Annotated in this window: 105 protein-coding genes and 11 pseudogenes (1 of these 116 cut by a window edge); 68 read left to right on the plus strand and 48 right to left on the minus strand. The window is 69.4% G+C overall.

All coding sequences use genetic code 11. The annotated features are described in order from the left end of the window. Positions 1–20: 20 nt before the first annotated feature. Complete coding sequence (locus ACQPXS_RS44160) at positions 21–1607, plus strand: oxidoreductase (protein ID WP_433455093.1); 1587 nt, start codon at positions 21–23, stop codon at positions 1605–1607. Positions 1608–1683: 76 nt separating this feature from the next. Here the strand turns inward: ACQPXS_RS44160 and ACQPXS_RS44165 are convergent, their stop codons facing one another. Together ACQPXS_RS44165 and ACQPXS_RS44170 are read right to left on the minus strand one after the other, a co-directional pair. After that, positions 1684–2313 (minus strand): hypothetical protein, encoded by a 630-nt coding sequence (locus ACQPXS_RS44165; RefSeq protein ID WP_433455094.1) that lies wholly within the window; start codon positions 2311–2313, stop codon positions 1684–1686. A gap of 94 nt (positions 2314–2407) precedes the next feature. After that, positions 2408–3142: an alpha/beta fold hydrolase gene (locus tag ACQPXS_RS44170; RefSeq protein WP_433455095.1), complete on the minus strand. Its 735-nt coding sequence runs from the start codon at positions 3140–3142 to the stop codon at positions 2408–2410. Between the two features lie 80 nt (positions 3143–3222). Here ACQPXS_RS44170 and ACQPXS_RS44175 point away from each other — a divergent pair, with 80 nt between their 5' ends. Continuing rightward, positions 3223–4197, plus strand: a complete 975-nt coding sequence (locus ACQPXS_RS44175; protein ID WP_433455096.1) for a helix-turn-helix transcriptional regulator — start codon at positions 3223–3225, stop codon at positions 4195–4197. Positions 4198–4479: 282 nt separating this feature from the next. Here the strand turns inward: ACQPXS_RS44175 and ACQPXS_RS44180 are convergent, their stop codons facing one another. Further along, on the minus strand, positions 4480–5313 hold the full coding sequence (locus tag ACQPXS_RS44180) for a PIG-L family deacetylase (protein WP_433455097.1): 834 nt from the start codon (positions 5311–5313) through the stop codon (positions 4480–4482). A gap of 264 nt (positions 5314–5577) precedes the next feature. Here ACQPXS_RS44180 and ACQPXS_RS44185 point away from each other — a divergent pair, with 264 nt between their 5' ends. Then, the gene (locus tag ACQPXS_RS44185) at positions 5578–5703 is read left to right on the plus strand and encodes a hypothetical protein (protein ID WP_433455098.1); all 126 of its coding nucleotides are present in this window, start codon (positions 5578–5580) and stop codon (positions 5701–5703) included. A gap of 110 nt (positions 5704–5813) precedes the next feature. On the opposite strand, the gene ACQPXS_RS44190 is transcribed toward ACQPXS_RS44185, so the two are convergent. Beyond that, a complete protein-coding gene (locus tag ACQPXS_RS44190) occupies positions 5814–6257 on the minus strand; it encodes an ATP-binding protein (protein WP_433455099.1) in 444 nt (147 codons plus the stop codon). A 53-nt stretch (positions 6258–6310) separates the two neighbouring features. Between ACQPXS_RS44190 and ACQPXS_RS44195 the strand changes: the two genes are divergently transcribed. After that, positions 6311–7153 carry an EamA family transporter gene (locus ACQPXS_RS44195; protein ID WP_433455100.1) on the plus strand — a complete coding sequence of 281 codons (843 nt, stop codon included), beginning with the start codon at positions 6311–6313 and terminating at the stop codon, positions 7151–7153. 714 nt (positions 7154–7867) lie between these two features. Here ACQPXS_RS44195 and ACQPXS_RS44200 read toward each other — a convergent pair. The 3 genes from ACQPXS_RS44200 to ACQPXS_RS44210 form a co-directional block, all read right to left on the minus strand. Then, positions 7868–8626, minus strand: coding sequence for an SDR family NAD(P)-dependent oxidoreductase (locus ACQPXS_RS44200; protein ID WP_433455101.1), 759 nt, complete (start codon positions 8624–8626; stop codon positions 7868–7870). A gap of 90 nt (positions 8627–8716) precedes the next feature. Continuing rightward, entirely contained in the window at positions 8717–9142 is a 426-nt protein-coding gene (locus ACQPXS_RS44205) for a nitroreductase/quinone reductase family protein (RefSeq protein WP_433455102.1), read from the minus strand. A 34-nt stretch (positions 9143–9176) separates the two neighbouring features. Beyond that, the gene (locus tag ACQPXS_RS44210) at positions 9177–9647 is read right to left on the minus strand and encodes a nuclear transport factor 2 family protein (RefSeq protein ID WP_433455103.1); all 471 of its coding nucleotides are present in this window, start codon (positions 9645–9647) and stop codon (positions 9177–9179) included. A 160-nt stretch (positions 9648–9807) separates the two neighbouring features. Between ACQPXS_RS44210 and ACQPXS_RS44215 the strand changes: the two genes are divergently transcribed. Next, positions 9808–10341, plus strand: a complete 534-nt coding sequence (locus tag ACQPXS_RS44215; RefSeq protein ID WP_433455104.1) for a MarR family winged helix-turn-helix transcriptional regulator — start codon at positions 9808–9810, stop codon at positions 10339–10341. Between the two features lie 423 nt (positions 10342–10764). Here ACQPXS_RS44215 and ACQPXS_RS44220 read toward each other — a convergent pair whose 3' ends face one another. After that, a complete protein-coding gene (locus tag ACQPXS_RS44220) occupies positions 10765–11103 on the minus strand; it encodes a hypothetical protein (RefSeq protein ID WP_433455105.1) in 339 nt (112 codons plus the stop codon). Between the two features lie 26 nt (positions 11104–11129). Between ACQPXS_RS44220 and ACQPXS_RS44225 the strand changes: the two genes are divergently transcribed. Further along, on the plus strand, positions 11130–11723 hold the full coding sequence (locus ACQPXS_RS44225) for a hypothetical protein (protein WP_433455106.1): 594 nt from the start codon (positions 11130–11132) through the stop codon (positions 11721–11723). Next, positions 11720–13246, plus strand: coding sequence for an FGGY-family carbohydrate kinase (locus ACQPXS_RS44230; RefSeq protein WP_433455107.1), 1527 nt, complete (start codon positions 11720–11722; stop codon positions 13244–13246). Before ACQPXS_RS44225 ends, ACQPXS_RS44230 begins: the two co-directional genes overlap by 4 nt. 55 nt (positions 13247–13301) lie before the next feature. Here the strand turns inward: ACQPXS_RS44230 and ACQPXS_RS44235 are convergent, their stop codons facing one another. After that, a complete protein-coding gene (locus ACQPXS_RS44235) occupies positions 13302–14510 on the minus strand; it encodes an NAD(P)-binding domain-containing protein (RefSeq protein WP_433455108.1) in 1209 nt (402 codons plus the stop codon). 242 nt (positions 14511–14752) lie between these two features. Between ACQPXS_RS44235 and ACQPXS_RS44240 the strand changes: the two genes are divergently transcribed. Beyond that, positions 14753–15526 (plus strand): enoyl-CoA hydratase-related protein, encoded by a 774-nt coding sequence (locus tag ACQPXS_RS44240; protein WP_433455109.1) that lies wholly within the window; start codon positions 14753–14755, stop codon positions 15524–15526. Positions 15527–15955: 429 nt separating this feature from the next. Here ACQPXS_RS44240 and ACQPXS_RS44245 read toward each other — a convergent pair whose 3' ends face one another. Both ACQPXS_RS44245 and ACQPXS_RS44250 read right to left on the minus strand, forming a co-directional pair. Further along, complete coding sequence (locus tag ACQPXS_RS44245; protein WP_433455110.1) at positions 15956–17125, minus strand: PP2C family protein-serine/threonine phosphatase; 1170 nt, start codon at positions 17123–17125, stop codon at positions 15956–15958. Between the two features lie 371 nt (positions 17126–17496). Beyond that, complete coding sequence (locus ACQPXS_RS44250; RefSeq protein WP_433455111.1) at positions 17497–17718, minus strand: hypothetical protein; 222 nt, start codon at positions 17716–17718, stop codon at positions 17497–17499. 478 nt (positions 17719–18196) lie between these two features. Between ACQPXS_RS44250 and ACQPXS_RS44255 the strand changes: the two genes are divergently transcribed. Beyond that, on the plus strand, positions 18197–18724 hold the full coding sequence (locus tag ACQPXS_RS44255; protein WP_433455112.1) for an STM3941 family protein: 528 nt from the start codon (positions 18197–18199) through the stop codon (positions 18722–18724). On the opposite strand, the pseudogene ACQPXS_RS44260 reads toward ACQPXS_RS44255, so the two are convergent. Next, positions 18694–18977 (minus strand): annotated as a pseudogene (locus ACQPXS_RS44260) (hypothetical protein); the annotation flags it as partial. The gene ACQPXS_RS44255 and the pseudogene ACQPXS_RS44260 sit on opposite strands and share 31 nt — an antisense overlap. A 441-nt stretch (positions 18978–19418) precedes the next feature. On the opposite strand from ACQPXS_RS44260, the pseudogene ACQPXS_RS44265 reads away from it, so the two are divergent. Both ACQPXS_RS44265 and ACQPXS_RS44270 read left to right on the plus strand, forming a co-directional pair. Further along, positions 19419–19728, plus strand: a pseudogene (locus tag ACQPXS_RS44265) (ATP-binding protein); the annotation flags it as partial. An 82-nt stretch (positions 19729–19810) separates the two neighbouring features. Next, positions 19811–19951, plus strand: a pseudogene (locus ACQPXS_RS44270) (GNAT family N-acetyltransferase); the annotation flags it as partial. A gap of 221 nt (positions 19952–20172) precedes the next feature. Here ACQPXS_RS44270 and ACQPXS_RS44275 read toward each other — a convergent pair. Continuing rightward, positions 20173–21144, minus strand: coding sequence for an aldo/keto reductase (locus ACQPXS_RS44275; protein WP_433455113.1), 972 nt, complete (start codon positions 21142–21144; stop codon positions 20173–20175). Between the two features lie 209 nt (positions 21145–21353). Between ACQPXS_RS44275 and ACQPXS_RS44280 the strand changes: the two genes are divergently transcribed. Then, on the plus strand, positions 21354–22559 hold the full coding sequence (locus ACQPXS_RS44280) for an IS110 family transposase (protein WP_433445832.1): 1206 nt from the start codon (positions 21354–21356) through the stop codon (positions 22557–22559). A gap of 49 nt (positions 22560–22608) precedes the next feature. Here the strand turns inward: ACQPXS_RS44280 and ACQPXS_RS44285 are convergent, their stop codons facing one another. Further along, positions 22609–23310: an alpha/beta hydrolase gene (locus ACQPXS_RS44285; protein WP_433455114.1), complete on the minus strand. Its 702-nt coding sequence runs from the start codon at positions 23308–23310 to the stop codon at positions 22609–22611. A gap of 454 nt (positions 23311–23764) precedes the next feature. Here ACQPXS_RS44285 and ACQPXS_RS44290 point away from each other — a divergent pair, with 454 nt between their 5' ends. The 4 genes from ACQPXS_RS44290 to ACQPXS_RS44305 all read left to right on the plus strand — a co-directional run bounded on the left by ACQPXS_RS44290 (position 23765) and on the right by ACQPXS_RS44305 (position 26930). Then, the gene (locus tag ACQPXS_RS44290; RefSeq protein ID WP_433456223.1) at positions 23765–24253 is read left to right on the plus strand and encodes an alpha/beta fold hydrolase; all 489 of its coding nucleotides are present in this window, start codon (positions 23765–23767) and stop codon (positions 24251–24253) included. Then, positions 24250–24405 (plus strand): alpha/beta fold hydrolase, encoded by a 156-nt coding sequence (locus tag ACQPXS_RS44295; RefSeq protein ID WP_433455115.1) that lies wholly within the window; start codon positions 24250–24252, stop codon positions 24403–24405. The genes ACQPXS_RS44290 and ACQPXS_RS44295 overlap by 4 nt, the downstream gene beginning before the upstream one ends. A gap of 91 nt (positions 24406–24496) precedes the next feature. Further along, positions 24497–25432, plus strand: a complete 936-nt coding sequence (locus ACQPXS_RS44300) for an AraC family transcriptional regulator (protein ID WP_433455116.1) — start codon at positions 24497–24499, stop codon at positions 25430–25432. Positions 25433–25943: 511 nt separating this feature from the next. After that, positions 25944–26930, plus strand: coding sequence for a zinc-dependent alcohol dehydrogenase family protein (locus ACQPXS_RS44305; protein ID WP_433455117.1), 987 nt, complete (start codon positions 25944–25946; stop codon positions 26928–26930). A 199-nt stretch (positions 26931–27129) separates the two neighbouring features. On the opposite strand, the pseudogene ACQPXS_RS44310 reads toward ACQPXS_RS44305, so the two are convergent. Beyond that, positions 27130–27388, minus strand: a pseudogene (locus tag ACQPXS_RS44310) (alpha/beta fold hydrolase); the annotation flags it as partial. 241 nt (positions 27389–27629) lie between these two features. Continuing rightward, on the minus strand, positions 27630–28202 hold the full coding sequence (locus ACQPXS_RS44315; RefSeq protein WP_433455118.1) for a TetR/AcrR family transcriptional regulator: 573 nt from the start codon (positions 28200–28202) through the stop codon (positions 27630–27632). Between the two features lie 364 nt (positions 28203–28566). Between ACQPXS_RS44315 and ACQPXS_RS44320 the strand changes: the two genes are divergently transcribed. The 8 genes and pseudogenes from ACQPXS_RS44320 (at position 28567) to ACQPXS_RS44355 (ending at position 36324) form a co-directional block, all read left to right on the plus strand. Beyond that, the gene (locus tag ACQPXS_RS44320; RefSeq protein WP_433455119.1) at positions 28567–29064 is read left to right on the plus strand and encodes a peptidylprolyl isomerase; all 498 of its coding nucleotides are present in this window, start codon (positions 28567–28569) and stop codon (positions 29062–29064) included. A gap of 504 nt (positions 29065–29568) precedes the next feature. Beyond that, positions 29569–29911: pseudogene (locus tag ACQPXS_RS44325) on the plus strand (transposase); the annotation flags it as partial. Positions 29912–30298: 387 nt separating this feature from the next. After that, positions 30299–31138 (plus strand): hypothetical protein, encoded by an 840-nt coding sequence (locus ACQPXS_RS44330; RefSeq protein WP_433455120.1) that lies wholly within the window; start codon positions 30299–30301, stop codon positions 31136–31138. Between the two features lie 574 nt (positions 31139–31712). Further along, on the plus strand, positions 31713–32291 hold the full coding sequence (locus ACQPXS_RS44335) for a DUF6230 family protein (RefSeq protein ID WP_433455121.1): 579 nt from the start codon (positions 31713–31715) through the stop codon (positions 32289–32291). 85 nt (positions 32292–32376) lie between these two features. Beyond that, the gene (locus ACQPXS_RS44340) at positions 32377–32850 is read left to right on the plus strand and encodes a DUF6114 domain-containing protein (RefSeq protein ID WP_433455122.1); all 474 of its coding nucleotides are present in this window, start codon (positions 32377–32379) and stop codon (positions 32848–32850) included. Positions 32851–33212: 362 nt separating this feature from the next. Continuing rightward, complete coding sequence (locus tag ACQPXS_RS44345) at positions 33213–33803, plus strand: nuclear transport factor 2 family protein (protein WP_433455123.1); 591 nt, start codon at positions 33213–33215, stop codon at positions 33801–33803. A gap of 87 nt (positions 33804–33890) precedes the next feature. Next, a pseudogene (locus ACQPXS_RS44350) lies at positions 33891–34502 on the plus strand (transposase); the annotation flags it as partial. A gap of 580 nt (positions 34503–35082) precedes the next feature. Continuing rightward, positions 35083–36324, plus strand: coding sequence for an IS110 family transposase (locus tag ACQPXS_RS44355; protein ID WP_433455124.1), 1242 nt, complete (start codon positions 35083–35085; stop codon positions 36322–36324). Positions 36325–36381: 57 nt separating this feature from the next. On the opposite strand, the gene ACQPXS_RS44360 is transcribed toward ACQPXS_RS44355, so the two are convergent. Together ACQPXS_RS44360 and ACQPXS_RS44365 are read right to left on the minus strand one after the other, a co-directional pair. Continuing rightward, positions 36382–36837, minus strand: coding sequence for a VOC family protein (locus ACQPXS_RS44360; RefSeq protein ID WP_433455125.1), 456 nt, complete (start codon positions 36835–36837; stop codon positions 36382–36384). 51 nt (positions 36838–36888) lie between these two features. After that, on the minus strand, positions 36889–37431 hold the full coding sequence (locus ACQPXS_RS44365; RefSeq protein ID WP_433455126.1) for an ArsR/SmtB family transcription factor: 543 nt from the start codon (positions 37429–37431) through the stop codon (positions 36889–36891). A gap of 57 nt (positions 37432–37488) precedes the next feature. Between ACQPXS_RS44365 and ACQPXS_RS44370 the strand changes: the two genes are divergently transcribed. Then, entirely contained in the window at positions 37489–38394 is a 906-nt protein-coding gene (locus tag ACQPXS_RS44370; protein WP_433455127.1) for a S41 family peptidase, read from the plus strand. Positions 38395–38405: 11 nt separating this feature from the next. Here ACQPXS_RS44370 and ACQPXS_RS44375 read toward each other — a convergent pair whose 3' ends face one another. Together ACQPXS_RS44375 and ACQPXS_RS44380 are read right to left on the minus strand one after the other, a co-directional pair. After that, positions 38406–39143 (minus strand): PIG-L deacetylase family protein, encoded by a 738-nt coding sequence (locus tag ACQPXS_RS44375; RefSeq protein ID WP_433456225.1) that lies wholly within the window; start codon positions 39141–39143, stop codon positions 38406–38408. A 411-nt stretch (positions 39144–39554) separates the two neighbouring features. Continuing rightward, the gene (locus ACQPXS_RS44380; RefSeq protein WP_390684253.1) at positions 39555–40133 is read right to left on the minus strand and encodes a TetR/AcrR family transcriptional regulator; all 579 of its coding nucleotides are present in this window, start codon (positions 40131–40133) and stop codon (positions 39555–39557) included. Between the two features lie 88 nt (positions 40134–40221). On the opposite strand from ACQPXS_RS44380, the gene ACQPXS_RS44385 reads away from it, so the two are divergent. After that, on the plus strand, positions 40222–41103 hold the full coding sequence (locus ACQPXS_RS44385) for an SDR family oxidoreductase (RefSeq protein ID WP_433455128.1): 882 nt from the start codon (positions 40222–40224) through the stop codon (positions 41101–41103). Between the two features lie 119 nt (positions 41104–41222). Here the strand turns inward: ACQPXS_RS44385 and ACQPXS_RS44390 are convergent, their stop codons facing one another. The 5 genes from ACQPXS_RS44390 to ACQPXS_RS44410 form a co-directional block, all read right to left on the minus strand. After that, positions 41223–41465 (minus strand): transposase family protein, encoded by a 243-nt coding sequence (locus tag ACQPXS_RS44390; protein ID WP_433455129.1) that lies wholly within the window; start codon positions 41463–41465, stop codon positions 41223–41225. Next, positions 41438–41836: a transposase family protein gene (locus ACQPXS_RS44395; RefSeq protein ID WP_433455130.1), complete on the minus strand. Its 399-nt coding sequence runs from the start codon at positions 41834–41836 to the stop codon at positions 41438–41440. The genes ACQPXS_RS44390 and ACQPXS_RS44395 overlap by 28 nt, the downstream gene beginning before the upstream one ends. Positions 41837–41868: 32 nt before the next feature. Beyond that, on the minus strand, positions 41869–42609 hold the full coding sequence (locus ACQPXS_RS44400; RefSeq protein WP_433455131.1) for an alpha/beta hydrolase: 741 nt from the start codon (positions 42607–42609) through the stop codon (positions 41869–41871). Beyond that, positions 42600–43544, minus strand: coding sequence for a DUF4259 domain-containing protein (locus ACQPXS_RS44405; RefSeq protein WP_433455132.1), 945 nt, complete (start codon positions 43542–43544; stop codon positions 42600–42602). Before ACQPXS_RS44405 ends, ACQPXS_RS44400 begins: the two co-directional genes overlap by 10 nt. A 1446-nt stretch (positions 43545–44990) precedes the next feature. Further along, positions 44991–45356: a lamin tail domain-containing protein gene (locus ACQPXS_RS44410; RefSeq protein WP_433455133.1), complete on the minus strand. Its 366-nt coding sequence runs from the start codon at positions 45354–45356 to the stop codon at positions 44991–44993. Positions 45357–45743: 387 nt separating this feature from the next. Between ACQPXS_RS44410 and ACQPXS_RS44415 the strand changes: the two genes are divergently transcribed. The 9 genes from ACQPXS_RS44415 to ACQPXS_RS44455 all read left to right on the plus strand — a co-directional run bounded on the left by ACQPXS_RS44415 (position 45744) and on the right by ACQPXS_RS44455 (position 57687). Then, positions 45744–47348 (plus strand): amino acid permease, encoded by a 1605-nt coding sequence (locus tag ACQPXS_RS44415; protein WP_433455134.1) that lies wholly within the window; start codon positions 45744–45746, stop codon positions 47346–47348. 62 nt (positions 47349–47410) lie between these two features. Further along, complete coding sequence (locus ACQPXS_RS44420) at positions 47411–48337, plus strand: urea amidolyase associated protein UAAP1 (RefSeq protein WP_433455135.1); 927 nt, start codon at positions 47411–47413, stop codon at positions 48335–48337. A 1-nt stretch (position 48338) separates the two neighbouring features. Next, complete coding sequence (locus tag ACQPXS_RS44425) at positions 48339–49142, plus strand: urea amidolyase associated protein UAAP2 (RefSeq protein ID WP_433455136.1); 804 nt, start codon at positions 48339–48341, stop codon at positions 49140–49142. After that, complete coding sequence (gene uca / locus ACQPXS_RS44430; RefSeq protein WP_433455137.1) at positions 49139–52732, plus strand: urea carboxylase; 3594 nt, start codon at positions 49139–49141, stop codon at positions 52730–52732. The genes ACQPXS_RS44425 and uca overlap by 4 nt, the downstream gene beginning before the upstream one ends. 5 nt (positions 52733–52737) lie before the next feature. Next, positions 52738–54441: an allophanate hydrolase gene (locus ACQPXS_RS44435; protein WP_433456227.1), complete on the plus strand. Its 1704-nt coding sequence runs from the start codon at positions 52738–52740 to the stop codon at positions 54439–54441. Positions 54442–54515: 74 nt separating this feature from the next. Then, entirely contained in the window at positions 54516–55199 is a 684-nt protein-coding gene (locus ACQPXS_RS44440; protein ID WP_433455138.1) for a TetR/AcrR family transcriptional regulator, read from the plus strand. A 372-nt stretch (positions 55200–55571) separates the two neighbouring features. Further along, positions 55572–56078 carry a transglycosylase SLT domain-containing protein gene (locus ACQPXS_RS44445; protein WP_433455139.1) on the plus strand — a complete coding sequence of 169 codons (507 nt, stop codon included), beginning with the start codon at positions 55572–55574 and terminating at the stop codon, positions 56076–56078. A gap of 496 nt (positions 56079–56574) precedes the next feature. Continuing rightward, on the plus strand, positions 56575–57075 hold the full coding sequence (locus ACQPXS_RS44450) for an RNase A-like domain-containing protein (RefSeq protein WP_433455140.1): 501 nt from the start codon (positions 56575–56577) through the stop codon (positions 57073–57075). A gap of 15 nt (positions 57076–57090) precedes the next feature. Next, on the plus strand, positions 57091–57687 hold the full coding sequence (locus tag ACQPXS_RS44455) for a hypothetical protein (RefSeq protein WP_433455141.1): 597 nt from the start codon (positions 57091–57093) through the stop codon (positions 57685–57687). 173 nt (positions 57688–57860) lie between these two features. Here ACQPXS_RS44455 and ACQPXS_RS44460 read toward each other — a convergent pair whose 3' ends face one another. After that, complete coding sequence (locus tag ACQPXS_RS44460) at positions 57861–58238, minus strand: MerR family transcriptional regulator (protein WP_433455142.1); 378 nt, start codon at positions 58236–58238, stop codon at positions 57861–57863. 75 nt (positions 58239–58313) lie between these two features. Here ACQPXS_RS44460 and ACQPXS_RS44465 point away from each other — a divergent pair, with 75 nt between their 5' ends. Continuing rightward, positions 58314–59042, plus strand: coding sequence for an SDR family oxidoreductase (locus tag ACQPXS_RS44465; RefSeq protein ID WP_433455143.1), 729 nt, complete (start codon positions 58314–58316; stop codon positions 59040–59042). Positions 59043–59122: 80 nt separating this feature from the next. Here ACQPXS_RS44465 and ACQPXS_RS44470 read toward each other — a convergent pair. Together ACQPXS_RS44470 and ACQPXS_RS44475 are read right to left on the minus strand one after the other, a co-directional pair. Beyond that, positions 59123–60365 (minus strand): annotated as a pseudogene (locus ACQPXS_RS44470) (IS701 family transposase). A 376-nt stretch (positions 60366–60741) separates the two neighbouring features. Continuing rightward, entirely contained in the window at positions 60742–62001 is a 1260-nt protein-coding gene (locus ACQPXS_RS44475) for a PP2C family protein-serine/threonine phosphatase (protein ID WP_433455144.1), read from the minus strand. A gap of 204 nt (positions 62002–62205) precedes the next feature. Here ACQPXS_RS44475 and ACQPXS_RS44480 point away from each other — a divergent pair, with 204 nt between their 5' ends. Then, on the plus strand, positions 62206–62847 hold the full coding sequence (locus ACQPXS_RS44480) for a carbonic anhydrase (RefSeq protein WP_433455145.1): 642 nt from the start codon (positions 62206–62208) through the stop codon (positions 62845–62847). 52 nt (positions 62848–62899) lie between these two features. Here ACQPXS_RS44480 and ACQPXS_RS44485 read toward each other — a convergent pair whose 3' ends face one another. Then, on the minus strand, positions 62900–63871 hold the full coding sequence (locus ACQPXS_RS44485; protein ID WP_433455146.1) for an L-threonylcarbamoyladenylate synthase: 972 nt from the start codon (positions 63869–63871) through the stop codon (positions 62900–62902). Between the two features lie 153 nt (positions 63872–64024). On the opposite strand from ACQPXS_RS44485, the pseudogene ACQPXS_RS44490 reads away from it, so the two are divergent. After that, positions 64025–64302: pseudogene (locus ACQPXS_RS44490) on the plus strand (IS982 family transposase); the annotation flags it as partial. 329 nt (positions 64303–64631) lie between these two features. Here the strand turns inward: ACQPXS_RS44490 and ACQPXS_RS44495 are convergent. Next, positions 64632–65228 carry a DUF308 domain-containing protein gene (locus tag ACQPXS_RS44495; RefSeq protein WP_433455147.1) on the minus strand — a complete coding sequence of 199 codons (597 nt, stop codon included), beginning with the start codon at positions 65226–65228 and terminating at the stop codon, positions 64632–64634. Positions 65229–65422: 194 nt separating this feature from the next. On the opposite strand from ACQPXS_RS44495, the gene ACQPXS_RS44500 reads away from it, so the two are divergent. Both ACQPXS_RS44500 and ACQPXS_RS44505 read left to right on the plus strand, forming a co-directional pair. After that, positions 65423–66622, plus strand: coding sequence for a sensor histidine kinase (locus ACQPXS_RS44500; protein ID WP_433455148.1), 1200 nt, complete (start codon positions 65423–65425; stop codon positions 66620–66622). Then, the gene (locus ACQPXS_RS44505; RefSeq protein ID WP_433455149.1) at positions 66619–67281 is read left to right on the plus strand and encodes a response regulator transcription factor; all 663 of its coding nucleotides are present in this window, start codon (positions 66619–66621) and stop codon (positions 67279–67281) included. Before ACQPXS_RS44500 ends, ACQPXS_RS44505 begins: the two co-directional genes overlap by 4 nt. Before the next feature lie 141 nt (positions 67282–67422). Here ACQPXS_RS44505 and ACQPXS_RS44510 read toward each other — a convergent pair. Together ACQPXS_RS44510 and ACQPXS_RS44515 are read right to left on the minus strand one after the other, a co-directional pair. Then, a pseudogene (locus tag ACQPXS_RS44510) lies at positions 67423–67533 on the minus strand (IS982 family transposase); the annotation flags it as partial. A 272-nt stretch (positions 67534–67805) separates the two neighbouring features. Further along, positions 67806–68354 (minus strand): GNAT family N-acetyltransferase, encoded by a 549-nt coding sequence (locus tag ACQPXS_RS44515; RefSeq protein WP_433455150.1) that lies wholly within the window; start codon positions 68352–68354, stop codon positions 67806–67808. Between the two features lie 657 nt (positions 68355–69011). On the opposite strand from ACQPXS_RS44515, the gene ACQPXS_RS44520 reads away from it, so the two are divergent. Beyond that, complete coding sequence (locus ACQPXS_RS44520; RefSeq protein WP_433455151.1) at positions 69012–69425, plus strand: ISL3 family transposase; 414 nt, start codon at positions 69012–69014, stop codon at positions 69423–69425. A gap of 234 nt (positions 69426–69659) precedes the next feature. Here ACQPXS_RS44520 and ACQPXS_RS44525 read toward each other — a convergent pair whose 3' ends face one another. Then, positions 69660–70199, minus strand: a complete 540-nt coding sequence (locus tag ACQPXS_RS44525; protein WP_433455152.1) for a DUF7144 family membrane protein — start codon at positions 70197–70199, stop codon at positions 69660–69662. A gap of 464 nt (positions 70200–70663) precedes the next feature. Here ACQPXS_RS44525 and ACQPXS_RS44530 point away from each other — a divergent pair, with 464 nt between their 5' ends. Both ACQPXS_RS44530 and ACQPXS_RS44535 read left to right on the plus strand, forming a co-directional pair. Beyond that, on the plus strand, positions 70664–71119 hold the full coding sequence (locus ACQPXS_RS44530; RefSeq protein ID WP_433455153.1) for a hypothetical protein: 456 nt from the start codon (positions 70664–70666) through the stop codon (positions 71117–71119). Between the two features lie 18 nt (positions 71120–71137). Further along, positions 71138–71947 carry a universal stress protein gene (locus tag ACQPXS_RS44535; protein ID WP_433455154.1) on the plus strand — a complete coding sequence of 270 codons (810 nt, stop codon included), beginning with the start codon at positions 71138–71140 and terminating at the stop codon, positions 71945–71947. Positions 71948–71968: 21 nt separating this feature from the next. Here ACQPXS_RS44535 and ACQPXS_RS44540 read toward each other — a convergent pair whose 3' ends face one another. After that, positions 71969–73018, minus strand: a complete 1050-nt coding sequence (locus ACQPXS_RS44540; protein ID WP_433455155.1) for a lactonase family protein — start codon at positions 73016–73018, stop codon at positions 71969–71971. Between the two features lie 291 nt (positions 73019–73309). Here ACQPXS_RS44540 and ACQPXS_RS44545 point away from each other — a divergent pair, with 291 nt between their 5' ends. From ACQPXS_RS44545 to ACQPXS_RS44565, 5 genes are all read left to right on the plus strand, one after another. Beyond that, complete coding sequence (locus ACQPXS_RS44545) at positions 73310–74359, plus strand: NAD(P)-dependent alcohol dehydrogenase (RefSeq protein WP_366808820.1); 1050 nt, start codon at positions 73310–73312, stop codon at positions 74357–74359. A gap of 62 nt (positions 74360–74421) precedes the next feature. Next, positions 74422–76269, plus strand: coding sequence for a glycoside hydrolase family 15 protein (locus tag ACQPXS_RS44550; RefSeq protein WP_433455156.1), 1848 nt, complete (start codon positions 74422–74424; stop codon positions 76267–76269). After that, a complete protein-coding gene (locus ACQPXS_RS44555; RefSeq protein WP_433455157.1) occupies positions 76266–77699 on the plus strand; it encodes a glucose-6-phosphate dehydrogenase in 1434 nt (477 codons plus the stop codon). The genes ACQPXS_RS44550 and ACQPXS_RS44555 overlap by 4 nt, the downstream gene beginning before the upstream one ends. Further along, positions 77686–78213 (plus strand): gluconokinase, encoded by a 528-nt coding sequence (locus ACQPXS_RS44560; protein WP_433455158.1) that lies wholly within the window; start codon positions 77686–77688, stop codon positions 78211–78213. The genes ACQPXS_RS44555 and ACQPXS_RS44560 overlap by 14 nt, the downstream gene beginning before the upstream one ends. Positions 78214–78638: 425 nt before the next feature. After that, positions 78639–79904, plus strand: a complete 1266-nt coding sequence (locus tag ACQPXS_RS44565; protein WP_433455159.1) for an MFS transporter — start codon at positions 78639–78641, stop codon at positions 79902–79904. A 72-nt stretch (positions 79905–79976) separates the two neighbouring features. Here ACQPXS_RS44565 and ACQPXS_RS44570 read toward each other — a convergent pair whose 3' ends face one another. Then, positions 79977–80942, minus strand: coding sequence for a LysR family transcriptional regulator (locus tag ACQPXS_RS44570; protein WP_433455160.1), 966 nt, complete (start codon positions 80940–80942; stop codon positions 79977–79979). Between the two features lie 120 nt (positions 80943–81062). On the opposite strand from ACQPXS_RS44570, the gene ACQPXS_RS44575 reads away from it, so the two are divergent. From ACQPXS_RS44575 to ACQPXS_RS44610, 8 genes and pseudogenes are all read left to right on the plus strand, one after another. Further along, complete coding sequence (locus ACQPXS_RS44575; protein ID WP_433455161.1) at positions 81063–82049, plus strand: fumarylacetoacetate hydrolase family protein; 987 nt, start codon at positions 81063–81065, stop codon at positions 82047–82049. Beyond that, entirely contained in the window at positions 82046–83005 is a 960-nt protein-coding gene (locus tag ACQPXS_RS44580) for a cyclase family protein (RefSeq protein ID WP_433455162.1), read from the plus strand. Before ACQPXS_RS44575 ends, ACQPXS_RS44580 begins: the two co-directional genes overlap by 4 nt. Positions 83006–83174: 169 nt before the next feature. After that, positions 83175–84311 (plus strand): FAD-dependent oxidoreductase, encoded by a 1137-nt coding sequence (locus ACQPXS_RS44585; protein WP_433455163.1) that lies wholly within the window; start codon positions 83175–83177, stop codon positions 84309–84311. Next, entirely contained in the window at positions 84308–85306 is a 999-nt protein-coding gene (locus ACQPXS_RS44590; protein WP_433455164.1) for an amidohydrolase family protein, read from the plus strand. The genes ACQPXS_RS44585 and ACQPXS_RS44590 overlap by 4 nt, the downstream gene beginning before the upstream one ends. Before the next feature lie 13 nt (positions 85307–85319). Next, on the plus strand, positions 85320–86258 hold the full coding sequence (locus tag ACQPXS_RS44595) for a VOC family protein (RefSeq protein ID WP_433455165.1): 939 nt from the start codon (positions 85320–85322) through the stop codon (positions 86256–86258). A gap of 116 nt (positions 86259–86374) precedes the next feature. Next, a complete protein-coding gene (locus tag ACQPXS_RS44600) occupies positions 86375–87346 on the plus strand; it encodes a fumarylacetoacetate hydrolase family protein (protein WP_433455166.1) in 972 nt (323 codons plus the stop codon). Next, a complete protein-coding gene (locus tag ACQPXS_RS44605; RefSeq protein WP_433455167.1) occupies positions 87343–88086 on the plus strand; it encodes an SDR family NAD(P)-dependent oxidoreductase in 744 nt (247 codons plus the stop codon). The genes ACQPXS_RS44600 and ACQPXS_RS44605 overlap by 4 nt, the downstream gene beginning before the upstream one ends. A gap of 25 nt (positions 88087–88111) precedes the next feature. Next, positions 88112–88228 (plus strand): annotated as a pseudogene (locus ACQPXS_RS44610) (CoA-transferase); the annotation flags it as partial. A gap of 320 nt (positions 88229–88548) precedes the next feature. On the opposite strand, the gene ACQPXS_RS44615 reads toward ACQPXS_RS44610, so the two are convergent. From ACQPXS_RS44615 to ACQPXS_RS44640, 6 genes are all read right to left on the minus strand, one after another. Next, the gene (locus ACQPXS_RS44615) at positions 88549–89436 is read right to left on the minus strand and encodes an SDR family oxidoreductase (RefSeq protein ID WP_433455168.1); all 888 of its coding nucleotides are present in this window, start codon (positions 89434–89436) and stop codon (positions 88549–88551) included. A gap of 55 nt (positions 89437–89491) precedes the next feature. After that, entirely contained in the window at positions 89492–89875 is a 384-nt protein-coding gene (locus ACQPXS_RS44620; RefSeq protein ID WP_433455169.1) for an MmcQ/YjbR family DNA-binding protein, read from the minus strand. Positions 89876–90007: 132 nt separating this feature from the next. Beyond that, positions 90008–90925, minus strand: coding sequence for an NADP-dependent oxidoreductase (locus tag ACQPXS_RS44625; RefSeq protein WP_433455170.1), 918 nt, complete (start codon positions 90923–90925; stop codon positions 90008–90010). Between the two features lie 54 nt (positions 90926–90979). Continuing rightward, on the minus strand, positions 90980–91627 hold the full coding sequence (locus ACQPXS_RS44630) for a nitroreductase family protein (RefSeq protein ID WP_433455171.1): 648 nt from the start codon (positions 91625–91627) through the stop codon (positions 90980–90982). 59 nt (positions 91628–91686) lie between these two features. Then, the gene (locus ACQPXS_RS44635; protein WP_433455172.1) at positions 91687–92481 is read right to left on the minus strand and encodes an isocitrate lyase/PEP mutase family protein; all 795 of its coding nucleotides are present in this window, start codon (positions 92479–92481) and stop codon (positions 91687–91689) included. 110 nt (positions 92482–92591) lie between these two features. Further along, positions 92592–93140, minus strand: coding sequence for a carboxymuconolactone decarboxylase family protein (locus ACQPXS_RS44640; protein WP_433455173.1), 549 nt, complete (start codon positions 93138–93140; stop codon positions 92592–92594). Between the two features lie 185 nt (positions 93141–93325). Here ACQPXS_RS44640 and ACQPXS_RS44645 point away from each other — a divergent pair, with 185 nt between their 5' ends. Together ACQPXS_RS44645 and ACQPXS_RS44650 are read left to right on the plus strand one after the other, a co-directional pair. Beyond that, positions 93326–93979, plus strand: coding sequence for a TetR/AcrR family transcriptional regulator (locus tag ACQPXS_RS44645; RefSeq protein ID WP_433455174.1), 654 nt, complete (start codon positions 93326–93328; stop codon positions 93977–93979). Positions 93980–94872: 893 nt separating this feature from the next. Next, a complete protein-coding gene (locus tag ACQPXS_RS44650) occupies positions 94873–96837 on the plus strand; it encodes a SpoIIE family protein phosphatase (RefSeq protein WP_433455175.1) in 1965 nt (654 codons plus the stop codon). Positions 96838–97442: 605 nt separating this feature from the next. Here ACQPXS_RS44650 and ACQPXS_RS44655 read toward each other — a convergent pair. From ACQPXS_RS44655 to ACQPXS_RS44665, 3 genes are all read right to left on the minus strand, one after another. After that, a complete protein-coding gene (locus ACQPXS_RS44655) occupies positions 97443–98129 on the minus strand; it encodes an LppP/LprE family lipoprotein (protein WP_433455176.1) in 687 nt (228 codons plus the stop codon). A 249-nt stretch (positions 98130–98378) separates the two neighbouring features. Next, positions 98379–99638 (minus strand): FAD-dependent monooxygenase, encoded by a 1260-nt coding sequence (locus tag ACQPXS_RS44660; protein WP_433455177.1) that lies wholly within the window; start codon positions 99636–99638, stop codon positions 98379–98381. A gap of 455 nt (positions 99639–100093) precedes the next feature. Then, the gene (locus ACQPXS_RS44665; RefSeq protein WP_356316634.1) at positions 100094–100351 is read right to left on the minus strand and encodes a hypothetical protein; all 258 of its coding nucleotides are present in this window, start codon (positions 100349–100351) and stop codon (positions 100094–100096) included. A gap of 342 nt (positions 100352–100693) precedes the next feature. Between ACQPXS_RS44665 and ACQPXS_RS44670 the strand changes: the two genes are divergently transcribed. From ACQPXS_RS44670 to ACQPXS_RS44690, 5 genes are all read left to right on the plus strand, one after another. After that, positions 100694–101395: a class I SAM-dependent methyltransferase gene (locus ACQPXS_RS44670; RefSeq protein WP_433455178.1), complete on the plus strand. Its 702-nt coding sequence runs from the start codon at positions 100694–100696 to the stop codon at positions 101393–101395. Positions 101396–101867: 472 nt separating this feature from the next. Beyond that, positions 101868–102404: a hypothetical protein gene (locus ACQPXS_RS44675; RefSeq protein ID WP_433455179.1), complete on the plus strand. Its 537-nt coding sequence runs from the start codon at positions 101868–101870 to the stop codon at positions 102402–102404. A gap of 287 nt (positions 102405–102691) precedes the next feature. Continuing rightward, positions 102692–103702: an AraC family transcriptional regulator ligand-binding domain-containing protein gene (locus tag ACQPXS_RS44680; protein ID WP_433456229.1), complete on the plus strand. Its 1011-nt coding sequence runs from the start codon at positions 102692–102694 to the stop codon at positions 103700–103702. A gap of 79 nt (positions 103703–103781) precedes the next feature. Then, on the plus strand, positions 103782–104909 hold the full coding sequence (locus ACQPXS_RS44685) for a hypothetical protein (protein ID WP_433455180.1): 1128 nt from the start codon (positions 103782–103784) through the stop codon (positions 104907–104909). Then, entirely contained in the window at positions 104906–105730 is an 825-nt protein-coding gene (locus ACQPXS_RS44690) for an SDR family oxidoreductase (RefSeq protein WP_433455181.1), read from the plus strand. The genes ACQPXS_RS44685 and ACQPXS_RS44690 overlap by 4 nt, the downstream gene beginning before the upstream one ends. A 5-nt stretch (positions 105731–105735) precedes the next feature. On the opposite strand, the gene ACQPXS_RS44695 is transcribed toward ACQPXS_RS44690, so the two are convergent. Beyond that, complete coding sequence (locus tag ACQPXS_RS44695; RefSeq protein ID WP_433455182.1) at positions 105736–106137, minus strand: transposase; 402 nt, start codon at positions 106135–106137, stop codon at positions 105736–105738. A 756-nt stretch (positions 106138–106893) separates the two neighbouring features. Then, positions 106894–107163, minus strand: coding sequence for a hypothetical protein (locus ACQPXS_RS44700; protein ID WP_433455183.1), 270 nt, complete (start codon positions 107161–107163; stop codon positions 106894–106896). Between the two features lie 669 nt (positions 107164–107832). Between ACQPXS_RS44700 and ACQPXS_RS44705 the strand changes: the two genes are divergently transcribed. Together ACQPXS_RS44705 and ACQPXS_RS44710 are read left to right on the plus strand one after the other, a co-directional pair. Then, positions 107833–108141 (plus strand): transposase, encoded by a 309-nt coding sequence (locus ACQPXS_RS44705; protein ID WP_433455184.1) that lies wholly within the window; start codon positions 107833–107835, stop codon positions 108139–108141. After that, positions 108138–108341 carry a hypothetical protein gene (locus ACQPXS_RS44710; RefSeq protein WP_433455185.1) on the plus strand — a complete coding sequence of 68 codons (204 nt, stop codon included), beginning with the start codon at positions 108138–108140 and terminating at the stop codon, positions 108339–108341. Before ACQPXS_RS44705 ends, ACQPXS_RS44710 begins: the two co-directional genes overlap by 4 nt. Before the next feature lie 123 nt (positions 108342–108464). On the opposite strand, the gene ACQPXS_RS44715 is transcribed toward ACQPXS_RS44710, so the two are convergent. Next, positions 108465–108635, minus strand: coding sequence for a hydrophobic protein (locus tag ACQPXS_RS44715; protein ID WP_356314963.1), 171 nt, complete (start codon positions 108633–108635; stop codon positions 108465–108467). 651 nt (positions 108636–109286) lie between these two features. On the opposite strand from ACQPXS_RS44715, the gene ACQPXS_RS44720 reads away from it, so the two are divergent. From ACQPXS_RS44720 to ACQPXS_RS44730, 3 genes and pseudogenes are all read left to right on the plus strand, one after another. Beyond that, positions 109287–109832, plus strand: a complete 546-nt coding sequence (locus tag ACQPXS_RS44720) for a hypothetical protein (RefSeq protein ID WP_433455186.1) — start codon at positions 109287–109289, stop codon at positions 109830–109832. Positions 109833–110079: 247 nt separating this feature from the next. Beyond that, positions 110080–110442: pseudogene (locus ACQPXS_RS44725) on the plus strand (hypothetical protein). A 34-nt stretch (positions 110443–110476) separates the two neighbouring features. Beyond that, a complete protein-coding gene (locus ACQPXS_RS44730) occupies positions 110477–111082 on the plus strand; it encodes a nucleotidyl transferase AbiEii/AbiGii toxin family protein (protein ID WP_433456231.1) in 606 nt (201 codons plus the stop codon). 293 nt (positions 111083–111375) lie between these two features. On the opposite strand, the gene ACQPXS_RS44735 is transcribed toward ACQPXS_RS44730, so the two are convergent. Next, positions 111376–111640 carry the 3' portion of a DinB family protein gene (locus tag ACQPXS_RS44735; protein WP_433455187.1) on the minus strand. 200 nt of this gene lie beyond the right edge of the window, so the window shows 265 of its 465 coding nt (coding positions 201–465); its start codon lies beyond the right edge, outside the window; the stop codon is at positions 111376–111378.

A 111640-nucleotide genomic window follows, 5' to 3' on the forward strand; every position in this document is an offset into this window, starting at 1 on the left:
CTCCGAGATGATCACCGATCATGCATCTCGGTGAACTCGACGCTGTGGAACGTCAGCTGTGGGACTCCTTCGCCCAGGGCACTGCCGTCGATGTCCGCGACGGCACGTCATTGGCGGAATGCGCCGTACGGGCCGACGTCATCGCGGCGCTGTTGCTGGGCGTCGGCGCAGATCCCGCCCCGGGGGACCGCCCAGCACTGCGTCTGACCGGTGCCCGCATCACGGGCGGCCTGGATCTGAGGTTCACCGAGGTTGGCGTGCCGGTCGTCCTGGCAGACTGCCGCTTCGACGAGGTGCCCCGATTGCAGGGCGCCAGGATCCGCGAATTGGCGCTGTCCGGAAGCTCCCTGCCAGGTCTCGCCGCCGACACGGCCCAGATCGACGGCCGACTGGTACTGTCCCGCTGCCACCTGACCGGCCCCCTCGTCCTGAACCGCGCTCAGATCAACGGCGATCTGGACCTCCGCAACGCTGTGATCACGGCACCCGGGCCCGAGGCCGTATCGGCGGTCCATGTGGCCATTCGCGGTGACACGCTGTGCACCAACCTGACTGTCCAGGGAGGTTTCCGCATATCCGGTGGCGCCATCGACGGGGAGTTCGACCTGGAGGGCGCCTCCCTGAGCAACCCCGGCGGCCACGCACTGGACGCCTACCACGTGCAGATCACCGAGGACTTCACCTTCCACCCGAACTTCAGGGCCGAGGGACGGATCATCCTGTCCGGTGCCACGGTCTCGGCAGCGATCGGTTTCTGCGGCGCCCAGCTGGACAACGCCGACGACGTCGCGCTGGAGGCGATCGATGTCCGCGTCGCCCGCAATTTCGACCTCGGCGAGGGCCTTGCCGTCGTGGGCGGCATCAAACTCGACGGCAGCCACATCGGTACGCAGCTCAGCTTCCGCGATGCCACGCTCGCGCATCCCGACGGCACCGCCTTGTCGCTACGGCTCGTCCAGGCCAGGGAGACCGATCTGCGAACCCGGCAACCGATCGCCGGCACCGTCGACGCACGCAACGCTCAGCTGGGCACCGTGTACGACGCCTCCGGCACCTGGCCGGCTCACCTCCGGCTGGCGGAGGCCACCTACGACGCCCTCGCAGACCCGCTGGTGGCGGCCGAACGGGTCGAGTGGCTCCGGCGCGGCACCGACGGCTATCTCCCGCAGCCGTACGAGCAGCTCGCAGCCGCGTACCGACGGCTCGGACACGAGGACGAAGCCCGCACCGTGTTGCTGGCCAAACAGCGCCATCGGCGTGCGACGCTGCCCCCGCTCAGCAGGGCCTGGGGTTACGTCCAGGATGCGACCGTCGGCTACGGTTACCGGCCGCTGCGCGCCGGCCTCTGGCTCGTGGCTCTGCTCGCCTGTGGCGCGGTCTTCTTCGGTGTGCATCCCCCCGCCCCGCTCGAAGCCGGAAAGGAACCGCCGTTCAACGCGGTCTTCTACACCCTCGATCTGCTGGTCCCCATCATCACCTTCGGTCAGGAGGCGGCTTTCGCACCACGAGGCATGGGCCAATGGCTCGCCTACGGGCTGACCGCTGCCGGCTGGGTCCTCGCCACGACCGTCACCGCCGGCATCTCACGGGCAATCAGCCGCCAGTGAGGATCCCACCAGCCACGGCGTCACTCCGGTTTCCTCGATAACCAGCGCCGGAAGGTCGCCGCAGGAAGGGGCCGGGCTAGAAAGGAGGTCGCCAGGCGCCCCAGCGCGGCTTGTGGCCGGGCGGGGGCCAGGTTTGTGTTCCGCGTGGATGGGGCCACTGGCGGCCCACCCATTCGCACTCCGGGATCGCGCCTTCCCAGTCGTCGGTGCACCGGTCGGCCCAGGTCCGGCCCATCATGACCGGCCGGGTCACCGCGCCGCCGGCGGCCTCCTGCACCCGCACCACCAGACCGAGCCCATTGACTCCGGGGTTCCCCCGCGGACCGTAGGACACATCGAGCACCTCACACCAGTGAGCGTGCAAGAGGAACCGCTCCAGATCGGCGGGGACGCAGGCCGTCAACTCCCGTCCCCAGAGCGTCACCTGGGGTCCGTGAACCGGGTCGACCGCGACGCAGAACAACCGGCCGTCGACGAAGTAGGCGTACACCGCAGGCTCCGCACGCCCCATGCCGAACTCCACGCCGAGGGTGTCCCGAAACGGGTCGGCCTGGAACCGACGCAGCTCGGTCATGCCCGGCAGTACTGCGGCGACCTCAGTGATACGCATGCCGAAACACAGCGGCCCGACGACTTCCAGGGGCATCAGCTCCCACTCCAACCGCGCCGGCAGCTTCACGGCATCCCGAAGCTCCACTGCCGCCATCTCCCCACCCGCCTCCGCCCACACACGAGCAGCCACGGTTTCCGGCGCTCAGCATCACTCTGACATCGAGACGTGCCTCCAGTGATCATCGCGGTCAGGAGACGGCCGTATCAAGGATCCCGGCAAGTTCGATGGGTGCCGACAGCATCGGCCAGTGCCCGGTGGGCAGGTCGAAGCGCCGCCACGGCGGCTGGTTCAGGAAGGCCAGCATCGGCACCCCGCCGTCCAGCAGGCTCGTGAAGTCATGGCAGGCGATCAAGACCCGGTCCACACCGGGCCCGAGCTCGGTCGAGCCGGCGAGACGCTGGGTGTAGGTGCCGAACGGCTGAGGCGTGGCACGCGCGCGCAGAACGTCTCGCCCGCCCTCGTCGAGCCCGTTGAGGCTGCTGGACAGGCCCAGGACCTCCAAGGGCGGCATCGGCAGCCGCCACCCGTCGTCGGAAGCGGAGACCTGGCGGCGCAGCTGGTCCGCTGCCTCGGGTGGCATGAGGTCGAGCATGCGCATGCCCGCGGCGAACGGGGCGCTGTCCACGTAGACCACGCGCTCCAGCCGGTTGCCGAGACGTCCGGCTGCCCCGGTCACCGGGGCAGCCGCATAGCTGTGGGCGACCAAGGTGACGTCGCGCAGATCGTTCCGCTCGACGAAGCCGGTGATATCCGCGATGTGCGCGTCCACATCCGTCTGTGGCCCGCCCTGGTCGGCCTTCTCGGCCAGGCCGGTCAGCGTCAGCGGCAGCGCGGTGTGGCCGCGTTCCCGCAGCGCGCGGACGGTGTCTTCCCAGGCCCACGCCCCGAGCCAGGCGCCGGGAACGAGTACGAAGGTGGCCATGTGCTCTCCCATGAGTGAGGTGCTGCGGGGAGCGTAGAGTCAATACAGGACACAATCCGCCCTGAAATACCGAGAGATTCATGTCGCATCCCCTGACTCGTGTGCTGACCCTGCTGGAACTCCTGCAGTCACACAGCCGGCTCACCGGGGCGGAGCTGGCCGACCGCCTGGACACCGACGTCCGCACGGTGCGCCGCTACACCGCCCACCTGCGGGAACTGGGCATCCCCATGGAGGCCGAACGCGGCCGTTACGGCGGCTACCGACTGGCCCGCGGCTACCGGATGCCACCCCTGGTCCTCACCAACGACGAGGCTCTCGCCGTCGTCCTGGGCCTACTCGCCGCGGAACGTCTGGGCATGGGCACCGCCGCACCGGCCAGTGCCGGTGCCCTGGCCAAGATCGAGCGGGTGCTCCCGCACGCCCTGCGCGAACCGCTCGCCGCCATGCGGGAGACTCTCTCGTTCACCGCCAACCCCGTGACCGGGCAGGCACCGGGCACCGGCGTCCTGCTGGCCCTGGCCCAGGCCTCTCGCGCCCGCGAGACCGTCGGCATCAGCCACCGGTCCTGGCGCCAGGAGCACACTGAACGCGACATCGACCCCTACGGCGTGGTCTTCCACACCGGCCGCTGGTACGTCGTCGGCCACGACCACCTCCGCGACAGTCTGCGGACCTTCCGCATCGACCGCATCGCCTCCGTCACCGCCCGGGCTCGCCACTTCACGGCCCCCGACGGCTTCGATCCCGTAGCCCACCTGAGCTCGACCCTGGCCCAGGGGCCCTACCGGTGGCAGGTCGAGGTGACGATCCATGGCCCCCTCGATGAGATCGCCCGCCGGCTGCCCCGCTCAGCCGTCACCCTCACCGCCCAGCCCGCCGGCGTCCTGATGCACGCACGAGCGGAACGGCTGGACGGCGTGGCACACCTGCTCGCCTCCCTGGAATGGCCCTTCACCATCCACCACCCCGACGAACTGCGACAGGCCCTCAAGAACCTCGCCGACCAGCTCTCCGCAGCCGCCCAACGGGAACCAGACGAACTACCGCAGTAACAGCCGGTAGTTCGGAAAAGCCCGTCCTGCGTGTTCCACGTCGTCCTGGCCCATGGCCGTCCTCGTGTGGCCTCTCGCCTGTACCGGGCCCACGGCCTGTCGCTACGGAGGTTGCTGATCATGACACCGCTCACCGCATCCCTGCACCGCCGACAGGCCGGGACCCGTTCTCGCGGCACGCACCGCTGAACCCGGGCATGACAGCGTTCATCGTCACCCCCGACGGCCAGGTATCCGTCAAGGCCATCCCCACCGATCAGCCTCAGTCGCCCGGCACCCGGATCAGCGCAGGCCGGCGAAGAGGTCGTTCTCGGGCACGGCAGCGCCGGTGGTGTCCTGGACACGTACGAAGGTCTCGACGCCCATCAATTCGGTGAACCTCTTCTGACCCATCTTGAGGAAGAAGATGTTCTCGCCCTGGCTGGCGTGCGCGGCCAGCGCATCGAACTTCTGACCGCCGAACTCGGTGGTGTCCACCCAGGTGGTGATCTCCTCGTCGGGGAGCCCGATCTCGGCCGTCGCGGCGGCCTCGGCGGGATCCGGCTCCTGCCAGTCCGCACCGAACTCGCGCATGACCTCCCCGAACCGCTGCATCATCGAGCGGGGCGCCGTCGTCCAGTACACCTTCGGCGTCTGCCTGGTCATCGCCAGCGCCGCCATCGTGATGCGGTTTGCCTGGATGTGGTCGGGGTGGCCGTAGAAGCCGTTCTCGTCGTAGGTGACGACCACATCAGGTTGGTAGCGGCGCAAGAGTTCCGCAAGTCGGGCAGCGCCCTCCTCCACGGGGGTCTGCCAGAAGGAGCCGGGGGCGTCGTTGGCCGGCCAGCCCATCATCCCGGAGTCGGCGTAGCCCAGCGTCTCCAGATGACCGATCTTCAGGATGTTGCAACTCGCCTCAAGTTCTTGACGCCGCATCAAGGCGACGGCTGCCGGATCGTGCCCCGGATCGCCCGGCTTGACACCCCCCGGTCCGTCACCGCAACCGCCGTCGGTACACGTCACGAGGACCGTGCGGATGCCCTCCGCCGCGTACCGCGCGAGGACACCTCCCGTTCCTGTGGCCTCATCGTCGGGGTGGGCGTGCACAGCCATGAGCGTCAAGGGCCGGTCATTCATGAAAACAATCCTCCTGTGTGTAAATGCCTCGGTCCGAGTCTGCGGCAGGCGCATAAGCGGTCGCCCCGATATCGGGTGACCGGGCATACCGCGGACCGGGGTCCCGGATCACCTCGGGGCGGACATCTCTTGGTCTCCCTGTTCCCCGCCCGCGGCACCGGTCCCTCGGCTGGTGCAACAGTGCTTGATGGTTCGGCTGTTCCCGCCGCGCAAGGGAACCCTCCTGGGCCTTGGCGCTGCCGCCCGTGCACTTTGCTTCCTGACTTGCCCGACCAGGCCCGCATCGTCGAGCCGGTGGAGCACGGCGTCAAGCAGGCGGCCCCGGGTTCCGGCCTCAGCAGGCACGCCTACTCGATCTTGTCGGCGAAGTGGGCGACGGCGCGGGCGTAGTCGGCGCGTTCGGTGGTGAAGGTGCGTACCTCGGTCTGGCGGCAGCCCTCTGCTGCTACAGGCGACTTCGCAAAATCACCACACAGCCCACGATGGTGAGCAGGCGGGAGTCATTCGACGGTGGCGGATGACGGGGTGGCGCACTCCGCCCAGATCGTCTTGCCGGTGTGCGAGTAGCGGGTTCCCCAGCGGTCGGCCATCTGGGCGATCATGAACAGTCCGCGCCCGGCCTCGTCGGTGTCGGCCGCCTGGCGCATGTGCGGCGAGGTGCTGCTGGCGTCGGACACCTCGCAGATGAGCGACGCCGCACGGATGAGGCGCAGTTGGATGGGGGCGCGGGCGTAGCGGATGGCGTTGGTGACCAGTTCGCTGACGATGAGTTCGGTGGTGAAGGCGAGCTCGTCCAGTTGCCAGGCGGCGAGCTGACTGCCGGTCAGCGAGCGGGCATGGCCGACGATGGCCGGGTCGAGGGCAAGATCCCACGTGGCGACACGGTCCGGGCCGAGGGCGTTGGTGCGGGAGCTCCGGCGTGCCTGCGTCCGTGACGCCGTCACATGGCTGTGGGACGGTGCCGACAGGGAGCCCCACAGCTGAGAGGCTTGGGGCCGTGGGTGAGATCCTCGCGCTGGTGTCGGCGTTGTTCTTCGGCACGACTCACTTCCTCAACGGCCTGCTGGCCCGCCGCGCCGACAGCGTCGCGGTCGCGGTCATCGGGCAGTCGGGCGGCACCGTGCTGATACTCGCCGTGGCCCCGTTCGTCGCGGCCCACCACCTCGGCGGCGGCCCCTTGGCCTGGGGTGCGTTATCGGGCATCGGCACCGGCGTGGGCGTGGGCTTCCTGTACCGCGGGCTGGGCCGGGGACGCTTCAGTGTGGTGGTGCCGCTCAGTGATGTGGCCGCCGTCGCCCTGCCCGTGCTGGTCGGCGTCGCGTTGCTGGGCGAACGCCCCGGCCCGCCGGCCTGGTGCGGCATAGCCGCCGCGCCCCCCGCGCTGTGGCTCATCACCCGTTCCGGCCGTGCCGACGAGGACGGCGGTGATGGCGTCGCGGCCGGCGCCCGCGACGGCCTGATCGCCGGGGTCGGCTTCGCCGTGCAGTTCATCGCGCTCGCCCGGGCCGACCCTGGTGCCGGGCTGTGGCCACTGATCACCAGCCGCGCCGCCTCCGTACTGGCGCTCCTGCCGCTGATCGCGGCGGACGCTGGACGGCTGCGCATGGCGCCCCGCCTGGCCTGGAGCTGCCTCGGCGCCGGCGCACTGGGCACCATCGCGATCGCGCTGTACACCCTGGCCACCCGCGAGCAACTTCTGTCCCTCGCCGTCGTCCTCACCGCGCTTTACCCCGCCATCCCCGTACTGCTCGGCGTCACCGTGCTCCACGAACGCCTCAGCCGCGCCCAGACCATCGGTCTCGTCTGCGCTGCAGCGGCCATCGCCCTCATCTCGGTGTGATGACAGGTCCGTGTGGCATGTCAGGGCAGAGAGGCGTTTCTTTCCGCGGATGCGGCGTCGTCTCCCCTTGTCCAGGTGGCATTGATCACGTTGGTGGGTCGGTGCTTGTGGGCCCGAAGGCGGAGGCGAAGGGCCGCCGCGGCAGCGGGTGGAGCCGGCGCTGTTATTCCGCGACTGTGTCGGCATGGTGGCGCCGAACTGCTTGGCGTGTGCGGGAGTTGACCTCGTAGCAGAACCCTCGGCAGGCTGCCTCGAGTTCTCGGAAGGGCTGTAGTGATCCCACAGGTTGACGTCCTTGCGTACCAGGCGGGCGAACGCGGCCCTGCCGTGCATGGCTCGCTTCCGTGTCTTCACCCGGGTCACATGCCCTTCGGCGACGCCGCAGCCCCAGGGCAGGGTGGGTCCGACGGTGCCGGCGTCGAGGTACTGGCGGAGGAGACCGGCGCTCGGCCGTCGTCGGCGCGTGCCGACGGTAACCGTCGAGTCGCATCCAGCCGAACGGCCAAACCAGGCGTACTCGGTGCCTCGTTGGCATCGATGACCGGGAATCGCTAGGACTCCGTGGCTTCAAGGCGGCCGCGTTGCGTCCGTGGACCACGACACGGGCCACCATGTCGGGCGGCCCCCGCCTTGCCCACGGCGCCGACGGCTCAGGCCGACGGGCATCGGCTTACGCACGGCTGGTTGCGGGCCCTGCCCGGGCAGCGAGTGTGGTCACACCAGGACCGAACCGCCGGCGACGTCGAGGACGATGCCGCTGATCCACGAGGCATTGTCCGCGGCGAGGTAGAGCGCGGCGTGGGCGACGTCATCGGGCGTGCCCAGACGCCTGATGGGGTGGTTCGCGGTCAGGGACTGCTGAATCTCTTCGGGGATCTGCTGCTGGTTGCGTTCGGTCATGATGGTTTCCGGCGCTATGCAGTTGACGCGTACGCCCTGCGGACCGGCCTGCGCGGCGAGGTCCTTGGTGAGCAGCTCGATACCGGCCTTGGCGGCGGCGTAGGCGGCCGGAGAAGCGGCGTTGGGCCGCCGTGCGGCGGCCGAGGACAGGGTGATGATGGCGCCGCGGCCACGCTGCTTCATGCCGGGCAGGAAGCTCTTGACGGTGAGCAAGGTGGCGGTGAGGTTGCCGTCCACGGTGGCGCGCCAGTCCTGCTCGCTGATCAGCTCGACGGGCCCGGGGCGGACGGTGTTTCCTCCGGCGTTGGCGACGAGGAGCTCAACAGGGCCGAAGCGGTCTTCGATGCGCTCGCGCATGGCCTCTACTTGGTCGTACCGGGTGAGATCGGCGGTGACGGCCGGCACGTCGCCGCCCGCTGCCGCGATGCGGGCACGAATGGTTTCGAGGGCCGCCGTGTCGCGTCCGTGGACGACGACTCGGGCCCCGTGCCGGGCGGACAGTTCGGCGATGGCCGCGCCGATGCCGCGCGAGCTGCCGGTGATGAGTGCGACCTGGTCTCGCAGGCTGGTCATGGTGTCTCCGTGGGCGCCGGCGCCTGGTGTGAGTGCCGCAGTGATGTGCGCCGCCTCCGGCCGACGTGCGCTGTGGTTGGTCACTGGAGGTCACCGCCGCTCGTGGCCGGTGACGGTGATGCGGAAAGCGGGATGGTCGGCAGGGTCGGGGAGTGCTTGGAAGGTGCGGTCAACGGTCGGGAGTTTCCCGAACTGTCGCAGGTAGGTCTCGACGAGCGCCGGCAGGTCCGCGGGGTCGACCTCGACGGCCGTGAAGTTCCTGGTGCGGCCACGCCGGGTGAGGCGGCCGGTCTTGGAGGCACGCAGGTTGCGGGACCATTCGGTGTCCCCGTAGGCCGCGAGAAGATACTCCTCGCCGCCGTGGGTGAGCACGGCCACCGCGGTGGAGCGCCAGACGCCGGTGGTGCGACCGGGTACCGAGAGCAGGCTGACGACGTCGGGCTTGAAGAGCCGCGCCATACGTGAGCCGATGACGCGCGCCGCCCAGGACGGGCGTACGTACTGCCGCGTGGACATCGTGTGGTCTCTCCTTCTCGGGCGGATCGCGGGCTTACGCGGCCGCTGTGGCGTCGTCCGGTGCCGCGGGCCGTGTGCGCAGACTGAGGTGGACGGCGGCGAGCTGCCACTGCGGGTCGCCGGCGAAGACGAGGGTGACGCGGAAGGAGCCGTCGACGGCCTGTTGCGCATGGGTGCCCTGATGCGTCTGCGTGCCGATCACGAGGGCGCTGCCGCCGATGTAGCGGACGTCGGTGTCGGGGGTGAACTCGAAGGCGGTGTACTGCAGGCCGCCGCTGAACCGCTGGAGCCACTGCTCACGGTCCAGGAGGAACCCGTAGGGGCCGACGGCGAGGAAGTCCCGGGTGGAGCAGGGATTCGAGGGCGCTCGCGTCGCCTGTGCGCTCCGCGTGAGCCCAGGTGGTGAGTTGTTCGGTGACAGTGGCCATGCCGTTTCTCCCGTCGTTGCAGAAGGCCGTAGGTGCTGGTTTTCGAGTCGGCGGCCCGAGTACAGGGCGCCGATCACCGCGATGGGCCCCTCGGGCGGTCCGTCGCTTCGTGGCGTTGTGCGCCACGGCGTCGATTCGGGGGCATACCGTCGCGGCGGCCGCCGCGGCTCCTCCTGCTACCGTAGACGCCTAACCCTTAGATATCAAATGATTAGGCATCGATGCTAGGCTCGTTCCATGCAGCCCCTGCACACCCCCCTCGGCCTCCAGCTGACCCAGACCGCCCGCGCCGTCAGCCGGGCTTTCGACGATGCCCTGGAGGAGACCGGCGGGTCGCTTCCGGTGTGGCTGATCTTGCTGAACCTGAAGACCGGCCGGCCGGGCAACCAGCGGGAACTGGCCGAAGCGGTCGGCGTGCGGGATGCCACTCTCACCCACCATCTCAACGCGATGGACAAACGCGGACTGATCACCCGGCGGCGCGATGCGGCAAACCGACGGATCCATGTGGTCGAACTGACCGAGGCCGGCGAGGACGCCTTCGTACGGATGCGGGAGGCCGCGATGGCATTCGACCGCCGCCTCAACGCCGGTCTGTCGGACACCGACCGCGCCCACCTGAACCAGTTGCTGCGTCACCTCGCGCGCAACGTGGGTGCCGACGCAGACGATTCACCGCCATGGGCAGGCTCGGCCGAACGACCGGCAACGCCAGGGCCGAGCCGCACCCCTTCCCGGTCAAGCGGGAAGCCGGCCGGGAGCGACCGATAACGCGGCCGACGAATGCGATCGTTACCCGGCTGAAAGTGGACCGCACGCCGTCATCCCCCGCACTCCTGCTGCGTCCGTGGCGGCCTGCGGACACAGCCGACCTGGCCGGGCTGCCTCGCGATGAATCCTTGCACCGTTGGACGAGTTCGGGCATCGACGACGAGGCGGGCGCACCACGGTGGATACGCGAGCGGCAATGGAGGTGGGAGACCGGTGAGCGCTTCGCATTCACCGTCGCAGAGTCCGAAGCGGCCGGTGGCGAGGGGCGATTGGTGGGTCACATCGTCCTCAACCGCGGCCGACGCGCGCGTTCGAGAAGTGGCTTCCCGCGCGCTGCGGACGCTCACCGACTGGGCCTTCACCACTTCGCCGGTGACGGACTGACACGCCTGGAACTCCTGGCGCCAAGTGGGCAACCCGGCGTCATGCCGTGTCGCGCGGAAGTGCCGGCACGAACTGGCCGAGCTCTTGCCCGCGCACCCCGACCGCGACCGGCTGCACGCCCGTACCCTCGCCGAGGCCGCCCTCTTCATGCTCCGCGCCCTCACCGAGGAGCGGCGGCACGGCAGCGACCACCCCGGCTGAGAGCACGCGGTACGCGGCAACCTCGCGGTCGCACTCGCCGCCCAGGACGCCGACGGCCACCTCGGCTCCGCCTACCACCAGGCCACCGGTGCCGTCCTCTTCCACGCGGGGGCCGCCGGCCTGACCTGGGTGCCGGCCCTGGTCGAGGCCGCCCAGGCGTTCGGGCTGCCGGGCCACCTCGAGGCGGCCCTCCGCGCCGGGCGGTGCTGTCCCGCGCGGTACGCTCGGAGTTCCTGTGCGGGGCCCCGGAGGACGTCGACCTCGCCCCCACCTCCGAGGACGGCTACACCGCGGTCATGGCCTACACCGAGCTGCTGGACGCCGACGGCACACCCGAATGGCTCGACCTGGCGCGCCGCGGCGCCGACTGGATGCTGACCTTCCATTACACGTACGACGTGGAATTCTCCCCGCGCACACTGCTGGGCCGCTACGGTTTCCGCACCCGTGGCGGCGACCAGGCCTCCGCCTCCAACCAGCACCTGCACTCCTACGGGCTGGTGTGCCTGCCCGAGATGGCACGTCTGGCCCGACGCACCGGCGACCGCTACTCCCTGGAGTCCACCCGGGAGAACCTCGACTGCTTCCGGCGGTTCGTCGCCCGCGAGGACGGTGACTTCGACGCCTACCGCGGCATGGTCAGCGAGCGGTTCTACCAGACCTCCTGCTTCCAGGCGAAAGGCATGTTGCTCACCCTCTCGCACGCATGGTGCGCCGGACTGCTGTTGTACGCGGCCGAGGCGGCACTGGAGCTGCCCGAGCTCGCGGACCGGCCGGAAGGGGGATCGACGCCATGAGCGGCAGGCGGCGCGGCCCGGTCCTCGCCGGAGTGGATGTCGGCACCACGCACTGCAAGGCCGTGCTGTGCACGCCGGACGGCACCGTCCTCGCCCAGGCCCAGCGGCGCACGCCCGTCGACGCCTCGGGCCATGCCCACGACGTCGCCCGGCTGTGCCGCGCCGCCCTGGAGGCGCTCGCCGCCTGCACAGCCGCGGCCGGGTGCGGTCCCGACGCCGTCGGGATCACCGGCATGGCCGAGACCGGCGCACCGCTGGACGCCGACGGCGCCCCGCTGCTGCCCGCGCTGTCCTGGTCGGATCCGCGGCCGGCCGCGCACGCCGAGCGCCTGCGCCGCGAACACGGCGCCGCCGAACTGCACGAAGCCACCGGCGTGCTGCCCAGCCCCAAGGTGCCGCTGGCCAAGTGGCTGTGGCTGAGCGAGGAAAATCCCGAAGTGGTGCGCCGCATGCGGACCTGGGCCGGCGCGGCGGACCTGGTGGCCCACGCCCTCACCGGGGCCGTCGGCACCCACGCCACGTTCGCCCAGCGCACCATGGCCTGGGACGTGCACACCGGCGCCTGGCGTGCCGACCTGCTCGCGCTCGCCGGCCTCGACGTCGACCGGATGCCGACGGTGCTCCTCCCGGGGGCGCCGGTCGGCCGCATCGGCACCGCCACGGCCGCTGCCCTGGGCATGGCGCCGGGCGCGCCCGTCGTCGTCGCCGGGCACGACCACCTGGTCGGCGCCTGGGCGGCGGGCGTACGGGAGTCGGGCGAGGCGGCCGATTCGATGGGCACGGCCGAGGCCGTGGTGACCCTGGCCGACGCGGCGCCGGACGCGCGGGCCACCGGTCGCCAGGGCATGTCCTACGGGCGGCACGTCGACGGCGTCCACTGGTGCACCGTCGCCGGCATGTCCAGCTCCGGAGCCCTGGTGGAATGGTTCTGCGACCGGCTGCTCGGCCTCGCCCACGCCCCGCCCGACGAGCGCTACCGCCGCTTTGCCGCGCTCGTCGAACAGGCGGGGGAGGGGCCGACGGGGGTGTGCGTCGAGCCGTACCTCTACGGTCGCTCCGCCCCGCACCCGGACCCCGCCCGGCGACTGGCCCTGCACGGCCTTCAGCCCCGGCACGGGCTGCCCGAACTGGCCAAGGCGCTCCTCGAAGGCGCCTCGTGCCAGGCCCGCTGGATGGCCGAGGTCCAAGGGGAACTGGCCGGCGGGCCACCGCACACCGTCACCCTGCTCGGTGGCTCCGTACGCCAGCGCACGTGGGTGGCGCTCAAGGCCGCCGTCTCGCCGTGGCGCACCCTGGTGTGCGGCGCGCCCGACGCCGCCTGCCTGGGCGCCGCCACCTGGGCCGGGGCCGCGCTCGGTCTCGATCCCGCCGCGCCGGCCGCCGCTCGCCGCCCGGTGGACGCCCCGTCCGCGGTAGCCGATGCCTACCGACACGTCTATCGAACCGTGTTCCTGCCCACGGTCACCGCCCCTGCCACCGCGTCCCGGCCCGTCACCGATCCGCCCGCCGGCGCGGACTCCTGATCGGTCCTCGAACAGCATCCGTCCCCCTGCCCCCTGGCCACCACCCAAGGAGTACTCACCGTGACCATCGTCCAGCCCGTGGCCTGAGAAGTGCCCGCAGGAGAACAGTGGAGGAGACGGGTGCGGCTTTGACGAAGCCGAAGAATGGACCGAAGTCCTCGGTGGCGGCGAAGCCAGTGAGGTAGAGGCCCGGCACCGTGGTCTGAAAGCTCTCGTCGAGTACCGGGAATCCGTTGTGGGTGGCTATCTGGCCGAGCAGTTCGTGAAGGTAGGGAACACATGTGAGGTCGGGTGCGTATCCGGTAGCGAACACGATCTGGTCGACGGCCAACGTCTCGCTGTTCGAGAGAGAGACCTGCAGGAAGCCGCCATGCTTACTGCCGTCCACGTGCGCCACCCGGCATTGTGGCCAGACGTGGATGGAGGACGAGTTCAGGCGTGGAGGCAGCCATGGCTCCAATGTCGCCCGTCCGGCCTGCCAGCACCGGGCGCGGATCGCGGCTTGCCGTGTGGATGGCAGACCGCGCCACCACCCTTCCACCTGGAGGGTGCTCTCGATGTATGGATCGAAGAAATCCCAGTTCACGGCCGCGAAGCGGGGCGCGGGGTGGCGGTGGACGATGTCGATACGCTCCGCGCCGTGCTCACTGATGAGCGCCGCCCATTCGTATGCGCTCTGCCGGCCGCCCACGATCAGAACACGCTGTCCCGACAGGGTGTCGAACGAAGCCAGATCACCGCTGTGAGTGGCGCGGCCGGGCGCCACTTGGGCGGCCCAGTCCGGAAGCACCGCGAAATAGCCGACGCCGGGGGCAGCGATGACGACATCGCTGCGTACGGCTCCGCCTCCTGAGAGTTCTGCCTCGAATCCGCCGTCGTTTCGGGTGATGCCCGTGACAAGGTCTTCCCGGATCGCGATCTGTTTGGCGTCGCGGAACCAGTCCGCGTAGTCGAGGAAGAAGGTGACGGGGATGGGATCGACGTCGTCGGGGGTGAGGCGCCGCTCATGCAGGTAGTCCCGCAGGGTGTGCTCCCCGGTGGCATCCAAGTGCCAGTCGGGGCCGGAGCGCAGGAGCATTCCTTCAGGCATGTGCTCGCGCCAGAAGCTCATGGGCCGGCCGACCGTGACCGTGTCGATACCGAGCTCTCGGGCGAGAGCGGCCGCGGACAGGCCGAACGGGCCGGCCCCGACGATGAGCAGATGTGTGCAGGTGGTGGCATTCACGATCCGGCTCCCGTCCACCGGCTTCGCGGGCACGGTCATCGCGCGGCAGACGACTCCCCGAAGTCCACGTCTCGCCCGCCGCGGAGCGACTCGATCTTCGCCTAGCCTCTCACGGCCAGGTGGCGGCCCCATTCCTGCAGAGGATCTCTCGGCGTCGGGAGTTGCCGCAACTCGAGGCCCGTCGGGCTCGGGGAGCAACGATCCGGGCCCCGGAATGCCAGGCCGCTCGCTCCGGGTCCGGCATCAGGGCCTCGTCCATTACTCCGGCGTAGGGTGAATTCATGGGCGCGTACGAGTACCTCACTGTCGCGGTACGAGGAGAATCCGCCTGGGTCACCCTCAATCACCCCGCAAGCAGGAATGCGCTGAGCTGGAACATGCTCCGCGAGCTGCACAAAGCATTCACTGAGGTGGCCGATTCATCTGCCACGGGCATCGTGCTGGCAGCGAACGGCCCGGTCTTCTGCTCCGGGCACGACTTCGCCGATGTCCGGGCCGCGGACACCGGCGACATCCACGGGCTGCTCGACCTGTGTACCAGCGTGATGCAGCTGATCCACTTTGTTCCGCAGATCGTGGTTGCCAGGGTGCACGCACTGGCCGTCGCTGCCGGATGCCAGCTCGTAGCGACATGCGACCTGGCGGTGGCCGGAGAGTCCGCCGGATTCGCGCTCCCCGGCGGTAACGGAGGCTGGTTCTGCCATACGCCCGCCGTGGCGGTGGCCCGGTCGGTCGGACGCAAGAGGCTCATGGAGATGGCCCTTACCGGCGACGTGATCGACGCTCGCACCGCCGCCGACTGGGGACTGATCAATCAAGCCGTTCCCGACCGGGAACTGGACGCGGCAGTCGAAGCGCTGCTCGCACGCGCCACCCGTGGCAGCCCGACGAGCAAAGCCCTGGGCAAGAGGACGCTCTACGCTCAGCTGGACCGCCCGGAGACCGATGCCTACGAGATCGCCGGTGAAGTGATGGCCGCCTCCTCCCAGTCCCCGGCCGCTCGCGAAGGCATCGCCGCCTTCCTCGACAAGCGGAAGCCCGTCTGGCCTGAATAAGACCGTCGTTGCCTACTCCGTCGATGGCGCCGGGCAGCGGGTGTTCACGGCGCTCATGGCCCGGGCCGATGCCAACGAGAATCCGGACCGGGCCGTCTCGGTGGACTCCACGATCTTGCGGGCCGGGGCTCTGGCTCGCAAAGACGGCCAATGGCGGTCGAGCCGGATGACCACGCCAGCGGCCGGTCACGCGGCAGACTGACGACGGAGATCCATCTTGCTGCCGAGGGCCGCTTGCATCTCGCAGGCATCTTCCTCCGACCCGCCCACCGACCCGGTACCAGCGCCGGCCGCCGCCCTGCGGGCACATCAGTGCCACCGGCAGCACCCGTTCAAGCAACTGCAACAAACGGTCGGGCACCGGACGCTCCACCATCCCCGAGCGAACACTGCCGGGCCGATGCCCACATGCAACGGCTTCTGAGTACCTCAGAGGGCGCGGGGGCCGTGCAGCCTGTCCCGGCCTCCTTCGTCGAGCCGTTCGACGAGGAGCATCGCCGCGTCGTCCGCCAGGTAGCCGTGAGTGTGCCGGATCAGTGCCTGGTGGAGGTGTTCCACGAATTCTGACGGGGTACAGGGATGCACCGATTCTGCGGTCGTGGGCAGGGGAAAGAAGTCGCCGTCGGGACTGCGGGCTTCGATCACGCCGTCGGTGTGCAGCAGGAGACGGTCACCGGGCGTGAAGGAGTAGCTCTCCGCTTCGGCGGGCGGATCGGCCATGAAATCTTCCAGGCCCAGGGGCGGCAGTGGGCTGGCGGGGAGGAGTGCCTTTGCCTTGCCCTGGCGTAGTACCAGCGGGGGCGGATGGCCGCGATTGACGACCTCGACCACGAAGGCGTCTGATACCTGGGCCACGAGCGCGGTGACGAAATCCTCGGTCGGATCGTCTTCCGCGGCCGGGTCGACCGTGCAAAGTGCCGTCCGCTCGCGTTCCAGCGCTGCCGCGCAGTGATGCACCACCTCCGTCAGGTCCTCGTCGTAATGCGCGGCCTCCCGGAAAGCGCCCAGTACGGCTGCGGCCAGGCGTACGGCGGGCAGCCCCTTGCCACGGACGTCTCCCATGATCATCCGGACCCCGTACCGTGTGTCGACAGCCTCGTACAGATCGCCACCGATCTGCGCGCCCGTCTCTGCGGCGAGATATTTGCTGGCCATCCGGACGGGGCCGAGCCTGGGCGGCACAGGCCGCAGCAGGACGCGTTGGGCTGCCTCGGCGACCCGGCGAACCTGCTTGAGCTCGTTGTGACTGCGCGTGCGCACCGCACTGCTCATGGTGACGCTGGCTGCCGACACTACGAGGAGGGAGATGAGGTTGCTGTAGACCTGGGCTCCCCAGCTGTGGTGCAGGGTGGCGGTGAGGACGGTGACGGTGAAGGCTCCGGCCGCTGCGGAAAGGGGGCCTTTGGGGCCCATCGTCAGGGCGGCCAGTGCGGGCATGGCGGCGAGGAGCGGCCCGGTGATCACCGCGTGTGCAGGGGAAAGCTCGATCCCCAGGGCGAGCAGTATGATCACGAATGGCACACACTGCGCGAGTCTGAAGAGGACCCGGCTGTGACCGCCCGCCGCTGATGGAGGGGAAGGGCGGATGCGCGACCGCATGCCTACAGCCTGCCTCCCCGATGTGGGGTGTTCCACCCGACGCCGTGGCGAGCGTCCGGGGGTCCGGGGATCCACTGCGACCGCTGATGCCGGTCGCACATCGCCGGGACGACCTACGACCGGTGGGTGGCCGGGTTCAACACCACCCAGAGCATCACCCTGGACACCCCCCTGCGGGCCATGACGGCGTTCCCGGGGTCCCGTCAAGTGGCAGAGAACGAAGCCGCCGCCATGCTTCGCCAGGCCCCGGAAGGCGCGGTTTCCCTCAGCCGTGCCGGAGGGCCACAGCACGAGACGATTGTCGTCGACCATGACAGTGCGCACGTGCGACCAGCGGATCGTTCGTTTCCGGGATCAGGTGCCGAGGCGTGTCAGTCCATCGGCGTCCACACGGAGCGTGAACTGGTCCAGGTGAGGTCCGCTGAGAGTGCTTGCAGGCCGTACGGGCTGGTTACCGCGTGTGATGAGATTCCGCTGCCTTGCATCCATCGGAATTCGGCGGCGGTCGCCGATGCGGCCGCGAGGACCGCGACGGCGCTCAGAGCGGTGTGGTCCCGGCCCTGGAGCAGCAGGGCGTTTGCGTCGTCTTTCACGACTCCGTTGATGCGGCGGACCTCCGTGCTCCAGCGGCGGCCCGCGAAGCGTTGCAGGGCCTCGTCGATCGCTTCGGGTGTCGGCCCACAGGCGCCGAAGCCGAAGGACGGCCAGGGGTGGGCCGTCGGGCGACTCCGTGGAGCGGATCCGCAGGTGACCGGACGGCTTTCCCAGGGATGTGCCTGTCCGATAGGCAAGCTTGCAGGTCGGCCCGCCAAGCGAGACGCAGCAACGCCGAACCGCAGACGCTTCGTGCCGACCCACCCGTGCCCGGGATGCCTCCGCTCCAAGGCGAAGCGGAGCTGGACCCGCCCCGGGCGTCCAGGTCGTACGACCAACTGGGCGCTCCATCTCGACGTCAGGGAACGGGCCCGCTCCACTACCGTGTGGGACGACGGCAGACCGGACGGCGACGGCACCAGACGGGCTACGAAAGGGCTTCCGCTGACGAGGGACCTGGCCCTATCGTCTGAGCCCATGATCAGAGACGGCGATCCGCTGCCCCCGACGGTCTACCCGCTCGCCAAGGGACGTGTGTGGGCCATGCTGGCCGGCTCTCTGGTTTTCGTCGCTCTGGGCATTGTTTTCCTGGTTGCCCACAGCACCGTGAAGATGACTGCGGCTGGGGTGCTGGCCGTGCCCTTCTTCGGGTTCTGCTCGCTGATCATCGTCCACCGCCTGTTCCGCGACCGACCGGAGTTGGTGCTGGACGACGCGGGAGTGGACCACGTGCGGCTGGGCCGGCTCGGCTGGGACGAGATAGCAGCCGTGCGGATACGAGAGCAGCGGGTTCGTAACACCTCGCAGTGGTTCATCGAGCTGGTGCTGCACGATCCGGACGCCTATCTGGCTCGGGCGCCCAAGCTCGTCCGCAGCACCGCGTCCATGAACGCACGACTCGGCTTTGGACCGGCCAACATGGCCACAAACACCTTGCCGGTGTCGCCTGAGGCGGTCCTGGACGCGATGCGTCGTCACTGCCCCGGACTCGCAGTACAGCACTGAGCGCGCCCGTTGGCCGACCGGCTGGTTCTGTCCCTTTGGTCGGCGTCGGGTCCAGACGAGGAAAAGGTTAGGTAGTTACGGGGATCTCGCTCGTAACGGGGACCGAGCCGCCGGTGGCCGGACAGCCACGACGTTGCTCGATGCCCCAGCGGCGTCGCCCTAGTCTTTCATAGGAAGGCCGTGCGGTCGGCCGGCCCGCCAAGCCGTCCACCGCCACGCGGTGCTCGGAGAGGCGGCGGCCGGGAGGGTCGTGGGCATAGCGCCAGCGGTCACCGGGCGTACGAGGTTCGGCCGGCTGAGCGGACCAGGGTGCCCTCGAACCCTCGCGTCTCTCGGTGATGTATCCGTCGGCCCGGTGGGCGTAGGTGCGGTGCCGGAGGAGACGGCATACGTCAGCGTGCGTTCCCGCGGTCAGGGTCTGTGTGATCAGGCGGCCTGTCCCGCTCCAGTTCTGCGGCGGTGCCACTTCGGCACCGATATGGCGCGCTGTTTCGCGGCCCGCCGCGTCGTGGGTGAAGTCCAGCGTGCCGGCGGGTGAGTGCGGTGTGAGTGGGCGCCCTGCCGCGTCGTACGTCCAGGACGAGGTCAACCCGGAAGCGGCCGCCCGCTGAGTGCGGCGGCAAGCCCACGGCGTCGTAGGTATGCGTGGTCGTACGCCTGTTCACCCTCTCGGACACCACGCGGCCAAGCGCACGCGAAGACCGGCCGGATCCTCGGTGAGCTCGCAGGCGGCCATGCGGACCACACCTGGGAGAAGCGCAGGCGCGAGCTGATCCGACCTGACGTCCTGGTCCTGGATGACTTCGCCATGCGCCAGCTCACCGCGGCTCAGGCCGACGGCCTCTACGAACTCGTCTCCGAGTGGCAGGGGCGCTCTCTGATCATCACCAGCAACCGGGCGCCCGGCGACTGGTATGCGGGTCATCATGAACGGCCCCAGCCACCGACCGAACAAGCGTCCTTGGAACCTTGCCGACAAGCCCCACAGATCTTCGGTCAGCTGAACTCTGAGCTTCGCCCCGCGCGAGCGGTGAAGTCCGCCGCGAAGCGGTGATAGACGCCTCGGCACGCTCACCCGGTGAGAAGGACCATGTGCACGTCGTGCGCTGGTGCCGTGAGTTCTGCGTCGACGTCGGCGAGCAGTCCTCCATCGACTTGATCGACTCCGAATCGTGGGCCGACTCGCGCTTCGGCGACAGACACTTCACGTTCTCGGAGAGTGCTGAATCGCGGAGTTGGAGTCCGGGCCGTACCGAGTTCCCCGAGGCCCGGAACACCCCGTTCAGCGCGGCCGTTCGATCAGGGACCGTCGAGGCCGTCAGGTTCGCGCGCCTCGATCGGCCGGTCCGCCGCCTGCTCCCGTTGCTGCGCGGGGTGAGGTACAGGCCCCGTGCGAGATGGCCCGGTCCAGGATCGGCGCCTTCTGGACCGTGACGCGCAGTCGCAGATCAGCTCTTGGGGCGTTCGCCTCCGCGGTGGCCTGCGGCGATGCCGTGCGGGGCGATGGCGTCGATGCGGGCGAGCTCCTCTGGGCCGAGCCGGATCGCCGCAGCCTGGGCGTTCTGGCGCAGGTAGGTGCGCCGTTTGGTGCCGGGAATGGGTACGACGTCCTGGTGGTGCAGCCACGCCAGCACGAGCTGGGCCGGCGTCACCTCCTTGGACTGCGCGAGTCGTCGAAGCTCGTCCACCACTCGGAGGTTGGCGGCGATGTTGTCGTCGGCGAAGCGCGGCAGGTTCCGCCGGGCGTCGTCGGCCGTGAGCTGAGTGGTGCTGTTGATGGCACCGGTCAGCAGACCGCGGCCCAGGGGGGAGAAGGCGACGAAACCTATGCCCAGTTCGCGGACCGTGTCCAAGACGCCGTTGTGCTCGACGTCCCGGGTGAACAGCGAGTATTCGGACTGGACGGCGGCCAGGGGATGGGTGGCGTGGGCCCGCCGGATGGTCTGCGGGTCGGTCTCGCAGACGCCGATGTACCGGACCTTGCCGGCCTGGACCATCTCGCTCATGGCGCCGATGGTCTCCTCGATCGGGACCTTGGGGTCGACCCGGTGCAGGTAGTACAGGTCGACGACGTCCACGCCGAGGTGCCGCAGCGAGCGGTCGATGGCCCGGTGAGCGTAGGCGGGGGTGCCGTTGTGCCCGTGGGCGGTGCCGTCGTCGTCGAACTCGGTCGCGAACTTGGTGGCGATCGTGATCTCGTCGCGTCTGCGGCCGAGTGCGCGGCCCAGCAGCTTCTCGTTCGCGAAGGGGCCGTACGCCTCGGCGGAGTCGATGTGGGTGACTCCCAGGTCGACGGCCTCATTGAGGGTGGCGATGCTCTCCCGCTCGTCGCGGGGCCCGTACCAGACGCTCATGCCCATGGCGCCCAGGCCCTGGGCGGAGACGCTCAGGCCCTGCGAGCCCAGTTCCACGTTGTGCATGATGGTGCCCTAAGAATGTTGGCGGTCCGGGAGGACCGGGTGTGGCTGATGATGGGTTGCCGTTGATGGCTCGGAAGGAATGGCCGCCCGGTCCTCCGGGACGCTCCGACCACTGATTGAGAACTGCGGTCATCGCTGGTTAGGGACCTGTCGGCGGGGTGTTCCTCGGGCCACGAAGGTGCTGGTCACGGTGGAACGGAGCGACGGGCTTGAGCACGCCTCACGCGCGGATATGGGTCGGCATCGACGCCGGCAAGGGACATCACTGGGCAGTCGCGGTCGACGCCGACGGCGAGACGCTCTTCTCGACGAAGGTGATCAACGACGAGGCCCAGATCCTCACGCTCATCGAGACCGCCCGCGAACGGGCTGAAGAGGTGCGGTGGGCGGTGGACATCTCCGGCCGGGCCGCCACCCTGCTGCTGGCCCTGCTGATCGCGAACGGCCAGCAGGTCGTCTACGTGCCCGGCCGGACGGTCAACCGCATGTCCGGCGCCTACAAAGGCGAGGGCAAGACCGACGCCAAGGACGCCCGCGTCATCGCCGACCAGGCCCGCATGCGTCCCCGGGACTTCACCCCGCTGAGCACGCCTGCGGAGCTGGTCACCACGCTCCAGGTCCTCACCAACTACCGGGCCGACCTGATCGCCGACCGGGTCCGGCTGATCAATAGGCTCCGCGACCTGCTGGTGGGAATCTGCCCCGCACTGGAACGGGCCTTCGACTACTCCGCGGCCAAGGGACCGGTGGTGATGCTGACTGAGTATCAGACCCCGGCCAGCCTGCGCCGGATCGGCGTCAAGCGGCTGACGACCTGGCTCGAGCGCCGCAAGGTCCGCGGCGCCGACACCGTCGCCGCCAAAGCGGTGGAGGCGGCCCAGTCCCAGATGACTGCGCTGCCGGGCGAGAAGCGGGCCGCCAAGCTGGTCTGCGACCTCGCCCACCAGCTTCTGGCCCTGGACGAGCGGATCAAGGACAATGACCGGGAGATCCGCGAGACGTTCCGTGCCGACGACCGCGCCGAGATCATCGAGTCGATGCCCGGTATGGGTCCCATCCTGGGCGCCGAGTTCGTCGCCATCGTCGGCGACCTGTCCGGCTACCGCGACGCGGGCCGACTCGCCTCGCACGCCGGCCTGGCCCCAGTCGCCCGCGATTCCGGCCGCCGCACCGGCAACTACCACCGGCCCAAGCGTTACAACCGGCGCCTGCGGCACATCTTCTACCTGGCCGCCCAGACTGCCATGATGCGGCCCGGCCCGTCCCGGGACTACTACCTCAGAAAGCGTGCCGAGGGACTGATCCACACCCAGGCCCTGCTTGCGCTCGCCCGACGCCGCGTCGACGTGCTCTGGGCGATGCTGCGTGACAAGAGACTGTTCACCCCCACCCCACCGGACACGCAGACGGCTTGACCTCATCATTGAGATTCCTTTCCGGCGGTCGTTTTCGGCGGTTGGGGGGTCAGGATTGCTGCAGACCGGCGTCGGTGGTGATCAGCCGGGCCAGCCGCGCGGGCGCCGACAGGAACGGGGAGTGGCTGGTGGGCAGCCGGTATGAGCGCTTGGAGCGGACCGCCATGGCTTCCTGGAAGGCGAGCGGGAGGGCCTGGTCCTGCTCGCACAGGATGTAGCTGGAGGGCACGGCTTTCCAGGTCGCCACGGTGAGGGGCTCGCTGAAGGACTTCACGGTCTGCCGGACCAGTCTTGCGGCGGCGCGCTCGGCGTCCTCCGGGGCGACGTCGGCGTAGAAGTAGTTCACGGGATCCTCGTTGGCGGGCAGTGTGCCGGTGTCTCCGCTGGGGAGCTGTCCCCCGCTCTGGCCGGCGAGGGAGTCGCCCTCGTCGAGTTGGAAGGCGGAGAGGTAGAGCAGGCGCGAGACGTTGGCGGCGCCGGCGGCGGCCTCGGTTGCGGGCAGGCCGCCGTAGGAGTGCGCCAGGACGGTCACCGGGCCGTCGATGCCGGCCAGACGCTCGTGGACGACTCGTGCGTCGTCGTACATCCCGGCGGTGTTCTCGGGGTCGGCCGAGGCACTCGGCAGATCGACGGTGGCGACCCGCCATCCGAGCGCGGTGAGTTCGGGGGCGAGTTTCTCCCAGCACCAGGCGCCGTGCCAGGCGCCGTGCACGAGCAGGATCGCGGGCTGGTTGGTTTCTGCAGAGGTCATGGATCAGCCTTGGGAATACGGGTGACAAAAGGACGCAGCCGCGCGGCGGACGGGGTGGTCGCTGCTCGGCGCGATGCCGGGAGCGCCTCATCGGCCGGCGGTGTGGCGGGACGGGGGAGCACCGCCTGCCAGCGAAGTTACGGCCGCGCCGAGGCCCGGGCCATGCGCGGTTGTCCACGGTTCTTGTGCGGCCGTCCTGCGACGTCGGCTTCACGCCGACCTGGGGCAGGTGACCGTTCATAGTGGGCTGTGGGCTGTTCGCATTCCCGGGAGGCGTCGTTGCAGCTGCTGACGGGTGACCCTTCCCGCCTGCGGCCGAACGGGCCGGAGCCGGATCATCCCTCCGGTGGGGTGAACCGCTCGCATTCCCTGCCGCCGCGTCGACCAGGCACAGTCGCGGGCGGGAGTCGTTTCCCGTGCAGACGTGCCGCGAAGGAGCAGTTGCGTGAGAGCCATGATCGACGGACTTGCCGTCCAGGCCCAAGGTCCTGGGGACGGGCCCGCGGTCTTGCTGGTGCACGGCTTCCCCGGCACTTCGGAACTCTGGCGCCATCAGGTATCCGCCGTGCTGGACGCCGGCTACCGCGTGATCACCATGGACCTCCGCGGGTTCGGTGCGTCGGACAAGCCCGCCGCGGTCCACGAGTACGCCCCGGCGCGCGTGCTGAGCGACCTCGAGATGTTCCAGTTCGATGTCGCGGAGGAGTGGCCGCTGCAGGACTCTGCCGCCCAGCTCCGCGAGCTCCTCGCCGGGCACCCCGATGGGGAGCGGGCCGTCGCCCGCCTGCGGCAGCCCGGAGCCATGACCGGCGCGCTCGCGCTGTACCGGGCCTGGGCTCCGCCGGCGTCGCTGGTGGGCCACCGCCCGCCGCCGCTCCTGTTCGCGCACCCGCCATGGGGGTGTGGGGCAGCGCGGACCGCTTCCTCACCGAGCAGCAGATGACTGGCTCAGCCGAGGAGGCGCACGGAGAATGGCGGTACGAACGGATCGACGGCGCCGGGCACTGGCTCCCGTTGGAGGCGCCCGATACGGTCACCCGGCTGTTGCTGGACTTCCTGTCGCAGACCGCCGGGGCCGAGCGGGCGGGGCGATGACCGCGGCGGCGGACAGGGCGGTGCCCCGGCACGGGCTCGAAGCCGTCGGCGGAGCCGTATGGCGCCGGCCGTGCCCGTGGGAGGACAGCCGATGGATCCGTTGACCGACGTACTGGCCCTGCTCGATCTGCGCAGTGCGCAGTTCGCGCGGCTGGAGGCGCAGGAGCCGTGGGCCGTCGGCTTCTCGGGCTACCGGCACATCAAGTTCGGCGCTGTGCTGGAGGGGAGCTGCCGGATCGCGGTCGCCGGCCTCCCCGCCCCGGTGGTGCTCGGCGAGGGCGACTGCTACCTGATTGGCAGCGGTCGCGCCTACGAGTTGTCCGGCGGTCCGGTCATGCCGGCGGTGCCGAGCGCCCGGATCTTCGCGGACCACACCGACGGGGCGACCGTCCGGATCGGGGCGGCCCGCGACGCGGTGGTGGTGGGCTGCGGCTTCGACCTGGACGAGGCCAATGCCGCTGTGCTCGTCGATGTCCTGCCGCCGCTCGTCCATGTCGGCGCCGGGTCCGGCGCCGCGGGCGCCATCCGTGCCGCACTGGAGCTGCTCCGGGCGGAGACCGGCGCGCCCGGCCTGGGTACCCCCTTCGTCACCGAGCGGCTGTCCCAGGTCCTGCTGGTCCACCTGCTCCGGGCTCATGTCGCGCAGCGCGGCGCCGCCGGGGGCGTGTGGCTGACCGCCCTCGCCGACCGACAGATCGGGGCCGCACTGGCTCTGATGCACGACACGCCCGCACACCGCTGGACCGTCGCCGGGCTCGCCGCCAAGGTCGGCATGTCGAGGTCCCAGTTCGCCGCCAGGTTCACCGAGAGCGTCGGCCTACCGCCGCTCGAGTACCTCGCGAGCTGGCGGATCCGTTCGGCGGCGCGGGAGCTGAGAACGACCGACCGTACCGTCTGGGCGATCGCCTCGCGCTGGGGCTACGGATCCGAGAGCTCCTTCAGCCACGCCTTCAAGCGCGTGATGGGTGCATCCCCTGGACGCTACCGGGCGGGGGAGACGCCTCAGGACGCTGCCGACCAGGAGTGACAGCGTGGCCGCCCGGGACTCGCTGCGCCCTTCCGCTTCCGATCCACCCCGTGACGCAGGCACGACGCACGTTTGGAGGCCGGCCTGCCACTCGGTCGGAGCCTGCGCGTGTGTCCGGGTGCCAGATCCTGTTGTTCGCGGCATGGGGGTGCAGCATCGAGATCCTCGGGACGGGTGGCGTCGGCGCATGCAGGCGGTCTCTCGGGGAGGGGGCCGAAACCTGGCTTCGTGGGCGGCCGGGCATGGGGGTTCACCGCGTCGCCGGCTCGCTCAGGCCGGGGCCGTCGTGGCCGCGAACTGAGTGCTCCCCGGTCGTGGCGAGCACCCTTGCCTGCGTTAATTGAACATACTAGTCTGTTTGATTAGCGGAGAGCTGAGCTTCTACGGGGCAGACCGCATGCCGTCAAGGCGCGAGAAGCGGTTCCCCGGACCCGTATCCCTGCGCCGGAATCCATGCCGCACGGCGGCCCTTCCTGCCGGCGGGGCGACCACCCTGAGAGAAGAGCCACCCATGCGTGCACTGGTCCTGGAAAAGTTCGACACCCCGCTGGTCCTGAAGGACATCGAGAAGCCCACTGCCGGCCCTGGCCAGGTCCTGGTCCAGGTCAAGGCCAGCGGCGTCAACCCGTTGGACACCAAGATCCGGGCGGGCAAAGCCCCCCACGCCAAGCGCACACTGCCCGCCGTACTCGGGCTGGACCTCGCCGGCGTGGTCGAGCAGGTCGGCGACGGGGTCGCCGGCTTCGCTCCCGGCGACGAGGTCTACGGCATGACGGGCGGCGTCGGCGACCTGCAGGGCTCTCTCGCCGAGTACGCCGCCGTCGACGCCCGTCTGCTCGCCCACAAGCCGGCCTCGCTCAGCATGCGGGAGGCCGCGGCGCTGCCACTGGTGGTCATCACCGCCTGGGAGGGACTCGTCGACCGGGCACAGGTCCGCAAGGGTCACAAGGTCCTCGTCCACGGCGGCGCCGGCGGCATCGGACAGGTCGCCGTCCAGATCGCCCGCGCCCGCGGCGCCGAGGTCTACGCCACCGGGTCCGCGCGGAGCCTGGAGACCATCCAGCGACTGGGGGCGACCCCGATCGACTACACCACCACGACGGTCGAGGAGTACGTCGCCAAGTACACCGGCGGCGAAGGCTTCGACATCATCTTCGACACCGTGGGCGGAAAGACCCTCGACGCGTCTTTCACCGCGGCACGCACCTACACCGGCCATGTGGTCAGCGCCCTGGGCTGGGGCACCCACAGCATCGCCCCGCTCTCGTTCCGCGGTGACACGTACTCGGGCGTGTTCACCCTGCTGCCCATGCTCACCGGCCGTGGCCGCGAGCACCACGGTGCGATCCTGCGGGAAGTCGCCGCCCTGGCCGACAGCGGGTTGCTCAAGCCCGTTCTCGATCCCCGCCGTTTCGCGCTGGACACCGTCGCCGACGCGCACACCGCGGTAGAGACCGGCGCCACCACCGGCAAGGTTGTCGTCGACATCGAGGCGTGACTCCCGAGGTCGTGCGGGCACGGGGCTGGGTGGACCTGGGTGAGCGGGCCCGGGGTGAGCGGGCCCGGGCCGCCTGATCACGGTGCCAGGGCCACAAAGATCCGGCGGCGCCTGATGACGCGTGTGCGCGCGCCCGGGTCGTGCTCCACGCGGTCTAGACCGTGAACTGCGCGTCCTCGACGATCTTCGACGACTTCTCGCCGACGGCCACGATCGGGACGATCTGGTCGCTGCCGTGCACGATCCAGCGGGTCACCTCGCCCCCCGGCGAGTGACCGGCGAGGATGATGTCGCGCAGGTCGAGCTTCTCGATCACTTCGGCCAGGTCGTCTGCGTAGGTACCCGCGTCGGTCGTGCACGATGGCCCGGTAGCCGTTGTCAGCCACCAGCTTGGCCTGCGGATCCCATGCGTTGCCGTTCAACGGCCAGGTGCCGTCTTTGGTGGTGACGAAAGACATGACTGCGGTGTCATGCGGTTGAAGCGGCATGTGGGCCGAGTCGGCTGCGGGCCCGGACAGGCAGGGCTCGGCTCGTGTCTCGCCAACCGGTCGCGGCGTCCACGGTCGTCAGACGAATGCACCGTTGGACGTTCGTCGGACACGCGGTCGTGGCCTTACGACAGTACGGGTCCGGAGTTGCGCCCTCCGGCGTCTCGGAACGGGATGCTCACATGCCGCCGTATTCAGGTGTCGGCCGTACTCAGGTGTGGCTGGCGACGAGTCGGCGGGCTGCGGTCTTCGCCTCGTCCACGACGGTGCGGTCCTGCAGCAGGCGGCCGGAGGCCAGGGCGCCGTCGATCAGGAGCCCGATGTGCCAGGCGAGCGACTCGGGAGTCTCGGCCCCGGCCTTCTCGCTCAGCTCGGTCAGCCACGCCTGACGGCGCCGCGTGTGCTCCAGGGTGATGGCCCGGGCCTCCGAGTCCGGCTCGGCCTCGACGGCTGCACTGACGAACGGGCACCCGAAGAAGCCGTGCCGGTCAAAGGCGGCCTCCAACGCGTCGAAGAGGCCGACGAGCTGCTCGCAGGCGTCGGGGCCTGCGAGCTCGGCGGCGCTCTGCAGCTGGCTCATCCAGGAGTCGTCGGTTCTGCGCAGGTATGCGGCGATCAGCTCCTCCTTGGTGCGGAAGTGCGCGTACAGGGTCGACTTCGCAACGCCCGAAGCCTCGATGACCTGATCGACACCGACACCGCGCAGTCCGTGCGCGTAGAACTGATCGGCTGCCGCGGTGAGGATCTTCTCCTCGGACTTGGTCTTCCGGAATCGCGTCGCCATGGTTTCCTCCTTAATCGAACACACTAGTTCGTCTGATTTAAGGAGGGCAAGGCCACCTGATGAAGCACCGGGGGAGAGCCCCTGGGGCGAGTCCTCGCTGTGGAAGAGCCGCGGCGGCTGCGCAAAGACGTTGAGTTGCTGGGCCGGGCCCGCGTGCGGACGTCACCGCCGGCTCCCGGTGCGCAGCACGTGTTGACATGCGGCGGGGATGAACTTCGGGTCATGGCCGGGCAGATCACCGGCCGGTGGGTTGCCGGTGGTGGGCGGGGGAGTGGGACGGTAGTGCTCGTCAGCCCGGCACGGATGTTCGGTGGCCGGCGGCCCGGTTCGACGTGGTCGGCGCCAGGGGTGACAGGATGGCCCCATGAGCAACGTGTACTTCGACATCAGCATTAACGGCGCCCCCGCCGGCCGTCTCGTCTTCAACCTCTTCGACGAGGTCGTCCCGAAGACCGCGCGCAACTTCCGTGAGCTGGCCACCGGCCAGAACGGCTACGGCTACGCCGGTTCTGGCTTCCACCGCATCATTCCCCAGTTCATGCTGCAGGGCGGTGACTTCACCAACCACAACGGAACCGGTGGCAAGAGCATCTACGGTGAGAAGTTCGAGGACGAGAACTTCACACTGAAGCACGACCGCAAGTACCTGCTGTCGATGGCGAACGCCGGCCGCAACACCAACGGCTCGCAGTTCTTCATCACCACCGTCCCCACACCGTGGCTCGACGGCAAGCATGTCGTCTTCGGCGAGGTCGTCGAGGGCCGGGAGCTCGTCGACCAGATCGAGGCTTTGGGCTCGCAGTCCGGCGCCCCCAAGGGGAAGGTCGAGATCGCGGCCTCCGGCGTCGTCGACGGCAGCTGATCCCGGCCTCTCGGGGCGAGGCATCTCGTCGAGGGGATGCCTCAGACCCCGGGTGGGTAGTCAAGCGGCATGCGGTGACAAAGGAGGGACCGGTACCCGCTGCTGGATCAGGCAGGCGGGCGGCCCCGATGGAAACGCTGGGGTTTCCCGCCCTGGCCGTTGCCGAACCGGTCACCCTCGCCAGGTACCTGACGGGCACGCACCTGAGAGATCGAGCTGAGCAAGGCGACGGCCGCGTTCCGGGAGATCATCGCCTGGCCTGGCCTGGCTGAGGCATTCGACGAGGCCTTCCCTGACGGCGCCCTGGCCCGGCGGAACGCCGGCGGGCGGGCGGCCTGGCCCTTGGACCTGCCGACTCGCCGCCGGGCCCGTCGACGCCCCCACCGACCTGCACCCCACCGACCTGCTCGCCTTCGCAGGAGACGCCCCGCACCCATCTACCGCACGGGCCCTGAGCCGGCCGACGTCCCCGTCGTCATCGCGTCCCCCATCATCAGCTGAAAGACCCCTGAACCTGAGCGTCGCCGCCCCCGCCGCCGCCCCGGTGCGGCCTGGGACGTCGACGCGATCCGGGACGAGGTGCAGTAGTTCGTCGCCGAGTGCCTCGGTACCCCAGACAGGGTCCTGATCGTGGACGCCACCGGCTTCGTCAAGAAGTGCACCACGTCCGCTGGGGTGCAAGGGCAGTAGTCGGTCGGGCACAGCCGGCCGGACGGAGAACTGCCAGATCGGAGTCTTCGCAGCTCACGCCTCGGCCAGGGGCAGAGCGCTGGTGGAGCGGGAGCCGTGTCTACCGAAGTCGTGGACCTCGGATGCGGACCGGTGCCGGGAGGGGAAGGTCTCTGACAGTCGCGCAGTCGTCGCGGGTGAGGTAGCCCGTGTGGGTCGTGGCTCGGGGCGGTTCTTGTGTCGGTCGGGGGTGCCCTTGTTGTCCGCTTGGTTGACATGCGGTGCGGGCGGTGGCTGGGATACGGCGATCGGTGCGAGGGGCGAGCAGAGGGCGGGCGGAGTCATGGCCATGGATGAGGGTGTGCCGGGTCCGCGGGACAGTAGACGGCGGTGTGTGACGGCCTCGGTTACGGCTGTGGCGCTGCTGCTCCTGGGCGGCGGCGCGTACGGGCTCCTGTGGACTTCCAAGGATGGCAGGGACATGGCAGGGGCGGCGCGGGCGGCGGAAGGGTCGGCAACACCCTCTCCGGTCACCAGCCCCACATTCCCGCCCCTTGGAGTGAGCGTGTACGGCCCACCCGCGGCGGTCCAGACTTCCGCCCCGTTCCCCGATATCACCTATCGTGCGGCCGGCCCGCTGCCGAAGGCGACGGGCTCGGCTGCGGTCTACCGGTCGAAGGGGGCGGTCACCGCCGCGGAGGCGAGGCGCCTGGCGGATGCGCTCGGCGCGGGACCCCTGAGACTGGCGAGACACACCTGGACGACCGGGGCGTCCCGGCACGGCAGATGGCCGGAGGTCGATCTGGGCGAGTCCGCGCCTGGAGGCTGGAACTACAAGAGACGGGCGCCTGGTGGCACGGGCCGCTGCGAGCACGGTGACAAGTGCGACTACACCCGCTCCGGGGACGCCTTGCCCAGCGACCGGCTCGCGAAGTCGGTCGCACTGCCTGTGTTCCGGAAGCTCGGGCTGGGGAATGCCAAGGTGACCGTGTGGCGCCAGGAGTGGCGGGGCGCGACGGAAGTGCGGGCCGACCCGGTGGTCGACGGGCTGCCGACCGCCAACTGGGACACAAAGCTGGTGATCAGTGGGGACGGGCGCATCGTGGAGGGCAGTGGGTCACTGCGGCTTCCCGTGAAGGACACCGAGTACGCGCTGATCGACGCGGGCGAGGCGGTGCAGCAGCTCAACGCAGCCCGGCCGGCCCACACCGCGACGTCGGGGAAACGGCTGGTCGAGGCCGCGGTGGACGGGGCGCATCTCGTGCTGGCGAATGCGACCGTACGCCATGGTTCGGCCCTGGCGCCGTTCTGGGCCTTCGACGTCCGTGGGCCGGACGGCACGAGGTCCGTCGTGATGGTTCCGGCGCTCACGCTGGATGACCAGTTCCGCATCGTCCTGCGGTGAACACGGCCAAGGCGGCGCCCCCCCGGCGGGCGGCACCGCGCGCGACGGCCTCCATCAGCCCGTTGTAGCCGCTGTGCTGCAGGCGTACCCGGCACAGGTGTGCGCGGCACCGGCTGCCTGCGCTGAACGCTGCGGAGAAGGGACGGCCTCCGATGGTGTGGACGCCGGCTGCGGATTACCGCTTCAGCGGAGGGTGGCTTTGGACAGGCCAAGATCGATGCCCGGCTGTTGCACCGGGACTGGCGTTTGTGGTGGACAGGGACGCCGGTGGCCAGGGTCGGTCGGGTTCTTCGGTGTGGCCGCGGCGGGGGTGGCGTCCGGTCCCGGCCGCTGACAAAGGGCCTGGTGTGACTCGTCGGGACGGACGCGGCTGTTGCGTGAGAGGCCGGGCTGGATGCGTATCACTCGTTCGGCGGGCCCGGGGTGCAGCCGGTTGTCGTACCCGGAACTCTAGGATCCATTACCTGACAAATCGGTTGCGTTCGTTGTCGTTTGTAGGGGCGGGTTGACGGCACGACTGTAAGGAGGCGGGATGTCGCACCGCGCCGGAAGGACCCGCTGGAGGCGTTTCGCGGTGGTCCTGCTGTCCGGCGTCGCAGCGTGCGCGACGGTCGCCGTCGCCATGGCGCAGGGAGTGCTCGCCGCCTCGTTCTTCATCTCCGGCCAGAAATTCCAGATCACCGCCGACTCGTTGACCGCCCGCGGGTTCAGCCTTTACGGCATGGTCGACGTGACCAGGAAAGGCGAACCCGTACCTGTCGTGGTCACCGGTTTCAGGCATGCGTCGCTCAGCGGGCTGTGCCAGTCCGTGCTCGTCGATGTCCCGGTGCTGGGCACGCACACTCTGCGCCTGACCGGCAGTGGCCGGCCGGCCGAGGCGTCGGACCTGTTCATCGACGCAACGAGCCAGACGGCCAAGGGCGGGGACTTCAGCGGCCTGGACATCGGTGTCGCCCAGGGTGCCATCACCAAGGGCCCGGTCGATCCCGGAGACAAGGCCTCGCGTTTCTTCGATCCCGACGGCGTCGGCCAGCAGGCTGCGTCGGCCACCCTGACGGACGTGCGGGTGAGCGCGGTCGCACTCTCCGCCGGCACGATCAGCGTTCCCGGTCTGCGCCTGCAGCTCGAGAAGGGCAACCACGAATGCCCCTGACCCGCATGTCCCCCCGCGGAGGCCACAGGCCCGGGTCCCGCATCCTCCTCGCGGGACCACGACACCACCGATCAGGACAGGACGCGTGATCACCACCCCCTTCGGAAGACGACGTGCACGGCTCATCACCGCACCGGAGCTCCGGCGCAGGTTCAGCAGGTGGCGTGGCGAACGCCCTTTCTGGGCCGGGCTGTTCACGTTCGCCGCCGGTCTGCCCATCCTCTACTGGCCCTATGCGCACCTGGACCTTGGCGGGGTGCCGCTCGCCCTGTCGACGACGTCGGGTGCCGGGTCCCTGGTGATCGGAGTTCTGCTGCTGGCCCTGGGCGTCGCGCTCTGCTACCGCCCCCACCTTCGTGTGTTCGCCGGGATCGCCACCCTCCTGCTCACCCTCATCTCCTTTCCCGTCGCGAACTTCGGCGGCCTCTTCCTCGGTGCGGCATCCAGCCTGATCGGCGGCTCCCTGGCCTGCGCCTGGATGCCGCCCACGGCCGGAGAGCCGTCGAGTGAGGGCACGGCCCCGGCGGTTGCGGAAGGAGAGGGCGGGCGTGCCACCTGAGCTCCGCACCAGCCCGGCCTGCGCTTCCTTGAGGGACGCGCACGTGTGCGCGCACACCGCCGACAAGGAGCATTCGGGGGGCCGCGGACGCCTTCAGGTGGTACTTCAAGCTACGCCGGTTTCGCCGCCCCGCCGGAGCAGTCGGGTGTACGGCCAATGCAGCGCGCTGATGCCAAGCGTGACGGTTAGTACTCGCCGCAAGCTCGGCACGTCTGGCTCAACGGATGGTGTAGCCGTACTGGTTGGTCAGGGCATCCGTGATGACGGGTGCGCGGCCTTGTGGGTGCCGGTTGTTGGGGTCGATGGGAGCCTGTGATGTTTCACGAGCGGTGCCTTTCACCACTTGATCAGAAACGCGAGAAGTGCTGCTGCTGACCTGCAACGATCGGATCTGTCGAGGGTCCGGACCATTGCTGTTGAAGGACCACTTCTCAGGTGAAGCGCAAGACTGGCCTGGATCAGGCGATAATGATCACCAGCCGCCTGTGCGTATTACCTGGGGAGGTCTTGTGAGTCTGAGTCCGCGCGAAGTGTTTCTCCGGCTTGTTCATGGGGTCGCGGGCGGAAACTTCGATGAGTTGCCTGACCTGTATGGCGAGGTCACCGATGTCCGCCATCCGATGGCGACGCCGGAGTCCGAGCCGTTGACGAGCCGGCGTGCACTCCAGGAGCATTTCACGGTGCCGCCAGAAGCTCGGGAGTCCTTGCCGAAGAGGCGGGTCGTCGATGTCGTCGTTCACGAGACCGCCGATCCTGAAGTGATCGTCGCCGAGTTCGCCTATGAGTTCACGTTGCCGGACGACTCCACAAGCAAGGTGCCCTGCGTCTTTGTCATGCGTGTCCGGGACGGTCAGATCATCGAGTCACGGGATTACATCGACCCGATTCGTACGTACACGGCACGCGGGGACCTTGACCTCCTCATCGCGTCGTTGCGGAGGGATGTTTCCTGACGTCGGGCTTCACGAGGTGAGCTGTCCGAGGCTTGATCACAAACGCGAGAAGTGCCCCTGAAGTGTAACGGTAGGGCTTGCCGCCAGGTGTATCGGGACCTACCCGGTGTCCGCGTTGAGGACGACGGCCGTGCAGTGGTGTCCCAGGCCGGCGGTGTACTGCCGGTGGAGATGGTCCACAAGACCGGTCTGGATCAGGCGGCATCAGCTGCGTTGGCGCCATGGCGGAAAGCCCGAGCGGTGCACGATCCAGGCAAGGTCCTGCTGGGTATCGCTCTCGCTGTGGCCCTGGGCGGGGACTGCCTGGCCGACGTAGGCACGCTGCGAGCCGAGCCGGCCGTGTTGGGGTCGGTGGCCTGCGATCCGACGGTCTCCCGCCGGGTACGACACCCTTGCCGCGGACGGGATGCGAGCCCTGGCGGCGATCCGGGACCGCGCGGGCCGAAGTCCGCAAAAAGTCTGGAAGTTGGCAGGCTACGCCGCGCCGGACGCCGGTGGGCAGGTGACCATGGAACCGGACGGGGTGCTTGTCATCGTGCACTCCGACAAACAAGACGCCGCCGCGACTTGGAAGAAGACCTATGGCCACCACCCGCTGATGGAGTTCGTCGACCACGGCCGCAGCGCGTCCGGGGAACCGGTGGTGGGTCTTCTGCGGCTGGGGAATGCCACGGCTCCAACACCGCGGCCGACCACATCGAGGCACAGAGCAGTGGCCACGAGGTACGAGAAGCTCTCCGTCCGCTACGAGGCGACGGTGCTGGTAGCAGCCCGTACCCTTCAAGGAGGCTCGATCGGGCATGAGCGGCATCCCCGGGAGACCGGTGCTGCTGCTCGCCCTCGCTGCTAATTAAGAGCTGCGATCAGGATCGCTACAGTACGGGCGTGCAGGTGGGCACCCGGTCGGGCTGTAAACTCCGCGTCAAGCCAGGAAGGTCGGATGCGACTCGTAGCAGCCTGCCCATCAAAGGGCTCTTCACGACTCCGTCGGCCGGCCTTCCGGGACGCCCCGTAACTGCTGATTAAGAGTGGCGACTCGATCGCTTGTACGGACTTGCCAGCGGGTGTCCCGACTGTCTGATGATCGTTGCATCTGTAGCCGGGAAGGCTGGATGCGACTCTCGTACTCCTGCCCGTCATGGGGCTCATGTCGACTCCGTCGGCCAGTCTTCTGGTCACCCGCCATAACTGATTAAGAGCTGCGAACTCGATCGCTCGTACGGACTTGCTTCAGGGGTGGCCTGGCACTTCCTGTTCGTGTTCGATCTGGAGAGGCGAGATGACGCAACGGCCGCCACAGGTATGGGCCGGGATCGACGTGGGGAAAGGGCATCACTGGATCACCGTGGTCGATGCCGATGGCGACCCACTGTGGAACCGCAAGGTGATCAACTCCGAGACCGACATCCTGGCCGTATTCGGTGAGGTTATGGACACAGCCGACCACGTGACGTGGGCACTTGACCTCGTTGACGGGCCAGCAGCGTTGCTACTGGGGACCCTGGCCAACCATGGTCAAAGTCCCCGGTACGTCACAGGCTCAAAGTTCGCAGCGTTCAAGAAGAGCTTCAGCGGCCAGGGCAAGTCCGACTTGAAGGACTCCTACGTCATCGCCGAGTTCGCCCGATGTCTCCGGCGACAGACTGTCCCTGTTCCCGTGCCTCCGAGGGTCACCAAGGAACTCACCCTGATCCTCTCCCACCGCAATGGCCTCTCAGTCGAACGCACCAGAACCATCAACCGCATGAGGGCCATGCTCACCAGCATCTTCCCGGAGCTGGAGCGGTCCTTCGATTTCGCCCGATCCGACGGCCCGCTGGTCTTGCTATCCGGATATCAGACACCAGCAGCTATTCGGCGGATGGGTGAGAGGAGGCTCACAGCCTGGCTCGCCAAGCGTGACGTGAGGAAAGCGTCAACCATCGCAGAGAAGGCAGTGACGGCCGCTAAAGCACAGGACTCAGCTATTAGCGGGGAGGACCTTGCGGCCGAGCTGGTAGCCGAACTCGCCCAGAAGATCACGCAGATGAACGTCCGCCTAAAAGAGCTGGAAAGCAAGATCGGAGAGATCATCTCCCAACACCCCCAGGCGCCCATTGTCCTTTCCATGCCCGGCTTCGGTGAGCTCCTCGCGGCTGAGCTTCTCGCAGCGATCGGTGACATTTCCAGGTTCCCGAGTGCTGGACGGCTCGCTGTCGCATCAGGAATGGCTCCCGTCTCCAGGGACTCCGGTTCGAACACGGGGAACCGTCAGCGCCCTACCCAGTACAGCCGACCCCTGCAACGGGCCTTCTTCCTGTCCAGCCAGTCCGCGTGCCTGACCGCGGGGACGTGGGAGAGGGAGATGTACCTGCGGAAGTACCAGGGCTACACGCACGACAGAGGCCGCCACAAGAAGGCCGTCATCGCTGTCGCCCGCCAACGCGTCTCCATCCTGTGGGCCATGCTCCGTGACGGCCGGCTCTATGAGAGGGAGTACAACCCCCGCGAGAAGGCGGCCGACGAGGCTCAGGCGGCTTGACCAAACTCATTAAGAGTCGTGAACGAGTGGCTGTGACCAGCACCGTCGCAACGGCCCTCAGACGACGTCGAATTCGTTGCCCTCAGGGTCCTGCATGGCGGCGGCGTAGAGCCCCATGTCCGGCTCATCCTTGATCCGCAGCACGGTGGCGCCGGCTTTGACCAGCCGTTCCACCGTAGCCTTGACCCGCTGTGTGCGGACGTTCAGTGGGACGTCACGGCCCCCACCGACCTTCAGGTCGAAGTGCCACCGGTTCTTGGCGGCCTTCGGCTCCGGAACCTGCTGGAACCACACCCTCGGTCCACGTCCCGCGGGATCGATGATCGACTCCGGAATATCCCCGGCACCGGGCGGCAACTCTGCCTCGGGCACCCCTATCGCCGTCCAGTAAGCACGCCATGTGGCGTGCCCGCCCGGCGGAGGCTCAGGCACGTAGCCCAGGGCCTCGGCCCAGAAAGACACCATTCTCTGCGGATCGGAGCAGTCGATCGTCAGCTGCATTGTCATCTCCATGCGTGGAGCATCCCAGGCAGGTCTGACAGACGATCCACTTTCGCAACAGGCCTAGGCGGAACTGGTGGTGCTGGTGGGCAAAGCCTGCTGATAGAGGGCTACCAACACGCCGTGCACGGGCTGGTCCTCTGCATTTTCCTCGGCCTCGTCGACCAGTTTGGAGAGGGTCTCGCCGAGTTCTCTTGCCTTCGCGGGGCTGAGACGCAGGTGGCGCAGTGTCAGGTGGGTCTCGGCGGGTGAGCGGTCCAGCTCCTGGGCGACCGCGGCGAGCATCGCGGCGGTGCCTGCCGCTTGGGGTTCGGCGACGACCATGTGGCGGGCCGTGCGTTGGTAGTACTGCTCGGTGCCGCCGCGGACCTGGCGGGTCTCGGCGATGTGGACCAGCCCGGCTTCGCGGAGCACTTTGAGGTGGTGGGCCACGTTGCCCTTCTTCGCGTCGAGCTGCGCCGCAAGCCGGCTGACGGTGGCAGGCCGTTGGCCCAGGGCGAAGAGCAACCGCTGACGCAACGGGTGGGCGAGCGCCGCGAACTGCTCAGGCGCACCGATCTCCAGGACGTCCTCAGGAGGCGGCAGGTGGGAAGGCTGATCTCGCATACCGAAAGTGTCTAAACCCTTTGATGCTTTCGCAAGGGCTGTGCTCTACTCCCTGCCATGACGACTGTGACGAAGCTTCAGCCCGCCCCTGTCATCGACGAGACAGCCCGGCTGCTGACCGAGCACTACGTTTTCCCCGAGATAGCCGAGCAGCTCGCCGGCCTGCTGCAACGACGCCTCGCCGAGGGGGCCTATGACGTCGACGGCACCGAGGAGCTCGCCCGTCTGGTCACCGCAGACCTGCAGTCCGTCAACGGCGACCGACACCTGAGACTGAAGCACCACGCCGAACCGGTGTCCCCGGAACAGGGGGCGGCCACCCGGGACGCCATGCGCCGGGACTTCGACACCTCGCTGGGCGGCGCGCCCCGGGTGGAGTTGCTCGGCGGTGGGGTCGCCGTGGTGGAGCTGGCACCGATGCTGTTTCCGCTGGAGTGGGCCGCCGAACCGCTGAGCGCCGCGCTCACCCTGGCCTCCCGCGCCCAGGCACTCATCGTGGACCTTCGCTCCAACCGGGGCGGCGACCCGGACACGGTCGCCTTCGTCTGCAGCTACCTACTCGACGAGCGCACCCACCTCAACACCATGTACTGGCACGGCGGCGACCGCAGCGAGCAGTACTGGAGCCTGCCGCACGTTCCTGGCGCGCGCTTCGGTGGCAGCAAGCCGTTGTATGTGCTGTCCAGCGACAGCACCTTCTCTGCCGCTGAGGAGCTGGCGTACGACCTCCAGCAGCTCGGCCGCGCCATTGTCGTCGGCGAGCGCACCCGCGGCGGCGCACATCCGTGCAAGGGCTGGACCGTGCACCCACACCTGGAAGCCACCGTCCCCGTTGGCCGCGCCATCAACCCCGTCTCCAGCACGAACTGGGAGGGCACCGGTGTGCAGCCGGACATCCCTTGTGCAGCTGCCGACTCCCTCGACCACGCGCACGCGCTGGCCCTCGCCCGACTGGCAGGCTGACCCAGTCCAGCTCACCGACAGCACGCACGCAGTGCCTGGCGGATGAACCACTTGGTAGCGAACTGCCGCTCCCGTGCTTCCGGCGGGAGGCTGGCGATCACCCCCGGCAGGGCTCCCCGCTCCACCTCGGAGCGATGCGCCAGTACGGCGGCGATCTTCTGCGCCATCCAAGGGCCGACATCAACAGTTGCGGAGACCTGTCCGTCCGGAACGCTGTACACCGCCTTGCGCGCACCGATCACGTCTCTCAGGTCCGGCACGGCCGAGTGCGGGTGCGTGGCCAGGTAGACGGCATGCGTCTGCCAGGGGGCACCGGCATCCGGGTAGAGCTGCTCCAGTCCGGCTGCTTGGGCAGCGAGCATGGTCACCCGATGGGTGTGCACGTGATCGGGGTGCCCGGGCAGCCCGCCATATGCGTCATGAGTGACCATGATGTCCGGGCGGAATTCCCGGATGTGCGTCACCAAGCGCTGCACTGCCTCGTCGAGCGGCGCATCGCAGAACCGCACACAGCCCGGGGCCGAGTGCGGTACACGCGCATCGGCATACCCGAGCATCCGCGGCTTGCCGGCACCGAGGATGCGCAGCGCCTCGGCCAGCTCCGCAGCCCGCAGGGTGTCCGCTGCCCAGGTCGCCGTGACGACTGCGGTGCGCGCGCCCGCAGCTGCGTGACGGGCGAGCACTCCGCCCGCAGACAATGACTCGTCATCCGGATGAGCGAAAACCGCGAGCAGGCTCGGCACGGCCATGGTCAGACCACCTCCCAGCGCGAAGGAGACCCGATCGTACGTCGCCCCATGGAAGCCGCCCCCGAGTCGCAGGGATCGGGAATCGGCGTAAGGGGCTGCGCATCCGTCGCAGAGCCACCAGATCTGGCCGCGCTGCGGACCGGTCACTATCAGCGTCCAGTACTCACCGGGCCGGTCGCTGCCCAGCAACACTGAGCCTCCGCCCAACTTGAAGCCGCGGGGCAAAGGGCTGGCGTGGACCGGCTCTCGGGGTGCTCACGCTGGTCGTGGGTGCCTGTCTGCGCAGTAGGTCATCTGTCAGCGATCGGCTCCGAGGTTTGTCAGGACGAGCAGGGCGTCTCGGAGGCGGTCGACGGGCGAAGTGCCCGCGGCGCCGACAGGGCCCGGCTGGCGACAGCCGAGCGGCGTCGATCAGCCCAGCGATGCAGTTGCCGCACGCAGGTCTTCCAGGGCTGCCAGTGCGTGTGGCGCGAGCCCTTCGGTGCCGTCACGATCGCTTTCGGACCACTGGGCGTATCCCCGTTTGAACGCGAGGACTCCCAGCTCGGCCGCGAGGTGCGCGGTCGGGTCGGGGACGCCGCGGGCGATGAGCGCGGCTGTCATGGCGGCCGCGAGGCCGACGCTCTTGAGGGCGTCGCGCTCTTGCAGTTCGGTGCTGGCTGCCACGGCTGCTTTGAGGCGGGGGCCGAGTTCGCGGTTCGCCGGGCCCATGGCGCTCGATGCGCGCTCGAGACCGGCTGCCACCGCCTGGAGCGGGCTGGCGCTCGCGGGGGCCTCGGTGATGCCGTCGGCGAGCAGCCTGCTCAGCGTCTCCTGACCGGCGACCAGCAGCTCGCGCTTGTCGGAGAAGTATCGGAAGAAGGTGCTCTTGGTGACGCCGGCGCGCTCCGCGATCTGCGTCACCGTGGTGGCGTCGTAGCCCTGCTCGGTGAACAGGTCGACGGCCGCGACGACGAGTCGCTGGGCCGCCCCTGGTTGCCATCTAGCCATGAGACCAGGATAGGTGATGGGACACCTGTCCCGTCACCGTGTAGAGTCACTGATGGGACAAGAGTCCCATCACTTTCAGGGAGAGCTCATGCATGTCTTCGTCACCGGCGGTACCGGCACCATCGGCTCCGCCGTCGTCGCCGAACTGCTCGGCAACGGCCACACCGTTCTCGCGCTGGCTCGTTCGGACGGCTCCGCGCAGGCCCTTGAGCGCGCCGGCGCCAAGGTGCTGCGAGGAGACCTGGCCGACCTCGACGCTCTGCGGTCCGGCGCGGCGCAGTGCGACGGCGTGATCAGTCTGGCGTTCGGACGCGACTACAGCAGTCCGGACGCTCTCGCCCAGGCCATCGCCGAGGAGAGCGCCGCTCTCACCGTGCTGGGGCAGGAACTCATCGGAAGCGACCGCCCGATCGTCACGGTCTCCGGCACGCCCTGGGTGCCTGGACGGGCCTCCACCGAGGCCGATCCGCTGCCGACCGACGGACCGGTGGGCGGTCGGGGCCGTTCGGTCAACGCGCTGCTGGACCTCGCCTCGCGCGGTGTGCGCAGCACGGCTGTCCGTATGCCGCGCACGGTCCACAACGAGGGCAAGGGGGGATTCGCCGGCCTGTTGACCGATCAGGCGCGCCGCACCGGGGTGGCCGGCTATCCGGGCGACGGCACCCAGCGCTGGCCGGCCGTGCACGCGCTCGACGCAGCGGTCCTGTTCCGCCTGGCCCTTGAGTCCGCGCCGGCCGGGACGGCCTGGCATGCCGTCGGCGACGAGGGCGACGCGGTGCGGGACATCGCCACGGTCATCGGCCGGCGACTGGGCCTGCCGGTCGAGGAGGTTCCGCAGGACAACTTCGGCCCGTTCGGCCCGATTTTTGCCATGGACCAGCCGGCGTCCAGCGCCCACACCCGCGATGCCCTCGGGTGGCAGCCGACCCACTCCAGCCTCCTCGAGGACCTGGAGAACATTCAGCCCTGACGCACACCGGCTCGACGGGACCGTCTGTGGTCGGCTCAATGAGTTACTGGCAAAGGGCTGGAATGCCCGGTGCCGGGATACTCGAAGTTGTCGTGGTGCCTGTCTGCTGAGCAGATCCGTCAGCGACTGACTTCGAAGTCCGTCAGGACGAGCAAGGCGCGCAGGAGACGGGTCGCATGGGCGGGGTCGGTGCGGAGCTTGGTGAGGATGCCCCAGTTCTTGAGGTGGGCGAAGCCGTGTTCGACCGGTGCCCGTCCGACGGCGAGGACCCTGTTGGCGGTCTTCTGGCCGGGGGTGAGCTTGTGGGTGCGGCTGGCATGGAAGCCGGTGACGATCACAGGATCGAGTACGTCGTTGTCCAAACCGCGAAAGCCCAGGTCCGCCAAGGCCCCGAGGCCGGCGGCGCGCAGGTGGGCAGGATGTGATCCTGGCGGGCGGCGGTGATGTCGTGAGTGCGGCCGGGCCGGACGGCGGATATCCAGATCAGCCGGCCCCGCTCGTCGGTCACAGCGAGGAAGTGCAGGCCGTGCCGGTGGTGTTTACCTGAGTAGTTGCGCCGGTCGGCTTTTCCGGTGCGGCGCTGGGTGGCGATGAGGGTGCCGTCGATCAGTACCACCTCCCCGCCCTGCCTGGCGACCTTCTTCAGACTGCGGTCCGCTCGGTGTGGGGAGCTGCGCAGGGCCGGGATCTGTTCTCGATCAGCGGCGTGCCGACCGCTGTCAGCTCCTGTCAACTACCGTCTGCTGCCGGTCTGACGGCCGGGCCTCATTTCAGATGCCGGGTGAAGAACCGGGTTGCGGCCTCCCCTGCGGACTGCGGGACGCCGGTGTGGCCGCCCATGTTGGCGTGCAGGGACTTCTCCGTGGAGCCGAAGGCGTCGAACAGGTCCAGGGCCGCCTGCCGGTCGTTGCCTTCGTCGTCCCACTGCAGCAGGACGTGCAGCGGAATGGTGATCTGCCGGGCCTCCTCGAACATGGTGCGGGGCACGAGACTCCCGGCGAAGAAACCGGCGGCCACGATGCGCGGCTCGACCGCCGCAAGCCGGATGCCGATGGAGATCAGTCCCCCTGAGTACCCGACTGGGCCGCCGATCCCAGGCAGTGAAAGGAGGGCGTCCAGGGCGGCCCGCCATTCCGGGACCGCCTTTTCGACCAGCGGGAGGACAAGGGCGTCGACGATCTCGTCGTTGACCGGCTCGCCGGCCTCCATCGCCCGGCGCAGGTCGGCGCGGGCCTGCTCGGCAGCGGGCCAACGGGGCCGGTCGCCGCTTCCGGGGAGCTCGATGGTGGCCGTGGCGAAGCCCTCCGCCGCACAGTGCCGGGCCCGGGCCACCAGTCGGGGGTACACCGTGCGCAGCCCGAGGGGAGGGGGGCCGAGCAGGATCAGCGGCGCCGGTGCGGATGCGGATGCCGATGCGGGTGTCCACAGGATGCCGGGGATCTCGCCGAGGGTGAATTCGCGTTCGAGGACGCCGTCGTCGAGGCGCTGCTCGGAGGTCATATGCATGGTCGTGCCTTTCGGGAGTGCACTTGAACGGCGCTCCCGGACGACCCGTCTATCGCCCGACCGTGACCCCGGAGGGGAGCACCCATGTCGATACTGCGTTCACGGGTACCACCTCCTCGATCTCTCGCACGGCCTGTGGAAAGGTAGCAGCGGTCACCCCTCGTCCGCCAAACGGTTTTTCGCGGCAGGCTCTGTGGCCGGATACGACGGAGACACTGCGGAGCTACGTGCCGGGGTCGGGTCGTCGCGACTTCGGCGAGTGGCGGCTGTGTGACGGCGGGGGTGCACTGGCGCTGCCGTTTGTCGTGGACATCTACACGACGCACCGCCGACGCCTGCCACACTCGTGTGCAGGTGCCTTGGCGCCATTTCGGCCCATCCGCAGTCTCGCCCCACAGCTCGGCGGGTTCGGACTGCTCAGCAACCACTTGGTCCGGGGCGTCGATGGCGAGCGTTCGGAGATCTGCAGGGAACTCCCGCAGCGGCTCCGATGGGCCGTAGTTCGAACACGCGGGCTCGCCGTCAGGGTGCTGTGCGACAACCAGGGCGGCTGCGGCAACGGCTCGCTCGGCGTCGGGGGCGTCCAGGGCGCCGGCGAAGTCGGCGGCGGTGTCGTTGTCGAAGGGCCGGTGTCCCAGGTGCCCATGTGATCTCCTCGCGTAGCCCTTCGGGAATCCTCGCATTGGCCGCCGACAGGCGTCGGCGAGGCGCTGAACGATTCGGTGGGTCACCCGAAGTTCACGGGCGACCGCCCTACGGCCGTGTCCTTCACCGAGCATTCCGTGGACGATGGCGGGTTTCTCGCGGATTCGGTCGGCGAATCGGTGTCCGGTCGGCCATGGCGACGCGCCGGCTTCGGGAGCCGATGGCGCGGTGACGCTCTCGGAGCCGGGTGCCGCGAATGGCACTCGCAGGCTCGATGGCGCGACACGCATCGCTCGGTGGCTTCACCGAGGTTGCGCCAGAGACGGAATAGATCTGCGACCTGCACCGCTGTGGGAGCCCCGGTGCTGACACCTCGGCGAAGAAGGGGGCACAGTCGCGACAGACCACCTCAACCCCCAGGACGCTCAGCAAGCCAGGCAGCGACGGTGACAGTCCCACGGTCAGGCAGTGGATCCACGGGCCTGCGGGATTCGACGTCGACCAGCACAGTCCCGTAGATACGGACCTTGCGCATCGCGTACTCGTCGACGCCCACCACCTGCGGTGACGCGGTTGAGTATCAGGCATCGCATCGACCAGCCGAAGTGCCGTGCTGCGGCTGACGAAGATGCCGAAGACGTCCGCAAGACGTGCTCCGGCACGGCCGGCCAAAACGAGACCCACCTCGATCAGGGCTGCTCGCATCCGCTCAGTCCGCTGAGCATGACGGCGGTCAGTCCAGGGATTTGTTCAATGAAGGGGGCTGGGGCGGGAGGGGGAGCGCGAGTGGTGCGGGGCGGGTCTGGGGGAGTCCTCGCCCTGTTCGCGAGTTCACCGGCATCGGCGTCGGGTCGGCTCTCGTCGGGGTGGCCGCCATGCGACTGCCGCTGGTCCAGGCGAGGGGAAGACGGGTCGATGGTCTCAGCTCGAGCCGGGCGGTGCCGTTTTGCCAGGGCCGTTGTCCGGTTCTGCGTCTGCCGGGCGAACCGTTTCTTCCGCTCTCTGCCGCGGCGGCCTCTTTCCCGCGGTCATCGCGGCGGCCGCACGGACCAATTGCGCTTGCACCTGTTCGAACGCTCGCGCCCGTGAACGCTTGCGCTTGTGACTTCCGCTCATGCCCGTTCAACGCCCCCGCCGGGCGGTCCGTCACCGGAATTCCCCCGGATGGAGCACTCAACTCCGGCCCTGTGATGATCCGACTGGTATCCGGATAGCCCTGGCCCGTTGGGGAGCGAGAAGGACTGCGGAGCCCGGGTCGTGGCCGCCTGGCCCCACACCGTCCGCAGCCTTCTGCTCGGTGGACCCGTCACGACCCGGGGTCGTTGACCAGAAAAACTCCCTGGGACACCTGTCGCGGAAGGACGGGCATGGATGGTCGCGATCCTCGGCGTCCACCTCGAGCGGCATCTCTCACACCGACACTGGGGTCAGGGGTTGGCATGATCTTGCTCCCTTCTGTGTGCGCCTTTGCTGCACCCTCGCGACCGCCCCGCGCACGAAGTGTGCCGCGCTCTCTACGGGCTTCGCCTTCGACGCGGCGGTCGGACGTTCGCCGACTGCCAGCAGCCGCGTGTCCGTTGCGGTGACCGGCACTGGGAACAGTCCGCTCCCGTGCGCTCCTCGCGGCGACCACCATCGAGGCGACAGTCGTTGGCCGGACCGGCGCACCATTCGCAGATGCCCGGTCGGCCGGCGGCGCGCCGTGGTCGAGGATCCGGCGCCCGCCGTCGTGCCTGTCACGTTCCGGTGCCGATAATCCCGCGCTCAGTGTTCACCGGCAGACCCTCCCGGTGATCAGGGACGCTGCTCATCCTCGTCGTGGCGCCCGCCGCCAAGGCGGTAGCCGGCGTCGTGGAGGCCTTCCCACTGCACCGGCCACGGTCGTCGTGCAGGGTGGCGGTGTCAACGTCCTCGTCCCATACGGTGTGGCGGCGGTCCTGGTACAGATCGGTGTCGCTGTCGCGGCCGATGCCGGTGTGGATGCGGACGGTTGCGCGGCCTTCCAGGCGGAAGTGGTGCAAGGTGTAGGTGCGGTCATCGTCGTTCGACAGGGTCCATCCGTCCCGATTGATGTTCCGGTGGCTGGCGTTGGTGAGTCCCACCCACTCTCGGGCGGGTGGGCACCGGGTGAGTGTGCGGCGTCAGTTGAGGCGTCCACCGAGGCCGCCGTCGGGGCCGGTGAGGCGCGCTCGGCGGGTCGCGGCGGTCGCTCCGGGCGGACCTCCTGCGCTCCGCGCCGGTTGCGGTGCCGCGTGGGCCGGCAGGGCCTTCGAACCCCCGCCGCCGGTTGGAGCCTCCGCCTTCCGCAGCGCGTCTCCTTGTGATCGGACTCCCGGCTCCCTCAGCCGCCGGATGACCAGGGGGTCACGCCACGCGTGGCATCGGATACATGAAGTTAACTTCCCCGACTCGGGCGTGAGACCGGTTCTGTCGACCATCGCAATACCTGTCAAGCGACAGGTATCTGTCGATCGCTCGGAGGTGCGGTGATGAGCCGACCCGAACTCCCCCTTGGGCTGAGCCCCGAGGGCGGTGTCACGACCAGTCCCCCTCCCGTCGGCTATGAGCAGGAACTCCACCGCGGGGTGGGCAGCTTCGCCTCGTTCGCCGCGGGGTTCTCCTTCGTCTCGATCCTCACGACCGTCTTCCAGCTCTTCGGCCTCGGCTTCGGTCTCGGTGGCGCGGCGTTCTTCTGGACCTGGCCGCTGGTCTTCGCGGGCCAGATGCTGGTCGCGCTCTGTTTCGCCGAACTGGCGGCGCGCTGGCCCATATCGGGGGCCGTCTACCAGTGGTCGAGCCGGCTGGCCGGCACCACGGCGGGCTGGTTCGTCGGCTGGATCATGGTGATCGGGCAGATCCTCACGGTCGCGGCGGCCGCGATCGCGGCGCAGGCGGTGCTGCCGGGTATCTGGGCCGGGTTCCAGGTGATCGGCGGACCGGGCGCCGATCCGTCGGTCGGCTCCGCGACCGGTGCGCAGAACGCGGTCCTTCTGGGGTGCCTGCTGCTGGTGGTCACCACGGTGGTGAACATCCTGGGCATCCGCCAGATGGCCGCCGCCACCAGCTTCGGCGTCACGATCGAGATCATCGGTGTGATCGCGCTGGTCCTGGTGCTCTTCTTCCTGCCCGAGCGAGGCCCGCAGGTGGTGGTCCACAGCACCGGCTGGGCCGGCCACGGCGGCTATGCCGGGGCCTTCCTCGCGTCCTCGCTGATGGCGGCGTACGTGATGGTCGGCTTCGACTCGGCGGGCGAACTGGCCGAGGAGACCCACAGTCCGCGCCGGACTACTCCCCGCACCATCCTGCGGGCCCTGGTCACTTCGGGTGTGGGTGGCGCGCTGCTGATCGTCTCGGGACTGATGGCGGCGAGCAGCCTGACCGACGGGAAGCTGGCCGCGGGCGGTCTGTCCTGGGTGCTGACCGACCGGCTCGGCGGAGTCGTGGGGAGGCTGCTGCTGTGCTGCGTGGCGGTCGCGGTGTTCGCCTGCACACTGGCGGTGCAGACCTCCGGGGCGCGGATGATGTACTCCATGGCGCGTGAAGGCGCCCTGCCGTTCCACCGGCGCCTCGGGAAGGTCTCGGACCGCACGGGTACGCCCATCACCACGTCGATCGTGGTGGGCGTCGGCGCCGCGCTCGCGCTCGTGGTCAACGTACGCCAGTCCGCGATCTTCACGGCCCTCTCCAGCCTCTGCATCGCCATGCTGTACCTGGCCTATCTGGGCGTGACGCTGCCGCTGCTGGTCACGAGGATCCGGCAGCGCGGCACCGGCGGACTTCCGCAGGGAGTCGACGAGACCGGGCTGCCCCTGTTCTCCCTGGGCCGATGGGGAGTGGCGGTCAACGCGGTGGCGGTGCTCTACCAGGCCGGTATGACGGTCAACCTGATCTGGCCTCGTGCGGAGATCTACGACCTCACCGGCGGTACGTGGTGGCTGCGGTGGAGCGCCCTGCTCTTCATCGGGCTGGGCCTTGCCGCCGGTGCCGCCTACTTCCTCGCCCGCCGGCTGCACCGCCGTATCGAGCTGCGGCACGTACCGCACACGCACACCGGGCCGCTACTCGGGGCGGAGGCCGTCGCCGAGCCCGCCTGAGGGCCCGGGCGACGCGAATCGACGCACCGATGCCGTACCGAAGAGGGGATGACGGGACACCCATGATCCACGCCGACAGCTCGACGGCTCACGCGCCGCACGGCCAGGACCGGGCCGGGCACGAACCGGCCGGACAGGCTCACGCCCGGGCCCGAGAACTGCACCTGACCGACAGCGTCCGCAGCGCCCGGGAGGACGCCCGTGCCCAGGGCGGCCGGGCCGGGGAGTGGATGCCGTATCTCCCGGCGTCCGGCAGTCCGCACTGCCCGCCGGGGGTGGATCCGGCCGCCCTGGTGTGGGCGGAGACGGTGGCACCCGGCGGCTACACGCACAAGGTGCTCGCCCGCGGCACCCGGCTGCGTTTCGACGACCCGACCGGCGACGCGTGCGCCCACCTGCTGCTCTACAACGCGCTGGATCCGGTCGAGCGGCTCAACGTCGCCGACACCCAGAAGATCCCGTGGCAGGCGTACCTGGGCGAGAACCACCCGCTGCTGTCCGGAGACGGCCGGGTCATGTCCGTGGTCAGTGGTGACTCCTCGGGCCGGCACGACGCGTTCTGCGGCACCACCACCGATGCCTGGAACGAGCGCAAGTACGGTGACGCCCGCCCCGAGGGGCCGTCTCCGTCCGGCCGCGGACTCTTCCTCAAGGCGGCCGCCAAGCACGGCCTGAGCCGCCGCGACCTGCCGCCCAGCCTGTCCTTCTTCCAGGGCGTACGTGTCGAGCCGGATGGCACACTCGCCTGGCAGGGCAGCGCCGGCCCGGGGACGCATGTCGAACTCGTCGCGGAGATGCCCCTGTTGGTGCTGGTCGCCAACGTCGTCCATCCGCTGGATCCGCGACCCGGCTACGTCGTCGGGCCCTTGCGCGTGCACGCCTGGCGCGGCGCTCCGACCGGCCCGGACGAGCCGCGGTTCACCGCCACGCCGGAACTGCACCGGGCGTACCTGAACACCGTCGACTACTGCGAAGCCCGGGGGCTGTGACATGGCGACCACGCGGATCGAGAACACGCCGACCACCTGCCCGACCGCCTCGGGCGGCACCGTGGCCACCACCGTCCCGGTCGGCGCGGTGTACGCGGAGGGCTCCCGCCTGGACTGGGGAGAGAGCCTGGTGCAGGGCGCCGTCGTGCTGGACGAGAAGGTGGCGCCCAACGGGCCCTGGTCGGCGGTGGTGCGCAAGGGGCACGTCCTGACGATCGTCGACGTCGGCGGCAACCAGTCGGCCGACTGCCTGCTCTACAACGCCGACGATCCCGAGGAGCGGTACAGCGTCCCCGACACGCTGGCCTGGCAGGGCAACGCCTATGTGCGCACGGGCACCGTGCTGCGCAGCGGCGAGGGCCGCCCGCTGATGACGGTCGTCGCCAACGAGATCGACCGCCAGGACACCATCGGCGGTGCCTGCGGCAAGGAGTCCAACACCCTGCGCTACGGCCACCACGTGATGTACCAGCACGGCTGCCGTGAGAACTTCCTCGCCGAGGCCGGCCGGCATGGGCTCGGTGTACGGGACGTCGTGTCCAACCTCAACTGGTTCATGAACGTGCCCGTCGAGGCGGACGGCGCGCTGGGCATCGTGGACGGCATGTCGGCGCCCGGCCGCCGGGTCGCCGTGCGGGCCGAAACGGACGTCCTGGTGCTGGTGTCCAACTGCCCGCAGATGAACAACCCGTGCAACGACTTCAACCCGACGCCCCTGCGGATGATCGTCGTCGACCCGGTACCGGCCGCAGGCGCGCGACCGTCCGCGGCGGAGGCCGTCCACACCCAGGAGGGAGCCGCGTGACCCGCCCCACCGCCGTTCTCGTCGCCAACCGCGGGGAGATCGCCCGCCGCGTGATCCGCACCGCCAGGAGGATGGGCCTGGGCACCGTCGCCGTCTTCTCCGACGCCGACCGGGCGGCCCCGCACGTCCGCGAGGCCGACCACGCGGTCCGTCTCGGTCCGGCGCCCGCCCGCCAGTCGTACCTGTGTGGTGACACGATCATCGAGGCCGCGCTCGCCCACGGAGCCGGGATCATCCACCCCGGCTACGGTTTCCTGTCCGAGAACACCGCCTTCGCCCGGGCCGTGGAGGAGGCCGGACTGCGTTTCGCGGGTCCGACGGCCGACCAGATCACCGCCTTCGGGGAGAAGCACACCGCGCGCACCCTGGCCAAGGCGGCCGGAGTGCCGCTGCTGGCCGGCACGGAGCTGCTCGGGAGCGCCGAGGAGGCCGTCACCGCGGCCGGATCGATCGGACTGCCCGTGATGGTCAAGGCCACCGGCGGGGGCGGCGGCATCGGCATGCAGGCCTGCGCCACCGCCGACGAGGTGCGCGAGGCCTTCGCTCGGGTCGCGGCGCTCGCCGAGTCCAACTTCGCGTCGGCCGGGGTGTTCCTGGAGCGCCTGGTGCGTCCGGCACGCCATGTCGAGGTGCAGGTCTTCGGCGACGGCACCGGCCGGATCGCCGTCCTCGGCGACCGGGACTGCTCGCTGCAGCGCCGCAACCAGAAGGTGATCGAGGAGGCCCCGGCCCCGGCCCTGCCCGGTCACGTCCGCGCGCTGCTGCACGACTGCTCGCGCCGGCTGCTCGCCTCGGTCGGCTACCGCGGCGCGGGCACCGTGGAGTTCGTCTACGACCCGGTGCGCGAGGAGGCCGCCTTCCTGGAGGTCAACACCCGCCTGCAGGTCGAGCACCCGGTGACCGAGGAGGCGTACGGCGTCGACCTCGTCGAGCTCATGCTGGCGCTGGCCCGGGACGGCAGGGTCGACGACGCGGTGTTCGAGCGGGAGTGGACTCCCACCGGGCACGCGGTGGAGGCCCGCGTCTACGCAGAGGACCCCGGCCAGGACTCACGGCCCTCCTCGGGTCTGATCACCCGGGCCGTCTTCCCGGGGCAGGGCGCCGGTGACATGCCGGGTGTCCGGGTAGACGGATTCGCCGAGACCGGTCTGGAGATCTCGCCGTACTACGACCCCATGCTCGCCAAGGTGATCGGCAAGGGACCGACCCGCGACGCCGCGTTCGACGTGCTCGGCCGGGCCCTGGCCGCGAGCCGGGTCGACGGCATCGTCACCAACCTGGGCCTGCTGCGTGCGCTGGCCGTGCGGGCCGAGGTGCGCGAGACCGTGCACAGCACCAGCACGCTCGACACGACCACCGACCCCGAGCCGCGCATCGACGTCCTGGCGCCCGGAGCGATGACCACCGTCCAGGACCTCCCCGGCCGGCTCGGCTACTGGCACGTGGGCGTGCCGCCGAGCGGCCCGTTCGACCCCGTCTCCTTCGCCGAGGCGAACCTTGCCGTCGGCAACGCCGCCCAGGCGCCCGGACTGGAGGTGACGGCGGGTGGGCTGACGCTGCGCTTCTCGGCTGCCACCGTGGTCGCCGTCACCGGCGCCGGCGTTCCCGTCACGGTGAACGGTGTCGCGGCGGCCCTGTGGGAGCCGGTGCCGGTCCCGGCCGGCGGCACCCTGGCCCTCGGCACCTGCCCGGGTCCCGGGCTGCGCAGTTATGTGGCCGTCCGGGGCGGCGTCGACGTACCCGAGTACCTGGGCAGCGCCTCGACCTTCACCCTCGGCGGCTTCGGCGGGCACGGCGGACGGGCGCTGCGCGCCGGGGACGTCCTGCGGCCCGCGTCCACCGGGACCGCCGTCGGCGGCCCCACCCCGCTCGCGCGCCGTCCCGCGATCACCTCGCAGTGGGAGATCGGTGTCACCGAAGGGCCGCACGCGGCACCCGAGTTCTTCACCCGCGAGGACATCGACACCCTCTACGCCACCGGCTACACGGTGCACCACAACTCGGCCCGCACCGGGATCCGCCTGATCGGGCCCAAGCCGCGATGGGCCCGCCAGGACGGCGGCGAGGCCGGGCTGCACCCCTCCAACATCCACGACACGCCGTACGCGGTGGGCGCCCTGGACTTCACCGGCGACACGCCGATCATCCTGGGCCCCGACGGGCCGTCCCTCGGCGGGTTCGTCTGCCCCGCCGTGGTGGCCAGCGGCGACCTGTGGAAGCTGGGCCAGCTCCGCCCGGGCGACACCGTGCGGTTCGTACCGGTCAAGGAGGCCGAGGCGGCGTCCCTCGACGCCCGACGCGCCTCACCCACGCTGATCCGCGGCGGCGGGGACGGCGACGACGGCGTGCTCGGCCGCCTGGCGGCCACCGATGCCCGGCCGGCCGTCACCTACCGCCGGGACGGCGACGACAACGTCCTGGTCGAGTACGGCCCCATGATGCTCGACCTCGGCCTGCGGATGCGGGTGCACGCCCTGCAGGAGACGCTCACCGCTCACGCGCCGGACGGCGTCGTGGACGTCACCCCGGGCATCCGCTCCCTGCAGATCCACACCGACGCGCGCCGACTGAAAGCCCGTGACCTGGCGGTCCTGCTGCGCCAGTTGGAGGACGAGGTACCGCCCACCCATGAGCTGGTGGTGCCCTCCCGCACCGTACGGCTGCCGCTCAGCTGGGACGACCCGGCGACCCGGCTCGCCATCGAGCGGTACATGGCCGGGGTGCGCGACGACGCCCCCTGGTGCCCGTGGAACATCGAGTTCATCCGCCGTGTCAACGGCCTGGAGAGCGCCGACGACGTCTACCGGAGCGTCTTCGACGCCTCCTACCTGGTGCTCGGCCTCGGCGACGTGTACCTCGGCGCCCCGGTCGCCACGCCGCTCGACCCGCGGCACCGCCTGGTGACCACCAAGTACAACCCGGCCCGCACCTGGACCGCCGAGAACTCCGTCGGCATCGGCGGCGCCTACCTGTGCGTCTACGGCATGGAGGGTCCCGGGGGCTACCAGTTCGTCGGCCGTACCGTGCAGATCTGGAACAGGTTCCGCAAGGGCGGCCTGTTCCGGGACTCCCCCTGGGCGCTGCGCTTCTTCGACCGCATCGAGTGGTATCCCGTCACCGCGGAGGAACTGCTCGAACTGCGCGCCGAGACCGACGCCGGCCGCGGTGACTTCCCGACCGAGGAGGGCACCTTCTCCATCGCCGAGTACAACGCCTTCCTGGCCCGGGAGGCCGACTCGATCGCCGCGTTCCGCCGGCGGCAGAACGCCGCCTTCGACGCCGAGAAGCAACGCTGGCGGGAGGCCGGGGAGTTCGACCGCGACGACGATCCGGCGCCCGTGACCGCCGTCGGCACCGTCTCCGTTCCGGACGGCGCCGTCCCGGTCACCGCTCCGTTCACCGCCACGGTCTGGCAGGTCGCCGCCGCGCCCGGCGCCACCGTCGCCGAAGGCGCCCCGATCCTGTCCCTGGAGGCGATGAAGATGGAGTCCAAGGTGACCGCCCCGGCCGCCGGGACGCTGCTGGAGGTCTACGTCAAGCCCGGTGAACAGGTCGCCCCGGGCCAGGTCCTCGCGGCGGTGAGGGCATGAGCGCCATGACCCCGACCGCGCGTGTGACGGCCGCCTACGACCGCATCGCGAGCGCCGGACGGCCCGAGATCTGGATCCACCTCAGACCACGCGAGGAGGTGCTCGCCGAGGCCGCCGGGATCGATCCGGCGCTGCCGCTGGCCGGTCTGGTGGCGGCCGTGAAGGACAACATCGACGTGGCCGGGGTGCCCACCACCGCGGGCGCCCCGTCGTACGCGTACGTTCCGCGGTCCGACGCGCCCGCGGTGGCGCGGCTGCGCGCGGCCGGCGCCGTGGTGCTCGGCAAGACGAACATGGACCAGTTCGCCACCGGCCTGGTCGGCACCCGCAGCCCCTACGGCCCGGTGCGCAACGCCTGGGACGCGGCCCGCATCTCCGGCGGGTCGTCCTCCGGCTCGGCCGTCGCGGTCGCGCTGGGCATCGCCGACATCGCGCTCGGCACCGACACGGCCGGCTCCGGGCGGGTGCCCGCCGCCCTGAACGGCGTCGTCGGGGTCAAGCCCACCAGGGGACTGGTGCCGGTGACCGGGGTGGTCCCCGCCTGCTACACCCTCGACTGCGTGACCGTCTTCGCCCGCGACCTGCGACTGGCACGGACCGCCGCGGAGATCGCCGAGGGCCCCGACCCGGCCGACCCGCTGTCGCGCACCGGCACCCAGCTCCCGCCGCCCCCCGCGCGCCCCCGCGTCGCCGTCCCCGCCCCGCAGCACCTTCAGGGCATGGCCGACGGCTGGCACGAGGCCTTCGACGCGGCGGTCGCCCGCCTCGCCGGCACCGGGGCGGAGATCGTGGAGGTGGACATCACCCCCCTGCTGCAGGCCGCGGAACTGCTGTACGGCGGCGCGTTCGTCGCCGAGAGGTACGCGGCCGTGGGGGCACACCTGGAAAAGCACCGCGACCTGGTCGGTACGGACCTCGATCCCACCGTCGCCGCCATCGTGCTGGCCGGTCGTGAAAGGACCGCCGCCGACTGGGCCGCCGACACCGCACGCCTCGCCTCGCTCGGCGCCGCCGGACGCGCGGTGCTCGACGGCTGCGCGGCGCTCATGACCCCGACCACCACCTGGCACCCCACCCTGGACGAGGTGGCGGCCGACCCGGTCGGCGCCAACGCCCGGATGGGCCGCTTCACCAACTTCGCCAACCTGCTGGACTGCGCCTCGCTCGCCGTGCCCGCCGGCTCGGTGGACGGCCTGCCGTTCGGCGTGATGCTCACCGGGCCGGCGTTCTCCGACCGCGTCCTGGCCGCCCTGGCCGAGCGGCTCGCCAACCCCGGGCTCGACCTGTTCGTAGTCGGCGCCCACCTCACCGGGCAGCCGCTCAACGCCCAGCTGGTGCAGGCGGGCGGCACCCTGGTCGGCCCGGCGGGCACCGCGGCCGGCTACCGGCTGTACGCCCTGTCCACCGAGCCGCCCAAACCCGGCCTGCTCCGGGTCACCGGGACCGGGCTGGACGCCGCCCCCGGGACGGGCCGCGCAGCGAGTGCGGCCGGCGGTGCGGGCACGGGCATCCAGGGCGAGGTCTGGCGCCTGCCGGCTGCGGGGTTCGGCGCGTTCACCGCGGCCGTTCCCGCCCCCCTGACCATCGGCACCGTCGAACTCGCCGACGGGCGGAAGGTCAGCGGCTTCCTCGTCGAGCCGTACGCCGTCCAGGGCGCCTTGGACATCACCCGCTTCGGCGGCTGGGCCGCCTACACGGCCTCGGCATGAGGGCCAGCGGCAGGCGAAGCCGCCTGGTGCCGGGCACGGTCGGGTGCCCGGCACCAGGGTGGCAGGATGGCACCATGACGACGACGCGTCCCCGTCAAGGCAGGCCCCGGCACACGCCGCCGTCCGACCCCGGCGCTTCCGCCCGGGAACAGATCCTCGACGCCGCCGGCTACCTGTTCGTCCGGCACGGGATCGCGAGCACCAGCACGCGCATGATCGCCGAACGGGTCGGCATCCGGCAGGCCTCCCTCTACTACCACTTCGCCACCAAAGAGGAGATCCTCGCCGAGCTGCTGGCCACGTCGGTACGGCCCAGCCTGGACATGGTCGAGCGGATCCGGGCACTGGTGCCCGAGCAGGCCACTCCGGCCGCCGCGCTCTACGCGATGGCCGCGATGGACGTACGCACCCTCTCCCGCACTCCGCACAACATCGGCACGCTCTACCTGCTGCCGGAGGTGCGGGCCGAGCGGTTCGACGCCTTCCGCGCCGAGCGGGGCCGGCTGCAGGAGAACTACGGCTCCCTGGGCGCCCTGGCGGCAGCCGACGGCGTCGTGCGGAGCATGTCCGCCGAACGCATCGGCGAACTGCTGATCCAGTTGGTGGAGGTCGTCATCCAGATCCGGCACTCCCGTGAGCCGGATGCTGCAGACGCGGATGCCATCGCGTCGTCGTGCCTGCGGCTGTGCGGGCTCGGCGAGGCCGCGGTGGCCACCGCGAGGGACGAGGCACGAACCCTGCTGAGCGGCTTGGGCTGACCAACGGCTCGTCCCACTCGGTGCGACGCCGGTGCTGCCCGCGCGGCCGGTACCGCGGTCACCTTGCCCGTGGGCGTGATGTCGGCCATGCGAGCGGGATCACATCCTAACCAGGGCCGTAGGACCGGATGCCCCTGAAATGCACCGACAGCCCCATTCATGCACAAAGCGGACAATTCTACGTATGGGGGTAGTAGGTCACATCATTGCGCCCGCCCTCGGCCGCCGCTAATCATGGCTGTCGTCGCCGCGAGCCGGATGGCCGGAAGCGAGCGACCCCCCTAAGGGTCTGCCCGTGTGCACGGGCGGCCGACGCCGCCGCAGGCAAGCGGCCGGCACCGACTTACGTCCCCCACGGAGAGTTGCTTTCGCATGGCCATGATCAACCGCACCCGCATCGCCCGTCTCGGCCTGACCGGTATCGCCACCACGGGCGCCGCCGCCGCAGCGCTCACCCTGATGCCGGCCAACGCGCAGGCCGCCGAGCCGGTACAGGCGCATGCCCGTGTGGTCACGGCCTCCGGCAACGACAGCCACGGCGCTTCCACGAGCGGCTCCGCGGGCAGCCTCGACGGCTGGATCAAGCAGTCCCTGGCCATCATGAAGGCCAAGGGCATCCCGGGCAGCTACGAGGGCCTGAAGCGCAACATCATGCGCGAGTCCGGCGGCAACCCCAGCGCCCAGAACAACTGGGACGTCAACGCCAAGCAGGGCACCCCCTCCAAGGGCCTGCTCCAGGTGATCGACCCCACCTTCCACGCCTACCACGTCGCCGGCACCGCCAACAGCGTCACCGACCCGGTCGCCAACATCACCGCGGCCGCCAACTACGCCGCCCACCGCTACGGCTCCATCGACAACGTCAACTCCGCCTACTGAGCCGACGCATCCGGGGCACCCGAAGGCCGGTGCCGGCAGCGACCACCGCTGCCGGCACCGGCCTTGACATCCCACCCAGTCGCCCCAGATCAGCGCGCTGCACGCGACTATCTTCGATGTCGAAGGACAGCTGCTGCCTCCATGGACGTCGCACTCCCCGACCAGCACAGGAAGTCGTAGGGGCGGGGCGGCCGAGCACGACGTCTTCGTGGGCGCCGAGTGTGTCTTGACGTGCCCATGCCCTCCGGGTTGCAGTCGTCGCACCAGCCGCCTCTGTTCCTCTGGGACACCCCGCCTCCTGCCCCAGAGAAGAGCCGGGCCGGTCCCCATGGCCGCGATCATCGGCTGGCGCCGTGCTGTGGGTTCCCGGGCAGGATGTCTTCGACGCCGGCCGGCTGCGCGCCGTTGTTGTCCGGCGTACGGGCTGGCGACGCATCGGCGGTGGTCGCGATACTGCGCCGCACTACAGGACCGGCATCAGGCCACGCCTCGGACGGTGTACGACCTGACCGTCTCCGGCCTGCACACCTTCTACGCGGTAGCCGGCAGCAGCAGCCCCGTACTGGTCCACAACTGTGACAACCTGGCGTTGGACGAGAGCCAGTTCCCCGACGCGCACACCCTCGCGGAGCCCGTGAAGCCGAACGAGCAGGAAGCGAAGGCCCTGTCCGAGGCGAAGACACGGAAGTTGGGCAAGCCCACGGCGAACAGCGTGTGGATAGACGAGGCGACGGCACAGAAGGTCCTCGACTTCGCTTTGGACAAGAATGCCAGCAGGATCAGCAAGTGGATGCGGACGCAGGGCGGCCCGAGCGAGCTGCCATTGAGGGGTGTCTTCGGACCCGAGGGTTCCTCCTTGGGTAAGGTCCACTGGGCGGATCGTCCCACCGAGGAGGCCGGCAACCATTTCTTCCTCAAGCTCGTGAAGGCGCCCAAGGGTCGGGGAATCCCCAAGCACCCTCGCGGCTACTACGTCCAGACGTTCTATCCGGTCTGAGGGAGGTGACGAGCGGTGCAGCGGTTCACAGAATTCGACTTCGGCGTCTCGTGGGTGATGGGCTTCTTTCACCAGGACTGGTGCCACGACGGGCCTACGGCCGCCGACGTCGTTGCCAAAAACCTTGCCGATGTGGATGACGAGTACGTCCTGGCCGTCCGACGTGACGCCCAGACGCTCCTCGACGGCCTTCCCTCCAAGACGTTGGAGGTGTTGTGGGACGCCGGGGCGGATTACCTGCCGAGCTTCGAGCAGATCGGGGAAGGGGCGCAGTGGACGCGGACGGTCGTCGCCCTGTGTGACGCCCGCCTGTCGACGAAGGCGGGCGCACGTCCCTTGGCCGGGGCGGACGTGGAAGACGGTGTGGCTCAGCTGGACGCGGTCCTCGCCGAGATCCAGGAGGCATGGTTCTTGGAGGCTGACGTGCGGGCGGCGCTCGTCGACTGCGCCCGCCGCTGCACCCCGGAGCTGGCCTTCCGGTTGTTTGCTGCGGGCCATGATGGTCGCCGGTGTCAGGTCTCTGACCCAGGAGCAGTACGCGCGGCTCGAGGCCATCGGATCGGCCCTCCACCACGGCGAGTTCGTGGTGGACTCCGTCCGATACTTGGCTGAAGCCGAATAGTCGCGCTCGGCTGGAACCTCGGCACGTGACGGGACCGCTGCACCCCTGTGGTGCGGCGGTCCTTCGCGTTCCGGTGGTTTGCTGGTCGGTCCACATTCCGGTCGCAGGCGGCGTGCCAGTACTCCAGCCGTAGATCGCTGGTGCGACGTCCGACCGACCGCGCCTACGGGTGCGTGTCCGTGATCGCGATGACCTCGTCGAGGCGGTCCAGGGCGGCCTGCAGGTCGTCGACCTTGGCCTGGATGCGGTCGCGCTCGGCGCGCAGCATGGCTCGTTGCTCGGCGTCGGTGTACCCGGTGTCCCAGCATGGAAGGAGTTCCGCGATCCTTCGGCTGGTCAGACCGGCGGCGAACATCTGCTGGAAGAAGCGCACCAGGGTGACGGTGTCCTGCCGGTAGAGGCGCTGGCCGGACGGGCTGCGCTCCGCGATGAGCAGCCCCTGCTGCTCGTAGTAGCGCACGGCGCGTACCGAGACGCCGGCGCCCCGCGCCACCTCGCCGATGCGGACCAGCCGCTCGGCCGCAGCCTCCGTGACGGTCATGGTGATTCCTCTCGCCCCGGTCCTGACGGCCAGCACTTGCCTCTGACGTTAGCGTCAGGTTTTAGCGTACCGGGCATGGATATCAACAACTCCGTCGCCCTTGTCACCGGAGCCAACCGCGGCCTGGGCCGCGCCTTCGCCCAGCGCCTGCTCGAACGGGGCGCCCACAAGGTCTACGCGACGGCCCGCCGACCGGAGACCGTGGACCTGCCCGGGGTCGAGGTACTGCCCCTCGACATCGCCGATCCCGCATCCGTGAGGGCCGCCGCCGAGGCCGCCCCGGACGTCTCGCTACTCATCAACAACGCGGGAATCAGTACGGGGACCGACCTGGTGACCGGTTCGCTGGACGCGGTGCGGCACGAGCTGGAGACCAACATGTTCGGCCACCTGGGAATGATCCGGGAGTTCGCGCCGGCGCTCGCCAGGAACGGCGGGGGCGCGATCGTCAACGTCCTCTCCGCCATGTCGTGGTTCGGGGGCAAGGGCGCCAATGCCTACCACCTGACCAAGGCCGCCGCCTGGGCCATGACCAACGGCGTCCGCCTGGAGCTCGCCGAGCAGGGCACGCTCGTCACAGCGGTACACCTCGGCCTGGCCGACACCGACATGGCGGCGGGCTGGCCCGTGGACAAGATCGCCCCGTCGGACCTGGCCGACGCGGCGCTCGACGGTGTCGAGGCGGGCTCCGCCGAGGTCCTCGCCGACCAATGGAGTCGGGACGTCAAGTCCCGGCTGCCGCTGACGCCGGAAGAGTTCAACGCCGCGATGGACCGCGCCCTGGCGGCGCTGATGACGGCCTGAGGAGCCCTCGGGCCGCGCTGACTTCGGTGTGTTGCTTCTTACGGTCGGTCAATTGATGCTCCGTCCGCAGTTGTGGATCTTCATGTTGTGGCCTCGCGTCGGCGGTAGTGGCAGTCGCGGGCGCGGGCCTGGTGTCGGCGACGCCATAGGGACCAGCGCAGGCGATGGTCGCGTTGATCGTTCGGGTATGCGGCGGGCAGGGCGAAATAGTCGCTGTATTTCGTTGCAGGTGAGGGGGATGAGTCCGGCGGGGGCGGGGCGTTCGCGGTGCTCGTCGGCACGGATGACGGCCAGGAAGGCGTGGGCGGGCATCGCGAGGGTCACCCAGCGCAGCCAGGGAGTGTGGCGGCGGACGTGGTGCTCGTCCAGGCCGGCGAGGACCTTGCCGGCCTGGAAGGTCTCCTCGACCCTCCAGCGGGTTCCGGCGACGCGGACCAGGGCGGGCAGCGGTACTTGCCGGGGGCTGAAACAGCGATAGTAGGCCACCTCGCCGGTGGTGCGGTTGCGGCGGATCAGCAGCTGGCAGGTGCCCGCCGAGTAGGTGGGGATCAGGTCGACGGCGGCCCAGTCGTAACAGCGCGGTCCTTTTGCGTCAGCGCCCGCGGACAGTTGCTGCCAGCCTCTTCGGGGCACCATGCGCATCAGCACGTCAACACGGAAGTTGCCGACCGGGGTGTGTACTTCGGTGCGGCAGGAGACGGCCATGACGTATCCCCTCCCGTGCGTGGCAATCATCGACAGCAGGGCCGGGTTGCCACCGTAGAGCTCGTCGCCGGTGACCCAGTCGGCCGTGTGACCGCCGGCCCAGAACCTTTCGAGCATCGCGGCAGCGAGCTGCGTCTTGGTCGCGAACCGCACCTCGTCAGGTTCCAGGCCCGCCCTGCGGCACCGCTCGGGATCGTCGGTCCATGCTCCGGGCGGGTACAACTCCCGGTCGACGGCGGCGTGTCCGCGCGGCGTGGCATGGACAAGATAGACCGCAACCTGGGAGTTCTCGATCCGCCCGGCGGTGCCGGTGTACTGTCGCTGCACCCCGACGGTCGCGTTCCCCTTCTTCGCGTCGCCAGTCTCGTCGACGACGAGGACGGCCTGCTCGGCGCCGAGGCGATCGACAACGTACTCGCGCAGATCATCGCGGACCGCGTCCGCGTCCCACTTGGCCCGCTCCAACAGATGCTGCATGCCATCCGGCGTGGCCTCACCGGCCCACTCCGCGATCGTCCAGCAGTTCTTGCGGGGCAGATCAGCCAGCAGACCGCGAACGAACTTCCCTACCCGACGCCGGGGTTCAGAACGGGCGAACCGCCTGGCTCTGCGCTCCATCAGCCCCTCGAACTCCTCGTCCCAACGGGCAGGGCCTCCGCTGTGGCCTACGGCCACCGTCTGATCTTCGGTCCTCACACCCGATGATCACCGGTGGCCGTACCTGTCGGCACCGCCTCACGTTCCAAGATCCACAACGAGCCGGCGGTGAGCGTGGCCTGCCGGTGCGCGGTGTGGAGGGCGGCGGTGCCGGTGGCGCCCGGGATGAGGTTAGGGGCGAGGGATCTGCAGTTGCTGCGTGACGGGCATCGTGACCAAGCCCTGCCGCTCTCGGCTGTGTTGGCGGGGTGGGCTGTCGGGGCCGCCGTGCGACCGCGCCGGTCCGGCCGTCTGCCCCCGTGGCCGCACGCTCACCGTGACGACGGCGTCGGCGTGATCAGTATGGTCGGGTTGTCCGTTCCAGGCGGACGACGACGATGGCGATGTCGTCGTCTGCGCCGCTGGCGAGGTCCAGGCGGGCGAGGAGGGCGTCGGCGAGGTGTTCGGCGCCGAATTCGGTGCAGGTGGCGAGGGTGGAGGTGAGGCGGGTCAGGCCGGTGTCGATGTCCTCGTCGCGGCGTTCGATGAGGCCGTCGGTGTAGAGGATGAGGGTGTCGCCGGGGGAGTAGGTGGTGTTGGCTTGGGGGCGGGGGATGTGTTCTGGGCGGGCGCCGAGCGGTGGGTCGGTGGCCTGGTCGAGCAGTTCGCAGGTGCCGTTGGGGTGCAGCAGGACGGGTGGGGGATGGCCCGCGCTGCTGTAGATGAGCAGGTGGCTGTGGCAGTCGACGAGGACCTGGACGGCGGTGGCGGCCAGTGCTCCCTCGACCGAGCGGGCGTACAGCCCCAAGACCTCCAGTGCCTGGGCGGGGCCGTGCGCGGTGCGGGTGGCGGCGCTCAGTGCGCTGCGGAGCCTGCCCATGATGGTGGCGGCCATCAGGCCGTGGCCGACCACGTCACCGACCGTGACGGTGAAGCGGCCCGCGGACAGGTCGACCGCGTCGTACCAGTCGCCGCACACGTTCAGTGATCCGGTCGCGGGCAGGTAGCGCACGGCGATGTTCGGGTGCCGGGCCAGGTCGGGGGAGTGGAGCATGGCTTCCTGGAGGGCGACGGCGATGCGCCGTTCACGGGCGTGGGCCTGTCGCAGTTCCTCGTTCAGCTGCTGCAGTTGCCGGGCTCGGGCGTACAGCTCGGCTTCCATGGCCGCTTCCCGGCCGGGACTGACCGACGGCGGTTGAGCGGTGCGGTGGGCGCGGACGACGTCGGTCATGTCCTCCGACCGGTGGATGATCCAGGCGACCTTTCCGTCCGCGCCGAGAACGGGCACGTTGATCGCGGTCCACCACCGCTCCTTGAACACCTCGGGGTTGCCGGGGACCGGGATGTCGTACTTCTGCAACGCCATGTGATCGGTCTGACCGGAGGACAGCACACGGTGCAATGAGGCTTTCAGCGTGGCCACCCCGTCGGCCTCCGGATCGGCCGGGTTGTCCGGGAAGACCTCGAAAAGGTACTGCCCGAGCAGCTCGGCCCGGCTGCGTCCGGTCACCTCGCAGAAGGCCCGGTTGGCAGCGGCGATCACCAGGTCCGTGCCGAGCACCAGGCACGGGCTCGGAAGGGCGGCGAACACCCCCGGGTAGTCGATCTTCGGTGTCACACGCATTCCTGCCAGCGGTTCCCTCTTCAATCTACGAAAGGTCCGGCACCCGCGCCCACCGAGTCTGTGCGTGGGCAGCGGATGCAGTCCTGGTGCGGTCCTGGCCTGCGGCGGTTTGGTGAGAGGGTGTGGGAGGCGTCGCGGAAGAGGCTTTAGGCGGGGGCAGGCGGTGCGGTTCCGGGTGCCGGGTCCTAGGCTACGGACATGGCCGAGATCAACACCGTGACGCCCCGTGACGCCTTCGAACTGCTGGTCGCCGGTAATCAGCGGTTCGTCGCGGGCGCCCCCGAGCACCCGAACCAGGACGCCGCACGCCGTACCGAGATCGCACCGTCCCAGCAGCCCTTCGCGGTGCTGTTCGGCTGTTCCGATTCCCGGCTGGCCGCGGAGATCATCTTCGATCGCGGTCTCGGTGACCTGTTCGTGGTGCGCACCGCAGGCCAGGTCATGGGCCCGGAGGTGCTGGGCAGCATCGAATACGGCGTGGACGTGCTGGGCTGCCCGCTGGTCGTGGTCCTCGGCCACGACTCGTGCGGCGCGGTCGGCGCGGCGTGCGCCGCGCTGGAGGACGGCATGACGCCGGCCGGGTACGTCCGGGACGTCGTGGAGCGGGTGACGCCCAGTGTGCTGGCGGCGCGGGCCGCCGGACACGTTGAGCCGGAAGAGATCCTCGCCGAGCATGTACGGCACACCGTCGACCTGCTGCTGGACCGCTCCCGGGTGCTCGCCGAGAAGGTCGCCGCCGGGCAGGCCGCCGTGGTGGGCCTGTGCTACCGCCTGGCCGACGGCAGTGCGCGGCTCGTCGCGGCCCGCGGCCTCGATGTGGCGGTGCCCGCCGCGCCCTGACCGCTACGGCCGTGGCTGCTCGGGCACGCCACCGGTTTGATGCTGGTCACGCTCAGGTGCGGGGCCCCGCGGCGCGGCGGAGCCGGTTGGCGATCGCCAGTCCCAGCCCTTCTTCCACGGGCAGGGACGCGATGATGAGGTCGCACCCCTGCCGGTCGAGTTCGCGCAGGAACCCGTACAGCCCGCGCGCATAGGCCGCCGGCGAACCGGGGACCGTCACCACGGCGTGCGCCTTCACCGCGGTGTCAGCGAAGGCGGGGGGAAGGAAGACCCCGACCTGGTGTCCCAGATCTTGTGCGAGCTCTGCTTCGGCGACGACCTTCTCGGGTTCGACGAGGACGACTCGCGCACGCGGCGCGTAGTGCGACGGGTGCTGGCCCGGCACCCGGACCCGGCTCGTCGAGGGGACCGCAAGCGGGCACCCCAGCACCGCTTCGAGGTCCTCGCGTGTCACCCCGCCGGGCCGCAGGATGCTCGGGATCTCGCCCGTGGCGTCGACGATGGTCGACTCGACGCCGACTTCGCACGGGCCGCCGTCCAGCACGAAGTCGACCGCCTCCCCGAGCTCCGCACGAACGTGGTCCGCCGTGGTGGGGCTGACCGAGCCGAAGCGGTTGGCGGACGGAGCCGTGACACCGCCGCCGAAGGCCGACAGCAGCGCGAGGGCGACGGGATGATCGGGCACGCGCACGGCGACCGTCTCCAAGCCACCCGTCGCCTCGAGGGGCACGCGGGAACCGCGCCGCAGGACCAGCGTGAGCGGCCCAGGCCAGAAGTGTTCGGCCAGCAGGCGCGCCGTCGCGGGCACGTCCTTGACCCAGTCGTCCAGCTGCTCCGCGCCGCCGATGTGGACGATCAGTGGATGGGAGGGCGGACGCCCCTTGACCTGGAAGATGCGCGCGACAGCGGCGGGGTCCTCCGCGTTGGCGCCCAGACCGTAGACGGTCTCGGTCGGGAGAGCCACCAGGCCGCCGGCGCGGAGCACACCCGCCGCATTCTCGATATCACTGGTACGTGCCTTCACGCTGGCAATCCTCCCACTGTTCCGCCCTCTCATTTTTGTGGGGACCGGTCCAGGCTCATGGAGCGACGACCCATCGGGCGGCATCGCGGGCAACGACGTACTCCGTTCCGGCGACGAAGCGCATCATGGGGCCGACCATCGGGTGCCGTGTCTTGCCTTGCCGTGGCGCAAGCCCTGCTCGGCCACCGCTGCGAGGCGCGCCGGCTGCGCTTCGCCCGCAAGTACCTGACCGGCATGTTTTCCTACCTCCCTCAACAGTCGGGCTACAACAAGCGGCCGCGAGTGGCTCTGCCCCTGGTCGACTCAGCGCCAGTGCCGTGCGGGATGTCCCGTTCGACGGCCCACTGTTCGGGCCGCGCCGGGCGGGCAGGGTACGGCTACTGCGCCTGTGCCTCTTTCTGGTCTGCACCCCGACCGGCATGCCCATCGTGTGAGCGCTGGCCAACCCGAAGATCGGCCGACGCGAAGTCCTGGCCTCGACCTGGAACAACACGGCGGCCGGACGTTCGAGGGCGTCGCCGTCCGGGTCGCCCAGCGCAGCCTCGCGATGACCGCAGCGATCTGGCATGACCGCAGGACCAGAGCCCCGGTTACCCGATCCCTGATCGTGTCCGACCACTGATCACCGTTGGCAAGCAGCGCCTTGAGAGCCTTGTCTGCGGCGATGGTCTTCTCGAAGCGGTCCGGCACGGGCGGTGCAGTATCAGCAGGTGGAAAGACACCGCGCCTGCGGGAGAGGCGGTGGCTCCGACGGCGGTGGTCAACGCTTTTCGCGTCGGCTGCGGATGCTCAGGGCGGCGACGGAGACAAGGAACCAGAAGGCACCGAAGGCCGAGTATCCGGCGACGGCGGACAGGCTGCTCGTCGCCGAGGCGGACATGGCAGCGAAGGAGGTACCGGCGAGGACGGACAGTCCGCCGCTGATGATCATGGGCCACTGGGCGCCGACGGTGTGTCGGCGCCGGATCGCCACGACGAGCTGGATCGCTCCGGAAAGGAGGGCCCAGACGCCGAACACGAGCAGGGTCGTCCCGATGGTGGAGAAGACGGCGATGATCATCCCAGCGGCGGTGGCGAGGCCGACAGCCATGTTGGTGGTACCGACGCGGTCCGTGGAGCCGGTGCCGGCCATGCGACGCTCCAGGAGCGTGGCGATGACGTCCCACAGGGGGTACGCGACGAGCAGCACGGCCGCGATCACTGTGGGCCTGTCCGTCGACACGAGCGAGGCGGAGGTCGCGACGACGAGTGCCACCCAGATCAGGGAGAAGGCGACTCGGATCAGGTAGAGCGATCGGAGCCCGGAGGAAGTCGTCGTGGTCGTGGTCGTGCGCGAAGTCACGGTGGTCTGAGTCATCGGGTGTCCCGTTTTGTGATCGTGATGGTGTGAGACGGTCGCCTCGATGAGGAGTCTCAGCGGCCTAGCAAGGGGCCGTGTACTTCGAACGAAGTAGTTCTGCCATCTACTTCGAATTGGATGAGTTCCGCCGTCCCCATCGCCCGGACCGGGCTCGCCGTCTACATCATTCGAAGTACACGTCCGCAGCACACGTGGACGAGAATCAGGCCATGGTCAAGGCGCACAACAATCAGGACGGGCCCGTGGCACCCGTGTGGGTCCGCCGCCCCGAGGCGCTGCACCTCGTCGCCTATTCGGTGGCCGCGCTGGTGTTCACCGGCCAGATCGTGGCAGCGATCCTGAGAGGGTCGGATTGGCCGACGGCCCTCTCGGTGCTCCTCGCCGGTGGCGGAGTCGCCCTCTCATGGTGGAGGCCGTGGGCAGGGCTGGTCGTGGCGAGCGCGGCGTCCTTCGCCGTGACAGCGGTGGGCCACGACCCCCTGTCGGTGTGGATGATGGCGGTGCTCGTGCTGTTCTCGGTCACCCTCAGGGGAAAGCAGCCGCTGGCCGCAACCGGCATCGTGGCGGTGTTCTTCCTAGGGGCGTTCATGACGCTGGGAGGATTCCGTGGCGGCGCGATCGTGGGAGCCGCCGCACTCTTCTCGGCGATAGCAGGGGGTGCGACAGGGGCCGCGCTGCGCATCCATCGAGAGCACTGGCGCACCCTGGAGGAACGGGCCGAAAGCGCCATCGCCACCCGTGAGATCGAAGCCACCCGACGGGTGACCGAGGAACGGCTCCGCATCGCCCGGGACCTCCACGACGTCATCGGCCACCAGGTCGCGATGCTGAGCCTGCATCTCGGTGCCGCGGAGATCGGGCTGCCCGAAGACGCCGAGTCCTCCCGGCAGGCCCTCGTCTCAGCCAGGTCCAGCGCCCGCACCGTCGTCGTCGAAACGCAGCGGATCCTCGCGCTCCTCCGCCTGGGAGACGACATCTCCGACGACGAGGCGCTCCGGCCGACCCCGGCGCTCAGCGGCCTGGAAGGCCTTATCGCCTCTTTCGAGAGCATCGGCCTCGACGTCCGTCCCTCCATCGACATCCCCGCCGGTTTCGTGGAGCCCAGCGTCGGCGTGACGGTCTACCGCGTCGTTCAGGAAGCACTCACGAACGCCTACCGGCATGGAGACGGGGCGGCAACGGTGGATGTGCGCGAGCGTGGCGGCAGGATCTGCGTCACCGTGGAGAACCGTGTCGGTCACTCACTGCGCGGCGCCGGCTCGGGCAGCGGACTCGGACTCGTGGGGATGCGCGAACGCGTCGAGTCCTCCAACGGGCGGCTGACGATCGACAGTGACGACGGGCGATTCCGGGTCCATGCGGAGTTCAGCCCGCTGGGAGCCGCCGTATGACGACGCAGATCCTGATCGTCGACGACCAGGACGAGATAAGGGCCGGCATCAAAGCGATGCTCCGGCTCGACCCGAGCCTCGTCGTTGCGGGTGATCTCTCCGATGGACTCCAGGTCGTCCCCTTCCTCCGGGACCACCCCGTCGACCTGGTCCTGATGGACATCCGGATGCCAGGCATCGACGGTGTCGAGGCCACCCGCCGGATCCGCAAAGAGTACCCACCCGAAGAGATGCGGGTGATCGTGCTGACCACTTTTGACCGGGACGACATCGTTCTCGCCGCCCTTCGCGCGGGCGCCAACGGTTTCCTGAGCAAGACCGTGAGCCCCGCTGAGCTCGTCGCCGGAATCACCGAGGTCGTTGGCGGTGGCGGTGCGCTGTCGGCCGCCGCGACGGCCGCGCTCATCGGGCACATGACCCACAGTCCGCCCCCGGTGATCGACCAGGAACTGCGGCGACGCTTCGACGCTCTGACACCCAGGGAGCGGGACGTGGTCGTTCTCGTCGCGAGCGGTCTCGGCAACGACGAGATCGCGGCCCAGATGTCCGTGTCGCCGTTCACCGTGAAGACGCATGCGGTGCGGGCCATGACGAAGGTCGGCGCACGTGATCGAGCGCAACTCGTCTCGTTCACCTTCCGGGCCGGCCTCTACCCCTGAGCCTGCCGAGCAGAACCCCGAAACAGGTGGCCGCCGTGGCGATGCCCAGCAGTCCGGCGGCGGGACGGCGTGGGCACGTACCTGGAAGACCTCGCCGTCACACGGCGCGAGCGGCGTGCCTGGACCTGTACCTGCGGAGCAGGCTCGCGCCACAGCAAGGCGGACGAGCTCGGAGTCGGTCAGCAGCGGCGGCCGTCCCATCCAAAGGGTCTCTCCGATCTCGTCGTCGATCTTCACGTACAGCGCGGTCAGGGCCGGGACGCGAGCTTGAAGAGACGGCGCTCAAGATCTTCCGATATCCGCTGAAGCAGGCAGAAGGCCGTCGGCTGGCGCAGGACTACGCGCCCTCCATCGGCATTCCCGAGCCACAGCTGGACGGGGAGGACTGACCTGTCGGGCCCCGCCTCACCAGCGGGGCCGGAACCGCTGCCAGGGCCACCACCTGGGGAATACATGAACATAGGGGGGTGGGGAATCGGCTGACCGTCGACACGCGTTGGGGCTCCGCGCCGTCGAGTACGAACTCATTCGACCGGTGTGACGGAAGACCAGACGCCGAACCACTGCTCGGCGCCGTACGCCTCGAACCGTTCCAGCTCGGTGAACCCGAGCTTCGCCGCGAGGCGCATCGAGCGGGCGTTGGCGGTCTGGGTGTAGAGCACCACAGGCTCACCGGGCAGCGCGCCGGCGAACCACTCGAGTGCCGCTGTGCACGCCTCGGTGGCGTACCCGCGTCCCCACGCCTGCGGTAGGAACAAGTAGCCGAGCTCGGTCTTCCCGGCCTCCAGACGGCGGTTACTCGGACGCTCGGGGGCGTGCGGTTTGAGCTGGATCGTGCCGATCATCGCTCCGTCGAGCTCGACGACGAACCAGCCACGGTGCTTCCCGGGCACCTCGGGCAGCATGCGTTCGAGCTCGGTACGCGGTCGAGGGCCACCAAGGTAGGTGTTCACCTCTGGCGAGGCGTCCAGCTCGATGACCGCCGCGCGGTCCCGGGCCTCGGACTCGCGGAGTACGAGCCGCTCGGTCTTGATCGGGGCAGGCGGCCAGGCGACGGGTGCAAGTTCAGTCATGCCGACCAACCAATCAGCAGGTTCGGCAGCGATCAAGATTCGCGGACCGATCAAGCCACCGGCCCGAGCCCCACACTCACCAAGGGGGCAGCTCGGTCCCGATGCGATCCACCCGTCAGTCACCAGACAGGGCCAAGAACTACGTACGGTTCTGTCCGCAGTTCCGTGAATCCCCAGGTCAGCGGAGTGAGCGAGGGATCGTTTCGGCAGAGTATGTCCCAGCATGGCGAGCAAGACGGTCGAAGCTGCGCTGTTTCCCGGGATCGATGTGCGAGTGGAGCGCGTCAGCGACTCCTCCGACGTCCTGGTGGCGGAGGCAGTGTCCACGGCTCGCCGGGCCGGTGCCCGGACTGCGGGAAGCAGGCGAGGTGTATACACAGCACATACCAACGCGTCCTGGAGGAAAGGCCGTTGGGGTCTCGCCGGGTCCTTGTCCGGCTGCGGGTCCGCCCGGTACTGCTGCGATCGGAAGACCTGTTGCCGCAAGACGTTCGTCGAGCATGTGCCCGGCCTGTCCGAGTGACACCGCCGCTCCAGCATCGGGTCGGCGGCCGTCCGGCCGCGCGGCTGTGCCGCCGTCTGGTCGCGGGCCGGACCCGGCTGCTCAGGCTGTTGACGGCGCCCACAGTGCCGGAGCGTGCGCCGCGGGTGCTGGGAGTGGACGAGTTCGCTTTCGGCCAGGGCTGTACCTACGGCACGGTGCTGGTCGACGTCGAGGCCGGCCGGGTCGTGGACGTGCTGCCCGACCGCACCTCGGAGACGCTCGCGGCCTGGCTCGCAGAGCATCCCGGCACCGAGATCGTCTGCCGGGATCGGGCCAGCACCTACACGAAGGCGGTCAAGGAAGCTGCCCCGCATGCCCTGGAAGTGGCTGATGGCTGGCACCTGTTGCGGAGATCCTTGCCGTCGTCTGCCAGGCCGGGGCGCCGGTGGCGACCCCTCGGTGGGCGAGGCGCTGAGTGTGGGCAGGGGCGTGCGGGCGCTGGAGCCGCTGGGGGGAAGTCGACCATGCCCGCCGAGCGGGGCCGGCCGCGCACGTTGTCCGACGGCCGCTTCACCGCGCGCCTGTGACTAACCCTGCCCCGGCCGCCGCCGCGAGGGGCAGCCGGGGCATAACAGTGGTGCCGGTGAAGGCTGTTGAGATGGTGTGACCGAAACAAGAGACCCCCCGGGGACGCCGTCTCCCTTGCCTACCAGTGCCGCCTCAACCTGTCCCTGCGCACCGTCGTCCACCTCGCCGACCTGCCGACCAGGGCTCAGTGATGAGCACTGAGTACATCTGATGTGCATCCACCCCCACTCGGTCTACCGGCCGCCGCTGGTTTCGATGTGGAACCTTGTGAGCGCAAACAGGATCAGGAGATCGAGTGTCATCATGGGAATGGCCCATGCCGGATAGTGTGGGACGAACATGAACTGAGTGATCAGGCTGATTGCTGTCACCGCTGCGCCGGCCCCACGCCCCCAGCTCTTGTCTGCCAGGACCGCCAGGCCGGTGATGACGAGCAGCACACCGACGACGAGGTGGAGTACGCCCCAGGTGGTCAGATCGAACCAGTAGGTGTAGTGGGACGAGACTGCGAACAGGCTGTCGTGTGCGATGCCGGATATGCCCATGAGGATGCTGAACGACCCGCTGAGCGTCATCATGGCCCCAGCGGCCAAGGAGGCGCCGTTGAGCGTTTCGCTGCCGCGCCCTCGTTGTGTCTTGTTGGATACCGCTGTCATGGTCATCGCCTCCCTGCCGGCGCGGTCAACGACGCACAATGGAGTACACGAAGCCGGCCGTGCCTCCCTGCCAGGATCGCCGTATTCGTTCTGAATCGCGACTGCGATCTTGGGCATGCGTAAAGACCTTCGCCGCCAAAGGGAGCGAAGGCTCAATGTTGCGGTGACTCCAGGCCGTCCACGCCAGGAGGGTGGGGGGTGCCCCCGCTTGGCAGCAGCTCCGTGACGTGCACCGGCGTCGGGTCAGGGGACGGGGCCGGTGAGGTGCTCGCGTGTTGGGCGAGCAGTGGTGAGCGCTACGTGGGGAGTGTCCACGCCCCTCCGAATGGCCACGGTCGACTCGCCGGTCGCGATCTCGGCGCGGAAGATGAGGGTGCTTGGCCGCGTAAGGCGTAAAGGATGGCACCATGTCCCCAAGGTCCCCTGGCCGCTCCCGTCGCTTCGGTCACCGAGCCGTCGCGTTCGCATGTGGCTGCGCCGTCGGGGCGCTCGCCCTGGCAGGTTGCGGCGGTGGCGGTCAGAACACCGGTTCGTCACCCCGGCCCACACCGAGCAGCCCCAATCCGACGTCCTTTTCCGGCATGCCACCGTCGGCGCTGGCCTCTTCGGCGGCTTCCGCGATCGCCTCTGCTCGCGCGTCCGCTTCGGCAGCGGCATCCTCCGCGGCTGCCCGGGCCTCGGAGTTCGAGGCGTCCGTCGACGCCGAGGCCGCCCGGGCCGGCGCCGCCGCCGAGAATGCGCTCAAGAACGTCCAGGGCCGCGGCAACGCCGTGTCCGAAGTCAGCGTGATGGGCCTGCCCCGGAACCAGACCGGTGGACTGCTCGCCGCCCTGGTGACGATCACGAACAAGACGAACCAGAAGGCGTCCTACGCCGTGCAGGTCGACTTCGCGGACTCCACCGGAAAGGTCGTCGAGACCAGATTCGTGGGAGCGGAGAACGTTGAACCTGGCCACAAGGAGCAGCCCATCGCCTTCAGCAGACAGCCGCAAGGGGCCCACCTGACGGCCCGTCTCGCCAAGGCCCAGCGGTACTGACGTGTGTGAGGAGGGACTGTGGGCAGCCTGGTCGTCGTAGGGGTGGACGGCTCGTCGTCGAGCCATGCCGCGGTGGTTCAGGCCGCCCGGGAGGCTGAGCGGCGCGGTGCGGAACTGCGTGTGGTGCACGCCTTCAGCTGGCCGGTCGGGCCCATGTACGCGCCGTTGGACCCGTCGCCGCTCAACACGCTGGCGCACGACGCCGCACAGGACGCCCGGCGTGTGGCGCCCGGGGTGGAGGTCGGCGACGCCGTGATGATCGGCGGTGTGATGTCGGTGCTGGTGGCCGAGTCGCGTGCCGCGGACCTCGTGGTCGTCGGCCGCCGGGGCATCGGGGGCTTCGTCGGCATGCTGCTGGGCTCGACGGCGGTGTCCCTGGCCGCCCACAGCCATTGTCCGGTGCTGGTGGTCCGCGAGGAACCGGACGGCGCCGGGCCTGTCGTGCTGACCGTCGACGGCTCCCCCGAGGGCGAGGGGGCGGTCGAATTCGCCTTCGCCGAGGCTGAGTTGCGGGGAGCCGAGCTCGTCGCCGTGCACGCGTGGCTGCCGGACCACGCACCGGCCGGTACGGGCGTGGAGAGCCCGGAGCGCCTGCTGGCCCAGGCGGTCGCCGGACGCGCGGAGAGATATCCGGACGTGACGGTCCGACAGGAAGTGCTGAGCGGCGAGACCCGCGAGGTCCTGATCGAGGCCAGCAGGAACGCCCAGTTGATGGTTGCCGGCGCCAGGGGGCGCGGCGGGTTTTCCGGGATGCTCCTGGGTTCGGTCAGCCAGGCGCTGCTGCACCACGCGCACTGCCCGGTCGCCGTCGTCCGCGGCAGGGCGTGACCGGGGCCGTGTGCGCGGCCCTCAGACGAAGACGACGCTGGACGCCGCCGGTACCGGCAGGGAACCGGCGCGTTGCGGGACACCGGTCGCGGGGTCCAGATCCAGCCATGCGACGTTGCCCGAGCGCTCGTTGGCCGCGTACAGCCGCGTGCCGGACGGGTGCAGGACCAGATCGCGCGGCCATCGGCCTCCGCACGGCACCGACGCGACCGGCTCCGCGTGCTCACCGGTCGCGTCGAGGGCCAGGACGGTGATGGTGTCGGTGCCGCGGACCGCCGCCCACAGATGGCGGCCGTCGGGTGAGACGACCGGCGCCGAGGGGGAGACGGCCTCGTCGGTGCCGTCCGGGAACAGGGGTGCCGTCCCCACCGGTTCGAGCACGCCGGCGGCGGTGTCCCAGCGGCACACGGTGACGGTCGGATCGAGTTCTCCGAGAACGTACGCGTGGCTTCCGGACGGGTGGAAGGCGAGGTGGCGCGGGCCCGTGCCGGGCGGCAAGGGCGTCTCCCCATTCGGCACCAGCCTGCCCTCCCGCGCGTCCAGGGAGAAGATCCACACCTTGTCGGCGCCGAGGTCGACGCCGAGCACCCACCGTCCCGAGGGATCAGGCAGCACCTGGTGCGCGTGCGGGCCGGACTGGCGGGCGGGGTGCGGTCCGCTGCCCGTGCAGTGCCGCACGTCGCCTGCGGTCCGCAGGCCGCCGTCGGCGGCGAGAGGGAGCACGGTGACGCTGCCGGACCCGTAGTTGGCGGTCAGCAGGTGTCCGCGCACCACCGAGAGATGGGTGGGCGAATCCCCTTGCACGTCCACCGGGACGCCGAGCGGGCGGGGCTCGGGACCGGCGATGTCGTAGGCGGCGACCGACCCCTGTGCCGTCTCGGACACGGCGTACAGGACCGGTCCCGGCGCCGCGTGATCGACAGTCAGGTAGGACGGGTCCGGCAGGGTATTGATGACGCCGATCTCGGTCAGCGCTCCCGTTGCCGGTTCCACGGCGGCCACCACGATGCCGCGGCCGCCCGACGACGTGAACGATCCGATGAAGGCTCGATCCGTGTGCTTGTCACCCACAGTGTCCTCCGCCGTTGCGCGCGTAGCGCAACGCTAACAGGGGCGCCTTCGCCGCCGGGGCCGGTGCCGGGACAGACGTGTCACGCGGGTCAGACCTCACCGAGGCCGTCCTGCTGAACCCGCCCGCACGCCCGCATCGCCTGACCGGGGCCATCGTCCGGTCGAGTCGCGAGCGGGCTCGGACCTTGCAACAGTGGCAGGAGTGAAGGGCTGATGTCGAATGCCGGAGTCGATTCGGCCGGCTCACGTTGTCGCGGTCAACAGTGAGTCCGGAGAGGGAAGGACAGGCGGATGAAGGCGTTCGTGATGAAGGAAATCGGCCGGGTGGGTTTCATGGAGAAGCCCGTCCCGGAGCCGGGTCCGGGCGACGCGGTGGTCCAGACGACCAGTGCCCTGATCTGCACCTCCGACTCCCACACCGTTCAAGGTGGCATCGGCCCGAGGGAGAACCTGACGCTGGGCCACGAAGCGGTGGGCATCGTGCACGCAGTGGGCAGCGAGGTGAAGGACTTCCGGCCCGGCGACCGGGTGCTGGTCGGCGCCATCACCCCCGACTGGGGCGATCTGGCCTCCCAGAACGGGTTCCCGTCGCAGTCGGGCGGACCGCTCGGAGGATTCAAGTTCGCCAACCGCAAGGACGGGGTCTTCGCCGACTACTTCCACGTCAACGACGCCGACGCCAATCTCGCCAGGATCCCCGACGCCATCGGTGACGACGTGGCGGTCTACTGCGCCGACATGCTGTCGACAGGATTCATGGGAGCGGAGAAGGGCAACATCCCGATCGGCGGGACCGTGGCCGTCCTCGCGCAAGGACCGGTGGGACTGATGGCCACGGCGGGGGCCAGGCTCCGCGGCGCCGGCCGGGTCATCGGGGTCGAGTCGGTCCCCAGCCGGCAGAAACTGGCGCGGGAGTACGGCGCCGACGAGATCGTGGACTTCACCAGCGAGGACGTCGTCGAGCGGATCCACGAGCTGACCGGAGGAGAAGGGGTCGACACCGCCATCGAGGCCCTGGGCGCGGACATCACCTTCCAGACCGCCGTGAAGATCACCAAGCCCGGCGGCACCATCTCCAACGTCGGCTACTTCGGCGAGGGCGAGTTCATCCGCATCCCCCGCGTCGAATGGGGCGTCGGCATGGCGGACCAGACGATCGCGACCGGGCTCTGCCCCGGCGGCCGGCTCCGCATGGAACGCCTGCTGCGCGTGCTGGAGGCGAAGCGCATCGACCCCACGCACATGACCACCCACACCTTCCATTTCGACGACATGGAGCGGGCCTTCGAGGTCGCGGACAAGAAGCTCGAAGACGTAGTGAAGGTGCTGATCACCTTCTAGGTGCCGTCCTTCCGGACCTGCGCAGCGCGCCGGAGGGTACGGCGCTGCGGAAGCGAGGAGCCATGCACGACCCCGACCCCCCGTTCCGCCCGGTCCACAGGCGCGAGGGCTACCTACCGCTGGAGGACCTCGGCCTGATCGGGGACGGTACGACGGCCGCGCTGGTCGGCCTGGACGGCTCGATCCCGTGGATGTGCCTGCCCCGGTTCGACTCCGACCCCCTGTTCTGCGGCCTGCTGGACCGCGCGCGAGGCGGCCACTTCACCCTCGCGCCGCAGGACCTGGTGGAGGCCCGGCAGCGCTACGAGCCCGACACCGGCGTGCTGACGACCGAGTTGCGCAGTACCACCGGTCTGGTGCGTGTCACCGACGCGCTGGCCGTGCGTCCCGGCTCCGACCTCACCGACGACGCCCCGGCCGGGCGGTGCGAGCTCGTCCGGTCGGCCGTGGTCCTCTCCGGACACGTCCGGTTGCGGGTGGACGTGGAGCCCCGCGGCGGCGGCACGGCCCAGACGCTGTTCAGCGGCCTGGAACTGAGACCCTCGCGCCGGCCGGACCTGCGCCTGCACCTGCGCTCCAACCACCCCCTGCCCGGCCTGCGCAGCACCCACGACCTGAGACAGGGCGAACACCTCGACCTCGTACTGTCCTGGGGCCGCTTCCACCGCCACCACCGGTTCCAGGCCGACACGATGCTCGCGGACACCGCCGACGCATGGCGGCGCTGGATGAAACACTTCGACTACTCCGGTCCCCAGGAGGCACTGGTCCGGCGTGCCGCCATCACCCTGAAGCTGTGCGACGACTGGGCCAACGGCGCCCTCGTCGCGGCACCCACCTCCTCCCTGCCCGCGCCGATCGGCGGAGTCCGCAACTGGGACTACCGTTACGCCTGGATCCGGGACGCCGCCTACGCCGTGTTCGCCCTGCGGCGCATCGGCTTCACCGGCGAGGCGGACGCCTTCCTCGGCTGGGTCCTCGACGCCGTGGAGCAGAGCCGGAGCCCCCGGATCATGTACAACCTCGACGGCGGCCCCGTACCCGACGAGATCGAGGACACCGAGCTGGAGGGGTACCGCCGCTCCGCTCCGGTGCGGTGGGGCAACGGCGCGGCCGACCAGCGCCAGCACGACGTCTACGGCGAGATCCTCGACTGCGCCGACCAGTGGCTTCGCACCGACCACTGGCTGCGCTCGGGCCGCGAGGTGCAGCCCGCGCTGTGGGCGGGCCTGGCGGGGCTGGCCGACACCGCGGAGCAGGCGTGGCGCCAGCCGGACCAGGGGATCTGGGAGGTGCGCAGCGACGGCCGGGTGTTCACGTACTCGGCCGGCATGTGCCAGGTGGCCCTGGACCGGGCCGCGGCCATCGGCGAGCGGCTCGGCCTGCCCGGGCCGACCACGGCCTGGCGTGCCTCGGCCGACCGGCTGCGTCGGCTCATCCTGGAGGAGTCCTGGGACGAGGACGCGCAGACGCTGAGCGCGCACCTGGACGGCGGCGGCGCGCTGGACGCGAGCCTGCTCGCCCTCCCGCTGCGCCACGTGGTGCCGGCCGACCACCCGCGGATGGCGGCGACCACCACGGCCATCTCCGAGCGTCTGGGGGCCGGTGACGGCCTGCTCTACCGCTATCTGCACGAGGAGTCGCCCGACGGCCTGCCCGGCGACGAGGGCGCCTTCGTACTGTGCAGCTTCTGGCTGGCCGACAACCTGACCGCCCAGGGCCGGATCGAGGAGGCCGAGAAGGTGTACGCCTCGCTGTGCGCCCGTGCCAGCCCGCTCGGGCTGTTGCCGGAACAGATCGACCCCACCTCTGGAGAGTTCATGGGCAACTTCCCTCAGGCGTTCAGCCATATCGGGATCATCGCCAGCGGCGTGAACCTCGCCCGGGCGAAGGCGGGCGTACGGACATGATCAACCGGCTCGCCGTCTTCGGCGCGACAGGCGACCTCACCGCCCGCTACCTGCTGCCGGCTCTGGCCGCCCTGCGGGCCGCGGGACACATCGACGACGGCTTCCGGCTGACCGGCGCGAGCCGGGAGGACTGGGACACCGACCGCTTCCGCGGATGGTGCGCCGACCAGCTCGACCGCCACGGCGGCTCCCACCCCGCCGATGCCAGGAAGGCCGTCGCGGCTTCGGCCCGCTACCGGCAGGCCGACGTCACCGACCCCGCGGACGTCGCCGCGGTCGTCGCCGGCGACGACCCGATCGCCGTGTATCTCGCCCTTCCCCCGGCGCTCTTCCCGCACATGGTCACGGCCCTGCACGAGGGGGGCCTGCCGCCGGGCAGCCGGATCGTGCTGGAGAAGCCGTTCGGCGAGGACCTGGCGAGCGCGCGGGAACTGAACCGGCTGCTCGCCGGTCTCGTGCCCGAGCAGGCGGTGTTCCGCGTCGACCACTTCCTCGCCATGACGACCGTCCAGAACGTGCTCGGAAGCCGCCTCGCCAACCGGATGCTGGAGCCCATCTGGAACAGCACCCACATCGCGGAGATCGAGATCGTCTGGGACGAGACCCTCGCCCTGGAAGGCCGGGCCGGCTACTACGACGGCGTCGGCGCGCTGAAGGACATGGTGCAGAACCACCTGCTGCAGTTGCTGTGCCTGGTGGCCATGGAACCCCCGATCACCCTCGGCGAGCGGGACCTGCGCGACCGGAAGGTCGACGTGCTGCGGTCCGTGCGGCTCCTGACCGACTACGACGTCGTGCACCGCACGCGCCGCGCGCGCTACCTGTCGGGCCGGATCGGTGACCACGCCATTCCCGCGTACGTCGACGAGGCGGGCGTGGACCCAGGGCGGCGCACGGAGACCTTCGCCGAGGTCGAACTGGAACTGGACAGCTGGCGCTGGTCGGGGACGACGTTCCGGCTGCGCAGCGGCAAGGCGCTCGGACGAGACCGCAAGGAGGTCGCGGTGCGTTTCCGCTCCGTGCCCCACCTGCCCTTCGGGCACGAGGGGGAGGCCCTGCCCAACGTGCTGCGCTTCGGGCTGGAGCCGGAAGGGATGACCCTCGACATGACGGGCATCGGCGCACGCGCCCAGGCCCTCACCCAGCTCTCATTGACCGCGCGGATGGAACCGCCCGACCTGCCCGCCTACGGCCGGCTCCTGCTGGACGTCATGAAGGGCGATCCGGCACTGTCCATCCGCAGCGACGAGGCCGAGGAGGCATGGCGGGTCCTGGCCCCCGTCCTGAGCGCATGGGAGAGCAACCGGGTCCCGCTGGAGGAGTATCCGGCCGGATCCGACGGTCCGCCTCCCCGGCCGCACAAGGGCGCCCAACGGCGGCGCAGCGACCTGCTGCATCCCGAAGCGCTACCGGAAGATGGACCGCACTGAGCGCCGGTCCCCGTGCGTCGTCGTCACGGGCGTCGCAGGGATCGGCAAGACCACGGTGGCCCGCCTGCTGGCGCAGCGGCTGGGCGTGCCCTTCGCGGACGGCGACGACTTCCACTCGGCGGCCGACATCGCCAAGATGTCGGCCGGCACGCCGCTCGACGACGCCGACCGCCGACCCTGGCTGGAGTCCGTCGGCCGCTGGCTGCACGAGCACGACACGGCGGGCACCGGCGCGGTGGTCGCATGCTCCGCACTCAAGCGACGCTACCGGGACACCCTCCTGGCGGCCTGCCCGGGCGCCTTCTTCCTGCACCTGACCGCCAGCCGTGAAGTGCTGGCGGACCGGCTCGGCGGGCGCACCGGCCACTTCATGCCGGGCTCACTCCTCGACTCGCAGCTTGCCACGCTCGAACCCCTCGAACCGGACGAACCGGGAGCCCAGCTCGACGCGACGCCGGCTCCCGGCATCCTCGCCGACCTGGCCGCAGACCTGCTGGCGCGACAGCTTCACTGACAGGCTCATCAAGCTGACGTGTCTCACCGACGCGGAGTGCGATGCCGCGCTCAGCCGAATCCGCTTCACCACCGACCTGATGGAGTTCACCGACCGGGACGTGGTGATACTTGGGCTACTCCGCGAGCGAGGAACCCCTGGTCCGACCCGCCGACCGCGCGGGCGAGCAGGGCGCAACCTTGGTCCCCACCGAGGGTCCGCTGGCCGTAGCCACACCGCCACGAGCCATCCACGATGTGGATGACCCGGATACGGGATTCGGATCCCTCAAGGGATGGCAGCGGGGCGCCTGGCAGCCCATAGTCGTCCCGACCCACACGCCGCTGTCCACATCAGCGGCTGACGTGAGGCCGTCTTCAGCATGCCGTGCGCTCCGGCGCCCATACAAGCATGCGTGCTTCCGTACGCCGTCCCATGGAGTCGCCATGCCTGGTTCTGTCCAGCCGTCCGTCGCCGCGGTCGACGATGTCACGTCGTCGCCTGTCGCTGTCTCCGGCCCGGCCCATCTGCTGCGCTTGACCCTGCTGATGGCGGGCAGCTGTCTGCCGATCCTCGGGGCGGTGCTGATCGCACCGGTGCTGCCGAAGATGCAAGACCACTTCGCCTCGACCCCGGGGGCCAAGGCACTGGTTCCCCTCGCGCTGACCGTCCCGGCGCTGTCGCTGGCGCTGCTGGCCCCGTTCGCCGGGGTGATCGTGGACCGGCTGGGTCGCAAGCGTCTGCTGATCGTGACGACGCTTTTGTACGCCGTGTTCGGAACGGCCCCGCTCTATCTGGACTCCCTGGGCGCGATCACCGCCAGCCGGGCCCTGGTCGGTATCGCCGAGGCCGCCATCTTGACGTGCTGCACCACACTGATCGGCGACTACTACTCCGGTCATCAGCGGATGAAGTACCTTGCCCTTCAGACCATGTGCGCCTCAGCGTCGGCCACCGTCTTCTTCGTGATCGGTGGGGCCGCCGGGTCGGCGGGCTGGCGGGTGCCCTTCTGGGCGTACGCCGTGAGCCTGGCGCTCGGCCCGCTGATGGCGACCGCTCTGCCCAACCCTGCTGCCCGCGCCACCGTTGACGAGCTCCCGGCCGAGGCGGAAGTCCGCCGCCGCTTCCCGTGGCGGCAGTTGCGGGGCATCTGCGCCCTCACCTTCTTCGGGGCGATGGTCTTCTACACCGTCCCGGTCGAGATGTCGTACCTGCTGGACGATCTCGGGGTGAAGAACTCCGGTGTCATCGGCCTGGCCACCGCGGTCTCGAGCGCCGCCACCGTGGGCGGAGCCATCACCTTCGCCCGGATGAAGCGCTCCCCGGACCCGATGCTGCCCGCCGTCTTCGCGGTCTGCGCGCTCGGTTTCGGGGTGATGTTCCTGGCGGGCAACGCCCCGCTGCTGGTCGTCGGGGCCGTGATCAACTGCGTGGGCACGGGCATGTTGCTGCCCGCCCTGCTCACCAGCGCCATGTCCCGGCTGGCGTTCGAGGACCGCGGTCGGGGAACGGGTTTGTGGATGGCGGCCTTCTTCGGCGGTGAGTTCGTCTGCCCGCTCGTGCTGCTGGCCGTGGAGTCGGTGGTCGGTACTCTCGCCGGTGCGGTGGGCGTGCTGGGGCTGGCCGCCGCCCTCGTAGCCGCCGGCCTCCTTGTGGCTCGCCGCCGCGCCGGTGCCGTCGACCCGCTGCCGCTGCCGGAGCAGACGGTCTGACGGACGTACGCTCCCTCGGGACTGGCCACGATGTGCCGCAGGGCGGTTGCGGCGCTGTCGTGGCCAGTCGTGTCAGCGCGGCGGAGACGCATGCGACGCATCCCCGCGCCCCTTGAGGACGTCGCCGTCGCCGTTGGCCATCAACGTCGCCCCCACCTCCTCCGCCTTCTGCCGCAGCCAGATGTGCGCCGCGTCCTGCGCATGCACCGGGTGCCACCACATCGCCTCCTGCACCGGCACCGCCTCGAACGGGAAGGGCAGGACGCGCACCGCGGCGGCGCGGACCGCTGTGCGGGCCAGGCGTTCCTGGATCATCGCGATCCGGCGGGTGCCCTCCACCATGTGCGGCAGCAACTGGAAGGTCTGCACGGAGACCTCCACCCGTGGGCTGATGCCGAGCATGCTCAGTTGGCGCGCGGCCGGTGCGTCGTAGGGGCGTTGGTAGACGGCCCAGGGCAGCCGGGCCAGATGGTCGAGGGTGAGCTCGTCGCGGACCTCGGGGTGGTCTTCGGCGATCACGCACAGCCAGCGGTCGCTGAAGAGGTCGACCGCGGGCAGACCGTCGATGACGCCGTGCGGCATCAGCAGTCCGTCGACGGTGCTCAGCACGGTCGCGGCGTTCTCCACGACGGAGGGCGCTGGGTGCTGGAAGGTGAGCCGGATCCCGGGTGCCTCCCGGTGCAGGGCGCGGGCCAGGGCGGCCCCGAACACGGCCGCGCCGTAGTCCGATGCGAGCAGCGTGAACGCGCGGGTCTCGGCCGTCGGATCGAAGTCGGCCTGGCTGGCGAAGACCCGCTCCAGCAGGTCGCATGCGGTGGCGCTGCGGTCGCGCAGGGCGATGCCGAGCGGGGTCAGTTCGTAGGAGTTTCCGGTCCGGGCAAGCAGTTCGTCGTCGAAGTGGCGGCGCAGCCGGGACAGCGCCGCGCTCATCGCGGGCTGGCTGAGTCCGATGCGCTCGCCGGCCCGGGTGACGTTGCGCTCCTCGAGAAGTGCGCGGAGGGCGACGACCAGGTTGAGGTCGAGACGGGACAGGTTCACCGGGCACCACCTGGACAGAGAAAACTATTCATGGCGTGGATGTGCGTCATCCACAGGATTCATTTCCGCGATCTGATGATCCAGGTCAGAGTAGACCGCAACTCAGCGGGAGGAAATCTCATGGCAACGCTCGCGCAACCCGTCGGCCCGTTCGCGCTCGGCACGCTCTCCGCGCCTGACGGCAGACGGTTTCCCGGCCTGGTGGTCCGGGACCGGGTGCTGGACCTGAGCCAGGCTCTGGCCTGGGAGCCGGCCGATGTGCGGTCCGTGCTGGAACGGTGGGAGGAGACCCTTCCCGTTCTGCGCACCCTCGCGGGCGAAGACGCCCTGGAGTGGCAGCGGCTCGGCAGTCTGAGCGTGCATGCCCCGGTGGAGCCCCGGCAGATCTTCCAGTCCGGCGCCAACTACCGACAGCACGTCATCGACCTGGAGGTCGCCCACCGCTCCCCGGACGACCCGCGCACGGTCGAGGAGGCGCGAGAGGAGATCGCCGCGGTGATGGACCGGCGGGCGGCGGAGGACCTGCCGTACGTCTTCATCGGCCTGCCGAGCGCGATCACGGGCCCGTACGACGTCGTCGTCCTGCCCGCCTGGGCCGAACAGCCGGACTGGGAGCTGGAGTTGGCGGCCGTCATCGCCAAGCCCCCCCACCGCGTCTCCGTCGAGGAGGCGCTGGAGTACGTCGCCGGGTACACGATCGCCAACGACCTCACCGACCGCGCCACCGTCTTCCGCCGGGACATGAAGGCCATCGGCACGGACTGGCTGCGCAGCAAGAACGCCCCTGGCTTCACGCCGCTCGGCCCGTGGATCGTCCCCGCCGAATCGATAGCGGACCCGGGTGATCTTCGGGTCACCCTGAAGCTCAACGGCGAGACCATGCAGGACGAGTGGACCAAGGACATGCTCTTCGGCATCGCCCGCCTGGTGTCGTACATCTCTCAGACCGCCCGGCTGCTCCCCGGTGACCTGGTGCTCACGGGCAGCCCGGCCGGCAACGGCATCCACTGGGGACGGCTGCTGCGTGATGGCGATGTCATGGAGGGCTCGATCACAGGGCTGGGCGTCCAGCGCACCCGCTGTGTCGCCGAGGGGGCAGACGCATGATCGACCGTACGGATCCTGAGGGCGCGATCGCCGAAGCCGCCAAGAAGTACTCCAACTGGGGCCGTTGGGGCGAGGACGACGTCCTCGGCACCCTGAACTTCCTCGACGAGGCCAAGCGCCTTGAGGGCGCGGCACTCGTACGCCGGGGCGTGAGCTTCTCGCTGTCCCAGCGGTTCGACATGAACGGCCCGCAGAAGGGCTGGCGGCGCCGGACCAACCCCGTGCACACCATGCTCGACACCGGTACCGACGCGGCCCTCGGCAACCAGGGCTTCCCGCACGGCATCGGCGGCGCCGACGACGTGATCGCGATGCCGTTGCAGTGCTCGACCCAGTGGGACGGGCTCGGGCACATCTTCGACCACGGCAACGCATGGAACGGGCGGAAGGCCGAGAAGGTCGTCACCTCCGACGGCGACCTCGTCACCGGCATCGAGCACATGGCGCCGTACGTCGCCGGGCGCGGGGTGCTGCTGGATGTGGGCCAAGTCCTCGGCACGGACCGCGAGCTGCCGGACGCCTTCGCCATCACCGAGGAGCATCTGACCGCGACCGCCGAGGCACACGGCGTGCGCGTGGGCCGCGGGGACATCGTCCTCGTTCGGACCGGGCAGCTGGCTCGCGTCCGGCGCGACAGCTGGGGCGACTACGCGGGCGGCCCGGCGCCGGGGCTGTCGTTCACCACCGCCGGCTGGCTCCACCGCACCGGGATCGCCGCGATCGCCACCGACACCTGGGGCTTCGAGGTACGCCCCAACGAGTTCGACCACGCCTTCCAGCCCCTGCACCAGGTAGTGATCCCCAACATGGGCCTGCTGATCGGCGAGATGTGGGACTTCGAGGCGCTCGCCGCCGATTGCGCGGCCGACGGCGTGTACGAGTTCTGGCTCACCGCCGCGCCTCTGCCCATCACCGGAGCCGTCGGCTCTCCCGTCAACCCGATCGCCGTCAAGTAGCCCGTAAAACCGGGCCGGATGCGTCCTCCCCGGACAGCAGCGGCGCATCCGGCCCCTACCCGCTCCACCCGCCGACGGGTGATTCACCAGACCCCTGGCCCGCTCCCGGCGGGCGAGCCGCACCCCCGCCGCCCGAAGCCGCGCGGCCCAACCTCGGGAGGATCCCGACATGGCAGACAGCCCGACACGCAGAGTCCTCGTCATCGGCGGCGGCGCCTCCGGCAACGCCGTGACCGTTCTGCTGAGCCGCGCCGGCATCGCCGTCGACCTCATCGAGGCCAAGCCCGACTGGAACGCCACCACTGGCTCCGGCATCACTCTTCAGGGGAACGCCCTGCGCGTGCTGCGTGAACTGGGAGTCTGGGAGCAGGTGAGCGCCTCCGGCTTCCCCTTTGGCACGCTGGGCATCACCACCCCCGACGGCACCGTCCTGCACATCGCCGAGGACATCAAGACCGGCGGCAACGACCTGCCCGCCACCCTCGGCATGCAGCGTCCCCAGCTTCAGCAGATCCTCATCGACGCGGTCCGCGCCTCCGGCGCAACCGTCCGCCTGGGCACCACCGCCGAGGCCCTGGAACAGGATGCCGACGGCGTCTCCGTGCGCTTCAGCGACGGCACCGATGGCCGCTACGACCTGGTGATCGGAGCCGATGGCCTCAACTCCGCCACGCGCGCCGCGATCGGCATCACCGACAGACCTGAGCCGACCGGCATGGCCATCTGGCGCATCGCCGCCCCGCGCCCCGAAGGTCTGGAGCGCACCGACCTCGCCTACGGCGGCCCGGCCTATATCGCCGGATACACCCCCACCAGCGAGAACACCATCTACGCCTTCGTCGTCGAAGCGTGCCGTGACCGCGCTTCCATCGACCCGGCCACCTACGCTGACGAGATGGCCCGCCTGGCGCAGGCATACGGCGGAGCCTGGCCGGAGATCACCAAGCACATCACCGACCCGACGAAGGTCAACTACACCTGGTTCGACCGGCTGCTGTTGGAGGGCTCCTGGCACCGCGGCCGGGTCGTGCTGATCGGCGACGCCGCTCACTGCTGCCCGCCCACCCTCGCCCAGGGTGCGGCCATGTCCCTGGAGGACTCACTGGTGCTCGCCGAGCTTCTCACCAGCGGACGGGACTGGGACAGCGAGCTGCTCCAGAGCTACTACGAGCGCCGCGTTCCCCGGGTGCGGACCGTCGTCGAGGCGTCCGTGCAGATCGGCCAGTGGCAGCTGGACGGCGTGCGTGACGCCGACATCCCCGGGCTGATCGGCCGCACGATGAACTCCCTCAAGGAACTGCCGTGACAGTGCCCACCGTGGATGTGCACGCGCACGTCCTGCTGTCCGAGGTCGACGCCGTGGTGGCGGACCTGCCGGGGCTGGCCGAGGCCCGTGCCCTCGACGCCCGCCGCAACGGTCCGGCGGCCCTCGCCGTCAGCGGCCCCATGGTTCGCGAGCGTGCTCCGAGGATGACCGACGTCGACGCACGGCTGGCCGCGATGGACGCTCAGGGGGTGGACTTACAGCTGGTCAGCCCGTCGCCCTCGCACTACCACTACTGGGCGGACGAGGAAACGGCCGAGAAGGTCTTCCGGCTCGCCAACGAGGCGACGGCCGCCCACTGCGCCCAGGCTCCCGGACGGCTGCACGGACTCGGCCTCGTCCCCCTTCAGCACCCCGAGCTGGCCGTACGCGCCCTCGAACACGCTCTGGAGCAAGGCCTGTTGGGCGTCGAAATCTCCAGTCACGCCCCTGGCCGCGAGCTCTCGGACGCGGCGTACGCACCCTTGTGGTCCCGCGCCGAGGAGACGGGCGCGATCCTGTTCCTGCACCCCTTCGGCTGCACGCTCGACGAGCGCCTGGACCAGTGGTACTTGTCCAACGTCGTCGGCCAGCCGGTGGAGAACGCGGTCGCGCTGTCCCACCTGATCTTCTCCGGTGTGCTGGACCGTCATCCGGGGCTGAAGCTGATCGCCGCGCACGGTGGCGGCTATCTGCCCACGCACATCGGCCGCTCCGACCACGCCTGGTCCGCCCGCTCCGACGCGGGCGCCGGCTGCGCCCACCTGCCCAGCAGCTACCTCAAACGCCTGTACTTCGACTCCCTCGTCCACGACCCGCACGTGCTGCGGGAGCTCGTCCGGGCGGCGGGCGCGGACCGAGTGCTGCTGGGCTCCGACTACGCCTTCGACATGGGCACCGAGGACCCGGTCGCCGCCCTGCGCGCCGCCCGGCTGCCCGACCCCGACTTCCACGCCATACGCGGTGGAAACGCCGCCGCGCTTCTCATCCTCTCCTGAGGAGGCCCCCCACATGTCCAACCGCTTGCTCACCCACCTGCGGCATGTCGACCTCGCTGTGCCCGACTACGACAAGCAGCTCGACTTCTACTCCGGCGTCTGGGGCCTGACCAAGGTCGCCGAGGACTCCGACATCTCCTTCCTGGCCGCCGAGGGCTCGCCCGAGCAGTATGTGGTCCGGTTGCGCAAGGCCGACGAGAAGCGCCTCGACCTGGTCTCCTACGGGGCCGCGACCGCCGCCGACGTGGACACTCTCGCCGAGCAACTCCTTCAGGGCGGAGTACGGTTGATCACTCAGCCGGGCAAGGTGGAGACGCCCGGCGGCGGTTACGGCTTCCGCTTCTTCGACGTCGACGGGCGCACCATCGAGGTCTCCGCCGATGTCGAGGTACGGCAGCACCGCAAGATCGAGGAGAAGGAGTCGATCCCGGTCAAGCTGTCGCATGTCGTGCTGAACTCCCCGGACCTGGACAAGACCAAGGCGTGGTACGAGGAGCACCTCGGCTTCCGGCTGTCCGACACGCTCGGCCATCCGCACATCGGCGACGTCATGCACTTCATGCGGATCAGCAACCAGCACCACTCCATGGCCATCGCCAAGGGACCGCACACCTCGCTGCACCACATCTCCTTCGAGATGCGCGGCATCGACGAGTACATGCGCGGCTCCGGCCGCGTGATGCGCGCCGGCTTCAAGAAGATCTGGGGGCCGGGCCGGCACATGGCGGGCGACAACACCTTCACCTACTTCCTCGACCCGCACGGCAACACCGTCGAGTACACGACGGAGTTGGAACTCCTCGACGAGGACACCTGGCACCCGCACGTCTACGACTTCTCCCAGCCCGAAGTGACCGACCAGTGGGGCACCGCCAACCCCATGAACGAACTGGTCACCAAGGAATCCTTCAACGACGTCGACCGCGGAGTGTTCGTCGCCCCGCCGGTCTGATCGGCGAAGCCCTCAGTCGCCGGGGGCGTGGTGGCCCTGTCAACCGCCCTGACTCCCACGCCGCGCCCCCGGCCTTCGCGCCCACCCCTCACGCCGACAGCCGACAGGAAACCTCCATGCGTTTCGCCGCGTACGAGTACCGAAACCGACGCCACGTGGCCGTCGTCGAAGAGGACGGCACGCTCTTCCCTCTCCCCGGTGTCGGCTCCCTGACCGGCCTGCTCGCCCAGGGAGGCGGCCTGCCCGAGCTGCTGGAGGCGGGCTCCGCCACGCTGGACATCCCGGCCGGCCCCCACATCTCCGAGGTACGGCTGCTGCCCCCGCTCCAGCCGCCCACCGTGCGGGACTTCGTCACCTTCGAGGAGCATGTCGATGGAGTGCGACGGTCGGTGGACGGGTCCGCCGGGGTGCCCGAGCAGTGGTACGCGGCCCCGACCTTCTACTTCACCAACCCCTACGCGGTGTACGGCCCGCACGACGACATCCCCATGCCGCCGGGCTCGACCGTGCTCGACTTCGAACTCGAAGTGGCCGCCGTGATCGGCACCGAGGGCCGCGACCTCACGCCGGAGCAGGCGCGCGACCACATCGTCGGCTACACGGTCTTCAACGACTGGTCGGCACGCGACCTGCAGTCCGCGGAGATGAAGGTGGGCCTCGGCCCGTGCAAGGGCAAGGACACCGCCACCACACTGGGCCCGTACCTGGTCACCGCCGACGAACTGGAGAAGTACCCGGACGAGGGCGGCTTCCTGCGGCTCGGGCTCACCGCCTCGGTCAACGGCGAGACCGTCGGCACGGACCTTCTCTCCAACATGAGCTGGACCTTCGAGGAGATGGTCGCCTACGCCTCGCGTGGGACCCTCGTCCGCCCCGGCGACGTCCTCGGCTCCGGCACCTGCGGCAACGGCGGCTGCCTCGCCGAACTGTGGGGCGTACGCGGCAGACAGGACCCGCCACCGCTCAAGCCCGGCGACACGGTCACCCTCACCGTCGAAGGCATCGGCAGCATCTCCAACACGGTCGTCGCCGGAGCCACCCCGATCCCGCTGCCGACCGGCCGACGCCGCTCCCGGGAACGGCCGTGACCGACCTCCACCCCAAGAGGCTTCTCGGCAAGGTCGTCGTGGTGACCGGCACCGCCCGCGGCCAGGGCGCCGCCGAGGCCGAGGCGCTGACCCGAGAGGGCGCCCGGGTCATCGCCACCGACGTGACCGAGGCACCCGGCTGCCGTCGGCTCGACGTCACCAGCGACAAGGACTGGGCCGAACTCGCCGCCGAACTAGGGGAGTCGTACGGCCAGGTACACGGCCTGGTCAACAACGCCGGCATCACCTGGCGCGCCCGCCTCGACGCCGTACGCCCCGAGGACATGGCCCGCGTCCACGCCGTCAACGTCACCGGGCCGCTCCTCGGCATCCAGCACCTGGCACCGCTGATGCGCCCCGGGGCATCGATCGTGAACGTCGGCTCCTCGGCGGCCCTGACCGCCCACTACCCGGTCGCCTACACCGCCAGCAAGTGGGCACTGCGCGGCCTGTCGGCCACCGCCGCCATGGAACTGGGGCCACGCGGCATCCGCGTGAACACCATCCACCCCGGCTTCATCGAGACCGAGATGACCGCTTCCGCCGCGCCCGCCTTCCGCGCGGCCAACCTCGCCGGGACACCTCTGGGCCGCACCGGCGTGGTCGACGACATCACCCCACTCGTCACCTTCCTCCTCTCCGACGAGTCGTCCTTCATCACCGGAGCCGAGATCCCCGTGGACGGCGGTCTCACCGCGCACGGCGGCGCCAAGCCGATCTCGGACGCCGTACGCAAGTAGCAGGAGCAGAAAGGCCCTCTCAGCCGTGGACAAGGTCTGTTCGAGCGCCGCGGAGGCGGTGGCCGACATCCCCGACGGCGCGTCACTCGCCGTCGGCGGGTTCGGCCTCAGTGGCATCCCCGAAGTGCTCATCCAAGCGCTGCCGGTCCGCACGCAGCGCCACCGTCCGGCCGTCGGAGGCGAGTCGGCTGCAACTGCCGGTGAGGTCTCCGAGCAGAATGAGATCGGTCGCGGCCGACGGCAGTGCTGAAGACGCGGCCCTCGAAACACCCGTACAGGCCGGTACGGCCGAGGGCGGCGCTGCGGCGCCTTGACCACGGTCAGAAGCGTTGTGTCTGGGCTGGCCGACGGTGTCATGCCCATTCGATGCTGGTCGCGGCAAGGCCTCTGTTCAGGAGCGGTGTTTGTGATTGCCGGTGGCTGTGGTCAGATTGTGTCATCTGTGCTGTGCATGGCCCAAGTTCAGCCAAGAGGGGGATAGTCGCCGGCCGTGAGGTTGTCGATCAGGCTTGGGTGGGTGGGCTGCCAGCCGAACCGTTCCTGGGTCAGTGCACTGGACGACGGCATGTCAAGGGCGAACACGCGCCCGATGACGCCGAAGCGCTCAGGCGGCACCGACTCGACCGGCACCGCGAGAACGCCGCCGATAGCCTCGGCCAGGGTCCTCATGGTGTCGCCCTCGTCGGCTACCGCGTGCAGGACCGTGCCCGGCGCGGCGTCCTCGAGTGCGATGCGGAACAACGCAGCAGCGTCAAGCCGGTTGACCGCCGGCCATCGCTGCGCGCCGTCGCCGACGTACGCTGACACGCCCGTCTTCTGTGCTGCGGCGATGAGCACTGAGCAGAAGCCGTATTGCGACCCGCGCTGGTGCACGGAGCGCGGCAGCCGCACGACAGAGGACCGGACGCCCTGGTCGGCCAGGGTCAGTACCATCTCGGAAGTGCGGCCGCGGCCACCGACCGGACCGTCGGTGGTGTCGGGGTCGTCCTCGGTGGAGGTGTGGCCTGGCATCATCGGCGTGAGGCCGGCATGTACGAACGGCTTGCCGCTGCCTGCGAGTGCGGCCGCGAGGGTGTGCACGGCGCGTGCTTCCTCGTCGATGCCCTGTTCCAAGTTGTTCCAGTCGTTGCTGAAGGCCAGGTTGATGACACCATCGGCCTGCGCGGCTCCGGCGCGGAGGCTGTCGAGGTCGGTGAGGTCGCCGCGGAGCGGCGTCCCGCCGGCGGCGGCGACGGCCGTAGCCGCGGCATCGGAGCGGACGAGGCCGAGGACCTCGTGACCGGCGGCGATGAGTTCGGGAACGACAACTGAGCCGATGCTGCCGCTGGCGCCGGTGACGAATACGCGCATGGGGGGCTCCAGATGACTGCTGCGACGCTGCGTCGCAGGATGGGCATGGTGAGGGTCAGACGTGGTGGTTGTGGGTGTGTGGGTCCACGGGTTGCTTGGCCTTGGGAAGCCCGCCGACCACGAGACGGTAGGAGTCGGTGACGAGTTCCTTCACCAGTGTGTCGTCGATGGTGTCTCCGCCTTCCACTGTGATCCAGTGCCTTTTGTTCATGTGGTAGCCGGGGGTGATGTCGGCGTACTGCTCACGCAGGGCTGTGGCGTCGTCCGGGTCGGCTTTGAGGATCACGACGGGGCGTCCCGGCATGTCGGTCATGAGCATGAAGACCTTGCCGCCTACCTTGTGGAGCTCCCAGTCGGGGTCGAAACGATGTTCCTGGTCGGTGCCGGGCAGTTCCGCGGTGTGGTCGCGTGCGAGCTTCTGCAGTTCCTGTCCGTCCAAGGTGATCAACTCCTCTTTTCGGTTCGATTGCCGGGTGTGTGTCGTTTCGGGTCCTTCGGGTCGATCGGTGGCCGGCAATGGGCGGCCACCGACCGACCGGCGGGTCACGGTCCTGATCTCCGCCACGGCCATCTACGGCAGGACGCGGATGACTGTCTTCCCCTTGCGTCGCTCGGTTGAGTTGAGGGTTGCGACGGCGTTGTCGAGGCTCGCGATGTCACCGATGTTGGTCCGCAGCCGTCCGTCCCGCACCCGCTGCACGATCTCACCGAGTTCGGCGCGATCGGCTTCGACGACGAAGTCGACGGCCAGGCCGTCAGTGGGCCGTGCTTCGACCGGGCCGACGACGGACACCAGTGTTCCTCCGGCCTTGATCAGGGCGGCGGACTGCTTTTGAACGTCGCCGCCGATGACGTCGAAGACCAGGTCGACGCTGCCGACGTCTTTGAGCGGGTCGTTCTCGAGGTCGACGAACTCGTGCGCGCCGAAGTCGAGCGCCTTCTCACGGTCGGCAGCGCGTCCGGTGCCGATGACGTAAGCGCCGGCCTCACGTGCCAGCTGGGTCACCATCGTCCCGACTGCCCCGGCCGCGCCATGGGCGAGGACGGTCTGGCCGGCCTGGAGGCGGCCGTGCTGGAACAGCCCCTGCCACGCGGTCAGACCTGAGATCGGCAGGGACGCGCCTACCGTGAAGTCGACGTCGCCGGGCAGCGGTGCGAGGTTGCGTGCTTCGATCGCCACGTACTCCGCCAGGGTGCCGTCGCGGTGCCAGTCGGCCAGGCCGAACACCCGCTGCCCGACCGACAGCCCCGTCGTGCCGTAGCCGAGGGCGGTGACCACTCCGGCCAGCTCGTGGCCGGGGATCGACGGTGTCTTGTCACGGCCGGCGCGATCGGTCCAGGTCGATGGCCACTCCATCTCTGTGGGGACGAAGCCCGATGCATGGATCTGAACGATGACGTCGTTGATTGCTGCGCGTGGCTCAGGCCGCTCCGTCAGCGTCATTCCCGCCGTTCCCGCGGCCTGGTCGGTGACCACAATGGCTTTCATTGGGATTGCCTGCTTCCTCGTATGTGTGATGGGTTTTGCTTTCCGGGTGGGCTTTTAGATGAAGGTGAACAGCTGGTCGGTGTCGAAACGCGAGATCGGGGTGGTGTACACCCTCTCCGGGTCGGGGTAGCCGAGGGCCAGCAGCACCGTCGTGCTGTGTCCGCTCTCGCGGATCTTGAAGGCCTTGTCGACACTGGTCGGGTCGAACCCCTCCAGCGGCGTGGCCTCGACGCCGAGCTCGGCGGCCGCCATCATGGTCAGACCCACCGCCATGTAGGTCTGCTTCTCCATCCAGTGGTTCAGGTCCTTGTAGCCGTAGGTGCGCAGGTTGAGGAAGTCCCGGGTCATGGATTCCCACAGCTCCTGCTTGGACGGGTCAGGGAACCGGCCGTCGGCCCTCTCCTTTGCGAACACCGCCTCGAGGTGGCTGTCGGGCAGATCCGCCCGGGTGGTGAGGATGATGGAGTGCGATGCGTTCAGGATCTTCTCGGCGTTGTCCCGGAATCGTTCGCCCAGGTTGTTGGCGAGCCGCTCCTTGCCTTCGGGCGTGGCGAGGACGTAGAAGTGGTTGGGCTGTACGTTCACCGATGACGGCGTGGAGCGTAGGAACCTCAGCAGCTGCTGAAGGGTTTCCTCCGGAATGGTCTTGCTGGGGTCGAAATACCTGGTGAGGTGCTTGCTCATGAGCTTGTCGAGGTTCATGTCGATCTGCTTTCTTCTTGCGATGAGTGGGTGAGGAGCGGTGGCTCGCAGGGTTTGGGCTAGTTCGTGTCGCGGCCAAGCAGGTCGCTGATGCGCTCGAAGCTGATTCCTGTCGTCGCGGTGGTGAGGTCACCCGCGACGAGAGCCTTGATGGCCTGTTCGAGCGCCTCCATTGCGTGGGTGTAGAGCGCTGGACCCACGCTGATGCGCTTGACCCCGGCCTTCTGCAGTTCAGCGACGGTCAGCACCTTGTCCGCCGGCGAGACGAGGACGTTGACCGGTGTCGGCGCGACGGCGGTGACGATCGCGACGAGCGCGTCGAGGTCGGGTGGGTAAGGGGCGTAGAGCACATCCGCGCCGGCCTCGGCGAAGGCCGTCAGACGCCGGATGGTGTCGTCGAGATCGGGCCGCCCCTGGAGGAAGTTGTCGGTGCGGCCGGTGACGACGATGCGCCCCTTGGCCGCCTCGACCGCGCTGCGGATGCGGTGGACTGCCTCGTCGAAGTCGCGGATCGGTTGATCGGGATTGCCCGAGGTGTCTTCGATCCCGATACCGGCCAGGCCGGACTCGACGGCGGCTTCCACGGTCGCGGCGACGTCTGCAGGGGTGTCGCCGTAGCCGTCCTCGAAGTCTCCGTTGACGGGCAGTCCGGTGAGCCGGCCGAGCAGCCGCGCATGCTCGAGGTGCTCGGCGCGGGTGACTTCGTGACGCCCGTCGGCCCGGCCGAGTGTGCTGGCGAGTGCCGCCGATGACGTCGCGATCGCCTCGAAGCCGGCATCGGCCAGCATCAGCGCAGAGAGGCCGTCCCATGCGTTCGGCATGACGAGACCGCCGTCGCGCGTGTGCAGTGCCATGAACTCCTCATAGAGCTCGAAGCCTGGCATAGCGAACCTTCCGGAGTGATTGTGCTGGTGCGTTGAGGGTTTGCCAGCTGTGTGCGCGGCCTCGACGGGGGTTCCGGCGATCAGCCGGGCGTGCCGGCCGCGCTGACGGCGGGGATGTCGATGTCGGTCTGGTTGACGTTGTTGATGAAGTTGGTCAGCAGGACCTGCACCGCCACCGTGACGATCGCCAGGATCTGCGGGTCGGTGTACCCGGCGCCTCGCACAGCCGCGAGGTGGGCGTCGCTGACCTGGCCGCGGCTCTCCACCACCTGCTGAGCGAAACGAGCGACCGCGGCGCGCTTGGGATCGATCGAGCTTCCGGCCCGGGCCAAGGCGATGTCATCGCTCGACATGCCACCGAACTCGGACGACACGTACGTGTGCACCGCCAGGCAGTAGTCGCAGCCGTTGGCCTGCGACACCGCGAGCGCGATGATGTGCCGCGTCTTCGCGTCAAGAACCCGGCTCAAGGTGCCCTGCAGCGTCATGACGACGTCGAGGACGGTCGGGTTCGACGCGAGAGTCGCGAACATGTTCGGGACGAAGCCGAACTGTGCGCCGACGTTGTCGAGGATGCCCTTCGCCCCGTCGGGGACGTCGTCGGGAGACGGGACGTTCAGTCGTGACATGGCGAATCAGCCTCCGGTGAAGGTGTGAGGGGTCAGCGTCGAGCCCGGGCCGGTTCTTACTGCTGCAGACGTCCAGTCCCTGTTGTGACTGCGAACCCCGGCGTTTTTTGGGCTGTCTGGCCCACTTCTCAGAGTGAACACCCCTCGTTCTGGGCTGTCAAGCCCAATCCGGGTATTGTTAAGGCATGACCACCACTACGGCAGCTCCGACGCCTCACAAGCTCACGTCAAAGGGGCAGGCCACGCGGGCCCGCATCCTGGAGCACGCTGCGGACCTCATCTACACAAACGGAGTCCACGCGACGAACAACGAGCAGCTCCGCCGCGCCGCCGGCGTCAGCGGATCGCAGCTCAACCACTACTTCCCGACAAAGGAGAGTCTCGTCCTGGCCGTGATCGCCTGGCAGGCCGAACGCGTCCTCACCTTCCACCGCGACGAACGATTCGCCGGCTTCGACAACCTCGACGCGCTCCGGGCGTGGGCGGATTTCTACGTCGGCTACGAGCGCGCCTACCAGGAAGGCTGCACCCTCGGCTCCCTGGCGAGCGAGATCATCAAGACGGACCTCGACGTGCACGACGAGCTCGCCAGTGCATTCGACCAGTGGAGGGGGATCTTCCGTGATGGGATCGGGCGCATGCAGCAACTCGGCCGCATCAGCGCTGAGGCAGATCCCAAACAACTGGCCAATCTGCTCCTCGCTGCCTTCCAGGGCGGCATGCTCCTCGCCCAGGTCGCGCGGGACATCGCTCCACTGAAAGACGCGTTGCAGACAGCCATCGACTACCTGCAGACCTTCGCGACGTCTCCCGACGCCGGCGTACCCCAAGCTCGGTAGCCCTCCCACGCGCATGGGTCGGCGGAGCGTGTCGCGGTGCACCCCTTTCCGGGGCTGGGCCAGACGACCGCGGTGCCGGCCTTCACCCGGGACTTCCACCGCCGGGAGATCGCAGAGGGCGGCGCGTTCACGGCCAGCGGGCACGAGCGGCTTGCCGTCTGCCGGGTGGGGCTGACCCGGAACACTGGGATGAAGGACTTCAACCGCGCGATGCTGGAGTTCCTCGGCGATCCCGGCCGCACCACCGGCACCACGGCCCAGTTCGCGCAGCGTGCCCTGGACCGCGTGCTCTCCTGCGATGGCAGGCTCCTGCCGGAGGAACTGGGCGCCTGGTGGCGGGCCCAGCCCCCAGTTTCGGGTTGGACACCGCCGGCGCGGGGTCCCGGTGGACTACGTTTCGTGCCAGTACCAGGTGTGCCGAATCGCGACGCTTGCAACATCAGCGCGCTGGTCCACACCGGAAACTTCCTCCCTGCCGCTCCTCATCGCCGCCGCCGAGCTCGTCGGCGTGGACTTCACCCGCTATCTCCACGGCGGCCGGAGCCCCCGTGTACGCGCTCTCGCGGTCATGGTGCGGCTGACCCCCTCGCCTCGGGCGTGCACCGACCCTCGCGGGCGTCGCGATCGCACTGCTCGTCCCCGTGTATCGCCCAACCGAACAGACGTCGAGCACCCGCTGGAACCCGCGCACCTTCCGCCAGTGGCCCAACAGCGAGTACGCCCGGACCGCCGCGAACAACCTGCACGCATCCCTCTCGATCAACGAGCGACCGCAGTCGGCTCACGCCCGTACGTCATCCTCCCGCTGCTGATGGATGCGCCTGCGCTGCGGCAGATAGGCTTGTTGCAGGACGAAGAGATCACATCGCTCGACGATGGTCAGGGAGCGGCAAATGGATGCCGCGGACGAACTTCTTCACAGGACGACACCGTCGGCTCTTCTGACCCTGGACGGTGTCATCCGCTCCCTCAACGACGCGATGGCCACGGCACTGGGCAGGCCGTGGGAACAGTGCGTGGGTCATGGCTTCGTTGATCTACTCTCCGAGGATCAGCGCATCTCGGCTGAGAGCCTGCTGGCGCACGGGGCCACGGCGAAGAGGCTTGCGATGCGTGTGCTGGAGTTTCCCGGCACGAGCACCGCATCTGTGGTCTGCCTCGTCGAGGCGCGACCGGTGACGGATCCCTCGAGTGGCGAGCGGCTTGTGTGGGTGCATTCGTTGGACGCGAGACACGACCTCGGCGGTCTGCTGATCCCATTCCAGCTTGCGGCGAAGGATGCCGGCCTCGGCCTCTGGATGTGTTCCCCCGATGGGCACCAGGTGGAGTCACTGGGTGGCGCACCCGCCCTGGCCGCGCTCTTCCCGCAGGCGTCGGTGCCCCTGTCCGAGATGATCAGGCGAGTGCACCCCGATGACCGGAGGAACGTGCGGCGGCTCGTGCGCTCGTCCGCCGCCCAGTCCCCGTGGATCAGGTCTCGGTTCCTCACCGAGCACGATGGCTGGCGTGTTCTCGTAGGTCAGACCCGCCGGATCCAGTTGGGATACGGCGGCCCCGAACGGGTCTTCGCGATGATCCGCGACGACACCCAGTCGGAAGCACACCGCCAAGAGATGCTGGCCGAGGTGAGCGCGGAGCGGGAGCGCGCCGACGCGATCACCGCGTTCGCCTCCGCCCTGTTCATCGCCGCCACCGAGCAGGAACTGCAGCAGGTTGTCCTGGCCCGGCTCGCCGCGGCCGTCGGAGGTTCCGGCGCCCTCTTCGCCGTCGTCGACGATGGGCGATTGCGGGTCTCCTCGGATGCCGGGATTCCCACATGGGAGGCTGATGCTCTGCACGGCCTGTCGCTGGATGAGGACCGGCCGTTGCCCTGCGTGATCCGTACCGGCCAGGCGCAGTTCTTCCCCAACCACGAGGAGCTGGTTCGCCGTTGGCTGCGCGATGACGGTCTGCCCCTGCCGCGCCCCGTCCCCGGCACCGCCTTGTCGATCGTCCCCCTCAGCCCGGCGAGCGACCGGCCGCTCGGGGCCTGGGTGGTGACGTACGAGAGTGAGCACCCCCCGTCCTACGAGAAGCTCGCCTTCATGACGGCTCTGGCCGAATTGGCAGGCCAGGCGCTGAGGCGCATCAAGCTGCAACAAGCCCACGTCGAGCTGTCCACAGCGCTCCAACAGAGCATGCTCCCGACGCTGCCGGAGCACCTCCCAGGCCTGGAGATCGCCGCCCGCTACCAGCCCAGCCGGGACGGGCTGGATATCGGCGGAGACTGGTATGACGCGTTCTTCCTGCCCGACGGTGCGGTCGCACTGGAAATCGGCGACGCTCAAGGGCACGACGTGGATGCCGCGGTTTTCATGGGCCAGGTGCGCTCGTCCATGCGCGCGATCGCCGCCCACGAGCCTGACCCGGGAACAGTGCTGACGCGTACCAACGAGTTGCTCGTCGCGATGGACGCGCCACGCTTCGCAAGCTGCACCATGCTGCACCTCGATCCGCATGACGGACAGGTCATCGGCACCAGCGCAGGCCATGTGCCACTGCTCCACGCACGCGACGACGGCAGCCACACCATCCGCACACTCCCCGCCGGGCCGGTCCTGGGAATCGTGCCAGGCACCGAGTACCCCGAGGAGACCTTCACCTTGGAAGAGGGCACCGCGCTGGTCATGGTCACCGATGGAGTAGTCGAAGGGCCGCGCCTGCCCCTGGACGCCGGACTGGAGCGAGCGGGAGCGCTGGCCGGTCAAGCCCTCCGGGACCGGCTCGACGTCGAGGCGACCGCAGACCGCATACTCGACGCGGTGGCCGAGGTGGACCACCTCGACGACGTGGCCGTGCTAGTCATCCGACGCGCATGAGACGCGATGCGCCCCAGTCTCCAGATGCCCACGATCAAGGGGAAGCACCAGCCCGCAGGAAACCCGCACAGCGGGAAGCGGAAACAGCCGAGCAGCGCGCCCGGCAACGGGAGGAAGAGTACGACCAGGCCCAGGCAGAGGTCGAGCGCCCCGAAGCAGCGCTGCGGAAGCTCGAAGAGCGCGCGACCGAGCTGGCCCAAAATCTCCACGCTGCGGCGTCGACCTGCGACGCCGCATGCGAAACGACCTCGGCAACGCACGCCGGCGGGCCGCAGACAGAACACGCTGCACAGCAGACATGCCACGCCGCTGAGACGGCGCGAGCCCGTGCCGAGCGTGCGGCGAGTAGCGGCAACCATCGTCAGAGCCGGTGAGAGGTGGCCGCGTGGCCGGGACAGGCCCGATACCGCCGCAGCGCCGCAGCTCGCGCGTCACCGCCGGCGGAATGCTCCTTGTAGTGCGGGTCGGCTGTGCGTGCCGTGCCGTTTGTACTGTTCGTCGGCTGTTGATGCTCGGAGCTACTGCGGGAGGTCTGTCATGCCCCGCGGCATCTGGAGTCGTGCGATCAGCTTCGGGCTCGTGACTTCTGTCAACTACTCGGTCCTTTAGGGCCGAGTAATTGACGTACCCTCCAGCCTCACCGCCGCTTCCTCTCCGCGTTTTGGTGGCATTCCTGAGGGGGTGAAGCCGCGCCCATTCCACCGGTATTCGATCGTGACCGCGGCCAAGGAGGGACAGCACAATGCATCATCGGGCCCGTAATGGGCGTAGGTGACTCGGATGGTACCCGGTTTTCCGGGAGTGATGGCTTGAATGGCCAGGCTTTCGCTGCTGCTGTCCAAGCCGACAAACGTCGTGCCGTGCCAGAGAAAGACCAGTTGTCCGCGCCCGTCTGCGCTCGGAGAACGGGTGCCGATCACCGCGGTCAGATAACTGCCGGATCGTCCGCTACCGTGACCGGGGCGCTGGACGGCGCGAAATGTTCCCAGGGGTCGCCTGTCTCGACGGTCGTGGTCATCACCCGCGCGATCTCGCTGGGACTGGGCACGTCGGCCCGGGAGGAGCCAGGCAGCGCCCCGATCGTCGCAACGCTCAGACCTGGCCGGGACCCTACGGAGGGGGTAAGCCCCCCGGAGGTGGGCGCGGCTAGTGCAGTTGCGGGGCCCAGGGTCAACACGACAGCGGTGGCAGCGAGGGCGGTGTACAAGAACCGGGAACGGTGTGCCGGCCTGGGTTGTCTCGCTGGCAAGCCCTGAGGTGCGGCCGCTGCGGGCACCCGGCGATATGCGCATGGGTGAGTGCTCATGGGTTTTTTTCTTTCCGGGGTGCAGGGTTTTCGGCCCGGCACACGGGTTGGTGAATTTTCGTCGTGCGCCGGGGCGGCCGCATCGCGAGGGATGAGGAAATGCACTGCGATGGGTTCGTGTCCATCGGCTTTTTGCATCGAGTCGACCCGGCCGGAAAAACGTCAGGGGGAAAGAGGAATCACGGCTCGACAAGTTCAGTGGTCCAGGTTGCCGGGGCTGCCCTGTCCGGTGCCGTCACTGCTGGTGCCCCGCCGGTGCCGCCAGGGCCGCCGTGGTCGTGACCCTCCTGGTGGCGCTGCCCGTGCCGAGGGCCGTCTCCCCGCGCCGCAGCGCCAGATACCTCCGCAGGCCCCTGCCCGCTTCCCGTCGTACCCGGCGCAGCACCGGGATCTGGGTGGCCCTGTGCAGCTGGTAGCGCCACGGCCCCTGGGCCCCCTGCCGTACCGACATCGCGTAGGCGAAGTCCACCAGATCCTGCTCAAGGTAATGGTCGAGATGCTCGAACCAGGCCATGCTCGTACGGGCCGCGGCCTGCACGGGATGGAGCGCGGACCGGCGGCGCTCGTCGTAGGCCTGCAAAGCGGCAGGCAGCTCTGCCTCCGTGTACAGGCTGTGCGCGAGCTCGATCGCATCCAGCAGTGCCAGCCGGGTGCCCGAGCCCAGGGTGTAGTGGGTGGTGTGGGCGGCATCCCCCAGCAGCACCACGTTGCCGTGGCACCAGGTGGCGTTGCGTACCTCGGTGAAGTGCTGCCAGCGTGCCGGTTCCCCCCGCGACTGGCCAAGCAGCGCGTGGCCGTCCAGAGCGGAGGCGAAGATCTGTTCCAACAACCGCCCGCCGTCGGCGGTGTCGAGCGTATCGAGCCCCAGCCCCCGCCAGGTCTCTGGGGCGCACTCGACGACGCAGGTGCTGATTTCCGCGCTCGAGGGGTAGGCGTAAAACCAGATCCACCCGGCCGGGGTCGATTCGAAGGCGAAGGTGAAGCGGGGGAACACCTTGTCGGTGCCCAGCCATATGTAGGGGTTGCGGCCGACTTCGAGGTGGGTGCCGAAGTGGTCGCCGTGCAACTGGCGCACCCGGCTGTTGGCCCCGTCGCAGGCGACGATCAAGTCGGCGTCGGCGAGCTCGGCGAGGTCGTCGACCTTGCGGTGGTGCTGGACATCCACCCCCAGTTCGGCTGCGCGTCGGGTGAGGATGTCGAGCAGGGTGGCGCGGGCGATGCTGTAGCCGTACCGGCCCAGATACACGGTCCGTTCCCCGCTTCGGACCTCCTGGTCTTGCCACAGGGCCGAGGCCGCACGCACTGCCCGGGCGCTGTCGGGGTCGTTGCGGTAGAGGTGGTCGAGCAAGTTGTCCCCATACCCCACGCCCCAGCCGTAGGTGGCCCCCGGCGGATCGCGTTCGATGACGGTGATGTCGAGGCCGGCATCGCGGCGCTTGGCCGAGACCGCGAAGTACAACGCGCCCGGTCCACCGCCGACGCACACGATCTTCATGGCGCGTCCCGTTCTGGCTGCACGGCCGGGCAGCCGCATCGCGGATGCGGCACCCGGCTGCGCAGTCGGTGTCGGGTGGGGGCCGCCCAGCGGCGGAAGGGCGGTCCCGGCCGGCGTCCCCTGCCGGTCGGGTCCTTGGAGTAGTGGTCGCATGGGTTCCTCTTCCCGGGTTGAGTCTGTGGGTTGAGTCTCTGAGTCGACTCGGTGGGTTGGGTCTTGGTGCCTGTGGGTCGGTGCACGCCCGCGGGCACAAAAGGGGGCTGGGCCTGTGTCCGACACCGGGCGCGCGGGTGTGGCGATCTCACACCTGAGGTGTGTCTGCCGCACCCGCGCCCGGGCCTTGGCGATCTGACCGGGACTCCTCGTGGCCGGTCAGGCGCCGCCTCGGGGTGCCGCGGGGGGTAGGGCAGCGACGGTGCCGCCTGCCCCCGGTCGGCTACTCCCAGCCACCCCAGTCACCACCAGCCTCCGTCGTCACACCAGCTGTCGTCGCCCCAGCCCCAGCCCCAGCCTTCATGGTGGTGGCCCCAGCCCCAGCCCCAGCCGTCATGGTGGTGACCCCAGCCGCCGCCCCAGCTGCTGACGCTTGCCGTGGTGGTGGCGTGCGCCGTGGCGGGTGCGGCCTGGGCGGCGGCGCCGCCGCCCAGGAGCGCCCCTACCGCGGTTACGGTGATGGCCGCGACCTTGGCAATCTTCTTCTTCGTTCGAAACACGATCTGTCCCTACTTTCGGTGGGGGAGCCTCACTCCGGATCGGTGAGGTCGTGTTTCGAGTAAGCCCGAACTGGTGATGCGCGTCACGCCACTGAATGACGTGACTTGACACCCGCAAATGACCTTGATACGGGTCCGCGTCCCGCCCAGGCCAGCCCGGTGCCCAGCCCCGTGACAGCGCTGTCGCCCCTGGGGACGAGGGCGGGGCCCGCCGGGGCCGTCAACCTGGCCATGGTGCCTGGCGGTAACCGCAGTCCCCGTGAACGAACGTGCCCACAGGCTTGCCTTCGCTCCTATGGTGAGGGGGTGCTGCGCTGTCTTGCCCAGGAGGAACGGTCGGTAATGGCGAACACGGATGAAGGTGCGGCTCGGGTCCGTGAGGTGCGCCGCCGTCTGTCGCAGGAGGGTCCGCCTCGGACGCGAGACCACAAGGGAGACTTCGAAGCCGTTACGGTGCCCGAGCGGCACTGCGATCAACTGCGCGATCTGATGGTCTCCGAGGGAGTCGAGAAGGTGGTGGAGGTCGGTCTCGCCTACGCCAGCTCAGCGCTCGCCATCGGAGAGGCGCTGGCAACCGTCAACCGTCCGCGTCCCCAGCACGTCATCATTGACCCGTTTCAAGAACGCGAGTACTCCAACGCCGGCTGGGATCTACTGTGCTCTGCGGGGCTGGACTCGATCGCCAGGCTCATGCTCGCTCCTTCGTCGATCGCGCTCCCGCAGCTGCTGACCGAAGGCTTCGTCGCCGACGCGGCCTTCGTGGACGGCAGTCACCGGTTCCACGAGGTTTTCGTCGATCTCTACTTCTTGCGCAAGATCGTCCACCCCGGTGGCCTGATTGTTGTCGACGACGACTGGTGGCCGTCCGTGCACACGGCCGTTCAGTACTACGAGCGGAATCTGGGATGGACGGTGATCTCAGATGCCTTCCCCGGTGAGGCGGTCGGCGTCGGACCTCAGGGCAAACAAGAGGCCCGGTGCAAGGCGTATCGATTGCCTGACCCCTCGTTCGAGCCCTCATTCGAGGACTTCCGGGCGTTCTGACCCCAACCGGCGCCAGCAGGTCCCAGAACGAGCCGGCCCCGGCCCGGGCACGTCAACGTGCCCGGGACCTGGCTCCGCGTGCATGGCCGACTCCCCATCCTGAATGTGCCAGTCTTCGCCGCCTGTGCCTGCGCCTTCCGGTAGCCGGCGGATGCGGGCTGTCCCTTCGGACGGCGGCCCCGACGGCGCCCGGACGCAACCCCGGGGCGCGCCGCGGTGTACCGGTCGGCTGTAGGGCGCGCTTCGCGTGCTGTGCCGCCTGCCGCGTGCCCGGGCGTCTGCTCCGCGTCCGCCGGGGCCGCGCGCTTCGCGCGTTCTCGGACCACCGACGAAACTCGATGGCTTGCGGTGACGGTTTGGATCGGTGCGTCCGAATCCGGCGATTCCTGGTGGGTCTTCCCGCCGAACGATCTTGGAGGAGAGGAGGGCTGGCCCACGGGAGGCTGTCAGTCCTCCTTCGTACGATCACGGCATGTCTGATGCCTTCACCGTCTTGTGGACCCATGACACGTGCGGTGCCCTGCGCAAAGCGGGTCGCGTGGGAGAGCGGCCGCCGGTCGCCTTCAGCGGTGTCCATTCCTCCTTGCCCGCCTGGTCGGGGGCCCGGGCCGGGGACGAGGTGTACGCACTGCACGTCAACCGGCGCGTCGTGTACGTCGTGAGCCGGATGCGGGTGATCGACATGGAGCGGCGTGACTGCTGCGGCACCGCCCCCGCGGCGTGGCAGGACCCAGCGTTTCCCGGGCACGGCGCCTGGTCGATGCTCGGTGCCGGCGGCTGCGGTGCTGCGGCAGTGCACGTGGACGCGACGCCCGTACGCTTCGACATGCCGGTACCTGGTGATCTTTTGATGAGGCTTGCCTGGCGTAATCGCCGAGGCCAGACCCGCGGTCTGAAGTACGTGGTCGATGGCCGCCTAGAACGCTCGGTCAGCCTCCAGGGCTTCTACCGACTGACCGCCGAATCGGCCGACGAGTTGGCAGATCTCGTCGGCGACACCACCCCTTGATCCCGACGGACGAGGGGGCAACCGGATCGCACCCGCCACGTCCCCCGTGAGTACCGACCCTGTTTCGTCACCTGGCACGCCGCATTTCGTCGGTTCCCCGCATAGTGCCGCCGCAGGATTTCCGCCTCGCTGAAGTCGATGTTTCCCCGCCAGGGCCGGCCCTCCGGGCCGGCCGGTGGCCCAGACTAAAGCAACTCCGCAAAGGAAATGTGGAGTTGATGCGGGGACGAGATCCTGGGGTGCCTTGACCGCCCACCTGCTGGGATTAGCATCGCCCGGTGAGTGCGATGATTCGGGGAGCCAGCCTGCGCGGGTTCGCGCGCCTCGTCGACGAACTCGACGGCGACCCCGGGGAGTTCATGGGGCGGTTCGCGATCCCTCCGGAGGCGCTCACCTCCGAGGAGGGGCTCATCCCGATCACCAGCCACGACCTGATGCTCGACGCGGTCGCCCGTGAGCTTAGATGCCCTGATTTCGGCCTCCGCCTGGCCTGCGGCCAGGATCTCAGCGTCCTCGGCCGGCTGGCGCTGGCTATCCAGGCGTCGTCGACGGTGGCGGAGGCATTGGAGTGCGCCTCGCGGTTCATGTTCGTGCACAGCCCGGCGCTGAGCGTCGGTGTGGAACCGGATCCACGGGGGTGCCGTGAGGTGGTCGCGCTGACCTATCGGAAGGATCTGCGCGAGTCGCCGTACTCCCCGCAGGCCATGGAGCTCGGGCTCGGCCTCTTTCACCAGGTGGCGGTGGCTCTGGTCGGCAGCCTGGCCGGCCTACGGGCGGTGGAGCTGCCGCACCAGCCCCTGTCGCCGGTGTCGCGGTACACCGAATTCTTCGGCGTGGATGTGAAGTTCGGGTGCGCGACCGCCGCGCTGCGCGTGGAGCGGCGGCTGCTCGACGCGGAGTTCCGCAGCGCTGACGCGGCGATCCGTCGGCTCGCAGTCGACTACCTGGCCAGTCACCACACCGATCCGGAACGCTTGGTCTCCACGCACGTCCGGCGGGCCCTGGTCGGGAGTGTCGGCACCACCCCTCCGGCGATCGGTCACGTCGCGCGGCTCCTTGCGATGCATCCCCGCACGCTGCAACGGCGGCTCGCCGCGGAGGCGACCAGCTTCGAGGAGATCCTCGAGGACGTACGGCGGGATCTCGCGCTGCGCTACATCATCACCACCGACCTGCCTCTCGGACAGGTGGCCGCGATGGCCGGCTTCGCCGACCAGTCCGGCCTCAGCCACGCCGTACGACGGTGGCGGGGCGCCAGCCCGAGCGAGGTGCGCCGCCGGGTGTATGGCACCTCCTGAGATTGTCGCGCTGGAACAAATCCCGCCTTGCTCGGGAGGGCATTCTGCTGACCCGACGACGAGAGCGAGGAGTTGGCCCATGGCGACAGCCGGAACCGGCCACCTGACCGGGATCGGTGCGCGACCGATCCCCGAGTTCGACGGCGTCCACGACGTGTGGCCGCGCGGCGAACGCCTGCGGGCGGTCCGCGAGGCCGCCGCGGCGTACAAGGAGCGCTTCAAGGCCCAGGGCCAGGTGCGGGCGGTGAAGTCGGTTGACATCGCCGCGGCGCCATACCCGGTGAAGTACGCCTTCCACGACGCCGTCTCAGTGCCCACGCTCCCACTGATCTCGATGATCAACCGCATGATCGTCGTGCAGTACGACGACTTCGACGGCCGGGCACGCACGCTGGTCTTCGAGCCGACGGTGCCGGAGGGCTCCGCCAAGGCGCCGTTCTACCGCAACTTGCAGAAGGTGACGGACAAGGTTCCCGGGGGCAAGCTGCTTGAGCGGATGGTGCTGAGGTATTACGCCGAGCCCGGCGACGTGCTGCGCCGACTGGGGCTGACCCCGGACGACATCGACTTCTGCACCTTCGACCACCTGCACGTACAGGACCCGCGGATGATTCTGGGCTCCACCGAGGTCATGGAGGGCGAGGCGGCTCCACGAAAACCGTTGTTCGGCGGGGCGAGGATGCTGGTGCACAACCGCGAGCTGGCGACCCTCAAGTCCCTGCACCCGATGCAGTGGGCGTGGTACGTCGACGGCGGGCTGGACGGCGTCGACCCGGAGAAGTTCGTCACCTTCGACGGCGACGTCGAGCTCGGTCCCGGCGTCGCGCTGCTGTGGACTCCCGGACACACCGACGGCAACCACTCGCTGGCGCTCAACACCCCCGACGGGGTGTGGGTGTCCTCGGAGAACGGCATCTCGCTGGACAACTGGCAGCCGGAGCTGTCCCAGATCCCCGGCGTACGCCGCTACCACCAGGTCTTCGGCCGCGAGATATGCCCCAACGCCAACACGCTGGAGGACTCGCTGGACCAGTACGACTCGATGGTCAAGGAGAAGACGCTCGCCGACCGTTGCAAGGCGGACCCGCGCTGGCTGCAGATCCTGCCGTCCACCGAGCTGGCCCCGTGGAAGCGGTTCTGGCCGGTGGTGCCCACCTACGTTCATGGCGGGATCGCCTACGGCGAGATCAAGGGCGGTCGGCGATGAACCGCTTCCCCGCCGGCGCGGTGGTCACCGGGGCGGGCCGCGGCCTCGGCAAACTGATCGCTGCGGCTCTGGTCCAGCGCCGCCACCAAGTGCTGGTCACCGACGTCGACGAGGAGGCGGCGTGCGCCACGGCGGCCGAACTCGGGCCCGACGTGTTGTGGGCGGCCGTCGACGTGCGCGACGAGGTCCAGGTCGCCGCGGCGCGGGACCGCATCGTGGCCAAGGCCGGCCGCCTCGACGTGTGGGTCAACAACGCGGGCGTGCTCGTGACCGGGCCGGCTTGGGAGCAGCCGTCCGACGTACGCCGCCTGATGCTGGAGGTCAACGCGCTCGGCACCGTCAACGGCACCGTGGCCGCAATCGAGGCCATGCGCGGCACGGGCGGACACATCGTCAACGTCGTATCGCTGGCGGGACTGACCGCGGTCCCGGGCGAGGCGGTGTACGCGGCGTCCAAGCACGCCGCGATCGGCTTCAGCCTGAGCACACTCGCCGACCTGCGCCTGGCCGGGATCAAGGAGATCGACATCTCCTGCGTCTGCCCCGACGGCATCTGGACCCCGATGCTCCACGACAAACTCGACGACTCTGCCGCGGCACTGTCCTTCTCCGGCAAACTGCTCATGCCCGAGGAGGTCGTCCACGCGGTGCGCAAGGTGCTGGACCGCCCACGCCCGGTCACCGCGGTACCGCGCTGGCGGGGACTGCAGGCGCGCCTGGCAGACGCGCTGCCTTCGTTCGGGCTGCGTGCCGTCCCCCTGGCGGTCGCGCAGGGCAAGCGGGTGCAGCGGAAGATGCTGGCGAAGGGACCGTCGGTGTAGAGGGCTCACCGTTCCTGGTGTCCTGCGTCAGAGATCCGTCGGCAGAGGCAGGCGGGGGAGTCGAGGATCTCTTCGGCTGTTTTGGTCCAGTTGAACGGCTTGGGGTCTTCGTTCCAGTCTTTGACCCAGGCCCGGATGTCGGCTTCCAGGGCCTGGATGTTCTTGTGTGCGCCGCGGCGGATCATCTGATGGGCGAGGTAGCCGAACCACCACTCGACCTGGTTGATCCAGGAGGAGCCGGTCGGGGTGAAGTGCAGCTCGAACCTGGGGCGTTTGGCCAGCCAGGCCTTGATCGCGGGAGTCTTGTGGGTGCCGTAGTTGATGCGGATGGCTGCCTTCTTACGCGCTCCAGATGCCGAGATGCGTGACCGCAGTCCAGCGAGCGTAGGCAGCAGCCACCGAAACATGCAGGATCGTCGGCGTCGCGCGACCTGGGTGCGCTACCGATCGATCGGCCTCGCCTCGGGGTACTGCGCACTGGATGTCTGTTGCAGGCGGATGCCTGATCGACGTAGGTGACCGTGCCGACCTACGTCGCCGCCAAGATCTCGCCCTTGCTCAGCGCCCGCGGCGAGTGCGCAAGAGCAGGCTTGCGCGAAGACGCCCCCTGAGCTGTTGACCGCTTCCGCGAGCGAGTGCCCGCTCATGGGGTGTGAGCAACTCGTTTTCTCGACGCCGGCTCGCCGGCCGACGACGGCGTTCATAGAGGCTGCTGGACAGGCGCCGGGAGGCCACCGATCTCCGACGGCCCGGTCCCGGCGGAGACCGGCCAGTTACTCAAGACAGCGTCGGCGACAAACAGTCGGTTGCCGATCCGTGACCAGCGTACGGTGCGTTGTTGCGCACCACGCGCCGGGCTCTGTGGGGGCGCTGTCGCTGTGTCAGCCGCCGCCGCTCATGGCGACTGGCGAGGCGCCCCCACCGCAGGGTACGGCGTCGTTGACGTACCCTGAGTGCCACCGGCTCCTCCAAAACCGGTGGTTCCTGCGCCGGTTCCCCTGATCCGGCACGGGAGCCATGGATCCGCAGTGGTTAGGGCGGCTCTTGCGACGGTCCTTCCTGCGACTGCCCGCAGGTCAGGTAATCCGAGAGATGCCAGGACCCGGGGAGTGACGGACTGCGGTGGCCGTCGGTGCCGACGCGGGCCCGTGCCCGCCGACTGCCTACCCGTGGTGGGCGAAGCCTTCGTTGCGGTGCTTGCGGACGTCACGGAAGCCGGTGTCCCCGGTGGTCCACAGGAGCCCGCGGCGGCCTTCCCAACGGTAGGAATGCCCCTCATGTCGCCGGACCTGGTAGCGGTTTCCGTCATCGTCACGGAACCACGAGATCTGGTCGTTGTACCAGCGGAGGATCTCGCGGTCGGCACGGCCGCCATCGTTGCGGTGTCCGCCCCTGCTTTCAAGGGTGTTGGTGTACTGCGCGGAGTGAGACACGAGGGCAGCCGCTGGTTCGCTGCTCGTGACGGTCGCTGCCGAGGCAGGTCCCCCTGCCGCGAGGAGTCCGGTCGCCGCGACCGCCACAGAGGCGGCCGCGAGAGCTGCGCGGCGCACAATCCTGTAACCCATGAATTCTTTCCTCCTTGAGCACCATGCAGTCCGCCGAAGCGAGTCGCAGTGGCCGCCTTGGATCAGGCACTCGTGACACTACTCCCCATTTAGTTGAACGATGAACTATGTAGGATGTGAGGTATGCCATCAACCCAAATGTCCGGCTTGAGGAATATTCGAGTGAGGCCTTCGGATGCCAGCGGACACCACCGAGCCCCCGATTCACTACAGCGGCGAGAGCCTCGATACCTAGCCTCGGCCGTGTGCGGAGTACACCGGCTCCGATGGCGCGGTTCTTCAGTTGGAGCATCGAGGGCCTTGGAACCCACGATGGCGGGGCTTCGGTGTGGGCAGGAGCTGGAGCGGATCCGCGCGGTTACGTAGTCCCGCATCTGTCGGCCTGTACGCCTCTCGCGATGCCCGTGTTCGCTTAAGACAAGCTGTCCTTGATGGCGAACAGGCGGTTTCACGGCGACGGTCCGGGGCTGAGGTTCCCCCGAGATGCGGGGAGAGGTGACAGCAGGTCAGATAGGGCTCACGAGAGGAGCTCTGACGATGCCTGCCCCGAGGAAGTACTCGCTGGAGTTGCGTGAGCGTGCGGTGCGGATGTACCGCGCTTCCGAGCCGAAGCCTGTGATCCGCCGCATGGCCGAGGAACTCGGCGTGCATCACGAGGCCCTGCGTAACTGGATTCGCCAGGCCGAGGCCGATGCCGGCGAGCGAGGCGACATGCTCACCACCGCCGAGCGTGAGGAGCTTGCCGCCCTTCGCAAGGAGAATGCCCAGCTCAAGCGGGCGAATGAAGTACTGCGGACGGCCTCCGCGTTTTTCGCGGCCCAGCTCGACCCAACCCGGCCCAGGTGACGGCGCTCATTGACGAGCATCCGCACCTGGGGGTCGAGCCCGTACTCCGGGAACTGAACATTCCCTCCTCTACCTACTACCGGTGGCGCCAGGCCAAGACCGAGCCGTGCGAACGGCACCGTCGGGACGCCGACACCGCAGCCCAGCAGGCCATCGTCAGCGACTGCACGACCGCCCTCAGCAGGCTCGGGCTCGGCTGATCGCAGTTGGGAGTTTGTCGGGCAACCCCGTCCCCCTCCACTCCGCCCCGCCCGCTGACATGCCTGGGGGGCCCGACCATAATTCGGTCGGGCCCCCAGCTCGGACTGAGCAGGCCGCTCAGGTCACCATCGGTACCATCGGCCACGGCCCCCGCCAGCCGAGGTTGAACGCATAACGAACCCGAGCAGCCACACCACCAGAACGGCGACCGCGACCCACCAAAGGATCTTGAGGGCGAAACCGGCGCCGAACAGAATGAGCGCCAGAAGCAGAACAAGTAGCAGTGGAACCATAGATATCAACCTCCTGAACGCCGATTTCCCTGCGATCACCTCTTCACTCATCAGTGGCGCCTTGTTTATGCAGGGCGACTTGGGGCACCCGCGAGTTGTTGAGCGACGCTGAAGATGCCCACGTAGCTGAAGATGCCCACGTAGCTGAAGATGCCCACGTAGACGACGTTCTGGTCATCGACGGGACGGGATGAAACAACTCCAGGCGGCCGTCAAGCCGCCGGGATCGTCGTGAGCGTGGTGTCGCTTCCGTTGTCGCTACTGGTCCACTTTCAGCCGTCGCCGACACGCTCGCCGACCGCTACCAGCTTTCAGACTGAGAGGTAGATGAGGATCAGGATGATCGCGGCCAGGACAGGCCACCGGATCCCTACGTGCCGGTGACCGGTTTGCTGGCGGTGTTCCGGCCCGCCTGCGCGCGGCCGGTCCTGGCGACAGGTTCCGTGGAATGAGCGGGGCGCTCAGCCGCCCCTGCTGAAGACGATCGGGCCTACCCGGCAGGCAGGTACGCGCGTGTCGCGGGAGGTTCTATGGCGGCCGGTGTGCATGCTTGGGCCTATCGGGTGTGGCCGGGAACGAGGAAGCAGGCTCAAAGGCGGGACGGATGCTGGTTGCCCGGTTCGACATCCTGCTCGCACAAGGAGACTCCGGATGAATCCCCCAGCGGTCTCGGGCGCGTCTCGACCTTGCCCCTCTGCGCACCGCACCGAGGCGAAGCTGCTCGGCATCTACCTCAACGACCACCTCGCTGGCGCCACTGTGGGCGCCCAGCGGGCCGCCTACCTGGCGCGTACCGCTCGCGGGTCCGCGCTCGGCCGAGCGCTCGGGCCTGTCGCCGCGGAAATCGTGCAGGACAGGACGACGCTGCTGGGCATCATGCGAGATCTGGGGATTCCGGTACGCCGCTACAAGGTCTGCGCAGGCTGGGCCGGGGAGAAGCTGGGACGGCTCAAGGGCAATGGTCGCCTGATCCACCGCTCGCCGCTGAGCACGGTGCTGGAACTGGAGGCCCTGCGGCTGGGGGTGGAGGGCAAGGCTGCCGGCTGGCAGACCCTGCGCCAACTCAGTGCGACCGATGAGCGGCTGGATCCGGCCCTGCTCGACCAGCTGCTGGAGCGGGCCGGACGACAGCAGGAGACCGTGGAGGAGTGGCGCATCCGCCAGGCCCAGGCGGTGCTGCGCACGGCAGCCGAGTGACCGCGATCAGAACGCACGCCGCTACGCGTCAAGCGTCCGTCGCTGTCGCAGGTCCCACGGATCCGGCTTCTTAAAAGCCGGCTCGTGGCCGGCTGGTGCCGTACTCCCTGGTGCGGCTCCGGGGGTGTGTGACGATACGGTGAGGCCGCGGGTGAGATCCGGGGGACGCGGCTGCCGCCATCCACACACTCGGCAGGAGAGCGCGGTATTTGCCATATCGCCGCCTTGCACCAGCGACACTGGGGATATGGATGCGACGACCACCGCCCCGCGCGCCGAGGTGCTGGGGGAGCGTTACCGCAGTCGGCTGCCCGAGCGCCTGCAGGAGCTGGCCGGCCCCGTCTAGGGCACAGTCGACCTGCCGCTCCACATCGTCTGGTCCGGACGGACGAGCTACAGCCTGGACCGCCCGAAGTCCCGCATGACGCTCTACCGGACCGTCCTCGCCGAGGGCCAGCGCGAGGACCTGGCGGCCTTCCTTCACCACCGGCTGCTGGCCGAGCAGTGGCCCGTTCTGCGCCGCTTGGTCAGCCCCTCCATCCGCGAGGTCTGGCAAGACGCCTTCCCCGAGCTGCCCCGCACAGCTTCGGCCGACGCGACCGCCGCGTGAAGCTCACCCCCTCCACGAGCGTCTCCTCGCCGACATCCTCGACCTCGGCTCCCCCTATCCTCTGGTCCTCACCGGCGGATATGCCGTGCAGGCTCACGGCCTGGTGGAACGCTTAAGCCGGGACCTCGACGTCGCCACCGATGGACGAGATCGTCGCCGCCCTCACCGCCGGCCTTACCGCGCGCGGTGGCGGACCATACATGTCCAGACCGACCCACTCAGCGGCCGGTTCCTCGTCACCGATCCGGACACCGGCGAGGAGTGCGAGGTCGACGTCCTCAAAGAGGCATTCTGGGCCCCGCCCGCCCAGACCCCCTGCGGCCCAGTCCTCTCCCTCGACGACGTGATCGGTACCAAGGTCCGCGCCCTCGCCGACCGTGGCACCGTCCGCGACCTCATCGACGTCCGGGCCGCCTCCCGCCACCGCTCCACCACCGACCTCGAATCCCTCGGCCGCCGCCGCGCCCCCGACGAGTTCAGCCCCGAAGACCTGCGTGATCGACTCATCGGTGCGGACTGGTACGAGGACGAGGACTACGCCGCGTACGGGCTCACCCCCCGGCAGATCGAAGAGCTCGAGACGTGGGCGCTGGCCTGGGCGGAGGACCTGGGGGCGCGGCTCCACGACGCGAACACCTGACCAAGAGGCGGCGCTCTCAGCGGGGGGCGGCGGCGAGCGCCAGCCCTCGCCGGTCTCCCGCGCCGCCATACCTGACTGGCTCGTGCGCGCGATATCGGCACGCATTGAACCGGGCGCCGCACTCCCCGCTGAGCGGATGTCCCGAGGGCGGTACTGCGATGCTTCGGCCCGGCCACGAGGGGCTCTGGGACCGCGCCATGGTCCCGCTCGGCGCCTGCCGCACCAGGCCGACGGTACCGGCCTGTGCCTGGCCGTACCCGGGGCCCGTCGGGGGACCGGCCCCCGGGCCCCCACTACTGTTCGGCGATTGTGTCGATGCGCGCGCGGAGGAGGTCGGCGTGGCCGTTGTGCCGCGCGTACTCCTCGATCATGTGGGTGAGGATGTAGCGGAGAGAGAAGACGTCGTCTCGGTACCGCCCGGTGACGTCGGGGGACTGGGCGGCATCCACGATGTCGCGGGACCGGGCGCACTCCTCGTGCCAGATCGCGAACGCCTCTAACGGGTCTGCGGTGTCGACGGCGAAAGCGCCGCCGTCGCTTCGGGGCCAGTGCACATCG

It is taken from the genome of Streptomyces sp. CA-142005, assembly GCF_050942335.1.
Lineage (GTDB): Bacteria > Actinomycetota > Actinomycetes > Streptomycetales > Streptomycetaceae > Streptomyces.

Bases quoted from the DNA above. Each gene is read 5' to 3' on its own strand.
- ACQPXS_RS44380 (WP_390684253.1), bottom strand. From the start codon at position 40,133: ATGGCTAGATGGCAACCAGGGGCGGCCCAGCGACTCGTCGTCGCGGCC.
- ACQPXS_RS44515 (WP_433455150.1), bottom strand. From the start codon at position 68,354: ATGACTGAACTTGCACCCGTCGCCTGGCCGCCTGCCCCGATCAAGACC.
- ACQPXS_RS44565 (WP_433455159.1), top strand. From the start codon at position 78,639: ATGCCTGGTTCTGTCCAGCCGTCCGTCGCCGCGGTCGACGATGTCACG.
- ACQPXS_RS44680 (WP_433456229.1), top strand. From the start codon at position 102,692: ATGATTCGGGGAGCCAGCCTGCGCGGGTTCGCGCGCCTCGTCGACGAA.
- ACQPXS_RS44285 (WP_433455114.1), bottom strand. From the start codon at position 23,310: ATGACCTCTGCAGAAACCAACCAGCCCGCGATCCTGCTCGTGCACGGC.
- ACQPXS_RS44275 (WP_433455113.1), bottom strand. From the start codon at position 21,144: ATGCACAACGTGGAACTGGGCTCGCAGGGCCTGAGCGTCTCCGCCCAG.
- ACQPXS_RS44655 (WP_433455176.1), bottom strand. From the start codon at position 98,129: ATGCGCATATCGCCGGGTGCCCGCAGCGGCCGCACCTCAGGGCTTGCC.
- ACQPXS_RS44320 (WP_433455119.1), top strand. From the start codon at position 28,567: ATGAGCAACGTGTACTTCGACATCAGCATTAACGGCGCCCCCGCCGGC.
- ACQPXS_RS44635 (WP_433455172.1), bottom strand. From the start codon at position 92,481: ATGGCACTGCACACGCGCGACGGCGGTCTCGTCATGCCGAACGCATGG.
- ACQPXS_RS44355 (WP_433455124.1), top strand. From the start codon at position 35,083: ATGACGCAACGGCCGCCACAGGTATGGGCCGGGATCGACGTGGGGAAA.
- ACQPXS_RS44315 (WP_433455118.1), bottom strand. From the start codon at position 28,202: ATGGCGACGCGATTCCGGAAGACCAAGTCCGAGGAGAAGATCCTCACC.
- ACQPXS_RS44445 (WP_433455139.1), top strand. From the start codon at position 55,572: ATGGCCATGATCAACCGCACCCGCATCGCCCGTCTCGGCCTGACCGGT.
- ACQPXS_RS44375 (WP_433456225.1), bottom strand. From the start codon at position 39,143: ATGGCCGTGCCGAGCCTGCTCGCGGTTTTCGCTCATCCGGATGACGAG.
- ACQPXS_RS44600 (WP_433455166.1), top strand. From the start codon at position 86,375: ATGCGTTTCGCCGCGTACGAGTACCGAAACCGACGCCACGTGGCCGTC.
- ACQPXS_RS44660 (WP_433455177.1), bottom strand. From the start codon at position 99,638: ATGAAGATCGTGTGCGTCGGCGGTGGACCGGGCGCGTTGTACTTCGCG.
- ACQPXS_RS44385 (WP_433455128.1), top strand. From the start codon at position 40,222: ATGCATGTCTTCGTCACCGGCGGTACCGGCACCATCGGCTCCGCCGTC.
- ACQPXS_RS44525 (WP_433455152.1), bottom strand. From the start codon at position 70,199: ATGCCCAAGATCGCAGTCGCGATTCAGAACGAATACGGCGATCCTGGC.
- ACQPXS_RS44580 (WP_433455162.1), top strand. From the start codon at position 82,046: ATGATCGACCGTACGGATCCTGAGGGCGCGATCGCCGAAGCCGCCAAG.
- ACQPXS_RS44290 (WP_433456223.1), top strand. From the start codon at position 23,765: ATGATCGACGGACTTGCCGTCCAGGCCCAAGGTCCTGGGGACGGGCCC.
- ACQPXS_RS44235 (WP_433455108.1), bottom strand. From the start codon at position 14,510: ATGACCGTGCCCGCGAAGCCGGTGGACGGGAGCCGGATCGTGAATGCC.
- ACQPXS_RS44670 (WP_433455178.1), top strand. From the start codon at position 100,694: ATGGCGAACACGGATGAAGGTGCGGCTCGGGTCCGTGAGGTGCGCCGC.
- ACQPXS_RS44300 (WP_433455116.1), top strand. From the start codon at position 24,497: ATGGATCCGTTGACCGACGTACTGGCCCTGCTCGATCTGCGCAGTGCG.
- ACQPXS_RS44705 (WP_433455184.1), top strand. From the start codon at position 107,833: ATGCCTGCCCCGAGGAAGTACTCGCTGGAGTTGCGTGAGCGTGCGGTG.
- ACQPXS_RS44650 (WP_433455175.1), top strand. From the start codon at position 94,873: ATGGATGCCGCGGACGAACTTCTTCACAGGACGACACCGTCGGCTCTT.
- ACQPXS_RS44530 (WP_433455153.1), top strand. From the start codon at position 70,664: ATGCCACCGTCGGCGCTGGCCTCTTCGGCGGCTTCCGCGATCGCCTCT.
- ACQPXS_RS44440 (WP_433455138.1), top strand. From the start codon at position 54,516: ATGACGACGACGCGTCCCCGTCAAGGCAGGCCCCGGCACACGCCGCCG.
- ACQPXS_RS44370 (WP_433455127.1), top strand. From the start codon at position 37,489: ATGACGACTGTGACGAAGCTTCAGCCCGCCCCTGTCATCGACGAGACA.
- ACQPXS_RS44460 (WP_433455142.1), bottom strand. From the start codon at position 58,238: ATGACCGTCACGGAGGCTGCGGCCGAGCGGCTGGTCCGCATCGGCGAG.
- ACQPXS_RS44230 (WP_433455107.1), top strand. From the start codon at position 11,720: ATGAGCGGCAGGCGGCGCGGCCCGGTCCTCGCCGGAGTGGATGTCGGC.
- ACQPXS_RS44715 (WP_356314963.1), bottom strand. From the start codon at position 108,635: ATGGTTCCACTGCTACTTGTTCTGCTTCTGGCGCTCATTCTGTTCGGC.
- ACQPXS_RS44550 (WP_433455156.1), top strand. From the start codon at position 74,422: ATGCACGACCCCGACCCCCCGTTCCGCCCGGTCCACAGGCGCGAGGGC.
- ACQPXS_RS44360 (WP_433455125.1), bottom strand. From the start codon at position 36,837: ATGGAGATGACAATGCAGCTGACGATCGACTGCTCCGATCCGCAGAGA.
- ACQPXS_RS44685 (WP_433455180.1), top strand. From the start codon at position 103,782: ATGGCGACAGCCGGAACCGGCCACCTGACCGGGATCGGTGCGCGACCG.
- ACQPXS_RS44555 (WP_433455157.1), top strand. From the start codon at position 76,266: ATGATCAACCGGCTCGCCGTCTTCGGCGCGACAGGCGACCTCACCGCC.
- ACQPXS_RS44595 (WP_433455165.1), top strand. From the start codon at position 85,320: ATGTCCAACCGCTTGCTCACCCACCTGCGGCATGTCGACCTCGCTGTG.
- ACQPXS_RS44505 (WP_433455149.1), top strand. From the start codon at position 66,619: ATGACGACGCAGATCCTGATCGTCGACGACCAGGACGAGATAAGGGCC.
- ACQPXS_RS44245 (WP_433455110.1), bottom strand. From the start codon at position 17,125: ATGCGGTCGCGCATCCGCCCTTCCCCTCCATCAGCGGCGGGCGGTCAC.
- ACQPXS_RS44175 (WP_433455096.1), top strand. From the start codon at position 3,223: ATGTCGCATCCCCTGACTCGTGTGCTGACCCTGCTGGAACTCCTGCAG.
- ACQPXS_RS44625 (WP_433455170.1), bottom strand. From the start codon at position 90,925: ATGAAAGCCATTGTGGTCACCGACCAGGCCGCGGGAACGGCGGGAATG.
- ACQPXS_RS44640 (WP_433455173.1), bottom strand. From the start codon at position 93,140: ATGTCACGACTGAACGTCCCGTCTCCCGACGACGTCCCCGACGGGGCG.
- ACQPXS_RS44560 (WP_433455158.1), top strand. From the start codon at position 77,686: ATGGACCGCACTGAGCGCCGGTCCCCGTGCGTCGTCGTCACGGGCGTC.
- ACQPXS_RS44480 (WP_433455145.1), top strand. From the start codon at position 62,206: ATGGCCGAGATCAACACCGTGACGCCCCGTGACGCCTTCGAACTGCTG.
- ACQPXS_RS44215 (WP_433455104.1), top strand. From the start codon at position 9,808: ATGCAGCCCCTGCACACCCCCCTCGGCCTCCAGCTGACCCAGACCGCC.
- ACQPXS_RS44645 (WP_433455174.1), top strand. From the start codon at position 93,326: ATGACCACCACTACGGCAGCTCCGACGCCTCACAAGCTCACGTCAAAG.
- ACQPXS_RS44170 (WP_433455095.1), bottom strand. From the start codon at position 3,142: ATGGCCACCTTCGTACTCGTTCCCGGCGCCTGGCTCGGGGCGTGGGCC.
- ACQPXS_RS44305 (WP_433455117.1), top strand. From the start codon at position 25,944: ATGCGTGCACTGGTCCTGGAAAAGTTCGACACCCCGCTGGTCCTGAAG.
- ACQPXS_RS44415 (WP_433455134.1), top strand. From the start codon at position 45,744: ATGAGCCGACCCGAACTCCCCCTTGGGCTGAGCCCCGAGGGCGGTGTC.
- ACQPXS_RS44425 (WP_433455136.1), top strand. From the start codon at position 48,339: ATGGCGACCACGCGGATCGAGAACACGCCGACCACCTGCCCGACCGCC.
- ACQPXS_RS44720 (WP_433455186.1), top strand. From the start codon at position 109,287: ATGAATCCCCCAGCGGTCTCGGGCGCGTCTCGACCTTGCCCCTCTGCG.
- ACQPXS_RS44615 (WP_433455168.1), bottom strand. From the start codon at position 89,436: ATGCGCGTATTCGTCACCGGCGCCAGCGGCAGCATCGGCTCAGTTGTC.
- ACQPXS_RS44205 (WP_433455102.1), bottom strand. From the start codon at position 9,142: ATGTCCACGCGGCAGTACGTACGCCCGTCCTGGGCGGCGCGCGTCATC.
- ACQPXS_RS44630 (WP_433455171.1), bottom strand. From the start codon at position 91,627: ATGAACCTCGACAAGCTCATGAGCAAGCACCTCACCAGGTATTTCGAC.
- ACQPXS_RS44585 (WP_433455163.1), top strand. From the start codon at position 83,175: ATGGCAGACAGCCCGACACGCAGAGTCCTCGTCATCGGCGGCGGCGCC.
- ACQPXS_RS44695 (WP_433455182.1), bottom strand. From the start codon at position 106,137: ATGTTTCGGTGGCTGCTGCCTACGCTCGCTGGACTGCGGTCACGCATC.
- ACQPXS_RS44165 (WP_433455094.1), bottom strand. From the start codon at position 2,313: ATGGCGGCAGTGGAGCTTCGGGATGCCGTGAAGCTGCCGGCGCGGTTG.
- ACQPXS_RS44575 (WP_433455161.1), top strand. From the start codon at position 81,063: ATGGCAACGCTCGCGCAACCCGTCGGCCCGTTCGCGCTCGGCACGCTC.
- ACQPXS_RS44420 (WP_433455135.1), top strand. From the start codon at position 47,411: ATGATCCACGCCGACAGCTCGACGGCTCACGCGCCGCACGGCCAGGAC.
- ACQPXS_RS44240 (WP_433455109.1), top strand. From the start codon at position 14,753: ATGGGCGCGTACGAGTACCTCACTGTCGCGGTACGAGGAGAATCCGCC.
- ACQPXS_RS44255 (WP_433455112.1), top strand. From the start codon at position 18,197: ATGATCAGAGACGGCGATCCGCTGCCCCCGACGGTCTACCCGCTCGCC.
- ACQPXS_RS44405 (WP_433455132.1), bottom strand. From the start codon at position 43,544: ATGCGTGTCGCGCCATCGAGCCTGCGAGTGCCATTCGCGGCACCCGGC.
- ACQPXS_RS44400 (WP_433455131.1), bottom strand. From the start codon at position 42,609: ATGCATATGACCTCCGAGCAGCGCCTCGACGACGGCGTCCTCGAACGC.
- ACQPXS_RS44545 (WP_366808820.1), top strand. From the start codon at position 73,310: ATGAAGGCGTTCGTGATGAAGGAAATCGGCCGGGTGGGTTTCATGGAG.
- ACQPXS_RS44295 (WP_433455115.1), top strand. From the start codon at position 24,250: ATGACTGGCTCAGCCGAGGAGGCGCACGGAGAATGGCGGTACGAACGG.
- ACQPXS_RS44465 (WP_433455143.1), top strand. From the start codon at position 58,314: ATGGATATCAACAACTCCGTCGCCCTTGTCACCGGAGCCAACCGCGGC.
- ACQPXS_RS44365 (WP_433455126.1), bottom strand. From the start codon at position 37,431: ATGCGAGATCAGCCTTCCCACCTGCCGCCTCCTGAGGACGTCCTGGAG.
- ACQPXS_RS44160 (WP_433455093.1), top strand. From the start codon at position 21: ATGCATCTCGGTGAACTCGACGCTGTGGAACGTCAGCTGTGGGACTCC.
- ACQPXS_RS44180 (WP_433455097.1), bottom strand. From the start codon at position 5,313: ATGAATGACCGGCCCTTGACGCTCATGGCTGTGCACGCCCACCCCGAC.
- ACQPXS_RS44435 (WP_433456227.1), top strand. From the start codon at position 52,738: ATGACCCCGACCGCGCGTGTGACGGCCGCCTACGACCGCATCGCGAGC.
- ACQPXS_RS44675 (WP_433455179.1), top strand. From the start codon at position 101,868: ATGTCTGATGCCTTCACCGTCTTGTGGACCCATGACACGTGCGGTGCC.
- ACQPXS_RS44200 (WP_433455101.1), bottom strand. From the start codon at position 8,626: ATGACCAGCCTGCGAGACCAGGTCGCACTCATCACCGGCAGCTCGCGC.
- ACQPXS_RS44690 (WP_433455181.1), top strand. From the start codon at position 104,906: ATGAACCGCTTCCCCGCCGGCGCGGTGGTCACCGGGGCGGGCCGCGGC.
- ACQPXS_RS44495 (WP_433455147.1), bottom strand. From the start codon at position 65,228: ATGACTCAGACCACCGTGACTTCGCGCACGACCACGACCACGACGACT.